We start from the raw sequence: 112,763 nt of genomic DNA, 5'->3' as shown, positions 1-112,763 counted from the left end.
ACGAGATCGAGCGGATCGCCGACGACATCGTGGTGATCGGGCGTGGCCGCATCGTGGCCTCCGGCACCAAGGAGGAGCTGCTGCGGCCGTCCGGCTGCCTGGTGCGCAGCGCGGACGATGCCGCACTCCACCGGGCGCTCGCGAGCAAGGGGCTGGACGTGCTCGTCCTGCCCAACGGCGGTCTGCAGGTCGACGCCGACACGACAGTGGTCGGGCAGGTCGCTGCGGGCGCCGGCATCCCGCTGGTGGAGCTCCGCGGCGCTGACAGCCAGGGCCTGGAGGAGATGTTCCTGACCCTCACCTCCGACGACGCACGACAGGAGACGGCAGCATGAGCACGACGACCGTGAACACCGAGTCCGGGACGCCGCACGTCGCGCCCCACGGCGCTCCCCGAGGCGGCTTCCGCCTGCCGACCGTTGACAGCCCGATCGCGCCGGTCTCCTTCGGTCGGCTGGTCCGGGTCGAGACCCGCAAGCAGGTCGACACCCTCGCCGGCCGCTGGTTCCTGATCATCCTGGGCCTGATCATCGTCGCGACGATGGTGATCATGCAGTTCTTCAGCGGGGGCGACCACAGCTACGGCAACTACCTGGCGGCCGCCGGGGTGCCGCTCGGCATCGGTCTGCCGGTGCTGGGCATCATGTCGGCCACCCAGGAGTGGAGCCAGCGCACCGCGATGACCACCTTCACCCTCGAGCCCCGTCGCATCCGGGTGGTCTGGGCCAAGGTCGTCAGCACGGTGCTGCTCGGCCTGGGGGCGGTCGTCACGACGCTCGCCCTCGGCGCGGTCGGACGGCTGGTCGCCGACCTGCGTGGCGCCGAGTCGGCGTGGGCCTTCGACGGCTGGGCCATCGCTGGCGTGACGCTGATGATGGTGCTGTACGTGCTCAACGGTCTGGCCTTTGGACTGGCCTTCCTGAACACGCCCGCAGCGATCGTGGCCTACTTCGCCCTGCCGACCTTGCTGCCGCTGATGATGCTGGTCAGCTGGCTGCAGACTCCCTACGAGTGGATCGACCTGTCCATGACGACTTCGCCCCTTCCCATGGGGGCGGCAATGACTGGCGAGCAGTGGGCACAGCTCGCCGTATCGGTGGTGCTGTGGGTTGGAGTCCCGCTGGCCATCGGGGTGTGGCGCGTGACGCGCCGCGAGGTCAAGTGACCTTCGCGTAACCGCCGAGGGGTCACGGTGACCCGACGGCCGGCACACCCATCCGGGGAAGAGACGCCGGTGGAACCTGGGGGCAGGTTCCACCGGCGTCTCTGTCATGTCCGGCACGCGGGCGCAGGATAACGACTCCGTATCGGTTGCCCCCCCCGGGTGGGCACGCGCGGGGCGGATACGGCAGAGTTGGCGAGAACCACTGCTTGACCTGTGTCCGACCCCCGAGGCGCAGGCACTCCAGGAAGGCATTCAACGATGACGTCACGCTCCCGGGTGCTGGCCGCCGCCCTGTCGGCCACCTTCCTGCTGACCGCCTGCAACGCGGGCTCCACCAGCGACGACCCCACCGATGGCGACACGCAGACCGGCGGCGAGACCGGTGACAACGGCGGTGGCACCGCCGCGCCGGCCGGTGATGACATGGTCCGCATCGGCCTGGTCGCCGAGCCCGCCAGCATGGACTTCACCACGACCGACGGTGCCGCGATCCCGCAGGTGCTGCTCTACAACGTCTATGAGTCCCTGGTCAAGGTCGACCAGAGCGGTGAGATCGTGCCCGCTCTGGCCTCGGAGTGGGAGGTCAGCGAGGACGGCACGACCTACACCTTCACCCTCGAGAGCGGCGTCACCTTCAGCAACGGCGAGGAGTTCACCGCCGAGGACGTGGTCAGCTCGTTCGAGGCCGTGCAGAACGACTGGACGGTCAGCCTGAAGAGCCAGTTCGACATCATCGACTCGGTCGAGGCCACCGCCGACGGCGAGGTCGTCGTCACACTGAGCAGCCCGAGCAACAGCTTCCTCTACAGCCTCACCACCCGCGTCGGGGCGATCTTCGACTCCAACAGTGTCGACGAGCTGGCCACCCGCCCGATCGGGACCGGCCCCTACACCTTCGGCGAGTGGAACCGCGGCACCTCGATCACGCTGCAGCGCAACGCTGACTACTGGGGCGAGGAGCCCTACTACGACCAGGTGGTGATGTCCTACTTCGACGACGCCAACGCCCTGAACAACGCGATGCTGACCGACAGCATCGACGTGGTCGGCACCGTCCAGGCACCCGAGGCGCTGAGCGAGTTCGAGGACGGCGACTACCAGATCATCGAGGGCACCACCAACGGCGAGGTCGTGCTCGGCCTCAACAACGAGACCGCACCGTTCAACGACGCGCGGGTCCGCCAGGCGGTGCGCCACGCGATCGATCACCAGACCCTGCTGGACACCTGCTGGGACGGCCGCGGCACCCTCATCGGCAGCATGGTCCCCCCGACCGACCCCTGGTATGAGGACCGCACCGGTGACTTCCCCTACGACACCGAGGCCGCCCGGGCGCTGCTGTCTGAGGCCGGAGCCGAGGGTGCCGAGGTCCGGCTGCGGATCCCGACGCTGCCCTACGCCACCGCCTGCGCGCCGATCGTGGAGAGCATGCTTGAGGAGGTCGGTTTCGAGGTCACCATCGACGACCTGGAGTTCCCGGCCGCCTGGCTGGAGGACGTCTTCACCAATGCCGACTATGAGATGTCGATCGTCTCGCACGTTGAGCCGCGTGACCTGGGCGCGGTCTTCGGCAACCCGGACTACTACGTGCGCTACGGGACCCCCGAGCTGCGCGCGCTGCTGGACGAGGCCGACGCCGGCACCGAGGAGGTGCAGATCGAGAAGATGAAGGAGGCCGCCACGCTGGTCTCCGAGGACGCTGCGTCCGACTTCCTCTTCCTGCTGCCCAACCTGATCGTGGCAGACCCGGGCATCACCGGGCTGCCGGAGAACGCGATTACCGAGTCCTTCGACCTCAGCCAGCTCGCCGGCGAGTGATCCGAGCCTGACCCCGGTGCTGCTCCGTCTGGCACAACGCTTCCTGGTGCTGCTGGCCAGCCTCTTGGCGGCCTCGGCGCTGGTCTTCGCGTTCATGCAGGTGCTGCCGGGTGACCCGGCGCGCGTCGCGCTGGGCATGAACTCCTCGGAGGAGTCGGTGGACCAGTTGCGGGAGCAGTTCGGCCTGGACCGGTCCCTGATCGTGCAGTATGCGGACTGGCTCCGTGGGATGGTCACGCTCGACCTGGGCGTGGAGTGGGTGAGCAAGGCGGAGATCGCCCCGCAGCTCATCGACCGGCTGGCGGTGACCGGATGGCTGGTGATCACCGCGATGGCGCTGGCCCTGGTGGTCGCAGTGCCGGTGGGCACGTGGATGGCGGTGCGGCACCGCCACCTCGACGGGGTGGTGCTGTCCGCGATCTCGCAGATCGGTGTCGCGGTCCCGGCGTTCCTGGCCGGCATCATCCTGATCACCTACTTCGCCAAGCGCTGGCAGTGGTTCCCCTCCGGTGGCTGGGTGCCACCGGCCGAGGACCCCCTGGGGTTCCTGAGCCGGCTGGCGCTGCCGGCGGTCGCGCTCGCCCTGGTCCAGGCCTCGATCCTGGCGCGCTACGTGCGCAGCGCGGTGCTCGAGGTGCTCCGGGAGGACTATCTGCGCACCGCCCGCGCCAAGGGCCTGCGGCCGATGCAGGCCCTGACCCGGCACGGCCTGCGCAACGCCGCCATCCCGATCGTGACGGTCCTGGGGCTGCAGTTGGCGACCCTGCTCATCGGCGCCGTTGTCGTGGAGCGGGTCTTCGTGATCCCCGGCCTGGGCAGCTTCCTGCTCGACTCGGTGGCCTCCCGCGAGCTGATCACTGTGCAGACCATCGTGATGGTGCTGGTCGCGGCGGTCCTGATCATCAACTTCCTGGTCGACGCGCTGTATCTGGCGATCGACCCGCGACTGCGGACCGGTGGCCGATGAGCAGGGCACACACCGTGAGGAGGGCGGATCGGTGAGCGGTCGACGGATCAACGCGCCACTCGTCGTCGGCGGGCTGCTGGTGCTGCTCGTGGTGATCATGGCGTTGGTCTCCTATGTCTGGACGCCCTATGAGTTCAAGTTCCTCCCTGTCCCCAAGGAGCAGCCCCCCAACGCCGAGCACTGGCTGGGGACCGACCGGTCTGCCCGTGACGTCCTCACCCAGATCCTGCTCGGTGCCCGCACGACCTTGTTCGTCGGCGTCGTCGCCGTCGGGGTCGCGGCGCTGATCGGCGTGCCCGTCGGCATCCTGGCCGCCATGTCGCCGGGCCGGTTCGGGCAGCTGATCATGCGCGGCAACGACATCCTGCTGGCCTTCCCCGCCCTGCTGTTGGCGATCATGTTCTCGACGCTCTATGGCGGCGGCACGACGATCGCGATGATCGCGATCGGGATCGCGACCATCCCCGCGTTCGCCCGAATCACCCGATCGGGAGCCCTGCAGGTGATCAACACCGAATATGTCGCGGCCTCCCGCGTCGCGGGCCACGGTCCGCTCGCGATCGCCTGGAAGCACGTGCTGCCCAACGTGACCGGGCTGGTGATCGTGCAGGCCTCGGTCTCCTTCGCGATCGCCATCCTCGCCGAGGCAGCGCTGTCCTACCTGGGCCTGGGCACGCCCACCGGTGAGCCATCGTGGGGCAGGATGCTGCTGGAGAGCCAGAACGTCCTGCACCGCTCCCCGCACCTGGCGATCATCCCCGGCGCTGCGATCGCCGTGGCCGTCCTCGGGTTCAACCTGTTCGGCGACGGGCTGCGCGACTACCTCGACCCCAAACTGGAGGGCCGATGACCACCACCACCCCCTCCGACCGGGCGCGCGGTCAGGCGGGAAACAACCCCACGGAGCGCGCCGGCTCGCGAGAATCGGCCCCACCGGACGCGCCGCGTGGCGAGGACCCCGAGACCGTGCTGACGGTCGAGGGCCTCGATGTCGGCGCGGGCACCACCCAGCTCCTGCACGACGTGACCTTCTCGATCCAGCGCGGCGAGCGGGTCGGGCTGATCGGGGAGTCCGGCTCAGGCAAGTCGTTGACGGCCCTCGCGGTCATGGGGCTGTTGACCGAAGGTCTGGCCGCCCACGGAGAGGTGCGCCTGGCGGGTCGGGACGCCAGCCTCCTCGGTGCCTCGGAGTCCCGCATGAGCCGCATCCGCGGTCGCGATATGGCGATGATCTTCCAGGAGCCGATGACGGCACTGAACCCGACGATGAAGGTCGGGCGCCAGGTCGCCGAGGTGATGACCCAGCACAGTCAGGCCGACCGGCGGTCGGCGCAACGCAAGGCCGTCCAGCTGCTGGACCGCGTCGGGCTGCCCGACCCGGCCGCCGTCGCCCGGTCCTACCCGCACCAACTCTCCGGTGGGCAGCGGCAGCGCGTCGTCGCCGCCATCGCGCTGGCCAACGACCCGCTGCTGCTCGTCTGCGATGAGCCGACAACCGCCCTCGACGTCACGGTGCAGGCGCTGGTGCTCGACCTGATCGTGAGCGGCGTCCAGGAACGGGACGCCGCCATGCTGTTCATCACCCACGACCTGGCCGTGGTGGCGACCGTGTGCGAACGGGTGCTGGTGATGTATGGCGGCCGGATCGTCGAGGCCGGCCCCGTGGCTGACGTGCTGGGCAACCCGCAGCACCGCTACACCCAGGGGTTGGTCGCGGCCTCCGACCTGGAGCGCTCGCGCACCGACCCGGGACGCAGCCCCCTGGACACCATCCCGGGCAACGTGCCCCCGGCCGGGAAGTTCCCCGATGGATGCGTGTTCCGCAACCGCTGCGCGTTCGCGACGAAGGCCTGCGAGCAGCTCCCGCCGTGGACGCCTCGCGGAGAGCACCCGGCTGGTGAGCATGCCTCGGGTTACGCCTGCTTCCACCCGGTGGGAAGTGACCGTGATGAGTGATATCCAGGCACAGGCCGGTGCGCTCGGTGGGGTGGAATGTCGCCCTCACGGTGCGCTCGGTGGGGTGGATTGTCGCCCTCACGGTGCGCTCGGTCGGGTGGATTGTCGCGCCACGACGCGCTCGGTCGGGTGGATTGTCGCGCCACGACGCGCTCGGTCGAGGGGGGAAGGGTGGTGGCGCGGATGAGTGAGACGCAGACCCCGGCGATCAGCCTGCGGGGTGTCAACCGGGAGTTCCGGCGGCCCCGCACCTCCCTCACCGGCACCCCTGCGGTGGTGCACGCGGTGCGGGACGTGAGCCTCGACATCCAGCCTGGTGAGCGGTTCGGGCTGGTCGGGGAGTCCGGCTCCGGCAAGAGCACGCTGCTGAAGATGATCAGCGGGCTGGACCGTCCGACCTCCGGTGAGATTCACATCGAGGGCCAACCCATCCATGACCGCTCGGTGCGCAAGCTCCGGTGGCTGCGGCGCCGGCTGCAGCTGGTCTTCCAGGACCCGATGGGCTCCCTGGACCCCCGCATGAGGATCCGGGAGATCATCGCCGAACCCCTTGCTGCGCAGGGCATCCCACGCGGGGACAAGATCAACGAACTGCTCGAGCGGGTCGGGATGTCCACCGACGCGGCGCGACGCTTCCCCCACCAGTTCAGCGGCGGGCAGCGGCAACGGATCTCGGTGGCCCGTGCCCTGGCTCCCGACCCGCACATCCTGGTCGCGGACGAGCCGGTCAGCGCGCTGGACGTCTCGGTGCGGGCGCAGGTGCTCAACCTGATCGATGAGGTGGTCGACGGATTCGACCTCACCCTGGTGTTCGTCTCGCACGACCTGTCGGTGGTGCGGCACGTGTGTGACCGGGTCGCGGTGATGCGCGCCGGCGAGATCGTCGAGGTGGGCACGACCGAGCAGCTCTATGAGGACCCGCAGCACGCCTACACCCAGCAGCTCCTGGCCTCCGTGCCGCGCCTGTCCGAGGCGCTGGCCGGGGCCTCCGCAGCGCAGCTGGCGGCGCGCACGCGGGCCGCGCTGGCCGGGTCGGGCGCCCAGGATGAGGCCGACGTGGCCGCTCTCGCCGAGGAGGGTGCGCGGGCCGATGCCGGAGCGGCAGGGGGTGGCGGTGTGCCCGCCGAGGACATACGGCACGATCGGCACGAGGACGAGGGCGGCACCATTGGCTGAGATGTCGGTTCAGTGCCGTGACGTGGTGGCCACTGTGGACGAGGGAGCGGGTTGTGACTGACATGCGGATCGATGAGGACGCCGTCGTGGCGTTCACCCAGGAGCTGGTGCGGATCAGGTCGGTCAACGACCCGTCCGCCGGCACCGCCGAGCTGCCGGCCGCCCGGCTGGTCGAGGAGCGGATGCGGGAATTCGGGTGGGACCCGCAGGTGAGCGAGGTGGAGCCCGGCCGGCCCAACGTCGTGGCCGTCATCGAAGGCGGCGGCGGACCGGGGCCGACGCTCATGTTCGAGGGGCACACCGACGTGGTCACCGAGGGTGACCGTGCCGCCTGGAGCTTCGACCCGTATGCCGGGGACATCGTGGACGGTCAGCTGCGCGGCCGCGGAAGCGCAGACATGAAGGCCGGCGTCGCGGCGATGATCTATGCCGCCAAGGCGCTGGTCGAGGCGGGTCCCTTCCCCGGCCGGCTGGTGCTCGGTGCGCTGGTCGACGAGGAGGGCCTCATGCTCGGGGCCAAGGCCTTTGCCCGCACGCCCCTGGCCGCCGAGATCGACGGGGCGATCTGCTGCGAGCCGGAGGCCGGTGAGATCTGCGCCGTCTCCAAGGGCGCGGTCCGGTTGATGGTGCACTTCGAAGGGGCGATGGCCCACGGTGCGATGCCGCAGCACGCCCGCAACCCGCTGCCCGTTGCGGCCGAGTTCGTCCGGCGCGTCAGTGAGGTGCAGGCCGAGCTGCTGCACGTGCACGGGGTGCACGAGCACCTGGGTCCCAACTACGTGACGCCGACGGTCATCACCGGTGGCGACACCGACCAGATCAACGTCATCCCGGCGCGCGCGATCGTCTGCCTGGACATCCGGACCACGCCCGGCGTCGACCACGTGGAGCTCAACGGCCGGATCACCGAGCTGGCCGGTGCCTGCGGTGAGCCGGCAGGTGTCAGCGCGACCGTGGAGGTCGTCGACGACCGACCGGCCGTCGACACCCCGGTCACGCACCCGATGATCGTGGCGCTTGCCCAGGCCCACGAGGCCGTGACCGGTGCTCCGGCCGTCTACGGCGGGGTCCCAGGTGCCACCGACGGCACGATCCTGACCCGCGATGCCGGCATCCCGACCGTGGTCTACGGGCCAGGTGGCAAGTGGATCGCCCACCAGGCCGACGAGTTCGTCGCCGTGTCCGAGATCATCGAGGCGACCACGGTGTATGCCGAGACTGCCCGCCGCTTCCTGACCGCGGGTTCGCCTGACTGATCAGCTAGAGCGGCGCCATCTCCCCCAGGGGACTGCGCAGGCGGGGTGAGCACTCGGCCTACCGCCGTTGAGGGCCCGTCAGGTCACGGGCGCTGACGCCCGGATCCGGACCTGGAGCCGGGCGCTGACGCAAGGATCCGGACCTGGACCAATCCGGCGCGGCCGCCGCGCCGAAGACCAGGTGTGAGCACCTCAACCGCCAGCCTCCGCGCCCTCGGCGCGGTCTCCGGGCTGGTCGCCGCGACCGCCGGGGTTCTGGCGGCCCACGGCGTCGCAGCCCTGCTGACCGGGGTGACTCCACCGGTGACGGCCGTCGGCAACCGGGCCATCGACTGGACGCCCCAGCCGGTCAAGGAGTGGGCCATCGAGACCTTCGGCGCCGCGGACAAGACCGTGCTGGTCGGGGGCGTGCTGGTCACGGTGGCACTGTTGACCGGTGCCGCCGGCGCGGGCGGTGTGCGGCGCCGGGGGCCGGCCCTGGCCCTGATGACCGGGCTCGTGGCGCTGGCCTCCGCCGCGATGCTCACCGACCGCACCTCCACCGCGGGACCTGCCGCCCAGGCGGGAACAGCAGCGGTGCTGGCTGTGGTGGGGATCGGTGGCCTCTGGTGGCTGCTCCGTGCCCTGGGTGCCGATGCGCCAGCTCGGCAGCCCGGGGGCCGAGCCCGCGACCATGCCCTGACACCGCGCCGCCGGACTCCGCGCACCCGGGTGCTGGTGGGCGAGGACCTGGCCGGTCGCGAGATCACCTCCGACGTCGACCGACGGCGCTTCCTGCAGGCCGCAGGAGCGCTGGCGGCCGTGGGGGCGGCCGGCGGAGCGGCTGCCCGGATGGGTGGCGGGGCGGCGGTCGCCTCCCGCGACGCGCTCCGGCTGCCCGCCCCGGCTGTCCCCGCGCGAGCCGTCCCCGGCGGCGTCTCCTTCGACATCCCCGGACTGACTCCACACCTGACCCCCAACGCCGACTTCTATCGGGTGGACACCGCCCTGACCGTCCCTGATGTTCCCCTCGACGGCTATCGGCTGCGCATCCACGGACTGGTCGACAACCCGTTGGAGCTGACCTTCCAGGACCTGCTCGACCGGCGCCTGGTGGAGCGGCGGATCACGCTGACCTGTGTGTCCAACCCCGTCGGTGGAGACCTGGTGGACAACGCCAGCTGGCTCGGTGTGCCGATGCGCGAGCTGTTGGCCGAGGCCGGGGTCCGCGAGGGTGCCGACGCCGTGCGGTCCACGAGCGCTGACGGCTTCACCGCAGGCACTCCCTTGGAGGCACTGACCGATGACCGGGAGGCGCTGGTCGCCATCGGCATGAACGGGGAGCCGCTGCCGCTGGAGCACGGGTTCCCGGTGCGCATGGTGACGCCCGGTCTCTACGGCTATGTGTCCGCGACCAAGTGGCTCGTGGACCTGGAGGTCACCCGCTTCGCGGACTTCTCCGCCTACTGGACCAGCCGCGGGTATGCCGAGCAGGCGCCCATCAAGCTGTCCTCCCGGATCGACGTGCCCGGCTCCTTCGAGCAGCTGGGCGCCGGCCAGCAGACGGTCGCCGGCGTGGCCTGGGCCCAGCCCCACGGCATCGACGCGGTGGAGGTCCGGGTCGACGGCGGGGACTGGCAGCAGGCTGAGCTCGCCGAGGAGGACTCGGAGGTCACCTGGCGCCCGTGGCGCTGGGACTGGCCGGCCGAGCCCGGCACCCATCGACTGGAGGTCCGCGCGAGCGACCGCACCGGCGAGACACAAACGTCCCAGCGGGCGCCGGTGGCGCCCGACGGGTCGACCGGATGGCACAGCGTGACGGTCACCGTCAGCTGAGCCGGACCAACCCCTAAGGAAAGGAACACACCATGCGCACTAACAAGACCCTGATCGCGCTGGCTGCGGCGGCCACGCTGACCCTGTCGGCGTGTGGCGGTGACAGCGAGGAGCCGGCCTCCGAGGACGGCATGAACCAGGACACGCCCGCCGAGGACATGCCGGACGAGGAGGAGACCGCCGAGCAGGACATGCCGGCCGAGGACGAGAGCGCCAGCGAGGACGACGCGATGATGACCTCGGAGGACATGGCTGCACCGGCCGGCGGCCTGGTCGGTCCCGGCTGCGCGGACTACGCCGAGCAGGTCCCCGACGGTGCCGGATCGGTCGAGGGCATGGCCCAGGACCCGGTCGCCGTGGCGGCGAGCAACAACCCGCTGCTGACCACGCTCACCGCCGCCGTGTCCGGAGAGCTCAACCCGGACGTCGACCTGGTGGACACCCTGAACGGTGATGAGTTCACCGTCTTCGCTCCCGTCGACGACGCCTTCGCCGCCGTGGACGAGGAGACCCTGGCCACCCTCGGCGAGGACGCCGACCTGCTCTCCACGGTGCTGACCTATCACGTCGTGCCGGGTCAGCTGTCACCGGAGGAGGTCGTCGGGTCGCTGACGACCGTCCAGGGTGGCACCGTCGAGGTGAGCGGTGAGGGCGATGAGCTGATGGTCAACGACGCCAACGTGATCTGCGGTGGCGTGCAGACCGACAATGCCACCGTCTACCTCATCGACGCGGTCCTCATGCCGCAGATGTGAGTCGCGGACGCTCGCCCCGGCCCGGGACCGTCCCGGGCCGGGGCGCCGCTGACCGGTGGCCCGGCGATGGCTAGGCTGGCTGGGTGAGCACACCGTCGGGGCAGGTGCCTCCGGGGAACGAGCAACCCAGCGCACCCATCGCCCCCATCCCGCAGCCGTCCGGCCAGACCAGGAGCAACACCGCCAGCATCATGTGGGCGGTCGCGACCATCGTCGTCGCCCTGGTCGGCGGGTTCTTGATCTACACCGCGATGACCCAGGGCGACGAGCCTGCCGACGCCGGACCCGGGACGGCACAGGAAGGCGGCGCCGCGACCGGGTCGGAGGAGACCGAGGGGGCGGATCCGGCTGAGCCCACCGATGAGGTGGCCGAGGCACCTGCGGCCGAGACTCGGACCGAACCGGCGACGGAGGGTTCAGACGGCACGGACACCACCGCCGAGCCCACCATGAGCGAGGAGCAGAAGCAGTTCCTGCTCGACCTGCCGCGGCGCGAGGCGGACGACCCGCTGGCCATGGGCGACGTCGACGCCCCGGTCGTGATCATCGAGTACGCCGACTACCGCTGCCCGTTCTGCGCCTCCTGGGGGCGTGACGTGCAGCCGCAGCTGCAGGACCTGGTCGACGACGGCACGCTGCGCATCGAGTTCCGGGACCGCGTGCTGTTCGGTGCGGACTCCGAGGCCACCGCGCTCGCGGCCCGGGCGGCCGGTGAGCAGGGGATGTACTGGGAGTTCCACGACGCCGTCTACGCCGCCGCGCCGGACAGCGGTCACCCGGACATGCCGCGGGAGAAGCTGCTCGGCCTGGCCGAGGAGATTGCCATCCCCGATCTGGAGAAGTTCGAGGCGGACCTGGACTCACCCGAGCTGCGGGAAGCCATGCAGGCCGACAACGCCGAGGGCGAGTCGCTCGGGGTCCGGTCGACGCCCACCTTCCTGGTCAACACCGTCGCCATCGTCGGCGCGCAGCCCGAGCAGGTCTTCCGCCAGGCGATCGAGCAGGAGCTCGCCGCGGTGCAGTAGGCCTGCCCGGGCACGGGGGGTGGTTTAGCTCGCAGCTGATTGCGACCGCACCGCCGCGACGTGCGTCTGGACGAGCCGGTCCAGCACGTCCAGCGGGGAGGGTGCCCGAGCCCAGCACCACGTCGTGGAAGGCCCGGATGTCGAAGGCGTCCCCGAGCTCGTCCTCGGCCCGGGCACGGATCCGCTCGATCTCCAGCCGCCCGGTCATGTAGGCCAGCGCCTGACCGGGCTGGGCGATGTAGCGGTCGGTCTCGCTCTGCACCTCCTGCTCAGGCATCGCCGTGTGAGAGCGCAGGAAGTCGACCACCTGCTGGCGGCTCCACCCCAGTGCGTGCAGCCCGGTGTCGACCACCAGCCGGGCGGCCCGGGTGGCGTCCTCGCTGAGCTGACCGAGCACCGCCACATCATCGGAGTAGAGCCCCATCTCCCCGGCGAGCTGCTCGGCATACAGCCCCCACCCCTCGGTGTAGGCGGTGAACAGGTTGAGCCGGCGCAGCAACGGCACGCCGGTCATCTCCTGGGCGAGGACATTCTGGAAGTGGTGTCCCGGGACCGCCTCGTGGAAGGTGACGGCCTCGCACGTGTAGCGGCCGTTCTTCTCGGCCTCGTGGGCGTTGCTCCAGTAGATGCCGGGTCGGGACCCGTCGACGGCCGGCGGGGTGTAGTAGGCGGCGGGCGCCCCCGGGGCCTCGCTCTCGGGGACGGGGCGCACCGTGCACTCCTGCCCCGGCAGCCGGCCGAACCACTGCGGGGCGACCTCCTCGGCCCTCCGGATTGTGGCGCGCACGTGGTCCAGCTGCTCCTGCGCGTCCCGCCAGCGCAGCCGCGGGTCGTCCCGCAGCCGGGTGAAGATCTGCTGCGGGTCGGTGGTGCCGAACTGCCGGGCGCCGATCTCGGCGAACTGCTCGCGCAGCCCCGCCAGGACGGCCAGGCCGGTGTCGTGCAGCTCCTGGGGAGCGCGGGTCGTGGTGGTGTGTGCGCGGACCAGGCCGGCGTAGTGCTCGGCGCCCCCGGGCAGCCAGCAGAGCCCGGGCTGGTCCTCCCCGCGGGCGTGCGGCAGGACCTCCTCGGCCAGCACCTGGCGGTAGGCGCGGACGGCGGGGTCCACGACCTCGGCGATCAGGGTGTCCACCGCGGCGGCGAACCCGTCGGCGTCGACGCCGGTGCCCTCGACCTGCGTCGGCGTGCGTAGCGGATGGCCCGGGCCGGCGGTCAGCAGACGCTCCCAGTGCCCGATCGCCGACTCGACCAGCGGCTGCACCGGGGTGCGACCTGCAGCGATGCCCTCGCGGTGCCGCTGGGCGATGGCCTGGAGCACCTGCGGGATGCCCGCGAGACGGGTCAGGAAGGCCTGCGCCTGATCCGGCGAGCCGATCGGGACCATCCGGAGGGAGAAGAAGAGCATCGAGGCCGGGGCGAAGAAGGAGTCGGTGATGGTGAACTCCACGGCATGGGTCCCGACCGTGTCCACCGCGCCCGCGATGGCGGTCCGGAGCACCTCCAGGGTGATCTGCTCCTGGCCGTCGGTGACCTGCTCCATCGCACCATCGACCCGGTCCAGCAGGTCGCGCATGGCCCCCAGCCGCTCCTGCTCGGCGGTTGCGGTGTGGTCCGGGAGGGCGGTGTCGTAGCCGGGCAGCCCCAGCAGCGTGGCATCGACCGGGTTGCTCTGCAGAGCCAGGGCCAGGCCCTCGTCGGCAAGAGCCCGGACGTCGGGAACGTCGGGGGTCGTGGTGGTGGGTGCGGCGGTCTCTGGGTGAGTCATACCCGGGACCCTACTTGTGCAGAGGTTTCTATGCACGGGTTTCTCTGCACGTTTTCACAGGAATGCGTCCGGCGGGGAGCAGGTGCTGCTGAGGCGGAGCGGCGCCCACGGCATACCCTCGTGCCATGAGTGAGCAGATGCCGGACTCGTCCTGGGCCCTGGACCCGCAGGTGCAGCCGGGCCCGACCAACTCGATCGTCGACGTGCCTGGCATCCGGGTGGGCCAGCACGAGCGGCGCGGGGACGGCTGGCTGACCGGCACCACCGTGGTCCTGGCTCCGCCGGAGGGGGCCGTCGGCGGCGTGGACGTGCGCGGCGGGGGACCGGGCACCCGCGAGACCGACCTGCTCGACCCACGCAACCAGGTCGACCGCGTGCACGCCGTTACCCTCAGTGGCGGCAGCGCCTTCGGCCTGGCCGCCGCGGACGGCGTCATGCGCCAGCTGTATGCGGAGGGGCGCGGCTTCCCGTGCGGACCGGAACCTGAGCAGGTGGTCCCGATCGTGCCGGCGGCGGTGATCTTCGACCTCAACCGTGGTGGGGAGTTCACGGCGACGCCGGATGCCTCCTTCGGAGTCGCCGCCTGCGACGCTGCCTCGCACGAGGCGCCGGCGCTGGGGTGCGTGGGCGCCGGGACGGGCGCTGAGTGCGGCGGCCTCAAGGGCGGTGTCGGCTCGGCGAGCGCGGTGCTGCCGGACGGCACTACCGTGGCCGCGCTGGTCGTCGCCAACCCCGGCGGCCACGTGCTGGACCTACGGACCGGCGAGCTGGTCGGCACCCGGGCCCTGCTCGAGGGTGACCTGGATGTCCTGGGTGAGCACGCGGCATACGGCCTGCGTCGTCCCACCCCCGAGGACCTGGCGAGCGCCCGGGAGCGGGCAACCACCGAGCGGGGCGGGCTGACCCCGAAGGTGCTGGCGACCACGATCGGGGTGATCGCCACCGACGCGACCCTGACCAAGGCGCAGGCTGCGAAGGTCGCCGGGATCGGGCACGACGGCATGGCGCGCGCGATCGACCCGGTGCACACGATGTTCGACGGGGACACCCTGTTCACCCTCGCCACCGGTGACCGGCCCGCCCCGGATCCGATGGCCTTCCACGGGCTGCTCACCGTCGCGGCCCGGACCGTCACCCGCGCGATCGTGCGGGCCGTGCTCGCGGCCGAGTCGGTGACCACACGGAGCGGGACGACCCGCTGTTATCTGGAGGCCTTCCCCAGCGCCCTGAGGCGCAGCTGACCGCCGTGCGCGACGTAGACTCCGGCCCCGTGACAGAAGCATCCCGCCCGGCCCACGAGGCTGGCCGCGAGTTCGTTCTCACCGTCTCCTGCGAGGACCGACGGGGCATCGTGCACGCCGTCGCCGGCGTGATGCTGGAGGAGCAGCTCACCATCCTGGACAGTCAGCAGTTCGGCGATGCCAGCACCGGTGAGTTCCACCTGCGGATGCACCTGCGCCGCGAGGGCGAGCCGATCCCCGTGGTGGCACTGGAGGAGGCCTTCGGGCCCGTCGCGCTCGAGTTCGGCATGCAGTGGCGCTTCCTGGACCGGTCACGGCGGCACCGGATCCTGGTCATGGTCAGCCGGCAGGGGCACGTTCTCAACGACCTGCTGCACCGCACCAGGACCGGGCTGATGGACGTGGAGATCCCGGTGATCGTGTCCAACCACGAGGACTTCCGGGCGCTTGCCGAGTGGCACGGCATCCCGTTCCACCACGTGCCGGTCACGCCCCAGAGCAAGCCGGAGGCGGAGGCGCGGCTGCAGGAGCTCGTCGAGGAGCATCAGGTCGACACGATCGTGCTCGCCCGCTACATGCAGGTGCTCTCGTCCGAGCTGTGCGCCGAGTTGCCGGGACGGATCATCAACATCCACCACTCCCTGCTGCCGAGCTTCAAGGGCGCCAAGCCCTACACCCAGGCCCATGACCGCGGCGTGAAGGTGATCGGTGCGACCGCGCACTACGTCACCGCGGACCTGGACGAGGGCCCGATCATCGAGCAGGACTTCCGTCGCGTCGACCACCGGATGAGCCCCGGCGAGCTGGCGGCGGTCGGGCAGGAGCTTGAGGCGATGGCGCTGTCCCGAGCGGTGCGCTGGCACGCCGAGCAGCGGGTGGTCCTCCGGGGGCGGCGGACGGTCGTCTTCGACTGAGGGTCGGCGCCGTCAGGGCGCGATGATCGTGACTCCCGGCTCGGTCCGGACGCCCATGGCGGCCAGGGCCGCGGGCGCCTCCTCCAGGCTGATCGTGCGGCCGAGCAGCCGCTCCGGTGCGAGCCTGCCGTCCGCGATGTCGGCGAGCATGCGCGGGTAGTCCCGAGCAGGCATCCCGTGGCTGCCCAGGACCTGGAGCTCGCGCGCGATGACCGTGTGCATGGGCACCGTGGCTCGGCCGTCGACGACGGCTGGGGGCAGCAGACCGACCTGCACGTGACGACCACCCACCGTCAGCGACCCGGTCGCCTCCCGTGAGGTCTCGATGCTGCCGAGGGCGTCGATCGCCACGTCCGCGCCACCGCCCGTGGCCTCCTCGATGCGCGCGCCGAGGTCCGGCCGGGCCGCATCCACGGTGAGGTCGGCGCCGAGGGTGGTGGCCAGGTCGAGGGACGCCGAGTTGATGTCGGTGGCGATCACCTGTGCGCCGAGTGACGCGGCGACCATCACCACGGCCAGGCCCACGCCGCCGCACCCGAAGACCGCGACGGTCTCTCCGGCACGCACCCGCCCGACATCCACCACCGCGCGGTATGCCGTGGCGAACCGGCAGCCCAGCCCTGCCGCGACCGCGAAGCTCACCTGGTCCGGGAGCCGGATCACATTGGCGTCCGCCCGGGGTAGGGCGACGAACTCGGCGAACGACCCGGGACCGTTGACCCCGGGCTGCCACTGCCGCGGGCAGACATGAGAGGCGCCCGCACGGCACACGGGGCACGCACCGCACCCCAGGGCGAACGGGACGGTGACCCGCTGCCCGACCCGCACCTGCTCGACCCGGGACCCCACGGCGTGGACCACACCCGCGAACTCGTGCCCGGGGGTGTGCGGCATTGTCGTGATGTCAGTGTCGTGGCCCGCCCACCCGTGCCAGTCCGAACGGCACAGCCCGGTCGCCTCGACCCGGACCACGACGCCGTCCTCGGGCGCCTCGGGCTCGGGAACGTCTGTGACATAGGGCATCTCGCCGAAGCTGTCGAACCTGACCGCTCGCATCGTGTCTCCGTCCATCGGGTCGTGCCCCTGCAGTATGGCCGCGGCCTCCTGGCACTAGGCTCGCAGGGTGGACTACAGCACGATGTTCCGGCTCGACGGCAAGCACGCGGTGGTGATCGGCTGCGGAGGCATCGGCGCCGAGCTCGTGGAGGGCCTGGCCGCCCAGGGAGCGCGACTGACCTGCCTGGACGCCCAGGAGGAGGTCGCCGCCGCGGCAGCGACCCGCGCGGCCGAGCACTCGGAAGCGGCGGCGCGGCAGGCTGACGTCCTCGACGCCGCACAGCTGGCCTCCGTCACGGGTGGACTGGGGGACGTCGACATCCTGGTGCTCACGGCAGCGACCAATGTGCGCAAGCCCGTGTTGGACTACTCGGCCGAGGAGTTCGACCGGGTGGTGTCCCTGAACCTGCGCGGTACCTTCAACGCCGTGCGGGCCTTCGCACCCGGCATGGCGGCGCGGGGGAGCGGCTCGATCATCGCGATGAGCTCGATCCGTGCGCTGGCGGTCGAGCCGGGGCAGGGGGTGTATGCCGCGACGAAGGCTGGCATGGTGCAGCTGCTCCGCACCCTCGCTGCCGAGCTGGGACCGCAGGGGGTGCGGGTGAATGCGGTCGCTCCGGGAGTGGTGGAGACGCCGCTCACCGAGCAGATCCGTGCGGATGAGGCGTGGGGACGTGCGTATGCCGAGAAGTCGGCTCTGGGTCGGTGGGCGCGGCCTGAGGAGCTGGTGGGCGCGGTGGCCTACCTGGCCAGCGACGCCGCGAGCTTTGTCACCGGCAGCCAGCTGCTGGTCGACGGTGGGTGGACCGCGATCGACGGTCGGTTCACCCCGCCGTTCAGCTGACGACGGAGCTCAGCGCAGCCAGCGGAATGGCGTGGTCACCATGTCGAGGAACTGCCACCCGAGCGACCCCGGCGTGGTCGTGGCGCGCCTGTTGCGCAGTGGCCGAGCGGAGCCAGCCACCTCGGTTGCCCGAGCATGCACCGCTGCGTGATCCGCGTGGGGCAGCACCCGCGGTGTCAGGTCCAGCTGCACGAGCAGGCTCACCAGGACGGCCTCGCGCTCGGTCGGCTCCGCGCCGCGGACCAGGACCTCCTCCAGCCGCGCTCGGGCCGGGCCGTCGGCACGGGGTCCGGTGGGCCAGTGGGGTCCCGGTGCCCACACGTCGGGGCTGGCGAGCGCCCCGGTGGCCACCAGCCGGTCGACGAGCACGTCGAGGGTCCCGGCCCCGACCAGGGCACGGTTGGCCTCTGCCACCTCGAGGCCGTCGGACCGCTCGGCCGTCGCGGCGAGCAGCTCGTCGCGGCTGGTCACCATCGAGTCGCGTCTGAGCTTCGTGCCGGACTGCTTGAGCGTGCTCCGCAGCGTCAGCTCGAAGATCAGGGCCGAGGCCACGGCGTCGGCGACGGCGTCCCGTGGCAGCACACATCGCCCGGTCTCCTCGTCCAGGGACAGGAGCAGCAGCTCCTCGGCCAGCAACAGTGACATGTGGTTCCCCTCCAGGGTCGGTGCCGTCCCGGACTGGGCCAGTCACGGCAGGAAGATGCGGACTCCGTTGGCCACGAGGTCGAGGACGTCCAGGCCATCCCACCAGGACGAGCGCGTCATCCGCAGGTCCGAGTTCTTCGATCTGTGCACTGGAGCGACCCGGGGCCGACCGTCCTCACCCTGGTAGTCGCGCATCGGGCCAGAGCGTGAGGATACCTCGGCGGCCCGCGCCCGGACGACCTCGGCATCCTCGTCGGGCAGCACGGCTGTCGCCATCTCCAGGTGGTGCAGCAGCGCCACCAGCGCGGCCTCCTGCTCGTCGGCTCCGCGCCCCTGGGCGAGCACCTCGCGCAGCCGCTGCCGCACCGCGGTCTCGGGGTGCGGGTCCTTGGGCAGGTGCACACCCGGTGAGAAGACGTCGGCGTCGTGGAGCGCGCCACGACTGACGAGACGCACCAGTGTCGCCTGCAGCAGGTCCTCGGCAGCGAGCGCGTCGACAGCGGCCGTCGGCGTCAGGTTGCGGGCGCTCTCGGCCGCGAGGTCCAGCAGTGGGTCGTCCGTGCCGGCCTGCTGCTGCGTGAGCCGGTCGTTCTGCAGGGTCAACGCCCCCCGGAGGGACAGTTCGAAGACCAGCGCGAGCGCCACCCCGCGCGACGCCTCGCGCGGGGCCAGCTCACACTGCCCGGTCTCGTCGTCCATGCACAGGAGCACGAGCTCCTCGGCCAGCAGCAACGCCATGGTGGTCCTCCCGTGAGTGATCAGACCTGGACACCCTGCCGTGCGGCATCGGAGAAGTCGAGCCGGCCGGGTCGGAAGCAGACCAGGACCACCACCAGCAGTCCGGCGGTGACCAGCAGCGGGGCGGCCAGGGACAGGGAGTCGGCGAGCCAGCCGTCCAGGGAGGCGGCCAGTGGGCGGGAGCCGATGAAGCCCATGAACCACAGCGCCATCACCCGCCCGCGCAACAGCGGGGGCACCCGCTGCTGGATCAGGGTGGTGGCGCCGGTCAGGGCGATCATGAACCCGCTGCCGACCACACCGAAGAGCACGAGCGCGACCACCGCGTGACCGGCGAACGCCAGACCGGCCGTCCCCAGGGTCATCAGGATCAGCCCGACCTGGGTCACCCACTCCTGAGGGCGGCGCCGGCTGGCACGGGAGTAGGCGACATAGCCCAGTGCCGCGCCCAGACCGAAGGCACCGGTCAGCTGACCGACCAGGTGCGAGTCACCGCCCAGCTCCTCGGCGAAGGTGGGGGCCAGCGTCATCGATGGCTCGGAGGCAAAGCCGGCTGCGGTCACCACCAGGAGCAGCAGGAGGAGCGTGCGGTCCCCTCGGACGTGCCGGAGCGCGGACCGGACTGAGAAGTCCGTGTCGTCCGCCGCATCACGCTCGACCCCCTGGGGCAGCGACGCGGCCAGGAGCATGACCGCGAAGACCAGGTGGGTGAGCGCTGCGACCGCAAAGGCGGGGGCGGCGGCGAACTGTGCCGCGATCGCGGCGCCGATGGCCGGACCGACCACACGGGCCAGGGTCATGGGCAGGGAGTTCAGGCCCATCGCGGCACCCAGCTCACCGGGCCGGATCAGCAGGGGGATGATCGACTGCTGCGCGGGGCCACCCACCACGAAACCCAGCCCCACGATGAAGGAGCCTGCCAGGACGGCGGAGGCCCCGGCATACCCCTGCGGGTCGCCCTGCACCCAGCACCAGATGGCGATGAGACCGGAGCCGATGATGCACAGCACCCGGCCCAGGAGGAGCTGGAAGGCCAGGTTGCCGCGGTCTGCCCACTTGCCGCTCAACGGGGACAGGAAGAGCTGCGGGATGAACTGCGCGACGCTGACCAACCCGACCCACAGCGCCGATCCGGTGGCGGCGAACACGACGATCGCGGCCACGATCGCGTGGATCCACACGCCGGTGCCACTGAGCAGCTTGCCCCAGAAGATCGCCCCGAACTGCGGGTCCATGATGAGCCGGAAGGAGCCGCGCGGTGGCAGCGTCGGGGCGGGTGTCTGGCTGCCGGTGGGTTGCCGGGTCATCGGTGACCGAACTCGGCGTCGAACTCGCCCCGCAACCGGTCCAGCAGTCGGGTGAGGGTGTGCACATCGTCGGGGTCCCACGCCTCGACGAGAGCAGCGAGGACCTCCTGCCGGCGTCGCGTCGTCGCACGCAGAGAGGACCGCCCCTGCTCGGTGAGCTGCAACCGGACCTGGCGTTGGTCGTCCGCGCAGCGCGACCTCGACAACAGGTACGCCCGGACCAGGGTGTCGACCGAGCGGCTCGCCGTGGAGTGCTCCACCCCGAGCTCGGTCGCCACCTGGCGGATGGAGGGGCCGGGGCCGTCCCCGGACAGCCGCTCCACGGTCCGCATCAGCCGGAGCGAGGAGATGCCGCCGGCGTAGTCCAGGTCCTGCAGGAGGCGCTGACGATAGGCGGGGCGCTGGGTGGCGGCGCGGAAGCCGACGATGGTCTCGTCCAGCTCCTCGATCGGGGATCCCATAATTTCTATGTATAGCGCATACATAGAACCCTGGAAAGTCGGACGTGGTGGCGCTGCCACCGTCACGTCGGCTTGGATGGCGGTCATGATCCGCTTTCCGCAGCCGCTGCAGCCCGGTGACCGCATCGGCGTCACGGCGCCATCATCCGGAGTGCCCGCGTCCCTGATGCCGCGGCTGGAGTGTGCTGTCGGTTGGCTGCGGGACCGTGGGTTCGAGGTCGTGCTCGGGGACTGCCTGGGCGGGGACGGCTCGCACGTGAGCGCTCCGGCGGTGGAGCGGGCCGACGAGCTGCAGCGCATGCTGACCGACCCGACGATCCGGGCGGTGGTGCCGCCGTGGGGCGGGGAGACCGGCATCGACCTGGTCGACCTGCTGGACTGGGACACGATCGGTGCGGCCGAGCCGACGTGGTTGGTGGGCTACAGCGACCTCTCCACTCTCCTGCTCCCGCTCACTGTGCGCGCCGGGTGGGCCAGCCTGCACGGGGTGAACCTGATGGACACGCCGTATGCCGCGGTGCCGGGTCTGGTGCACTGGACCGAACTGGCGACGGCCACCGGTCCGGTGCGCCAGGAGCAGAGCGGTTGCTACCGGACCGAAGGGTTTGACGACTGGGCGGCAGACCCCAGCCCCACGGCATACCGGCTGGCGGGGCGGGGCACCTGGGAGGTCGCCGACGACGACGAGGTGGAGGTCAGTGGCCGGCTGATCGGGGGGTGCCTGGAGACCATCGGCAACCTGGCGGGCACCCCCTTCGGTGATGTCCCCGGCTTCGGGCAGAGGTATGCCGAGGAGGGGCTGATCCTGTATCTGGAGGTGGCCGAGGCGTCGGCTCTGGAGGCGTGCCGCCGGTTGCACGGGCTGCGGCTGGCCGGCTGGTTCGAGCACGCGCAGGCGATCCTGATCGGTCGGACGGAGGCGCCCTCGTCGGGGGAGGTCACCCAGCGCGACGCGGTGCTCGATGCGCTCGGTGACCTGGACGTGCCGATCGTCTTCGACGTCGAGTGTGGCCATGTGCCACCGCACCTGCCGCTGGTCAACGGTGCGCTCGCGCGGCTGACCGTGACCGATAACGAGCGGTCGATCGTGCAGGAGGTGGGTGGTCGCCACCCGTAGCTCAAGGCTGCCACGATAGGGTCGCGTCGTGGCAGTTGAGAGCGCTTGTGACATTCGGCTCGACTGTTTCCCGGTGCGCATAGAGGTGCCGACCAGGTGGGCGGACAACGACATGTACGGGCACCTCAACAACTCGGTCTACTACCAGATCTTCGACACGGTGATCAACGGGTGGCTCGCCGAGCACGTGGAAGGGTCCCCGGCCGACTCGCCTGTCCAGGGAGTCGTGGCGGAGTCGTCGTGCCGCTTCCTGGCCGAGGTGACTTTCCCGGACCCGGTGCTCGTGGGGATGCGCGTGGAGCGGCTGGGGACCAGCAGCGTCACCTACGTCCTGGGGCTGTTCCGGGGCGGGGCCGAGCCGGTGCTGGCGGCGCTGGGCCGCTGGGTGCACGTCTACGTCGACAAGAGGGCCAAGCACAGCGTCTCCATCCCGGCACGGATCCGTGAGGCGCTGACGCCGCTCTCCCCGGACGCCGAGACCCCGAACCAGGAGTGGACATGAAGATCACGGGCGCAGTGCTCGAGGAGATAGGGCGCCCGCGGCCATATGCAGAGTCGCGGCCCATCACGGTGTCGGATCTGGATCTCGCCGCCCCCCGTGACTCTGAACTCCTCGTGCGGGTCCAGGCCGCGGGGGTCTGCCACTCCGACCTGTCGGTCGTCGACGGGAACCGGGTGCGACCGGTCCCGATGCTGCTCGGCCACGAGGCCTCGGGAGTCGTGGAGGACGTCGGCGCCGACGTCTCGGACATACGGCCCGGCCAACGGGTCATCATGACGTTCCTGCCCCGGTGTGGCGAGTGTGCTCCGTGTCAGAGCGGTGGACGTGTCCCGTGCGTGGCGGGGAGCGCCGCGAACAACGCCGGTGACCTCCTCGCGGGCGGCGGCCGTCTCTCGCGGGAGGGTGAGGAGGTCAAGCACCACCTGGGAGTCTCCGGCTTCGCGACGCACTGCGTTGTCGACCGCCGGTCCGTCGTCGTGGTGGACGACGACGTGCCGCCCGAGGTGGCTGCGGTGCTCGGCTGCGCGGTCCTCACCGGCGGCGGCGCACTGATCAACGCGGCCCGTCCGGAACCCGGCCAGACGGTGGCCGTGGTCGGGCTGGGCGGTGTCGGGATGGCGGCGCTGATTACGGCCGTCGGGCTAGAGGGGTGCACGGTCATCGGCGTGGACGGACTGGACGACAAGCTCGCCACGGCGACCCGGTTGGGGGCCGACCAGGTGTTAACCCCCGCCGAGTTCGCCGAGGCGGGCACGCGCGCGGACGTCGTGATCGAGGCGGCCGGCAGCGCCAGGGCGTTCGAGGCGGCCGTGGCGGCAACGGCGCCCGGCGGTGTCACGGTGACGGTGGGCCTGCCGCCGCCCGATGCGCGTTCCTCGATCTCCCCGCTGGGGCTCGTCGCCGAGGGGCGTACGATCATTGGGAGCTATCTGGGGTCGGCCGTCCCGGAGCGCGACATCCCCGCCTTCGTCCAGATGTGGCGCGAGGGCCGTCTTCCGGTGGAGGAGCTGATCTCCTCGGTTATCGAGCTCGATGACCTGAACGGCGCGATGGACGCGCTGGCCGACGGGAAGGCCATGCGTCAGGTGATGCTGTTCCCCGCGGACGAGTAGTCAGTCTGTGGGGCCACCGGCGACGTAGATGACCTGGCCGGAGATGAACCCGGCCTCGTCGCTGGCCAGGAAGGCGGCCAGTGCGGCCACGTCATCCGGCAGGCCGATCCGGCCGACCGGGATCTGGGCCTGGGAGGCGGCGATGAACTCCTCGAACTCTATGCCAAGCCGCTCGGCCGTGGCGCGCGTCATGTCGGTCTGGATGAAGCCCGGGGCGATGGCGTTCGCGGTGACACCGAACTTGCCCAGCTCTAGCGCAAGGGTCTTGGTCAGCCCCTGGAGCCCCGCCTTGGCGGTCGCGTAGTTCGACTGGCCCCGGTTGCCCAGGGCGGATGTCGACGACAGCGAGATGACGCGTCCCCACCGGGCCGCCACCATGTGTTTCTGCACCGCACGGGTCATCAGGAAGCTCCCGCGGAGGTGAACCGACATGACGGTCTCCCAGTCGTCCAGGCTCATCTTGAACAGGAGGTTGTCCCGCAGGACGCCGGCGTTGTTGACTAGGATCGTCGGGGCGCCCAGCTTGTCGACGACCCGGGAGACCGCGCTCTGCACCGAGGTCTCGTCCGCGACGTCGGCGTGGACGGCCAGGGCCGCACCGCCTGTAGACGTGATGTCCGCGGCCACGGCGGCTGCACCGTCGCCGTCACGGTCCAGCGCGGCCACCGCGACGCCGTTTCGGGCCAGGCGCCTGGCCACGGCCGCGCCGATTCCGCGTGCTCCTCCGGTCACGATCGCGACCCGTTCAGTCTGTTCCATGTGCCTCTCCTTCGGGTGTGCTTCTGCTCGGTTCTCTGCCGCTGCGTGTCGGGACTCGCTCAGGCCCCGGGTGTCGGCGGGTTGGGCGGCTACGGGGCGCCCTGGTCAGACGCCGCCGTAGCCCGTCCAGCCACCGTCGACGTAGATCGTGCTGCCGGTGACGAAGGTCGCGCGCTCGGAGCAGACGAACGAGACGGCGTCGGCGACCTCGTCGACGTGGGCCAGGCGCCCCATCGGTGTGCGGCTGACCACCGCGGCCGAGTCGAAGCCGCCGTCCTCCATGGCGACCCGGACGTGGTCGGTCTCGGTGTAGCCGGGGGCCACGGCGACAACGCGCACCCCGTCGGGGGCCCACTCCGTGGCGAGGGCCTTGGTGAGACCGATCAGGCCGTGCTTGCTGCTGACATAGGCCGCGCGTCGGCCCACGGACATGCGTGAGTAGACGGAGCCGATGTTGACTATGACGCCGCCCCCGCCTCCGCCCTGGGTCATCCGTGGATGGGCGCACTGGGCGGTCACGAACGGCGCGGTCAGGTTCAGGGTCAGCACGCGGTTCCAGTGCCGCAACGGCATCGACGTGGAGTCGGCGATGGAGGCCATCCCGGCGTTGTTGACCAGGGCGTCGAGGCGCTCGAACCGAGCGTCGAACCGCGTGAACAGGTCCTCGATCTCTTCCGGCCTGGACAGGTCGGCAGCGAAGCCGTGGGCCGTGCCGCCGTTGCCCCGGATCCACCCCACCGTCGCGTGGGTGTGCTCCTCGGCCCGGGCTATGACCGCGATTCTGAAGCCCTCTCGGGACAACCGTTTCGCGATCGCGGCTCCGATGCCGGTGCTCGATCCGGTGACCAGAGCAACCCTCGGTGTGTCGGCATCCTCGCTGATCATCTCCACCTCTTCCTTCCACGGGTCCATGAGTCGTGTGCGCCTAGCGCAAGGCGCTGCTCCTGATGAGGCCCTCCTGGGTCACCGTGCAGACCAGCCGGCCGTCCTGTCGGTAGACGTGCCCGCGGGCCAGCCCGGTCCGTGCCGTCCCGGCCGAGGAGAACTGGTCGAAGAGCAGCCACTCCGACACGTCGGGCTCGGCGTGGAACCACATGGAGTGGTCCAGCGAGGCCACGTTCTGGGCACCCGGCATGACGGTGCCCCACCGGGCAGTGAGGACCGGGTCGAGGATCGTCTGGTCACTGGCGTAGGCCAGCAAGCAGCGCTGCATCAGCGGGTCGTCAGGGACGTCCCCGCGGGCGCGCACCCAGACCTGGCTCCGGGGGCCGGGATCCTGCTCGCCATCGGCGGCCAGCCGCGGGGGGACGTCGGGGTAGTGCAGGTCAAAGGGGCGGGGGCGCACGAACCATCCCTCCCACTCGTCGGCGTACGGGGTGAGCTGCTCCTGGACGGGGGAGAGCCCCTCCGGGCCAGAGACCTGCGGCATCGGGTCATGGCTGGTGGTCTCCAGCCAGCGGGGCCCGCCGGCCATCATGAGCTCGAGGATCGCGTCACCCTGCTGGGACACCACGACGCGACGCGCGGACAGGGCGCCGCCGTCCCGGTGCCGGACGACCGAGAAGTCGAGTGGCCGGGTGAAGTCGCCGGGCCGGATGAAGTAGGCGTGCAGACTCTGCGGCAGCCGCCCGTGCGGGAGGGTCTGGCCGCCTGCTAGTAGCGCCTGAGCCAGGGCGTGACCGCCGAAGACCCGAGTGCTCACCGGGTGGGGCTGGGGCGCATGGCCACGGAAGGTATCCGGCCCGACCTGCTCGATCCGGAGGTCTTGGACCACCGTCGAGACGTCCATCGCCGCTCCTTCCGCTCGCCATCCTTAACGTGCAAGCATACGATAATGTATACATATAGCGGAGCTACAGCCTACAAGAGCGGATGACACCATGAAAACCTTCGACAGTGCACAGTCCCTGCTCGACGCCGTGGGGGAGGAGCTCGGCACGAGCTCCTGGCTCACGGTCGACCAGGACCGGGTGAACGCCTTCGCCGACGCGACCGGCGACCACCAGTGGATCCACGTCGACGTCGAGCGCGCCAAGGACGGGCCGTTCGGAGGGACCATCGTCCACGGCTACCTCACCCTGTCGCTCCTGGTCCCCCTCATGAAGGAGACCTTCCAGGTCAGTGGTCACCGCATGGCGTTGAACTACGGTCTCGACAAGGTGCGCTTCCCGGCCCCCGCCCCGGTGGGCAGCCCCCTGCGCGTCACGACCTCGGTCCACGAGGCGAGGGAGGTGGCCGGCGGAGTGCAGGTCACCTGGCGTGCGACGGTGACCGCGGAGGGCGTGGACAAGCCGGTCTGCGTCGCAGAACCGGTGTCGCGCTACTACTTCTGATGGTCGGCGGGCGAGGTCGTCGGATCGCGGATGATCCCGGCGCGTCACGGGCCGGCCGATGACCGGGGAAGGGTCGCCCCTCGGCGCCGCGGGCGTGCCGGCGCCGCGCAGCCTGCCGCGCATCGCCATGGACCGGGTCTTCGGTCCGTTCTTCGTCGGCAAACTGCTGGCGAACGTTGGCATCTGGATCTTCAACATCGCCACGGTGATCCTGGTCTTCGACAGCACCGGCTCTCCGCTGTTGGTCGGTCTGGTGAGCGTCATGCTGTTCGCCCCGCAGGTGCTCCTGGTCACGGTCAGCGGCGCCGTCGCTGACCGGGCGAACCGCAAGGTCCAGCTGCTGACCGGGCGACTGCTCTGCACCGCCGGCACTCTGACAATCTGGCTCCTACTGTGGGTCGGCGGCGAGTCCCCGCCGACCTGGGCGGTCATGACGGCGGTCGCCGCCGTCGGCGTCGGTTTCACCGTCGGTGGCCCGGCCATGCAGGCGATGCTCCCCTCCCTGGTGCGTCCTGGCGAGACGCCGAAGGCCGTCGCGCTGGACAATTTCTCGTTCGCGATCGGCCGCGCCTTCGGGCCGGCCGTTGGCGGGGTCATGGCCGTGACGGTAGGTCTCACCTGGGCGTTCGGCGTCAGCACGGTGCTGCACGTCGTCTTCGGGGTCGTGGTCGCCACCCTCCCGTCCGGCGATCATCCGCGCGGCGCTGCTGATGACGTCTCGATCCGAGCAGGCCTCGCTTACGTGGCCAGCCGGCCGGCGATTGCCGCTGTGCTCCTGGGTGTTACGGCGATCGGCATCGGCGCCGACCCGGCGATCACTCTGGCGCCGAGCCTGGCGAGCCAGGTCGGCGGGGGCGCCGACCTGGTGGGCACGTTTGCGTCTGCCTTCGGGCTTGGTGCCTTCGTGGCCTTCTTCCCGCAGTCGCTCCTCACCCGCCGACTGGGCAGTGAGCGGCTGGCGAGCCTCGGTCTCCTCTGTATGGCGGCGGGCGCGGTCGTGCTGATCGTCGCCACCGCGACGTGGGTGGCGGTGCTGGCCTTTGGGCTGGCCGGGGTCGGCATGACGCTCTCGCTCACGGCGCTGGGGACCGAGCTGTACGCGCGGGTGCCGGGCGCTTTCCGCGGCAGGGTAATGGCGCTGTGGCTCCTCGGCTTTTTGGGGTCCAGGCCGCTTGCCGCAGGCCTGAACGGCGTACTCGCGGACGTCCTGTCCGTCGGGGCCGCCCTGGCTGCCACCGCCGTGCTCGTGCTCGGGGCAGCCTGGGCGTGCCGGCCGCTGGTGCTGCGCGAGCCGCCAAGCGGGATCGAACCAGGTGCGAGCGGGTCAGCGACGGCGTGATCGGCCGAGACGCTCTATCGCGAGCCGTTCGGTGCCCTTGCGATGCTCATCGGTCACCCGAATCAGTTCCTCGATGTCCTCGTCGCGGACTGCGTCGATGATCAGGCCGTGCTCGTGCAGGACCTGCAGCGCGGTCGGCGCCTCGTGAAGGTAGAGCGACCGGTAGAAGCCCGAGCGATACCAGAGGCGGTCAACCTCCTCGCGGACCAGGCGCAGGGGGGAGGCGTCGAACAGGTGGAAGTGGAACTCGTGGTTGATGGCCTGGTAGGTCTCCGGGTCGGTCGAGGCGTCCACCTTGCGCAGACGCTCGTTGATCTCCTGCAGACGGTCGGCCTGCTGCGCCCCGAGCGGGGCGCTGCGCAGGAGCTCGGTCTCGAGGAGGCGGCGCATCAGGTAGAGCTCGGTCAGGTCCTCACTGCTGAAGCGGGAGACCTGGTAGCCGGAGTTGGGTCGGTGCGTCAGCACGCCCTCTGCCTGGAGTCGGGACAGTGCCTCACGCAGCGGGATGCGGCTGACGGAGAGCTGTGCCGCCAGGTCCGCCTGGTGCACCTTCTCCCCCGGCAGGAGCTCGCCGGTCAGGATCATGTTGCGCACCTCGACCAAGCACCGCTCCACGCTGGAGGTGCCAGTCTGCCCTGTGGCTTCGCCGACGGTCATCGCACTTCCTCGTCTCCTGTTGTCAGGCAACAGCAACGTACCCGACCTGGCGGATAGGTCCTGTTGACATCCGGAATCTTTAGTATACATTTGTGCATGACCTTCGGTATGCATAACGCCCGACAGCTGGAGCAGTGAGCATGAGCAATGACGCTACACAGGACGCCCCCCCCTCGGCGGGCGCGCCCCGCCTGCACGGCTTGGAGGCTGTGTTCGCGCCGGGGTCCGTCGCGGTCATCGGAGCGTCGTCGCACCAGCTGAAGATCGGTGGCCGGCCGATCCACCACATGAAGAGCCACGGGTTCGACGGGGCGATCTACCCGATCAACCCGAACTACACTGAGGTGCAGGGCGTGCAGGCCTACCCCTCGCTCGAGGCGCTCCCGGAGGTCCCCGACTTGGCCATCGTCGCGGTCCCCGGGCCAGCGGTGATGGAGGCGGTGCGCGGCTGCGCTGACGCCGGTGTCAAGGCAGTCGTCCTCTTCAGCGCCGGATTTGCCGAGGCAGGCGAGGACGGGGAGCGGCTGCAGGCGGAGCTGACCCGGATCGCCGCGACGAGCGGCATGCGCATCATCGGACCGAACTGCATCGGCGCCGCGAACATGGTCACCGGGGCGCTCCCGACCTTCGCCGCGGCCGTCATGATTCCTCGTGACCACGTCATCGCCGACGTGCCGCGCATCGCGCTGGTGAGCCAGAGCGGTGCCCTCGGCGGGCACTGTGTCGCACTGGCAGCGAACCGGGGGTTCGAGTTCACCCCGTGGATCACGACCGGAAACGAGTGCGACGTCGATGTCGCCGACTCGATCGCCTACTTCGCGGAGCAGGACGAGGTGTCAGCGATCGCCGTCTACATGGAGGGGTGCAAGGACGGTCGCCGGCTCCAGGCGGCCCTGGCCTCGGCACGTCGGCGCCGGAAGCCGGTCATCATGCTCAAGGCCGGGGTCTCGGACGTCGGGGCAGCTGCCGCGAGCTCGCACACGGCGTCCCTCGTCGGTTCGGACGACGCCTACGACGCCCTGTTCCGGCAATATGACGTGTGCCGGGTCACCTCGGTCTCCGAGCTGATGGACCTCAGTCACGCCCTCGCGCTGGGCGGGCTGCCGCGGGGCGGCCGGGTCGCCATCTTCACGGGCTCCGGCGGTGCGGGCATCCTGATGGCCGACGCCGCCGAGGAGGCGGGCCTGCAGGTCCCTCCGCTGCCGCTCGGGGTGCAGCAGCAGCTCAAGAGGATCTGGCCGCCCGCGGGGGTCACCAACCCAATCGACACGACGGCCCAGGTCACCAACGACCCCGCCCTCTTCCCCGCCTTCCTCAACACGGTCATCGACGGCACGGACTACGACATGGTGCTCGTCTTCCTGACCTACCTGGGCCTGATGGAGCCGTGGGCCACCACCGTCGTCGACTCGTTGCGCACGGTGCGTGAGGCCCACCCGGGGGCCCACATTATGGTCTCCTCGCTCACCAGTCCCGAGACCGCCCACGCGCTCAACACTCTGGGGATGCCCCACTACGAAGACCTGCGCAGCATGGTGGAGACGGCCGGGCGTCTGGCCAGGCTCGGCTTGGTCCTGAGCTCCCCGATGGCCAAGGAGTTTCCCCCCCTGTCCGCCTCGTCGGCCTCGTTGACCGGGGAACTGACCGAGGACCGGGCCAAGAAGATCCTTCGTGACGCCGGTGTCCCGACGGTGCCCGATCGTGTCGTGCAGTCGGCCGACCATGCGGTGCGTGCCGCGAAGGAGTTCGGTTACCCGGTGGCGCTCAAGATCGTTTCGCCTGACATCGCCCACAAGAGCGACGTGGGTGGCGTCCGGCTCGACCTGACCGACGCAGCGCAGGTCGAGGCCGCCTACGCGCAGATCCTCGCCTCGGCGCAGGCTGCGGTGCCGCAGGCACGCCTGTCCGGAGTGCTGGTAACCCCGATGGTCACCGGCGGGGTCGAGACCATCCTGGGCGTCAAGAACGACCCGTCGCTGGGGATGACCGTGGCCTTCGGCCTCGGCGGGGTCTTCGTCGAGGTGCTCAAGGACGTCACGCTGCGGCTCGCCCCTTTCGACGTCGCGACCGCCGCGGAGATGATCCGCGAGGTGCGCGGGTTCGAGCTCCTCGACGGGGCCCGCGGGACCGAGCCTGCGGACACAGAGGCACTCGCCCATGCGCTCAGCGACCTCTCGGCCTTTGCCGCCGCCCATGCCGACTCGATCGAGAGCATCGACGTGAACCCCTTCGTCGTCATGCCACGTGGACAGGGCGCCTATGCGCTTGACGCCCTGATCAGCACCCACACACCAGGTCCGGAGCCAACTCCGGAGCCGGGGCCGCCGCCTCACGCCGTGGTCACCTCCCCTCAAAGAAGCTGAGAGATTGGAATACGCATGTCCAAGAGCAAGGTTCTTGCTGCATTTGTCGCTGGTGCGTCACTCCTCGTGGTGACCGCCTGCGGCGGCTCCGACGGCGCGTCGTCATCCGACGAGTTCCCGTCCGATGACGTCAACATGATAATCAGCTATGCCGCGGGAGGCCCCACCGACGTCGGCGGCCGCGCGATCGCTTCGTTCATGGAGAAGGACCTCGGCACCACGTTCGTCGTGGAGAACAAGGAAGGTGCCTCCGGGTCCGTCGGGACGGCGGACGTCCTCCGGTCTGATCCAGACGGTTACACGATCGGGATGACCACTGCGTCAGCGGCGGGCCGGGTCCCCCTCATCGAGGACGTCGGCTACGACCTGGAGGACGTCCAGGCCATCGGCGTGGGCACGTTCGGCCCGGGCCTCATCATAGTGTCGGCCGACTCCGGCTACAGCAGCATCGACGATCTGATCGAGGAGGCCAAGGCCAACCCGGGCGGGATCAAGGTGGGCACCGCGGGAGCGAGCTCGCCGCAGCACGTGGAACTAGTGCGGATGGCCGAAGAGTACGACGTAGAGTTGACCGCGGTGCCGTTCCAGGGCGAGGCCCCGGCGGTGACGGCGCTGCTCGGCGATAACGTCGACGCCTGTTTCTGCTCCAACGCGCAGACCACTATGGCCCAGGTGGATGCCGGTGAGTTCACCATCCTGGCGACCGGTGCTCCCGACCGGCTGGGCTGGATTCCCGACGTCCCCACGCTGGCGGAGTCGGGCTTCGAGAGCCTGATCTACGGGAACTCCTACTTCATCCTGGTGGCCCCCGCCGACATCCCCGAGGACGTCCTCGCCACCTTGGAGGGATCGCTGGAGAAGGCTCTGCAGGACCCCGCGACCGTCGAGGTCATCGGTGAGGTCCGGATTCTCGACGAGTTCATGGGCGCCGACGCGCTGCAGGAGATGATGGGCGACGAGCAGGAAACCTTGGGCCCGATCCTGACGGAACTGCTGGGCTGACAGGCAACCGGACTGGCCGCTGGTCCTCAGCGGCCAGCTCCACCCCCGAGGAGGATAGATGAACTCTGAGCAGACCGCCGTGGCGACCCACAGCGTCAAGGACAAGATCTTCCAACGAGTCCCGTACGCGGTCGGCGCCCTCATCGGCCTCTACTTCCTCCTGGGGGCGATCGGCCTCGGCGTCGGCACACTGTCGGCCCCCGCGCCCGGCCTCTGGCCGAGCATCGTCGCGGTGGTCCTGATCGGTTGCTGCGTCGTCGGCATGCTGATCGGCGGCGACGGAGAGGATATCGAGGACTTCGCCGGTCGCCTGCTGCGTCCCGCAATCGGTGTGGCGACGCTGTCGCTATTCATCCTCATGTTCTCCAGGTTCGGGCTGGTGCTGAGCGGCCTGGTGGTGCTCGTGATCTGGTTCCGGTTCCTGGCACGCGAGACCTGGTTCATGTCCGTGGTCCTCGCGGTCGGGGCCACGGTGGTCACCTACCTGCTGTTCGTGCAGCTGCTGGCTGCCCGCTTCCCCGACGACGTGATCGCCCAGCTGTGGGGAGGCCGCTGACCATGGACAGCCTGACAAACCTGATCGACGGTTTCGGCGTCATCCTGACGCCGGCCAATCTGCTGTACGTCCTCCTGGGCGTCATGATTGGCACCGTCATCGGCGTGCTGCCCGGTCTCGGGCCTACCGCCACCATCGCCCTGCTCCTGCCGTTCACCTACGGCATGGAGCCGACCTCGGCGATCATCATGCTCGCCGGCGTCTACTACGGGTCGATGTACGGCGGGACCATCACTTCGGTGCTCCTCCGGATCCCGGGAGAAGCCGCCAGCGCGGTCACCGCGATCGACGGCTACGAGATGACGAAGGCGGGTCGGGCAGGGCCTGCCTTGGCGATCTCGGCCGTGGGCTCCTTCATCGGCGGCACAATCGCGATCATCGGCCTCATCCTGATCGCGCCGAGCCTCGCGGGCTTCGCCGTGCGGTTCGGTCCGCCCGAGTACGTGACGCTCACAGTGCTGGGCATCGTCATGGTGACCTACCTAGGCACCAAGTCGACCCTCAAGAGCGTGATCGCCGCGGCGATCGGACTCCTCCTGGCCGTGGTGGGCACCGACCCCATCGCCGGCACCACGCGCTTCACCCTCGGCCTGCCGGGGCTGTTCTCGGGGATCGACCTGGTCGCCGTCGCGATGGGCCTGTTCGGCGTGAGCGAGATCCTCTACGTCATGGAGCGGAGCGGCCAGTCGCATGGCAAGATCGGCGAGGTCGGCCGCTTGACCTTCTCCCGCGAGGACTGGAAGGCATCCCGCGGACCGATCACCCGAGGGTCGCTCCTCGGCTTCCCGATCGGCGTGCTGCCCGGCGGGGGCGGCGTGCTGTCCTCCATTGCGTCCTACGGCGTCGAGAAGCGCCGTTCCAAGCATCCCGAGGAGTTCGGCAAGGGAGCGATCGAGGGCGTCGCCGGGCCGGAGACCGCCAACAACGCCTCCTCCATCTCGGCCTTCATCCCGCTGCTGACCCTCGGCCTGCCGTCCAATGCCGTCCTGGCCCTCATCCTGGGCGCGCTGATGGCGCAGAACATCACGCCGGGGCCGCAGCTGATCACGGCGCATCCGGAGCTGTTCTGGGGTGTGATCGCCTCGATGCTCGTCGGCAACCTCATCCTGCTCCTGCTCAACTGGCCAATGGTCGGCTTCTTCGTCCAACTGCTCCGGGTGCGGATCGGCATCATCGGCGGGATCGCGATGCTCATCACGCTCGTGGGCGTCTACACGCTGAACAACAGCACCTTCGACATGTGGGTGATGCTGATCATGGGCGTGCTCGGCTACTTCATGCGCAAGTTCGGCTTCGAGCCGGCGCCCCTCGTGCTGGCCTTCGTGCTGGGCGCGATCCTGGAGGAGTCGTTCCGCCAGTCGATGCTGCTCTCCGACGGGTCCCTGGCGATCTTTGCCACCCGGCCGATCTCCGCCGTGCTGTCTGTGTTCGTCCTGGTGTTCATCGCCTCCTCCATCTGGGGAGCGGTCCGCAAGGACAAGAAGCCCTCGATCATCGACCAGGCCAAGGAATTGGCGGGGGAGGACTAATGGACCTCATGTTCAGCGACGACCTCGTCGCGTTCCGGGCCGAGGTGCGTGCCTGGCTCGAGAGCAACCGGCCCAAGGGGCGGTTCCAGCCCTACTACACTGAGGATGGCCTGGCGCAGCACCTTGAGTGGGAGGCCAGGCTCTTCGCCGCCGGCTACTCCGCGCCCGGTTGGCCCAAAGAGTTCGGTGGGCTCGGGCTGGACCACTGGCACCAGCTCATCTACGACGAGGAGTACGCCCGGCTGAACCTGCCGGAGCGGGTCAACAAGATGGGCCTGCTGCACGGCGGGCCGACGGTCATGGCACACGGGACGCCGGATCAGCAGGAGGCGTGGCTCCCCAGCATCCTGAACAACTCCGACATCTGGTGCCAGGGCTTCTCCGAGCCCGACGCCGGCAGCGATCTGGCCGGGCTCCGCACGACCGGCCGGATCGAGGGCGACCAACTCGTCCTCAACGGACAGAAGACCTGGACGTCCTTCGGTGTGATCGCTACCAAGATGTTCGCGCTCGTCCGGACCGACCGTGAGGCGCCCAAGCACCGCGGCATCAGCTTCGTCATCCTCGACCTGGACACCGAGGGTGTCGAGGTCAGACCGCTGCGCCAGCTTCACGGCCACGCGGGGTTCGCCGAGGTGTTCCTCACCGAGGCGGCAGTCCCGCTGGCGAACGTCGTCGGCCCGCACAACGAGGGGTGGCGGATCGCCCAGACGTCGCTGAAGCTCGAGCGGGGCATGGGGCGCGGCACCCACACCAGGATGCTCCACACCGTCGACGAGATCGCTCGGCGCCTGGGGGCCGACCCTGACACCGGATCACTCGAGCGCCTCGGGTCCCACCGTGCCTGGGCCTTCGCCTACGAGCAGGCCACGTACGAGCTGACCGACATCATGTCCCGGGGCCGCGACGAGGGTGCGCTGCCCAGCGTCCTCAAACTGCGGCTCTCGGAGATCCTGACCGGGATCCGCGAGGAGGAACGCAACATCCTGGGTGAGCGGGCCGAGCAGATCCCCGCCGGTCCCCCCGAGGTCCCGCTCCCCCCGACGCAGCGCGAGTACTGGCACGCCCGGGCCGGTGAGATCTACGCGGGCACCACCGAGATCCAGAAGAACATCATCAGCGAGACCGCGCTCGGATTGCCGAGGGAGCCCCGATCATGAGGTATGCCTTCTCCCCAGAGCAGCAGGCCTTCGGCGAGTCGGCCACGGACCTGTTCGCCAGGCACTGCTCGCCGGGTGCGCAGCGACTGTCATGGATGGACGACTCCGGCCGGGACCCGTCGTTGTGGCGCGGGGTGGTCGATCTCGGGGCACCCGCGATCCTGGTCTCCGAGGAGTATGACGGGATCGCAGGCACCGAGTGCGACCTCCTGCCCGTGCTGGAGGAAGCGGGCCGTCAGGCCGTGCCCGACGCCCTCCTCGAGTCGGTCTTCGTGGGTCCGTTCGCGATCGTTGCCTGTGGCAGCGAGGATCAACGGCGCCGCTGGCTCCCGGCCATCGCCTCCGGCGAGTCACGGGTCACCATCGCGCTGTCCGATGGCGGACTGGCGCCCGACGCGCACGTGAGCGACCTGATCGTCCTGGCCCGGGATGGTCAGCTCCGGGTCCACCAGGCTGGCGAGGTCGCCCTCGAGAGGGTCCACGTCGAGGACCCGTCACGACGGCTGTTCCAGGTCAGCCCCCGCACCGAGGGAGAGCTTCTCCCCAGCTCCGGAGACCTGCGCGACCAGGTGGTCGCCCGGGAACTGGTGGGATCCGCGGCCGTGCTCAACGGCATCGCGAGCCACTTGGTGAGCGCCACGGTCGCCTACGCCAAGGAGCGCCAGCAGTTCGGTCGACTCATCGGGTCCTTCCAGAGCGTCAAGCACCTGCTGGCCGATGCGTTCTCCAAGGTGGAGCTCGCCACCACGGCCGCGCGGGCTGCGACCTGGCGGGTCGCGGCCGCGGATCCGGAAGGTCTGGCCTCCGCACGACTGGCCAGGATCTGCGCCGTGGAGGCCGAGTTCGTCGCCAACAAGGTGGCGTTGCAGGTCCACGGAGGCATCGGCTTCACCTTCGAGCACGACCTGCAGCTGTGGCTCAAGAGGGGCAAGGCGCTGGAACAGTCTCACGGCGGGCGACACCGGGTCGCCCGCACAGCAGGGCTCGATGCCGTGGCGTGCGCCCAGCGGGCGCCGCAGAACGAGGAGGACGACTAGATGGATGCCAACTACCAGGCCTGGAACGAGGGCAGCGTGCTCGCCAGTGAAGCGGGGCGGGTCCTGACGATCACCCTGAACCGGCCGGAGCGGAAGAACGCCATGGATCCGGCGTCCTGGGACCTGCTCTTCGACATACTGCGCACCGCCGAGGTCGACCCTTCGGTGCGGGTCGTCGTCATCACCGGGGCCGGAGATGCCTTCTGCGCCGGTGCCGACATCTCGTCCGCGCCCGTGGGTCATCCGGTCACCCGCGTCAGCAGGATCGCGAGGACGGCCGCGGCGCTGTTCGGCTTCCCCAAGCCGGTGATCGCCCGTGTCGACGGTGCGGCGGTCGGCGCCGGGTGGAACCTCGCGCTGTGCTGCGACTTCGTCGTCGCCTCGGACCGGTCCCGGTTCTCGGAGATCTTCGTGCGCCGCGGGTTGTCGGTCGACTTCGGGGGGTCGTGGCTGCTGCCGCACCTGGTCGGTCTGCAGCAGGCCAAGTGTCTGGCGCTGCTGGGTGACTTCGTCTCGGCGGAGGAAGCCAGGGAACTGGGGTTGGTCTCCACGGTCTGTGCACCGCAGGAGCTCGACGTCGCGGTCGGGGATCTCGCGGGCCGGCTCGCCGACGGGCCGCCCATTGCGCAGGCGCTCAACAAGGCGCTGCTCAACGAGGGGACGCTGTCCACCTTCGAGGCCGCCCTCGCCGCCGAGGTGCGGGCGCAGGCCGTGAACTACGCGACCGCCGACGCGCGGACCGCACGCGAGGCATTCGCGCAGAAGACGACACCGTCGTTCACGGGGGAGTGGGTGCTGAGATGACCTTCGCGCAGATCGACTACACGGTTGCGGACGCCGTCGCGACGATCACGCTCAACCGCCCCGACCAGGGGAACGCGTTCACCCAGGTGATGCGCCGCGAGCTGGTGGAGGCCCTGGATCTCGCCGACGCCGACGACGACGTCCGTGCCGTCATCCTCACCGGGAGCGGGAAGCACTTCTGCGTCGGTGCCGACCTGTCGGGCAACCGCGGCGACCAGCCCTTCGCCTACCGCGGCGAGGCGCAGTCCGACACCAGATCGGTGCCGGACACGATCAACGGCGTCCCCCGCGACGGGGGCGGGGTCGTGACCCTGCGACTGGCCGCGATGCGCACCCCGACGATCGCGGCGATCAACGGCGCAGCGGTCGGGGTGGGCGCGACCATGACGCTGCCGATGGACATCCGGATCGCGGCCGACAGCAGCCGGTTCGGTCTCGTCTTCGCCCGGCGGGGAATCATGCCGGAGGCCGCGTCCAACTGGTTCCTCCCGCGGGTGGTCGGCATCGCGCAGGCGATGGAGTGGGTGGTCACCGGACGCATCTTCCCGGCCGAGGAGGCGCTCGCCGGCGGGCTGGTCTCCCGCGTCGTCCCGCGCGACGACCTGCTCGACGTGGCGCGCGCCCTCGCCGCCGAGATCCGCGACTCCACCTCGTCCGTATCGATCGCGGTGGCCCGACAGATGTTGTGGTCCTCCCTGTCCGAACCCTCGCCGTGGTGGGCCCATGAGCGGGAGTCGCTCATTATGCGGGACCTCAAGCGAGGACCCGACGCCGCGGAAGGCGTGGCCTCGTTCATGGAGAAGCGGTCGCCGTCCTTCCCCGCCCGAGTGAGCACGGACTACCCGGAGCACGCGCCGACCTGGCCCGAGCGGCCCGACCATCTGCAGATCCAGGCCGCGACCGACTGACCACCCCGTTCGAGGAGACATCATGTTCACGACACGGTTCACCCAGCTTCTGGGGATCGACCACCCGATCGTCCAGGGCGGCATGCAGTGGGTCGGACGCGCCGAGCTGGCAGGGGCAGTGTCCAACGCCGGAGCCCTGGGGATCATCACGGGCCTGACGCAGCCCACACCCGAGGCCCTGGTGGCGGAGATCGCGCGGTGCCGGTCCCTGACCGACCGGCCCTTCGGCGTGAATCTGACAATCCTCCCGGCGATCAATCCCCCGCCGTACGCTGAGTACCGCCAGGCCATCATCGAGTCCGGTGTGAAGATCGTGGAGACTGCGGGTGCCAACCCCGTTGACCACCTGCCGGACTTCAAGGCTGCCGGGATCACCGTTGTGCACAAGTGCACCAGCGTCCGGCACGCGGTCAAGGCGGAGAAGGTCGGGGTCGACGCCGTGAGTATCGACGGCTTCGAGTGCGCTGGACACCCCGGCGAGGACGACATCCCAGGTCTGGTGCTCATCCCTCGGGCGGCCGAGGAGCTGACCATCCCGTTCATAGCCTCCGGCGGGTTCGCCGATGCCCGGGGACTTGTCGCCGCCCTGGCACTGGGTGCCGACGGCGTCAACATGGGGACCCGCTTCATGTGCACCCAGGAGTCCCCGATCCACGACACGGTGAAGCAGGCCATCGTCGCCGCCAGCGAGCTCGACACCGAGCTCATGTTCCGGCCGCTGCGCAACACCGCCCGGGTGGCGAGCAACAGCGTCAGCCGCGAGGTCGTGCAGATCCTGGGTGCGGGTGGGCAGTTCGAGGACGTCCGCGACCTGGTCGCCGGGGCTCGTGGCCGCACGGTCTACGAGAGGGGAGACACCGAGGCTGGGGTCTGGAGCGTCGGGATGGTCCAGGGCCTCATCCACGACGTCCCGACGGTGGGCGACCTGGTCGAGACGATCATGCGTGAGGCCCGCGAGAGCGTGACCGGGCGGCTCAGCGGTCTGCTGACGCAGGAGCCGGCCGCGGTCCGCTGACCGGGACGGCGTGCTGGCACCGCCCCGGCGTCAGCGTCCGTGGAAGGTCGGCTGCTCCCGACGGAGGTTGGCCTCGATCGCCGCCTTGCTGTCCTCCGTCTGCCACAGCCAGTCCTGCTCGCTCAGTTCCCGCTCGAGCACCTTCTCGACTCGGTCGGCCAGCCCGCCCCGGAGGGTGGCCTTCATGGAACGCACGGCGAGGGGGGCGGCCCTGGCGATCTCCCGGGCGTAGTCGAGGGCGCCGGACCGCTCATGCCCAGGCTCGACCAGTCGGTCGGCCAGCCCGATGTGGTGTGCGGCGACGCCGTCGAGACGGCGACTGGTGTAGAGCATGTCCAGCGCGTGCTGCTGCCCCACGATCGCCGGGAGTGACTCACTGAGGGCGAACCCCTGGTGGAACCCGAGCATCGAGAAGTTGGCATGGAAGCGCGTCGCGGAGGAGGCCACCCGGAAGTCCGCCGCGCACGCGAGACCCAAACCTCCGCCGACGGCAGACCCCTGGACCGCAGCGACCACCGGGACAGGAGCACGGAAGAGCTTGACTGCCTCCCGGTAGAGCTTGGCCGAGGTCGCGGAGCGGTCCTGGGTCATTTCTCCATGGGCGAAGTCCGCACCGGCACAGAAGTGCTTGCCCTCCGATGCGAGCACGATCGCCCTGGTGCCGCCGTCGGCGAGCTCGGTGAAGGTCGTGGCCAACTCGGCGATCAGCGGGAAGTTGAAGTAGTTGGCCGGCGCCCGGTTGATGCTGACGAGCGCGACGTGCTCGTGCTGCTCGACGAGGACGTCGTCACTCATGCCTGCTCCATCGTTCCGGCGCTGGAGGTGATCAGCCGCGCGATCCCACGCTCGGTCGCCACGGTCCCGATGTCCGCTGCGAGGTCGGCACTCGTGCCGACCTCTCCGAGCCAACTGTTTAGGCGCCGGGTGAGCAGCTGAAGGCGGTACTCCTGGGTCATCCCGATAGCACCGTGGGCCTGGTGCGCCGCCCGAACGGCCAGCCGCGCGCCCTCGTTCGTGGTGAGTTTCATCATCTTCACCTCGAGCGCCGACGGGTGGACCTCGGTCGCGGCGGCTGCCCGGGCGACGGCCAGCAGCGCGAGCGGCGCCTGCTGCTCGAGGCGGACGACGTGCTCCTGGACGGCTTGGAAGCGCCCGACCGGACGACCGAACTGGACCCGCTCGCCGACATATTGCCGCGTGAGGTCGGCGACCTCCTCGAGCGCACCGGCCATCAGGGCGCCGCGCAGCAGCATCAGCCGGGCCGTCAGCTCGTCCGGGGCTCCCGGCCAGGGCGACACCGCCACGGGGACGGCTTCGATGGTGACCTTGTCCCTCGGCTGCCGCGCGAGGTCGTAGCCCGCGCCCACCGATGCGGACTCCAGGGGGATCGCGACGAGCATCGGCCCCTGGTCGGTCGTGACCACCGTCAACGCGCATGTCGCCACGCGGGCCCACGGCACGTCGTGCACGACACCTGTCGCGACGCCGTCAGTGACCGTGAGCGTGTCACGCGGGTCGCCAGGCACCACGGTGAGCAGATCACCGGAGGCGCGGGTACCCGTGCGCGCCAGCGCCCAGGACGCCGCGGCGGTCTCGGCGAGCGGTACCGGGGCGCAGGCGCGGCCCGCAGCCTCCAAGACGATGAGTAACTCGGCGAGGCTGCCACCCGAGCCGCCAAGCTTCTCGTCGACGCCGATCAGGGGCAGGCCCATATCCGTCACCTGTGCCCACAGCGACTCGTCGAGGTCCTGCTGCTCCGCGGCAGAGACCCGCTCGGGCGGAGACTGCTCCCGGAAGAACTGCGCCATCAGTGGTGCGAAGCTGGGGTCGACGTTCTGAGAAGTCATGCGCGGGCCAGTCCTTTGCTGACGATATTGCGGAGGATCTCGACCGTCCCGCCCCGGATGGACCATGATGGGGAGACGAGGATGGCGCGGGCCAGGAGCGACTCGTAGGGATCGTCACTGGTCAGGTCTGGGGTGCGGCCGTAGTGACGGGTCACGATCTCCACGCAGTCCTGCTCGAAGCGGGTCGCCATCTCCTTAGCCAGCGCGGCCTCGATCGAGGGTGACTTGCCGGCGTCGACCATGCGGGCGATCGCGAGCGAGACGCCCCGGAAGGCCCAGCAGCGGGCCGTGATCTCGCCGGTGTCCGCGGTGGCGGCGGCCCCGAGTGGGCCCCAGCCCCCGCATACCCAGTGGTCGAGCACGGCCATCAGTGACATCCACCGGTCGACGCCACCACGCTCCAGCGCTAGTTCGGCCATGTTCTGCCCCCATCCCGCGCCGACCTCGCCCAGTACCATCTCGTCTGGGATGAAGACGTCCTCGAACGCCAGCTCGCAGAACTCTCGCGTCCCATCGATGAACGGGATGGGGGAGACGGTCAGTCCTTCCAGGTCACGCTCGACGATGAACTGGGTGAGTCCGTGGTGCCGGTCGTCGGAGGTGCGGAAAAGGGCGAGGATGTGCGTGGCCCGCGCGGCCCCCGTCGTCCAGATCTTGGTCCCGTTGACGCGCCACCCACCGGCGACGCGCTCGGCACGGGTGCGCAGGCTGGCTAGGTCCGAGCCGGAGTCGGGCTCGGACATGCCGATGGAGAAGGAGAGCTCCCCGCTGGCGATCCTCGGGAGGAGGGCCCGCTTCTGCTCCTCCGTTCCGTTGGCCGCGATGTTTGGCCCCGACTGTCGGTCGCCGATCCAGTGGTAGGCCACCGGTGCCCCGACCGCGAGTAGTTCCTCGACGACGACCAAGCGCTCGACGGCGCTGCGACCACCCCCGCCGTACTCCGGCGGGAGCGACATCCCCAGCCATCCGCGTGCCCCCAGGTCCCGGGAGAACTCGGGGTCGGAGGCACCGGTCATCCCCAGCCCCACGTCATACGAACCGGGAGGGAGACGTTCGGCGAGGAAACTCCTGACCTCCTGCTGGAGCCGGAGCTCGGACTCGCTCAGGTCGGTGGCGTCGAGGTGCATGGTCACTCCTGTCGCGTCGCTGGCTGAGGGGTCCGCGGCGAGGCGGAGACCTCGTCCAGCACCTCCTCGGTGTGCTCGCCGATCAACGGTGCCGGCCGGCGGACCGTGGGCGGGGTCAGGCTGAAGTTGGCCAGGTGCGGCGTGACCCGGTAGCGGCCGACGGTCGGGTGGTGCTCGAGCGGGAGTTCGTCCACGAGGTCCTGGATAGTCGCGACCCTTGTGGCCGGGATCCCGGTGGTGCGACAGTAGTCCAGCCACTCTTCCGTGGTGCGTGAGGGGCAGACCGCCCGGATGTCACGGTAGAGCGACTCGGAGTTGACGAGCGTCGCCCGCTGGTCCGTGTAGCGCGGATCGTCCGCCGCCCCCTCCACGCCGGCCTCGGTGAACAGGTCGACATAGTGCTTGGGGAGGTAGGGGAACAGGTGGATCCACCCATCCTTCGTGCGGTGCGGCCGGCGCTCCTTGGATAGGATCCGCGGGTACCCGCTGGCCTGGTGACCCTCCGCAGGGGTCGGCGGCTCGGCGATCGCCCCGCTGCCGTGCTCGGCGAGCATGAACGCGCTCATGGCCTGCACCATCGGCACCTCGATGTGCTGGCCCTCGCCGGTCCGGGCATGGTGGAACAACGCCGCCGTTACCGCCTCGGCCATCACCAGGCCGCACACCTTGTCGGCGAAGATCGTGGGGATTAGGCCGGGCTGGCCGTAGATGCGCTCCATCACGTCCGAGACGCCGCTGGCCGCCTGGATGATGTCGTCGTAGGCGGGCTCGGAAGCGCGGTCGCTGGCCAGCGGGAACCCCTGCGCCTGGCAGTAGACAATATCCGGCCGGGTCTCGCGCACGCTCTCGTAGTCGAGGCCGAGCTTGGTCAAGGCCTGGGGACGCATGGTGCTCACGACCACGTCACAGGTCGAGATGAGGGCCCGCACCGCAGCTGCCCCGGCCGCCGACTTCAGGTCCACGTCGATGGATCGCTTGTTCCGGAGCAGGTTCAGGGCGATGCCGGAGAGCTCCGGATGCGGTCCTGGGCCCATGACGCGGTTCGTGTCCCCACCGTTGGCCTCGACCAGGATCACGTCGGCTCCCTGGTCCGCAAGGAGCTGGGTGCACAGCGGTCCCATCACCACGCGCGTCAGGTCCAGGACCCGCACCCCGGCCAGTGGTCCGACGCGGTGCGCCTGCACTGCGACTTCGGCAGAGTGGTCGGGCATCCTGGCTCCTAGTGACGGCGGTCACGGTGTTGACGACTACTGTATTTCTAAATGTATACTAAAGTGAATGCATCAGTCTAGTCCGGCTGGTCCAGCACCCGAGGAGGATGTGTGACCGACAACGTCCGCGCCGATGTGGAGTCACTCTCGCCGGAGACGGCGCCCGGCACCGTGTTCGACCGGTACGCCGCCGAGGGTGTGCTCGCCTACCAGAGCTGCGGGGACTGCCGGCAGGCGGTGTTCCCGCCCCGGGTCCTGTGCCCTTCCTGCGGCAGCGACGACCTGGGCTGGGAACCCTCGGCAGGCCGGGGAACCGTCTACTCCGCCACGGTCATTGCGCCCCGGGGGAAGGAGCCGTACACCGTGGCCCTGATCGACCTGGACGAGGGCTTCCGGATGATGAGCATTGTCACTGCCGGTGACGACGGTGCGGTCGCCATCGACGACCCGGTAACCGTCTCGTTCCGGTTGGCGGGGGACGAGCCGCCCCTGCCTGTCTTCGCCGTGGAGGCGGACCGATGAGCGCCGCGGAGCGCTCGCTGCGGGGCAGGGCCGCCATCGTCGGGGTCGCAGAGTCGAGCCTCGGAGAGGTGGGTCCGGGAATCTCCTCGCTGGATCTCATCGGGCAGGCCACCGTGCGCGCCCTCGCTGACGCCGGGCTCAGCAAGAGCGACGTCGACGGGCTGTTCACGCACTCCGCCTTCTTCGCCCAGCCGGTCCTCACCACCGCGGAGTACCTGGGCATCCGCCCGCGCTTCGCGGACGGGACGGCCACCGGTGGGTCCTCCTTCGTGGGACACCTATGGCATGCGGCCGCCGCGATCGAGGCGGGTCTGTGCGAGGTCGCCCTCATCGTCTACGGCTCCACCCAACGCTCGCACGGCGGCGGGCTCGTGGCCTCCGGGGCCGCGCTGACCAGGTCCTGGGAGACGCCCTACGCACCGCGCATACCGGCCTCCGCCTATGCACTGGCCGCCGCACGCCACATGCGCGAGTTCGGCACCACCCGCGAGCAGCTGGCCGAGGTCGCGGTCGCCGCCCGCCAGTGGGCCAAACTCAACCCGGCGGCCTTCGTGCAGGACGACATGACAGTCGATGACGTGCTGTCCTCGCGGATGGTCTCCAGCCCGCTCACCGTGCGCGATTGCTGCCTGGTGACCGACGGCGGTGGCGCGGTAATCGTGACCTCCGCCGAGCGGGCCCGCAACCTGCCGAGGCCACCCGCCTACATCCTCGGTGCGGGCGAGGCCACCTGGCACATGAACATCTCCCAGATGCCCGACCTGACGACCACGGCGGCGCAGGAGTCCGGCAGGCGAGCCTACGAGATCGCCGGGTTCGGTCCGCAAGACATCGATGTCGTGGAGCTCTACGACGCGTTCACCATCAACCCGATTCTCTTCCTGGAGGACCTCGGGTTCTGCGCCAAGGGTGAGGGCGGGGCGTTCGTCTCCGACGGTGCCATCGCCCCCGGCGGGTCGCTGCCGGTGAATACCAACGGCGGCGGCCTGTCCTACTGCCACCCGGGGATGTACGGCATCCTCCTGGTGATCGAGGCGGTCCGGCAGCTGCGTGGCGAGGCGGGGGATCGGCAGGTTGCCCGGCACAGCCTCGCCCTGGCTCACGGCAACGGGGGGACCCTGTCCAGCCAGGTCACCGCGATCCTCGGTGACGAGAGCACCCTCTAACCAACGTCCACCATCTAAGAGCACAGGAGCAGAACCACCATGAGTGAAGGCAAGCTGCGGGACCGCGTCGCCGTCGTCACTGGCGCAGGCCAGGGCATCGGTGAGGGCGTGGCCCGACTCTATGCGGCCGAGGGCGCGAAGGTCGCCGTCGTTGACATCAACCAGGAGGCGGCCAGGTCCGTCGCAGACGGCATCGTCGCCGACGGTGGCCAGGCCGTAGCCGTGGTGTGCGACGTGGGCAGCCGGGCTAGCGTCGACGAGGCGGCAGCGGCCGTCGTCCAACAGCTCGGTGCCATCGACATCCTGGTCAGCAACGCGGGCGTGACCCGGCCCGCGATGCTCTGGAAGATGTCGGACGACGAGTGGAACATGGTCCTGGACACTCACCTCGGTGGCAGCTTCTACTGGCTGCAGGCGGTGGCCGGGGGGATGCGCGAGCAGAAGTACGGACGAATCATCTTCACGACCTCGGCCGCCGGCATCATCGGTACGATCGGTCAGATCAACTACTCCGTCGCCAAGGCGGGCCTGCTGGGGATGACCCGGTCCGCCGCCCGCGAGCTGGCAGACTCGAAGATCACCGTCAACGCGATCGCGCCGGCGGCGTCGACGCCGATGACCGAAGTGATCCGCACGGACGAGCGCTTCAAGGACACCTACCTCCAGTCGATCCCGCTCAAGCGCTGGGCCGAACCCGACGAAGTGGCCGCCTCCTACCTGTTCCTGGCCACCGAGGAAGCCGGTTACCTCACCGGCCAGTGCCTGTCCGTGGACGGCGGCCGGGTCATGGTGCGATGACTGTGCCCGACCTCGACGCGCTGCTGCGCCCGCGGTCGGTCGCGGTCGTCGGCGCATCCATGACGAACTCCACCAACGTGGGGTCACGCACCCTAAGCCAACTCCGCCAGTTCTTCCCGGGACGGACCTACCTGGTCCATCCGCGGGCGACCGGGGCGGACTCGGCGCCCGACCTCGCCTCCCTCCCGGAGACGGTCGACCTGCTCGTCGTGGCCGTGCCCGCTCCGGCCGTGGTGCCGGTGGTCGCGGACGGCGCGCGGCTCGGCATCCGGGCGGCTCTCATCTTCACGTCCGGCTTCGCCGAAGGAGGGGCCGAGGGCGTGGCTGCCCAGGCCGAACTGCAGCGCATCTCCGCGGAGACGGGCATGCTGATCAACGGGCCGAACACGATCGGCTTCATGAACCTGCACGACGGGATCCTCGCCACCTTCTTCCTGCCGCCGGACATCGAGCTGCCCGCGGCGGGACCGGTGGCAATCGTCTCCCAGAGTGGCGCCCTCGCCACCTACATCGACGAGATGGCCCGGGACCGAGGCATCAGGCCCGGATGGCTGGTCACGACCGGCAACGAGGCCGGGGCCACGGTCACCGACTGCCTGGCCTACCTGGTTGAGCGGCCGGAGGTGACCGTGCTGGCTGCGACCAGCGAGGGGCTGCGCGACCCGGAGGCCTTTGTCCACGTGGCCTCACGAGCGGCGCAACTCGGCAAGCCGTTGGTCTTCGTCAAGGCTGGCCGGTCCGCGGCCGGGATGGCCGCGGCCCAGTCCCACACCGCCTCGATCTCGGGCGGGGACGACGTCTTCGACGCGGTCTGCCGGCAGTATGGCGTGCTACGTGCGGACAGCCTGGAGCAGGCCCTCGACTGGCTCAGTGTCTTCCAGACCCAGCGGCGCCTGGTCGGCAACCGGATCGGGCTGCTGACCGGGTCGGGCGGAAGCGGCGTCATGATGGCGGACGTCGCGCACGACGTCGGGCTGGACGTCGCCACCACCCCAGCTGCCGACCAGGAGCTCATCGGGCAGTGGATCCCGAGCTTCGGCTCGGCCGTCAACCCTATCGACGTGACGGCGCAGGCCATCGCCTCAGGGGTGGGCAATTATCAGCGGATACTCAAGACTCTCGTCCACTCGACCGGCTTCGACTGCGTAGCTGTCGGGTCGGGCCTGCGCGGTCCGCAGGCGGTGGAGGTCGCGGAGAAGATCGCGGCCACCTATGGGGAAACGAACAAGCCAGTCGCCCTGACCTGGTACAGCACCAACCAGGACTCCCGCCGCATTCTGGTCGACGCTGGAGTGCCTACCTACCAGGACTCGAGCCGCGCGATCGGCGCGTTGGGCGCGCTGCGCCGGTTCCAGGGGCAGACGGGCCGGGTCACCGAAGAACCGGTGAAGCCGCCGGATCAGACGCGTGTGGCCGATGCGAGAGCGCTGCTCGGGGGTGGCCCGACGCTGACCGAGGCTGCGTCGAAGAAGCTGCTCGGTCTATATGGCCTGCCCGTCGTGCAGGAGGCGGTAGCGACTACCGTGGACGGCACGGTGGAGGCTGCGGAAGCGATGGCTGCGTACCCGGTGGCCCTCAAGGTGCTCTCTGTGGACCTGCCACATAAGTCTGATGTCGGCGGTGTGCGCCTAGGCGTGGCCGACGCGGCTGGTGTGCGTCACGCGAGTGAGGACATCCTCGCCGACGTGGCCGAGCAGCGGCCCGACGCGCGGATTGAGGGCCTTGTCGTCCAGCAAATGGCCCCCAGCGGCGTGGAACTGGTCTGCGGTGTGCATCGGGATCCGGTCTTCGGGCCTGTGGTCACTGTTGGCCTAGGCGGAGTGCTGGTTGAGGTCGTCGCGGACGTCGCACTATGCAAGGCGCCCCTGACACTGGAACACGCGCGCTCCGCGCTCGCGGAGGTCGCGGGCGGGCGCCTGGTGAGCCACTCCCGCGGGATCTCGGCCGACCAGGTGGACGCTGTCGCCGACATCATGGTGCGGCTGGGAGACCTCGCGGTCGAGCTCCCCGAGATCGCGGAGATCGACGTCAACCCATTGATCGTCTCCCGCTCGGCCATCCTCGTCGCCGACGCACTGGTGGGGGTGTCCTGACCTCCGCGCGTCGCCTGAAACTGGATCGCCGGTCCCGAGGCCTCACGGGACGGTTGCTCAGGGGGAACGATGATCTCTCGGAACGGCCGCTGGGAGGCGATCGGTAACTCGACGAACTCGGTGGCCAGGCCGGTCAGGTTGAGGACCGTCCGGATGGTTGGGGCACGCGTGCGATGCCGCCCTCGGTGGCTAGTCGTTGGGGCGGTCCGAGGTGAAGCAACTTGTGGCGCCAGTGCATCCGGCCGCCGCCGGTGGCCCCGGAGGTTCATGAGCCACTGCACGTCCGGGACGTAGGTGAGCGCGATGGTGATGGTGTCGTCCTGGCGAAAGGCCATCGGGGGAATGCGGTGCGCCGTGCGGGGTGCTGCGCCCGATGTGCTCCCGCTCCACGAACCAGCGGTGCCCGGCCAGGTTGACCAGGATCGGATGGGCGAACGCTTGACATAGGGCGTGATGCTCAGGGGTGCGGGCATCACCCCAGCATGAGTCACCCGGGGCCCGCGCGCTCGGTCAGGTGGGTCCGTCGGGTTCGTCCGGCACTGCGCGTCGGTGCGGTCTGACACCGCATGCCTGCCCGGTCGTCAGTCGAGGGGACTGATCCGCAACTGCCGCCGTCGATCTACAGGCGTGCCTCCGGGTGCAGTTCGTCGCGAAGGCGTGCGCGTGCGACGAGTCCCGCGGCGGGATGCCGTCCGTCGAGCGCTCCGACGCGGATGCCGAAGGCCAGGTCGAATCGTTCCTCGTCAGCCAGGAGCGTGAACTCTTCGATCGCGACACACCTGGTGCTGAGCAGCCCAGCTGAGATCTCTCTGCCGCGGTGCGTTCGGTCTGTGCGACGCCTGTCGCGGACCGGTCGATGACGAGGATGTGTGCCCGCCGGGCGCGATGCGTTCACAGACAGCTCGTGCACTAGCACCAGGCGCTCCACCGATCTCGAGCACCCGCATGGCAGGCGTCAACGGCAACGCATCGACGATCGCCCTCAGTCGCGGCGACAGCGTGCCCACGACGCGCTCCTCTCACCCCTGGCTGGTCATCATCCGTCAGGCCAGTGCCCGCAGCCGAGGAGCCAGGTCCTCCTCGAACTGGGTCAGGAAGCGCTCCTGGTCGTGGCCGGGGCCGTGGAAGACCAGGTGGTTGAAGCCGGCCTCGACATAGGGGCGGACCTGGTCGGCGACCTGCTCGGGGTCAGAGGCGACGATCCACCGCTTGGCGACCTGCTCGATCGGCAGCTCGTCGGCGAAGCGCTCCATCTCGATCGGGTCGTCGATGCTGTGCTTCTGCTCCGGCGTCAGCGACAGCGGCGCCCAGAACCGGGTGTTCTCCAGGGCGGCGTCGGCGTCGCGGTCGTAGGAGAGCTTGATCTCGATCATCCGGTCGATCGAATCGCTGGGGCGCTCGGCCTTGCCCAGACCCTCCTCCACGGCGGGGAGCAGCTTGTCGGTGTAGAGGTCCATGCCCTTGCCCGAGGTGCAGATGAAGCCGTCGCCTGCGCGTCCGGCGTAGCGGGCGACGAGCGGGCCGCCCGCGGCGACATAGACGGGCACGCCGCCCTCGGGGACGTCATAGATCGAGGCGCCGCGGGTCTGGTAGTAGTCGCCGTCGAAGTCGACGCGGTCCCCCGTCCAGAGCTCACGCATGAGCTGCACGGCCTCGCGCAGCCGGGCGAAGCGCTCCTTGAACTCCGGCCACTCACCCTGCAGGCCGCCGGTCGCGATCTCGTTGAGTGCCTCACCGGACCCGACGCCGAGCACGACGCGGTCGGGGAACAGGCAGCCCATCGTCGCGAACGCCTGCGCCACCACGGCGGGGTTGTAGCGGAACGTCGGCGTCATCACCGAGGTGCCCAGCACGATCCGCTCGGTGCGGGCGCCGACCGCCGACATCCAGGAGATCGCGAACGGTGCGTGGCCGCCCTGGTGTCGCCAGGGCTGGAAGTGGTCACTGACGAAGGCCGAGTCCATGCCGTGGGACTCTGCGGCGACGCCGAGGTCCACCAGTTCACGCGGGCCGAACTGCTCGGCCGATGCCTTGTATCCCAGCTTCAGAGCACTCATGGCCCCACTCTTCCAGAGTCCACAGTTCGCAGACGACATGGGCTGGACGCTCCAGGCGAGTGCCTAACGTCCCAGAAAGCTCTGAGGCCGCTCACCGCACTGCGGTCGTGGTGAACCGCACCTCCTGGCCCGGCCGGAGCTGGGCACACCGGTCGACATCGAGGTCGTCGACATAGGCGATCACCGGGTAGCCGCCGGTCACCGGGTGGTCCGCGAGGAAGAGCACCGGCAGGCCCGACGGCGGGAGTTGGATCGCGCCCCGCACCATGCCCTCGCTGACCAGCTCACCCTCGCGCAGTCGGGGGAGCGGCTCACCCGACAGTCGGACACCGATCCGGTTGGACTGGCTGTCGACCTCATAGACCTGGGAGGTGAGCTGGCCCCAGGCGGCGTCGTCGAACCAGTCGCGCCGCGGGCCGGGCGTCACGTGGACCAGGAGCCGCTCACCGGTCGGCTCGGGCACCGGCGCGACGTCGACCCCAGGTTCCGGTCGGGGCGTGGTGCCGACCGGCAGGACGTCGCCCGCCTGGAGTGGCCTGGGCCCCAGACCGGACAGTATGTCGCTCGCGCGGCTTCCCAGGACCGGCTCCACATCGACTCCTCCCCGGACCGCGAGGTAGGTGCGCAGGCCGGCCGGCGGGAGACCGAGACGCAGCGTCTCTCCTGCTGGGAGGTGGAAGGGCGCCAGGTGCGGCGTGCCCGGGCAGCGGGCGCCGGTGGTCGCCACGACCACGTCCTCGTCGGTCTGCAGCGCCAGCCCGCCGAGGGTCACCTCGATCGTCGCCAGCATCGGGTGGTTGCCGACCAGGGCGTTGGCCAACCGGTGGGCTCCCCGGTCGCAGGCTCCTGAGCGCCCGATGCCGAGCGCCGCCTGTCCCGGCCGACCGAAGTCCTGGATGGTGCTGAGCGCGCCCGCCTGCGCCACGGTCAGGGTGGTCATGAGGACTCCACGAAACGGACCGCCGTCCCCGGCGCCAGGAGTGCGGCCGGTTCGCGGTCCAGGTCGAAGACGTCCACGAGGGCATGTCCGATCAGCTGCCAACCCCCTGGGGACTCACGGGGGTACACACCGGTGAACTCACCTGCGAGAGCGAGGGACCCGGCAGGAACCCTGGTGCGTGGTGACTCGCGTCGTGGGGTGTCCCAGTCGAACGTGCTGCCCGCCAGATAGCCGAAGCCAGGCGCGAACCCGCAGAAGGCCACGGTCCACTGCTCCTCCAGGTGGCGGCGCACCAGCTCCTGGGCGGAGCAGCCCAGCAGGTCAGCGGTCTCGGCGAGATCGGCCCCGTCATAGCGCACCGGCACCTCGACCGGGGCACCCACCGGGCCGCGGTGCTCGCCAGGCTCGATCGTCCTCAGTTGTCCCGCAAGAGAGTTCAGGTCGGTGTCCCGGTCGCCGATCACCAGGATCGTGCGCCCGGCCGGCACGACGTCCAGCACCGACAGATCGCTGTCCCGGAGCGCGGCATAGTGCCTCAGCACCTCCTCGAGGGAGTCGAACTCCAGGAGCAGGGCGCGGGTCCCACTCGGCAGGATGCGCATCGGGCTAGGCAGCCCCGGCAAACGGGGCCAGCGTCACTCCGGCGCTCTCCAGGGCGGAGCGGACCTGCCGGGCGATCTCGACGGCGCCCGGGGTGTCGCCGTGCACACAGATGGAGTCCGGCCGCAGGGTCAGTGGGTCGCCATTGATGTCCTCGATCGGCTCGCCCGCGGCCATCGCGATGCACCGCCGAGCGATCGCCTCCGGGTTGTGCAGCACCGAGCCCTTCTCCTGGCGGGAGACCAGGTGTCCCTCAGGTGTGTAGGCCCGGTCGGCGAAGGCCTCGTGGGCGACCCGGAGGCCGGCCTCCTCCGCCAGTCGCAGCACCACGGAGCCCGGCAGGCCCAGCAGGACCAGACCCGAGTCGTAGGCGGAGACCGCGGCCACCACTGCTGCCGCCTGGGCCTGGTGGGTCACGATGGTGTTGTAGAGCGCGCCGTGCGGCTTGACGTAGGCGATGCCTCCGCCGGCCTGTCGGGCGAACCCGTCGAGCGCCCCGATCTGGTAGGTCACCTCGTCCCGCAGGGCCGCGGGGTCCATGTCGATGAAGCGCCGGCCGAAACCGGTCAGGTCGCGATAGGCCACATGGGCACCGATGGCGACGCCGTTGCGCACCGCCTGCTGGGTCACGTGTCGCATGATCGAGGGGTCACCGGCGTGGAAGCCGCAGGCCACGTTGGCGCTGGTGACGATCGACAACAGCGCCCCGTCGTCGCCCATCGCCCAACGGCCCAGACCTTCGCCCAGGTCGGAGTTGAGATCCACCGACACGTCGTCCTCCTCGTCGCCGTTGGTCAGCCGGGAGTCCCGAGCTCGCGGGCGGCTAGACCGTCACCACCCATGCTGCCGCACCCAGCGCCGCTCGCCACCTCTGGGCACGGCTCGCTCCCCGCGGGCAGGTGCAGACTAGAAGCCAAGGAGGCCACGATGAAGGGGACGGACACGCCGGCCGGTGCGCGTGCGGCATACCGGGCAGGGCTGGTCGCCCCGACCAGCGGGCACGCGAGCGGCTTCACCCAGGCCAACCTGGTCATCCTGCCGCGCGACTGGGCGTGGGACATGCTGCTCTTCGGGCAGCGCAACCCCCAGCCCGTGCCGCTGCTCGATGTGACCGAGCCCGGTTCACCGCGCACCGAGCTCGCACCCGACGCCGACCTGCGCACCGACCTGCCGCTCTATCGCGTGTGGCGGGACGGCGAGCTGGTCGAGGAGGTGCCGGACGTCTCCGGGCTGTGGCAGGACGACCTGGTCGCCTTCCTGATCGGGTGCTCGTTCAGCTTCGAGCGTGCCCTGTTGGACGCCGGGGTGCCGGTGCGCAACCTCGAGCAGGGGCGCAACGTGGCGATGTTTCGCACCAACCGCCAGTGCCGACCGGCCGGCCGACTGGCCGGCGAGCTCGTCGTCTCGATGCGGCCGGTGCCCGCCGCCCTGGTGCCGACAGCAGTCCAGGTCACCGGTCGGATGCCGCAGGTGCACGGCGCCCCGGTGCACGTCGGTGACCCGAGCTCGCTGGGCGTCGCCGACCTTGACGCGCCGGACTTCGGGGAGCCCATCGAGTTCGTGGACGGCGATGTGCCGGTCTTCTGGGCCTGCGGTGTCACGCCTCAGGTTGCGTTGATGGCGTCGCGGCCGCCGTTCGCGATCACCCACGCCCCGGGCCACATGCTCGTCACCGACGTGCCTGACGCGGCCTACCGCCAACCCTGACGTCGCTGGTGACTTCCAAGCGTCGTGCAGCATCGGGCAGCGGTGACCGCTCCAGCACGCCACTTCGACGGAGTGTGGGCGGCGTCGTGGAACATTGGGCAGCGGTGACCGCTCCTCCACGTTGTGGGAAATGTTAGCTTTGATTTATATAAGCAGTGACTGCATTATGGACGTATGCACGCCTTCGACATCCTCGGCGACCCGGTCCGACGCCGGATCCTTGAGGTGCTCGCCGAGGACGAGGCGAGTGCCGGCCAGGTGGCCGACGTGGTCCGTGCGGAGTTCGGCATCAGCCAGCCCGCGGTGTCCCAGCACCTGCGAGTGCTCCGGGAGGCCGGCTTCACCACGGTCCGGGCCGAGGGCACCCGCCGGATCTATGCCGTCCGCGCGGAGGCGCTGCACGAGGTCGATGAGTGGCTGACCCCGTTCCGGAGGTTCTGGGAGCCGAGGCTGGCCGCTCTGGAGACCGAGATCGCCCGCGGCAAGCGGGACCGCCGACGAACCCAGGAGGAGTCATGACCCAGATCGAGCCCAGCAGTGCAACGCGCCTGCTCGCCACCCGCCCCCGAGGTGAGGTCGAGCTGAAGGTGGCGACCATCAGCAGGACCTACGACACCACGGCCGAGGACCTGTGGGACGCGGTGACCAGCGCCGAGCGCCTGCCGCGCTGGTTCCTGCCGGTCAGCGGGGAGCTGCGTGAGGGTGGCCGCTACCAGTTCGAGGGCAACGCCGGCGGCACGGTGCAGACCTGTGCGCCGCCGCACCAGTTCTCGGCCACCTGGGAGTTCGGTGGCCAGGTGAGCTGGGTCCAGGTCCGCATCAGTCCCGACGGCGACGGTGCCCGGCTCGAGCTGGAGCACACCGCCGAGATCGACCCGGCCAACGTCGAGCAACAGCAGTTCTGGACCCAGTTCGGCCCCGGCGCCACAGGCGTGGGCTGGGACCTGGCGCTCAGGGGCCTTGCCCTCCACCTGGACTCTGGCGAGGCCCTGGACCCCGCGGCATACCAGGCGTGGACGGTCTCGACGGAAGGGGCGGCCTTCGTCGCCGAGTGCAGCCGGCTCTGGGGCGAGGCGAGCATCGCCGAGGGCACCGCGCGTGCCGACGCCGAGGCGGCCGCCGCCCGGACGACGGCCTTCTACACCGGTCAGCCCGACCCCACGGCACCCCAGGGCGAGGCCCCACACCAGGAGGGGTGATGTCCCTCGTCGGCAGTCGCTGCGTGTCACAGATCGGCGGGGTGCGGTGTCTCGTGGTGAGCCCGTGACGGGCGCCCGGCTGACACCACCGTCAGCGGGACCGACGAGATGGAGGAAGCTATGACCACGCCGATCCTGGTCACCGGAGGCACCGGCCTGCTAGGGCGGGAGGTTGTCCCACGGCTGCGCGCGGCGGGGCACACCGTGCGGATCCTCAGCCGAGGTGGAGGCACTCCGGCCGAGGGGGTCGAGCACGTCATCGCTGACCTGGCCAGCGGCGAGGGCGTCAGCGCTGCCGCCCAGGGCGTGCACACCGTGCTGCACCTCGCTGGCCTACCCAAGCGCGACGGCGAGCTCACCCGCGCCCTCGTGGACGCCCTCCGTGGGACGGACGTCGAGCACCTCATCAACATCTCGGTGATCGGCGTGGACCGGATCCCGGTGCGCAGCGCCATCGACCGGGGTGCCTTCGGCTACTTCGCGGGCAAGGCTGACGCCGAGGTCGCGGTCGAGGAGTCGGGGATTCCCTGGACCACGCTGCGGGCCGCCCAGTTCCACGAGTTCCTGCAGGCCAACTTCGCGGCCATGACCCGCCTGCCGGTCGTGCCGGCCCCCAGCGGCATGTCGGCCCAGCCGATCGCCACCGCGGAGGTGGCCGCCCGCCTCGTCGAGCTCGTCGAGGGTGAGCCTGCGGGGCTGGTCGAGGACATGGCTGGCCCCGAGGTGCTCACCTTTCGGGAGATGCTGCGCGGCTATCTCGCCGCCACCGGCCGTCGCCGGCCGGTGGTCGACCTCAGGCTCCCGGGGGCAGCGGCTCGGGCCTTCCGGGACGGAGCCAACCTGGCGCCGGATCGCGCGGTGGGCTCCCAGACGTGGCACCAGAGCCTGGAGGGTCGGTTTCGCTGAGGAGGACCAGACCGGTCGGCAAGACCGCGGGACAGTGGCCCCCTCGCGGCCGGCCCGGCATGATGGATGGTGACCGACCAGTAACCATCCAGGAGGGCCCGTGCGCCGCACCGTCTACACCGAGGACCAGGAGGCCTTCCGTGCCTCGGCGCGGGAGTTCATCGACCGCACCGTCCGCCCGCGGGCCGAGGAGATGATCCGGAGCCACGGCATACCGCGGGAGGTCTGGCGGGAGGCCGGCCGGCAGGGCCTGCTCGGTCTGTCCATTCCGGAGGAGTTCGGCGGCAGCGGTGCCGCGGACTACCGGTTCAACGCGGTGCTCGCCGAGGAGCAGGCGCGGCTGAGCGCGGCGGTCGCCTCCTGCATGGGGATCCACTCCGATGTCTGCCCGCCCTATCTGACCGCGCACGGCACGCGTGAGCAGCAGCAGCGGTGGTTGCCGGGCATCGCGACCGGCGAGCTGATCATCGCCATCGCGATGACCGAGCCCTCCGGGGGCTCCGACCTGGCCGCGCTCCGGACCACTGCCGTCCGGGACGGTGCCGACTGGGTGCTGTCCGGGTCCAAGACCTTCATCACCAACGGCCACAGCTGTGACCTGGTGATCGTCGCGGCCCGCACCGACCCCAGCAAGGGAGCCAAGGGCATCACCCTGTTCGTGCTCGAGGCCGGGATGTCCGGGTTCACCAAGGGCGAGCCACTGGACAAGGTCGGGCAGGACGAGGCCGACACCTGCGAGCTGTTCTTCGACGCGGTCCGCGTGCCGGACAGCCACCGGCTCGGCGAGGAGGGGCGCGGCTTCATCTCGATGATGGAGCACCTCACCCAGGAGCGGGTCGGCTCGGCGGTCACCAACACGGCACATGCGGCCCAGATCCTCTCCGAGACACTGGACTACACCAAGGAGCGGCAGGCCTTCGGGCAGCCGATCGGCACCTTCCAGCACAACAAGTTCCGGCTCGCCGAGCTGGTCACCACGATCGATGTGACGCAGGCCTTTGTCGACCAGTGCGTCCTGGAGCACAGCCAGGGGCAGCTGAGCGCGGTCGACGCGGCCAAGGCCAAGTGGTGGTCCGCGCAGGTGCAGGGCGAGGTGCTCGACGCCTGCGTCCAGCTCTACGGCGGCTACGGGTTCATGAACGAGTATCGCGTCGCCCGCGCCTGGCGCGACGCCCGGGTCACGCGCATCTGGGCCGGGTCCAACGAGATCATGAAGGAGATCATCGGCCGCGACCTCGGTCTCGGCTGAGTCGGCACCCGGTATGCCGAGGTGCCGGCTCCACCCACCGGTCGCCGGGCCCGCGCGCGGGTGGGCCAGGATGTCGGGTGGGTGGGTCCCGACGGGCCCGATCGGCAAGCGAGCGACAAGAGGTGGAGTCGTGGCGGGCGAGGACGAACGGCTCCATGCCTATCTGGACGGTGAGCTGCCGGTCCCCACACCGCGGGAGGCCGCCACCGTCGTGTTGCTCCGGGACGGGTCAGCGGCGATCGAGGTGCTGCTCCTGGAGCGACCCCGGTCGATGAAGTTCGTCCCGGGCGCCCACGTCTTCCCCGGCGGCTCGGTGTCCCCGCGGGACGCCGGGTTCACGTGGGCAGCGGACCACCCGGACGCGCTGCGCCTGGCGGATGACCTCGACTGCCCCGTCCCCGAGGCGAGCGCGCTCGCCTCGGCCGCGGTGCGGGAGACCTTCGAGGAGGCGGGCGTGCTGCTGGCCTCCGCGGGCGGCCGGGACCTGACGTCGGCCGACCTGCGTGCCTGGCAACCCTCCCGCGAGGAGCTGGTGACCGACGCCCTGGGCCTGCCGGACTTCCTGCGCCGGGAGGGGCTGGAGCTGCGGCTGGACTGGTTGCGGCCGCTGAGCCGGTGGATCACGCCGGCCTGGTCGCCCATCCGGTTCGACACCCGCTTCTTCGCCGCCCGGCTGCCGGCCAAGCAGGAGGTGGTGGTGCGTGCGGCCGAGGTGGCCGGACACCGGTGGGTCACTGCCGCCGCCGGGTTCGCGGCCTTCCACGCAGGCGCCCTGCACCTGCGCACCCCGACGGCGGCCATCCTGCGTGAGCTGCGCGGCTATGCGAGCGTCGAGCAGTTCCTCGAACGGCCCACCGGGCCGCTCGACTGCATCCAGATCGACGCCCGTCGCACCGCTGACGCGGGGATCGAGCTCGGCTATGAGGACGACGGCGGGTTCCACCTCCGGTCCTCGCTCATCGCCGGGCCCTGATCACCCCGCGTGCAGGCGACACGTTGAGGCGCCGGACGGTCGACCCTGTTCGTCCACGCGGTCGACGGTAGCCAGCCGCGGAGCAAGGACATCAGCATCCCGGGGCACCTGCGACGTGACTCACCACCCGGGTGCCGATCTGATGATGCTGGACGGCCGCGGCTCCGCCACGATGCTTGCCCGAGACTCCTACGACACGGACTTCGAACTGCTGAGCACGAGCGTCGCCGGCGTCGAGGTGCTGATCTGCATCGCCAACGGCAATGGGTTCTGAACCGACTGACCACTGGCCTTCGGTTCCCTGTGCGTGGCCACCGGCGCCAGGGGTCTTGCCCACAGGACCGAACCGCGGGAACCTGAGTCATGAACTCCTCTCCTGTCACCGAGCACCTGGACACGTCCGCGTGTCTGGCCCTGTTGCGCGAGGCCCCATTCGGTCGACTCGCCGTCATCGTCAACCAACGACCCGAGATATTCCCGGTGAACCACGCGGTCCATCACGGCACGGTCGTCTTCCGCACCTCAACTGGCACCAAGCTCTTCGGTGCCGTCGGCCAGCCGGTCGCGTTCGAGGCTGATGGCTATGACACGAGGGCCGGGCGCGCCTGGAGCGTTGTGGTGTCCGGCAGCGCCCATGAGATCCAGAAGCTCCACGACGTGCTGGACGCCCTGGAACTGCCCGTCTTCCCCTGGGAGGGCGGGGCCAAGCCGCACTTCGTGCGGATCGAGCCCGAGTCGGTCTCCGGCCGACGGTTCGAGATGCGGCCCGGAGCGGGCGCACCACGTGGCGGACCGGCCGCGCCGACCGGGGACGCGGGCTGACCAGGACCCCGTTGAACGCGACTGTGGGGGACGGGCATACCAAAGTCGGTGCCGTCGGTAGGTTGTCGAGCTCTGTCGTGTTGGGCAGCATGGTGGACCGTGAGCGAGGAACAAGCAGGGGCAGGGGACCAGGGGCGACCGGAGAGCCAGGAGCCGGTGCGCCTCGGGATGACCGGTGGCGACACCGCCTTCCTGGTGGTCATCGGCGCGGCACTGGGAGCCGGGGTGGCCGCGCTGCTGCCCGTCGCCGCGCGCTGGGTGGAGGAGCGTGGTGTGCCCTTCCCCGGCATTCTGCAGCTGCTCGCCTCGTTCGACTCCGACTGGCTGGTCTGGGGCCGACCGGTCATCGGCCTCGTCGTGGGTGTGGTGGCCGCACTGCTGATCACCCACTCCGAGCCGGCGCTCACCGTCTCGACCGACAGCGTCCTGGTCGAGAAAGGTGACTCCCGGCGGCGGATCAAGCGCGAGGATGTCGCCGGGGTCTACCGGGACGGCAAGAAGCTCGTCATCGAGACCGAGCAGGGACGCCGGCTCTATGAGGGGGGTGTCGAGGGCCGCCGTGACCTGGTGCGGGCAGCCTTCGTTGACCGTGGCTACCCGTGGGAGAACGAGGACTGACCCGACCGTGCTGGGGGCGGCGCACGGACGACGGCCCTTGCAGGGGGAGTGGGCCCGGGGTCGGGCGCCGGGGAGGGCGTCGCGCAGAGCCCAGTGCCCGCGCCACGTAGCCGGCTCCCGCGAACACGTGCACAACGGCCCCCAGGCCGACCGCCCAGGTCCCGGCCGCCCGGACCTCTGACACGAGGAGGACCCCCGTCAGCGCCAGACACAGACCGCCCAGCAGGACGGCCGTTCGGACCTTGCCCAAGCGGCTCACCGCGAGGTCACCGTCGGCCGCGGCGGGACCGGCGAGCAGGGTCACGACGGCATCGGTCAGGGCGATCAGCAGCACCGGCCACCAGGGCAGGTGGCCACCAGCAGCCAGGGACAGGCAGAGCGCGAGCACGCCGAGCCGGTCGGCGACCGGGTCGAGCACCTCGCCGACCCGGGTCACCTGACCGAGGCGTCGCGCCAGGGCGCCGTCCAGCCAGTCACTACCGGCCCAGACCACGGCCACCGCCACGACCCAACCCGGTGCCGCACCCGTCGCGTCGCCGGTGGCGCCTTCGTCGAGGAGCCACAGGCACAGCGGCACGGTCAGCACCAGGCGGGCGAGGGTGACCGCGTTGGGCCAGGTCACCCACGAGTGGGCACGCACCGCCATCGCCACCCGCATCAGCGTGCGGCGTGCCAGGAGCAGGAGACCACCCACGACCAGCACCCCGGCCAGCACCAGCAGGTGCATCGGGTCGAGCGACTGCAGCGCGTGCCCCACGGACGCGCCCCCACCGACCCAGAGCGCCGACCAGAGCAGCGCGCCGAGCCCAGACCCCAGCGCGAACGGCCCGTAGCCCACGCCGGAGGCGCCGGCCGCGAGCGCCACCAGGGTGCGCACGCCGGGGGCCTGTCGTCCCAGCGCCAGGGTCGGCACGGCATGGCGCCGCACCCGCCCGGTGACCCGGTCCCAGCGGCCGCGACCGATCCTGCGGACTGGGGCGCTGTCGGCTGCCGCCGGTCCGAGCCGCCGACCCACGGCATACCCCACGTGGTCCCCGAGGAAGGCGCCGGCGGCAACCGACAACCACGCGGGCCACAGCGGGTGGGACCCCTGGAGCACCGTCGCGCCGGTCGCGACGAGCGACTCGCCCGGAAGCAGGGCACCCACACCGAGCGCAGAGTCCACCACGGCACCCGCGGTCATCAGCAGCACGACGAGGAGCGGTTGGGCCGTGAGCTGGTGCAGGAGGTCGGCGATCATGCGAGGGACGCTACGGACGACACGGGGGTGCCCAGCAGCCTCGAACGACCGGTCCTGGCACTCACTTTCGGGAGTACCGGCGCAGCGCCTGCGGACTAGTCTGGGCGCGTGGATGGGACGGTGCGCTGGGACTTCCGGGACCCGTGGTGGCTGGTCTATCTCGGCCTCGCGACGCTGCTCGGTGCAGCCATCGGTGCACCGGGAACGGCCTGGCTGTCGACGGTGTCGGTGTTGCTCGCCGTCGCGCTCGGCGTGTGGCGCCCCGCGACCTCCACAGTCTGGTCGGCCGCCCTGGCGCTATTGCTGCTGACCGCCACCGTCGTCGGCGTGCTCACCGGCGAGCGCGCGGTGGAGTCGGCCGCTCTGAGTTCCGCCGCTGCCCTGGCCCATGCGGCAGTCATCGCTCTGCCGGTGGGCCTGGCCGCCCTCGTGGGCCGGAGGCGGCGGCACCGCCGTCAGGGTTGGGAGCTGGCCCGAGCGGTGGCGGCCGAGGAGTCGGCCCGGGCGGAGTCCGCTCTGGTCCGTGAGCGGTCGGCCATGGCGGGGGAGATCCACGACCACCTCGGGCACCGGCTGACGCTGCTGACCGTCCAGGTGGGCCAGCTCACCCTGGATCCTGAGCTGCCGGAGTCCGCGCAGGGGGCGCTGCGGCAGGTGCGTGAGGGGCTGGCCGAGGCGGCGGGTGAGCTCGGGGCGACGGTGCAACTGCTCACACAGGGCGGTATGCCGACGCGCGAGCCTGCGGATGCCTCGCCTGCCGAGGTGGTCGAGCGGGCACGGTCGGTCGGCGTCCGGGTCGAGGCCGACCTGCCGGTCGGGTGGGACGAGGGGCTGTCGCCTCCCGCTCGCGCCGCGGTCGTGCGGGTGCTCTCCGAAGGGCTGGCCAACGCGGCCAAGCACGCACCGGGGCAGGTGGTGCACGTGACGGTGTCGCGGGACGACGCAGCGGTGACGCTCGATCTCGCCAACCGGCCGGCCGAGGAGGCGCAGGCGGTGTTCCCCGCCTCCTCCGGGCACGGACTCCGCTCGCTCCGCCACCGGGTGGCGCTGCTGGGAGGAGACCTCACGGTCCTCGGGGGCGACCGCTTCGTGGTGCGGGCGAGCGTGCCGGTCGACGCGGTGCCGGGGCCCGAGGCCAGGACGATCGGCGGGGTCGAGGAGGTGCTGCGTAGCCAACGCGCCGCGGACGCGGACACCCGTAGGGCGGGCCGGCTGGCGTGGCTGGTCCCGACCGTTCTCGCCGGTGGCGCCGTCGTCCTCACTGCGGGGTTCTTCCTCTACCTGACCGTTGCCTCGACGCTGCCGCCGGCTGACTTTGCTCGCCTTGAGGTCGGCATGTCCCAGGAGCGGGCGGAGCAGATCCTGCCTCCGGTCGAGATGGTCGAGGCACCGCGGAAGGCTCTGCCTGAGCCGGCCGGTGCCACGTGTCGCTATTACGAGGAGGCTGTCAGCCTGTTCGTGCGCGAGGACGTCTTCCGCGTCTGCCTGGCCGACGGTGTCGTCGTCAGCGTCGACACGATCAGGGCGGGTGCGGGATCGTGACAGCCTCCGAACGTGGGACCGGCGATGGGAGCATCCGGCTGCTCGTGGTCGACGACGATGCACTGGTGCGGGCGGGGCTGATCGCGATCCTGCAGACCGACCCCGTCCTGCAGGTGGTCGCCGAGGCCGCCGACGGTCAGGAGGCACTTGAGGTCGCCCGCGCTCGCCGGCTCGACCTGGTGCTGCTCGACATCCGGATGCCGCGGCTGGACGGGTTGCGCGCGCTGGAGCACCTGCGCCGGGAGCTGCCCTCCTTGCCGGTGGCGATGCTCACCACCTTTGCCGACGAGAACTACATCGCCGAGGCCGTGGAGCTCGGCGCGATGGGTTTTCTGCTCAAGTCCGACGAACCGCGCGAGCTGATCACGATGGTCCGGGCTGTCGCGGGCGGTGGGGCGGCCTTCTCCCCGCGCGTCGCCAGCTGGTTGATCCGCTCGGAGGCGACGACGCGACTGCGGCGGACCCGCACCGCCCGGGTCGCTGTCGACAGCCTCACTCCCCGGCAGCGGGAGATCCTGGAGGTGCTGGCCACCGGGGCCTCCAACGCTGAGATCGCGCGGGCCCTGCACCTGGCCGACGGCACCGTGAAGCAGTACCTGAAGGCACTCTTCGAACGCTTGGGCGTCGCCAACCGCGTGCAGGCCGCGATCGTGGCGCACGAAGCGGGACTGCGCTGAGCTCGCGCTCAGGTGCTCCCTGCGTGGGGTGAGGTGGCCGGGAGACCCGACCTGACGGCATACTCAGAGCCATGTCACTGAGCACCGAGCAGAGTCAGGCCGACCGGATCAAGGCACTGAGCCGCAAGCACGTCTTCACGTCGTGGTCGGCCCAGGGCGCACTGGACCAGCTCCCACTGGCGGGTGGCGAGGGCGCCCACTTCTGGGACCACGAGGACAACCGCTACCTGGACCTGACCTCGCAGTTGGTGAACGTCAACATCGGCTACCAGCACCCCAAGCTCGTCGCGGCGATCCAGGAGTCCGCAGGGAAGCTGACCACCATCGGCCCGAGCTTCGACAGCGAGTCCCGCGCCGAGGCGGCGCGGCTCATCTCCGAGCGCGCCCCCGAGCGGATGTCCAAGGTGTTCTTCACCAACTCCGGCGCCGAGGCCGTCGAGAACGCGATCCGGCTGGCCCGACAGCACACCGGACGACACAAGCTCCTCGCCGCCTACCGCAGCTATCACGGCGCCACCCACGGCGCGATCTCGCTGACCGGTGAGGCCCGGCGCCTGGGCTCGGAGCCCGGCCTCCCCGGCGTGGTGCACTTCTGGGGGCCCTACCTCTACCGCTCGGCGTTCCACGCGACCACGGAGCAGGAGGAGTCCGAGCGGGCGCTGGAGCACCTGCGCCAGACGATCCAGTTCGAGGGTCCGCAGCACATCGCCGCGATCATCCTGGAGTCGGTCGTCGGGTCCAACGGCATCCTGGTGCCGCCGCCCGGCTACCTCGAGGGTGTCCGGGAGATCTGCGACGAGCACGGCATCATGCTCATCGCCGACGAGGTGATGGCCGGCTTCGCCCGCACCGGGAAGTGGTTCGCGATCCAGCACTGGGACGTGCGGCCCGATCTGATCACCTTCGCCAAGGGCGTCAACTCCGGCTACATCCCGCTCGGCGGTGTGGTGCTCTCCGACGAGATCGCCGCGACCTTCGACCAGCGGCCCTACCCCGGCGGGCTGACCTACTCCGGTCACGCGCTCGCCTGTGCCTCGGCCGTCGCCTCGATCAACATCATGGAGGAGGAGGGCATCCTCGAGCACGTCGACCAGCTCGACCGCGAGGTTCTCCGTCCGGGCCTGACCGCGCTCGCCGACCATGAGCTCGTCGGCGACGTCCGAGGCCTGGGGGTGTTCTGGGCACTGGAGCTCGTGGCCGACCAGGAGACCCGTGAGCCGCTCAGCGCAGAGGCGATGGGGCGCATCGGCGCCGCGTGCAAGGCGGAAGGTGTCTGGCCACTGATCATGGCCAACCGGGTGCACGTCGTGCCCCCGTGCGTCATCACCCTGGATGAGGCGCGTCGTGCGCTGGAGGTCCTTGGGCGGGCGCTCAACTCGGCGTAGGAGGCAGCATGACCGAACTCACTCCGGTCCAGCGGGTGCCGGGGACGAGCCGGCTGATCGAGGTCCGGATCAGCACGCCCGACGCCGACACGGCCCAGGCGCTGGCCACCGACATCGTGGGCCGCAAGCTAGCCGCGTGCGTGCAGATCCTGGGACCGATGACCTCGGTCTACACCTGGAAGGGCGAGACCCACCAGGCGCTGGAGTGGCTGATGCTGGCCAAGACCACGGCCGAGATGTTCGACAGCATCTCGGACCTGGTCACCACACTGCACCCCTATGACGTGCCGGAGGTGATCGCGGTCACCGCGCGCCACTCGCTGGACGACTATGCCGCCTGGGTGCGGGACGTGGTCCACGGGGCGGACAGCCAGGACTGACGGCGGGTATGCCGAGGGCTGGCTCTTCGGCGCCAGCCGAGGCTGCCTGAGGGGTTGCGCGGTCAGGGCGTCGGCTAGTCCTTGAAGTCGCCGTAGGGGTCGTTGAAGGGCCATCGGGGCCGGCCGTCCTCCGTGAGCGTCGGGACCTTGCCGTAGCGGGTGCCCGGCGGTGGGGTGAACCCCTCCGCCGTCCACTTCGGCTGCGGCCCGAAACCGCGGTTGCCGAGCCGCTCGTGATACTCCCACCACATCGGACCCCACCGGCTGCGCCTGACCTCACGGTGCGGTGGGAACCGTCCACCCACCCGGGTCCGCGCCACGACATCGGTGAGCTCCCACCACGGCTCCGGCCCACCGGCGGAGACCGGCAGGATCGCGAGCTCATAGCCGGTGCCCTGCAGGAAGGCGGCGACGGCCTCCAGCCGGAATCCGCTGGCGTCGACCTCGATCCTGGCCAGCCGGTCACGGCTCAACTCGCGCTCGGCGGCGTAGGCGCGCTGGCTCTGGCCGCGGCGGCGTCGGTCGGCACGGAGGGCCAGCCCCACCTGATGCTCGACCGCGGGGGTCGGGGGCGGAGGTTCCGCCCGTGCTGGCTTCCCCGTTCTGGAGGGTCTGCCGGTCCAGTGGGGACGGACCCTCGCTCGGTTTGAGTCCGGAGAATCGTCCATGTGGCCAAAGGTGGTGGACGTTCCCCCACCCCGGGTAGCCACTTGCCTGAGCCTGTGGCTGAATCCCTCGCTCAGGCCAACCCTGTGGATCACGTGGGGCTCGCCAGTGTCCCGTGCACCCCCTTCTGCTGGGGACGTGACATTGGTGTCCTGGCATGCACCAGCCGACCCATTGGTGTGGGTGGGGACACCAGGCGACCCACTGGTGTTCTGACGTGCACCAATGTCACGTCCCCGGGGAGGGGCGCGTGACCAGGGCTTTTGGAGTGGGACGGAACCATCGCGGAGGCGCAGTCACAGGGCGAGGTGAGCGACGGCATACCGGCTCGGTCGGAGTGGAGCGGGCGACGAGAATCGAACTCGCGTATTCAGCTTGGGAAGCTGATGTTCTACCATTGAACTACGCCCGCAGGCCGCCTCACAGGCGGCTCCGGAGAGTGTAACCGACGTCCGCCAGCGGCACAGAACCCGGCGGCCGGCCTACACGTGTCGGAGACGCGCAGTCACCGGTTAGCCTGTCTCCGTGCTGCTCTCCGACCGCGACATCCACGCCCAGGTCGACGCCGGACGCGTCCGGCTCGACCCGTGGGACCCCACGATGGTCCAGCCCTCCAGCGTCGACGTGCGCCTGGACCGCTACTTCCGGCTGTTCGACAACCACAAGTATCCGGTCATCGACCCCGCCCTGGACCAGCCCGAGCTCACCCGACTCATCGAGGTCGAGACCGGCGAGTCCTTCGTGCTGCATCCCGGCGAGTTCGTGCTGGGGTCGACCTATGAGGAGGTCAGCCTCCCCGACGACGTCGCGGCACGGGTGGAGGGCAAGTCCTCGCTTGGCCGGCTGGGGCTGCTCACCCACGCGACCGCGGGCTTCGTGGACCCCGGCTTCACCGGTCACGTCACCCTCGAGCTGTCCAACGTGGCGACGCTCCCGATCGTGCTGCACCCGGGGATGAAGATCGGCCAGCTGTGCTTCTTCCAGCTGTCCAGCTCGGCTGAGCACCCCTACGGGTCCTCGGCCAAGGGCTCGCACTATCAGGGCCAGCGCGGGCCGACCGCCAGCCGTTCCTTCCAGAACTTCCATCGGGATCAGGTCTGATGCGGAGCGTGGGAGGCGCACTGCGCCGTGGGGGTCTCACACCACGACCTGGTTGGCCGACGCGCACAGGCGGTGTGCTGCTCGCCGCCGTCCTGGCGCTCGGGCTGGCGGCGCCGGCCAGCGCCGACGCCCCGGTCCCTGACGACCGGCAGCAGGAGTCCTCGGACCCGGTGCGGCCGGCCGCCGATCCCGTGTTCACCGTGCCGCTCGACCGGCTGGGCGGCAAGAACCGCTACGAGACCTCGGTGGCCGTCTCCAGTGCGCAGTTCGCCAGCGCCGACACCGTCTACCTGGCGCGCAGCGATGTCTTCGCCGACGCGATCGCGGCCGGCTCCCTACGCGACGGGCCGGTGCTCCTGGTCCCGCGCTGCGATGGCCTCCCACACGTCATCGCCGACGAGATCGACCGGCTGGACCCGGCCGAGGTGGTCGCCCTGGGCGGTGAGAAGTCGATCTGTGGGGCCACCCTGCAGACCGCGGCGAAGGGGCGCGAGGCCGTGCGGCTCGGCGGAGCAGACCGGTTTGAGACAGCGACCCTGATCGCCCAGCGGTCCTTCCCGGACGGTTCGGACACGGTCTACCTGGCCGAGCAGCAGGAATCTATCGACGCGGTGGCCGGCGGCACACTGACCGACGGGCCGATCCTGCTGGTGCGCAACGGGGAGGACAGCGCACCGGCCGTCACGGTCGAGGCGGTCCAGGCTCTCGACCCGGACAAGGTCATCGCGCTCGGGGGCAAGTTGGTGGTGACCACCCCGGCCCTGGCCCACGCCGCCGGGGAGGGACGCACCACACAGCGGATCTCCGGCGAGGACCGCTATGCCACCTCGGCGGCGATCGCGCACTGGGCCTTCCCCGAGGGCAGCAGCCGAACCTACCTGGCCAACGGCCGCTCGGTCGCGGACTCGATCGTCGGTGGCGTGCTCACCCGCGGGCCGATCCTGCTCGTGCCGGACAACTGCCGGGTCCTCAGCGAGCCGGTCTGGCGCCGGCTGGGGGAGCACCCGCCGGAGAAGGTCGTCGCCCTCGGTGGCCAGCAGGCCGTGTGCACCGAGCAACTCCGGACCGGGGGCCGACTGTCGGTCTTCTCCGGGATGGAGACCGAGGACACCGGCCGTCTCTACGACTTGGTGACCAAGCAACGCCCCGTGGACCCGGAGCGCTACGTCCCCGGTGACCTGGTGAGCTGGCGCGGCACCAGCCACCAGTTCCGCCCGGAGACGGCGACGATGCTCCAGGAACTGTTCGACGACGCGGCCGCGGCCGGTCACCCCGGCCTGTGGGTCAACAGTGCCTACCGTTCCTACGACGAGCAGCAGCGGACCTACGACTACTGGGTCCGGACCGTCGGGAAGAAGCGGGCCGACCTGATCTCGGCCCAACCCGGTCACAGTGAGCATCAGCTGGGCCTCGCTGCCGACGTCGCGGGCCGCTCCTGCTCGGGTTATGCCTGCTTCGGGGACACCCCCGAGGGCAAGTGGGTCGCCGCCAACGCCCACCGTTACGGCTTCATCATCCGCTACCCCGAAGGTGGCACCGGCGTCACCGGCTACGACTACGAGCCCTGGCACCTGCGCTACGTCGGTCCCCGCGCCGCCTGGATGATGCACGTCCGGGACGAGATCTACTGGGACACCTACCAGCGCCGCGCCGTCGCCGAGGCGATGCACTGAGCCCGGTGCACGCTGCCGGACTCTGGACAGCGCGTGTCAGGGCTGGCGGTTAGTCTCGGGGAATGATCAGGCTCGAGGGCGTGACCAAGGAGTATGCCCCGGGGCATGCTGCCGTCGACCACCTCACCCTGGAGGCAGCCACGGGGGAGATCACGGTCCTGGTCGGCCCCTCGGGATGTGGCAAGACAACCTCGCTGCGGATGATCAACCGGATGATCGAGCCGACGAGCGGCCACATCTTCATCGACGGGCAGGACACCGCCCAGGTCCCCGCGGCGAAGCTGCGCCGCGACATCGGATATGTCATCCAGCACGCGGGCCTGTTCCCGCACCGCACAGTGCTGCACAACGTGATGACCGTCCCCCGGCTCAACGGGTGGGGCCGCGCGCGGGCCGAGTCCCGGGCCCGCGAGGTGCTCGAGCTGGTGGGGCTGCCGGGCGACTTCGCCCGCCGATACCCGGCGCAGCTCTCTGGCGGTCAGCAGCAACGGGTCGGCGTCGCCCGAGCACTGGCTTCGGACCCGTCGGTGATGCTGATGGACGAGCCGTTCAGCGCCGTGGACCCCATCGCCCGCGAGGGCCTGCAGGACGACATCCTGCGGTTGCAGCAGGAACTGGGCACCACGATCGTCCTGGTCACTCACGACATCGATGAGGCGATCAAGCTCGGCCACCGGGTGGCCGTGCTGCGTCAGGGCGGGATTCTCGCCCAGTTCAGCAGCCCCGCCGACCTGTTGGCGCACCCGGCCGACGACTTCGTGGCTGACTTCGTCGGCCGGGACCGCGGCTATCGTGCCCTCAGCTTCCAGCAGGCCGACGTGCCCGTGCACCCCGAGGAGCCGGTCCGGATCGGGGAACAGCTGCAGCGCCGCGGCGACCAGTGGCTGCTGGCAGTCGACGCCGAAGGTCGTCCCCAGGGCTGGGTGCTGCCGGCCGAGGTGGCTGAGGCAGCCGTCGCTCTCGAGCACCTGCACCGGGGCGGCACCGTCTCTGCCGTCGACGGATCACTGCGCTCACTGCTGGACGCCGCGCTCTCCTCCCCGAGCGGCCGTGGTGTTGTCACCCGCGACGGCGTGCTGGCCGGCACGGTGCGCGCCGAGGAGGTGCTGTCAGTGATCCAGTCGGCGCCGCGCCCCGACGGCACCAGCATCCAGGGCGGTGCGGGGGACTCCGACGGCGCCGCGGCCGGGGTGGGCCCCCAGCAGAACGAGCACCGGTGACCGCGCTGGGCACGGACCTGGGCGAGGTCGCGGGCTTCGCGGCCCAGCACGCCTACCTCGCCGGGGTCCCGCTGCTGCTCGGCCTGCTCATCTCCCTGCCCCTAGGCTGGGTGGCGCTGCGGCGTCGCTGGCTCACCCCGCCGGTGATCGTCGGCACGGGGCTGCTCTACACCATCCCGTCGCTGGCGCTGTTCGTGCTGCTGCCGGGCATCCTCGGCACCCAGATCCTGGACCCGATCAACGTCGTCGTGGCGATGACGCTCTACACGATCGCGCTCCTGACCCGCACCGTTGCCGACGGCCTCGGGTCGGTGCCCGACCACGTCCGGCAGGCTGCAACCGCGATGGGCTACGGCCCGCTGCGGCGCTTCTGGGCGGTCGAGCTGCCGATGGCGGTGCCGGTCATCTCGGCCGGCCTCCGAGTGGCAGCGGTCAGCAACGTCTCGATGGTCTCGGTGGCAGCCCTGATCGGCGTCTCCCAGCTCGGGCTGCTGTTCACCGACGGCTTCTCCCGCTCAGCGATGGGCCCGATCGTCGTGGGGGTCCTCGCCTGCGTGCTGCTCGCGCTCCTGTTCGACCTGCTGATCCTGACGCTCACCCGGCTGCTCACGCCCTGGCTCCGGGCGGCGCGGACATGATCGCCACGATCTGGGCCTGGCTGTCCGACCCGACCAACTGGTCGGGCTCCGGCGGCATCCTCGCCCAGGCACTCGAGCACCTGCGCCTGTCCGGCATCGCGCTGCTCGCGGCGGCGCTCGTCGCGGTCCCGATCGGACTGTATGTCGGGCACACCGGCCGCGGGAGGGTGGTGCTGGTCAACGCGGTCAGTGCCTTCCGTGCCATTCCCTCCCTCGGTGTGCTGTTCATCGCCGCCCTGCTCCTGCTGCCCCGCCTGCGGGGCGACCTGGCCTTCGAGCTGCCGAGCCTGATCGTCCTGGCGACCCTCGGCATACCCCCCATCCTGTCTGGCGTCTATGCCGGCATCGGGCAGGTCGACCCGGCTGCCCGCGATGCCGCCCGGGGCATGGGGATGACCAGCTGGCAACAGTTGTGGCAGGTCGAGGTGCCGTGTGCGCTGCCGCTGATCTTCTCGGGGCTGCGCTCCTCGATGATGCAGATCATCGCCACCGCGACGATCGCCGCGGTCGTCGGCCTGGGCGGGTTGGGGCGCTTCCTGATCGACGGTCAGGCCAACCGCGCTTACGACGAGATGGCGGGCGGTGCCCTCCTGGTGGCCGCTCTCGCGCTGCTGATCGACCTGGTCGGTGCCCTGCTGCAGCGCTTCGTGGTCTCACCTGGCCTGACGCCCGCGACGCGGCGCTAGAACCCGGCGGGGACCACCGGCAGCATGAGCCGCGCCGGCCTGCGTCTCCTGCCCTGCGGCCACCAACTGCTCGGCACACTGCCCGTCGGGCACCCCGGCAGCTCGAGCAGGGGCGGTTCCCACGCCATGTCGGTGGTTCGTGCTTAAGGTGGTCCTGCCAGTGCCCGGACAACGGAAGGTCCCGCTGATGATTCGTCGCCACCGCACCACCGCTCTCGTCGCGCTCGCCGCGGCCCTGACCCTGTCGGCGTGCGGGGGAGGTGGCGATCCGCTGGCCGAGGACGAGGGCTCGCAGGAGGGTGACTCGACCGGGGACGGCGGCCAGAGCCTGGTCATCGGTTCCGCGAACTTCCCCGAGAACGTGCTGCTCGCCGAGATCTACGCCGCAGCCCTGGGAGATGCGGGAGTTGAGGTCAGCACCAACCTCAATATCGGCAACCGGGAGGCCTACATGGCTGGCCTGGAGGACGGCTCGATCGACCTCATCCCGGAGTACACCGGCAACCTCACGCTCTATCTGAACGAAGCGGCGGAGGCGACCGAGTCCGACGCGGTGTATGCCGAGCTGCAGGAGGCGCTGCCGGACAACCTGACCGTGCTGGAGATGGCCGAGGCAGAGGACAAGGACTCGGTGGTCGTCACGGCCGAGACCGCCGAGGAGTTCGATCTGGCCTCGATCGCGGACCTGGCACCGCACGCGCCCAACATGGTTCTCGGGGGTCCGCCGGAATGGCGCGACCGGTTCACCGGTGTGCCGGGCTTGCAGGAGGTCTACGGGCTGGAGTTCTCCGAGTTCAAGCCGCTCGATGCGGGCTCCACGCTGACCGTCCAGGCACTGCTCAACGGTCAGATCGACGCCGGCAACATCTTCAGCACCGACCCGGCGATCGTGGAGAACGACTTTGTCGCGCTGGAGGACCCGGAGAGCCTCTTCGCGGCCCAGAATGTCGTGCCGCTGATCGCGACCGATGCGGTGACACCTGAGGTCGAGGAGGCGCTCAACACCGTCTCGGCCGGGCTGACCACCGAGAACCTCACCGAGATGATGGTGCAGGTGCAGGACAGCGACCCGGCAGACGTCGCTCGGGAGTTCGTCGACGCGCTCTGACGGGAGGTTCAGCCACACGTCCTTGCTGGAGGTCGTGCGGACGCGACGGTTGCGGTGCCCGTTGCCTGCCAGCGCACCCAGAAACTAGCCGATCTCGGCGTACGCCTGCGTGCCCTCGACGAACACGATCCACCCGTCCTGCCCGGCCGCGTCGAAGCCGAAGATCGTGCGCGCAGAGGTGCCGTCCCACTGACAGGGCCGGTCTTCGGTGGAGGAGGCACACGGCATACCCATCGCGTGCTCGTGCCGCTCGAACGTGTCGCTGTCTGACGGCAGCGTGGCCCAGCCGGTCACGGTGATGCGCACCGGTGCGTCTTCGCAGTCCAGCCGGTAGGAGGGCAGGTAGTCCGGGATGTAGGGCCCTTCGAAGTTGTGGGTCCGGGTGCCCTTGAGCTCGTCCCAGTACTCCGACAGGGTCTCCTCGGCCTCGGAGTCTGCGCACTCGGGGAAGGCGGCGGTGACGCTGTCCGCTGCGGCCCGGAAGTCCGCGCCGGTCACGCGGTAGGCCTGGTGGACCTCCAGCGTGCAGCGCACGTCGTAGGGGTCGTCGACCTTGTAGTTGTGCTGACCGGTCTCACACGAGTCGCGGGTCGCGGTCGCCAGGGCCTCGCCCGTCTGCTCCAGTGGCGCCAGGGCCGCCTCGATTCCCTGCTGGGCTGCTGTTGCCTCGTCCCGGTGCTCGCGCTGGACCTCCTCTGCGGAGGGGCCGCCTCCGCAGCCGGCTAGAGCCATTGCCAGTAGCGCGGCGCCAGCCAGCGCGGCGGGGTGCTGCGGGAGCAGTCGCATCGTCTGATCCTCCTCTCTGTCGGAACGGGCACAGCCCCGGATCGGCCTGTCACGCTTTGGGCGAAGGATCGTCTCATCCAGGCCCGCCCGTTGCGACCAGTCCGCCGAAGCGATGGCCGGTGCCGCTACCGGTGGCGCCTGGCCCCGTCAGCTCAGGAGGTCGGGGCGGGCTCCGGGTCCGGTGTGGGCTCAGGTGCCACGTCGCTGTCGGCCGTGTCACCCTCCTGCCCGCGTCGGACCGCAGCCAGCAGCATCTGCGCGACGTCAACGACCTCGACCTCCTCGCGGGCACCCTCGGACTGCTTCTGGGTCAGGCCGTCGGAGAGCATCACGCGGCAGAAGGGGCAGCCGATCGCGATCCGGTCGGCGCCGGTGGCGAGAGCCTCCTCGGTCCGGTTGACGTTGATGCGCGACCCGAGCTTCTCCTCCATCCACATGCGGGCACCACCGGCGCCGCAGCAGAAGGACTTCTCACCGGAGCGTGGCATCTCGCGCATCTCGACGCCCGGCAGTGCACCGAGCAGCTCGCGCGGCGGGGAGTAGACACCGTTGTGACGGCCCAGGTAGCACGGGTCGTGGTAGGTCACGCTCTCCGCGGTCGAGGCCACACCGGACGTGTCGGCCTGATCGGGCTTGGCGACCGGGGTCAGCTTCTTCTCGCGCACCAGCCGGTTGAGCAGCTGCGTGTGGTGGACGACCTCGTACTTGCCGCCGAGCTGCGGGTACTCGTTCTTGATGGTGTTGAAGCAGTGGGCGCAGGTGACCACGATCTTGGTGGCGTTGACCTCGTTGAGCACCTCGACGTTCTGCTGCGCGAGCATCTGGAAGAGGAACTCGTTGCCGGCCCGACGGGCCGGGTCGCCGGTGCAGGTCTCGCCGTCACCCAGCACGGCGAAGCTGACGCCGGCGGTGTTGAGCAGCTCGGCCACGGCGCGGGTGGTCTTCTTGGCGCGGTCCTCGTAGGCGCCGGCGCAACCGACCCAGAACAGGTAGTCGACCTCGTCGAGGTCCTCGACATCGGCGCCGGCCATCTTGACCTCGAACGGCAGGTCCTTGGCCCAGTCCATCCGCGCGCGGGCCGACATGCCCCAGGGGTTCTGCTTGTTCTCCAGGTTCTTGAACAACCCGCCCAGCTCGCTGGGGAAGGCCGACTCGATCAGCGTCTGGTAGCGGCGCAGGTCCACGATCGTGTCGACGTGCTCGATGTCGACGGGGCACTGCTCCACGCAGGCACCACAGGTGGTGCACGACCAGATCACGTCGGGGTCGATGACCGCGCCACCAGAGGGGATGGTGGGATCTCCTTCGGTGGCGCCGACCAGCTCACGCTGGGCCTCCAGCACCGCTGACAGGGGGATGTTGTGCCGGGCGGCCGCGGAGCCGTCACCCGCTGCGGACCCCTCGCCTGCTGCCTCGCGGGCCTCCTCAGAGGCCAGCAACCACGGTGCCTTCGCGTGGTGGTGGTTCCGCAGGTTCATGATCAGCATCTTGGGCGAGAGCGGCTTCTCGGTGTTCCATGCCGGGCACTGTTCCTGGCAGCGACCGCACTCGGTGCAGGTCGAGAAGTCGAGCAGGCCCTTCCAGGTGAAGTCCTCGACCTTGCCGACGCCGAGCGCAGCGTCCTCGTCGAGCTCCTCGATGTTCTCGAAGTCCAGCACCTCGCCGTCGACCCGGATCGGCTGCAGCTCGGCCAGTGAGGTGCGGCCCTCGGCGTGGCGCTTGAACCAGATGTTCGGGAACGCCAGGAAGCGGTGCCAGGCCACCCCCATGGTGGGCGTCACCGCGATGGTGACCATCCACCCCATGGAGATCAGGATCTTGACCGTCGCCACCAGGATGATGGTCGTCTCCAAGGTGCCTGTCGACATACCGTCGAAGAAGCTCCCGATCCAGCCGGTGGTCGGGAAGTGGACGAAGTCCGCCCACTCGGCCCCGGTGGCCCGGCCGAGCGCGAACTCCAGACCGCGGAGCAGCACGATGCACAGGCCGACGCCCAGGATGACGAACTCCACGACATACGCCTGCCAGAAGGTCGACCCCCAGAACCGGCTCCTGCGCTCCAGGCTCCTCGGGTGCTTGCGCTGGCGGATGATGATCAGTGCCACGATGCCGAACAGGGTGCCCCAGCCGAACAGCTCGGCCAGCCAGATGTAGGGCGGGAAGTGCCCGATGAGGGGCAGCGCGAACTCGGGGTTGAACAGCTGCCCGTAGGCGGTGGCCAGGGTCGTGGTGAGCAGCAGGAAGCCCAGCATCACGAACCAGTGCGCTGCGGCGACCAGCGGCTTGCGGGCCATCCGGGTGTGGCCGAGGAACTCCCGCAGGAGCGTCACGGTGCGCGCCAGCGGGTCGTCGGTCCGTCCGGTCGCCGGCTGACCGACCCGGAACTTGGCGACGAAGCCGGCGATGGTGCGCACGAACAGGGCGACCGCAACGAGCGTGACGCCCAGTCCGACGACGATGGCGAGGATCTGCACCGGTGACATGGGTGGATTCTAGAGGCCCGCTCGATCCAACGGGTGGTGAGGTGTGCCTCACACTGCTGGGGCGCTGGTTCAGATGTGGAACTGAGGGAATAACGTGGCCTATGCACACTTATAACCTGTGAAGGCCCTGTCCCGGGGCGGAACCCCGGCATACCCAAGCGAAAGGCGACCCCGTGTCCGTCAAGAACGACATCACCGAGGCCATTGGCAACACCCCGCTGGTGCGCCTGAACCGGCTCACCGAGGGGCTGGGTGCCACCGTGCTCGTCAAGCTCGAGTCGGGCAACCCGGCCAACTCTGTCAAGGACCGCATCGGTGCCGCGATCATCGACGCCGCGGTCGAGGCGGGCGAGCTGCAGCCCGGCGGCACGATCGTTGAGGGCACCTCGGGGAACACCGGCATCGCCCTGGCCATGGTGGGGGCCGCGCGCGGCTACCAGGTCGTCCTCGCGATGCCCGACACGATGAGCAAGGAGCGTCGTGCCCTGCTGCGTGCCTACGGTGCCGAGCTGGTGCTGACGCCGGGCGCCGACGGCATGAAGGGCGCCGTCGCCCGGGCCGAGGAGATCGCCGAGGAGCGCGGTGGGGTCCGTGCCCGCCAGTTCGCCAACCAGGCCAACGTGGCCATCCACCAGGCGACCACGGGCCCGGAGATCTGGGCCGACACCGAGGGCGACATCGACATCTTCGTCTCCGGTATCGGCACTGGCGGCACCATCACCGGTGCGGGCCGCTACCTGCGCGAGCAGAAGCCCGACGTGCGCATCGTCGCGGTCGAGCCGGTGGACAGCCCGATCCTCAACGGCGGCCAGCCCGGCCCGCACAAGATCCAGGGTCTGGGCGCCAACTTCGTCCCAGAGATCCTGGACACCGAGCTGTATGACGAGGTCATTGACGCCTCGCTCGATGACTCCGTGCGGGTCTCCCGAGAGCTGGCGACCCAGGAGGGCATCCTCGCCGGCATCTCGGCCGGTGCCGCCGTGTGGGCCGCCCTCGAACTGGCCCAGCGCGCCGAGAACGCGGGCAAGACCATCGTGGCGATCGTCCCGGACTTCGGTGAGCGCTACCTGTCCACGGTGCTCTTCGAGGGGCTGACCGACTGATGACGCCCGGTGTTCTGCGGGGCCGCGCCAGCACCGTGTGGACCCGGGTGAGTCAGGACGTCGGCGCCTTCGCCCGTGGGGTCCGGGAGGACCTCGACGCGGCCATCGACCGGGACCCGGCAACGGACAGCCGGGTCGAGATGGCCCTTTCCTCTCCCGGGCTGCACGCCGTCTGGGCGCACCGGGTCTCGCACGCGCTGTGGAACCGCGGCGCCCGCCTGCCCGCCCGCCTGCTGTCACAGGCCTCGCGCGCCGTGACCGGGATCGAGATCCACCCAGGCGCCCAGATCGGGCGGCGCCTGTTCATCGACCACGGCATGGGTGTGGTGATCGGCGAGACCTCCGAGGTCGGGGACGACGTGATGATGTATCACGCCGTCACGCTGGGTGGCCGGGCCAACGCCAGGATCAAGCGTCACCCGACGGTCGAGTCCGGCGCCGTGCTCGGTGCCGGTGCCAGGCTGCTCGGGCCGGTCGTGATCGGCTCTGGGGCCCAGGTCGGTGCCAACGCGGTCGTCGTCAAGGACGTGCCGTCCGGCGCAACGGCAGTCGGGGTCCCGGCGACCAACCGCGTGCCGAGGGCCGAGCGCGACCAGGACGTGATGTTCGCCGACCCGGCGCTGTGGATCTAGCTCATTTTTGGGGAGGTTCGGACCGGGGATAGCAGATTTTTGGGGAGGTTCGGACCGGTCCGAACCTCCCCAAAAATGGGCTGGGAGCGTGCCAAACCTCCCCAAAATTAGGGGAGCTTGTCGCTCCCTGGGCCGAACGAGGAGTCGTCGATCGAGGCCGTGCCGGTCTGGGCGTCCCAGCTCCCCGTCTCGTTCTCATAGTTGCCCGACAGGTCGGTCGTCTCGTGGCCGGTGACCTTGGCCTTGGCCTGCCCGGCGATCTCCTTGGCGGACCCGGCCATCGCGGTGGCGGCCTTCGGCGCCTGGGCCTTCACGTCCTCGACCGTCGACTGGACCTTCGGGTTGCCCCAGACCTTGCTGGCCTGCTGGCTGATCTGGTCATAGCGCTCGCGGCCCGCCTTCGCGCCCAGGATGTAGCCGACGCAGGCGCCGATGATGAACAGCAACTTCCGCATGAGGTGCTCCCTTCCAGATACGTCATGTCGTCGTCCTCGACACTAGCGAGATCGGCTGCGGCGCACCATCTGAAGTCAGCGGGGCCGCCCGAGGAGGCAGAGGTGCACGGACCTCGATCACGGAGCGGGCGGCGGTGCCGTTACGAGAACGCGGGGGAGGCGGCACGACCCATCCGCTCCAGGGCCTCGGTGAGGATCGCCTGCGACGTCGCCATGTTGAGCCGCACGTGTCCCTTGCCGCCGGTGCCGAAGGCGGTGCCCGCGCTCAGACCGACCTTGGCCTCGCGGGCGAAGAAGTCGGCCGGTCCGACGCTCATCGTCACCAGCCCGGGCTCAGCCGGCGGGTCCGCGATCCCCAGCGCGCGACAGTCCAGCCACGCCAGAAAGGTCGCCTCCGGCATCCGGTAGCCCACGCCCGGCAGGTGGTGCGCCACCAGCTCGGCCACCAGGTGCCGGTTGGCGTCGAGCCCCTCCAGCAGGGCATCCAGCCACATCCCGCCATCGCGGTAGGCCGCGACGTGGGCCTGCACCGCGACGTGGCTCGCTCCGTGCCCCACCTCCTCGGGCAACCGGGCCAGGTCGTCAGCCGCCTCCGGCCCGGCGAGCGCGAGGGCGCTCTTGAGGCCGGCCAGGTTCCAGCCCTTGGACGCCGACATCAGGGACAGTCCGCGCTCGCCTCCGGCGACGCTCAGATAGGGGACGAAGGTGTGTCCGCGATAGACCAGCGGCGCGTGGATCTCGTCGGCGACCACCCGCACGTTGTGCCGGGCCGCGAGCTCGGCCACCGCCTCGAGCTCGGCGGCGGTGTGCAGGGTCCCGGTCGGGTTGTGGGGACTGCACAGCAGGTATGCCGCTCGCTTGCCGTCCGCGGTCGCCGCACCGAAGGCGCGGTCCAGGTTGTCCAGGTCGATCCGGTGCTCCGCGGTCAGCGGCGACTCCACGATGCGGCGGTCCATGCTGCGCACAAACGCATAGAACGGTGGGTAGACCGGGCAGTTGACGACCACGTTGTCGCCCGGTTCGGTGACGAGGCGCAGCATCTCGGTGACCCCGATCATGACATCGGGCACGATCGCGGAGTGCTCGATCTGGGGTGACCACCCCCATCGGTCCACGGCGAAGGAGGCCAGCGCCTCGGCATACACCTGGCCGGTGGCCACATAACCGGTGTCCCCGCGCTGCATGGCCTCGACCACGGCGCGGACGACCGGCTCGGCGAGGACTGAGTCCTGCTCGGCCACCCACAGCGGCAGCACGTCCTGCGGGAAGACGTGCCATTTCACACTGGTGCGCTGCTCGCGCAGGTCGGTCTCGGTGAGCTGCTCCAGGGGGTTCGCCACGGTCATGGTGCCAGGCTAGCCAGGTGCGGCCCATCGGGTAACCTCCCGGGTGAATAACAGGCCGTCCTGAGGTCACATCTCTGTGAGTGCGGACCGGAAGGAGTTGGGCATGGCGGTGGGGGAGGCCACGCAGCACGGCACGGTGCTCTTCGAGGTGCGCGTCGGGTTGGGCCGCACCGACACGTGGTCGATGGCGGCCGCGGTGCTGGGGTGTCTGCTCCTCATCCCGTATGCGTTTGCCCGCAACTCCGAGGGTGGCCTGCGGGAGAACCTGCTGAGCGTCGGGCTCACCTACCTGGTGGTGCTGGCCGTGGTGGTCCTCATCCTGGTGCGTCTGCGGGGGATGGTCCGGGTCACGGAGACCCACGTGATCCGGACCCGGATGCTGCGCGGCGACGTGGTGATTCCGCGACACCAGATCGCCGAGGCCGTGGTCACCCGGCGCTATGCGGTGCCCGGCGCCGGCGGACCGCGCGCGTTCCTCCTTGACCACGAGGGGGAGACGCTGTTGACGTTCCAGCCACTGCGGGAGCTCGCTGATGTGGAGGTGCTGGAGCAGGTGGCACCGCAGGTGACCGAGGTGCCGGTGCTCGTGCCGGCGGAGGCGACGGCACGGTGGCCGCGGATGCTGCCTGGTCGCATGCCAACCCCACCGCGGGGGCGCTCTTGGGGGCGGGCCTCGTCGTGGCCTTCATCCTCGTCTGCGTCCTGATCGCCCTGGTGGTGGCATAACTGCCGCGGCACTGCCGGCAGCGCTGCCTGAGGCCTTGAGGCGCTCGGATGACCTGTCCTGAGGTCTTCCCGCATCGAGCGGAGGGTGTGGGATTTGAACCCACGGACGTTTCCGTCGGGCGCTTTCAAGGCGCCTGCACTCGGCCGCTATGCGAACCCTCCATGAGCCCGGCCGAGACCCGGCTCACTTCCCATTGTCCCACTGCCCTACGTGCAGTCGCGAACCGCAGTCAGATGAGTGCCCGGTGACCGTCGGGTTGCCGGGTGGTCAGGAGCACGTCAGGCGGCGGTCAGCACCGCCCCCACCTGCGCCGATGCCGCTGAGAGGCTGTGGACAGGAAGGGGACTTTTGTCGCGGATCCTGCTACCGTTTGTGTGGTTGCAGTTGCAGTTCCTCGCAGGTCGAGCATGAGTCACGCCCCAGGGCACGACAGATGGTCAGCAGGTCGGGCATGGTCCCGGTAGTGGGGGGTTTCATCTGAGCCGGCCCCCGCGAGGTGCGGGGGTTGATCGCACAGCAGAGAGAGATTGTCCCATGGCACAGGGAACCGTGAAGTGGTTCAACGCGGAAAAGGGCTTCGGCTTCATCGCGCAGGATGGCGGTGGCCCGGACGTGTTCGTCCACTACTCGGCCATCGAGAGCACCGGCTACAAGTCCCTCGAGGAGGCCCAGCGGGTCGAGTTCGAGGTCACGCAGAGCCCCAAGGGGCCGCAGGCGGAGTCCGTCCGCGCGGTCTGAGGCTGACCGGCTGCTGACCAGCAGCACCCAAGCCTGAGCGAGGCCCCCGAGTCCAGTTGGACTCGGGGGCCTCGTCGTGTCTGCGGCGGGGGTCACCGGCAGTGCTCTGCAGGTGGTGCCGTATCTGGCGTCGAGTGCAGAGCGATGCGGCGGGGGGTCACCGGCAGTGCTCTGCAGGTGGTGTCATATCTGGCGTCGAGTGCAGAGCGTTGCGGCGGGGGTCGCGGGCAGTGCTCTGCAGGTGGTGTCGTATTTGGCGTTGATTGCAGAGCGGTGCGGCGGGGGTCGCGGGCAGTGCTCTGCAGGTGGTGTCGTATTTGGCGTCGAGTGCAGAGCGTTGCGGCGGGGGTCGACCGCCAGCTCAGCAGACGGTGCCGAGATCCGCCAGCTCGTCGGTGGTCGGGGTCGCGGGAGCCTCGGTGGTGCCTTCGTCGTCGGTGGGTGCCTCAGTCGTCGGCTCCTCGGTGGCGTCAGCGGCCGGCGACTCAGTGCTGTCGGCACCGGCCTCCACGGTGGGCTCGGGCTGCGGGTGCAGCGCCAGGTAGACCTCGCGCCGCATCGCGGTGTAGTCGGGGTCGGCGGTGTTGGTGTTCTTGGCGGTGAACGGCAGGCTCTGCATCGTGCCGCCCTGTACGCGTTGGACCAGCTCTGCCCAGGCGGGCAGCTCGGACTGGTCGATGTCGACGGTGATGTTGTCGCCGGCCGCCGCCGCGATTGCGGGGTAGCGCTGCAGCAGCGTCATCGGGTTGACCTGGTCGACCAGCGCACCGACCATGCAGCGCTGCCGCCGCATACGGGAGAAGTCGTCGGTGGTGACCCGGGAGCGGGAGTACCACAGGGCCTCGTGGCCGTCCAGGTGCTGCTGGCCAACCTCGATCCAGCTGCTCTCGGTGCCCTCGATGAGCTGGGCGTTGCCCGCCGCGTCCGTCCAGGTCTTGCCGCCGATCGGGACCGACTCCTGGACGTTGATCTCGACGCCGCCCATCGCATCGACCAGGGCCTCGAAGCCCTTGAGGTCAATGATCACGGTGTAGTGAATCGGCTGGCCGATGATCGTGGAGATGACCTGGCGGGTGGCGGTCTGACCGGGGTTCGGGTCGCCGGAGAACCAGCCGGGGTTCTCCTCGTGCAGGTCGACGGCCGCGGTCCAGATGCCGTTCATCAGGCACTCGGTGCCGCAGTCGTAGGAGTCGCCGTAGCGCTTGTAGAGCGGTGAGCTGCTGGGAATCGGGACGTTCTGCAGGTTGCGGGGGATCCCGAAGAGCACCATGTCGCCGGTCGTGGTGTCGATCGAGGCGACGATCATCGAGTCGGTGCGCACACCGTCCCGGTTGTCGCCGGCGTCCGAACCGAGCAGCAGGACGTTGACGCGGGGGACGTCGGCCCAGGGGTCCTGGTCCTGCAGGTCCGGGCCGACCGACGGGGTGTCCTCGTCGTCAGCGCGGTCGCCGGCACCGGTGAAGATGTGCTCGACGGCATCATTGTGGGCGTCGATATAGCGCAGCCCCATGGCAGCGGGTGCGATGACGAGCAGGCACATGACGCCGGTGAAGACCGTGAGCCCGGTCCGTTGCCCGCCGGACATGCGGCGTGGTCGGGCGGTGAGGGCGGTCAGGACGATGGAGCCGATCCAGATCAGCCCACCGATGACGAGCACGGCGGCAAGGGTCCGCAGCACATCAGGGCGGGCAGCCAGGTCCAGGGCGGAGCGGAAGGCGCCGTTCTTGAACAGATAGATGAGCACCCCGAGCGCCGAGCCGACGGCCAAGGCCAGCAGCGGTATGCCGATCAGGCGCCGCCTAGTGAGGATGAGCCCCGCTCCCGGCAGGAGGGTTCCCAGGGCGGTCAGGCCGTAGGCGCGGCCAACCCCCTCGTCGGTCTGCGTGGCGAAGCGGTCCGCACGCGTCCGGTGGACCACGCCGCTGCCGTCACCGGGCAGGCTCCGACGGCGCCCCTCCGGGGCCTGGGAGTCACCAGGCCCGGGCCGGCGCTGGGCAGCCCCGTCCTCGGGGCTGTGGTCATCGGTCATGAATACCTTCCACGGGATAGAGCCATTCTGTCGCAGACGCACCAGCACTGTCGGGATGTTGCGCGCGTGCCGGTGGTTTGGTGAAGCCGTCCCCCCACAGGTAGCCTGATCGGCGTTCCGCGACAGGGTAACCGGTGGAACTGGAGGCGTCGCCTAGTCTGGTCTATGGCGCCCGCCTGCTAAGCGGGTTTGGGGCTACAACCCCATCGAGGGTTCAAATCCCTCCGCCTCCGCCGCAGCGTGTCCGTACACGCGACAGCAGCAGGGTCAGGCCCCCGGGACACGTCCTGGGGGCCTTCTCGTGCTCAGGCCGGGGCGCCGCCACTGGGGTCGACGTCCTCAGGTTCGGGAGCCTCCTCCTCGGCGTCGGTCTGCTCCTTCTCCTCCTGGGCTTTCTCAGGTGTGCCGTGCAACACCCGGTCCTCCATAGCGTCGACCTTGGCGGCCAGGTCATAACCGGGCGGGGCAGGCTCGACAGCCGACAGCAGGGTGCGGTCGCTGTCGGCGTCGCCGTCGTCGGGCTCGCGGGCATCGGTGCTCATCTTGTCCTCCTCAACAGGGGTCACTCCCATGGTGACATCGAGGACTGAGACTTTCCTGCGAGCCAGGTGGGCGTCCGGAGGCGTGCCGCCCACCCGACCCGAGCTCAGGTGCAGAGACAGACCGACCCGGCGGACGGCATACATCCACCGGGTCGGGACGACGGGGTCAGCCCAGTCGCTGGGTGAGCGTCTGCAACTCATCCTCCAACTGGTGTGGGAGCGACTCGCCGAACTTGTCGAACCACTCGCGGATCAGTGGCAGCTCCGCGCGCCATTCCTCGGTGTCCACGGCCAGAGCGGCGGCCAACTGCTCGGCGGTGAGGTCCAGTCCGTTGACATCGATGTCCTCGGCGCGGGGCGTGAACCCGATGGGGGTCTCCTCTGCGCCGGCGGTGCCCTCCAGACGTTCGACGACCCACTTCAGGACGCGGGTGTTCTCGCCGAAGCCCGGCCAGGCGAAGCCGCCGTCGGCGTCGCGGCGGAACCAGTTGACCAGGTAGATCCTGGGCATCTTGGACTCGTCGTGCTGTTTGCCGACGTCCAGCCAGTGCCCGAGGTAGTCCCCGGCGTTGTAGCCGATGAACGGCAGCATCGCCATCGGGTCGCGGCGCACGACGCCGACCTGGCCAGTGGCCGCCGCCGTGGTCTCCGAGGAGAGCGTGGCGCCGAAGAAGGTGCCGTGCTGCCAGTCGCGGGCCTCGGTGACCAGCGGGACGGTGGTCTTGCGCCGTCCGCCGAAGAGGATCGCCGAGATCGGGACGCCGTTGGGCTCGTAGTACTCCGGGGCCAGCGTCGGCAGCTGCTCGATGGGCGTGCAGAACCGGCTGTTCGGGTGGGCGGCCGTTGTGCCGGCCTCGCCGTCCGCGGGAGTCCAGTCGTTGCCGTGCCAGTCGATCAGGTGGGCAGGCTCGTCCTCGGTCATGCCCTCCCACCACACATCACCGTCGTCGGTGCGGGCGACGTTGGTGAAGACCGAGTTGCCGCGCTCGATGGTGTGCATGGCGTTGGGGTTGGTGCCGTAGCCGGTGCCGGGCGCCACGCCGAACAGACCAAACTCCGGGTTCACGGCATACAGCCGGCCGTCCTCCCCGAAACGCATCCAGGCGATGTCGTCGCCGACCGTCTCGGCCTTCCAGCCCGGCAGGGTGGTCTCCAGCATCGCCAGGTTGGTCTTGCCGCAGGCAGAGGGGAACGCGGCGGCGATGTAGTGGACCTTCCCCTCCGGGTTGGTGAGCTTGAGAATGAGCATGTGCTCGGCCATCCAGCCCTCGTCGCGGGCCATCGCCGAGGCGATCCGCAGGGCGTAGCACTTCTTGCCGAGCAGGGCGTTGCCGCCGTAGCCTGAGCCGTAGGACCAGATCGCCCGCTCCTCGGGAAAGTGGACGATGTATTTGGTCTCGTTGCACGGCCAGGGAACGTCCTGCTCGCCCGCGGCGAGAGGAGCGCCCACCGAGTGCAGGCCCTTGACGTAGTCGGCCTGGAGCTCCTCCATCTTCTCCAGCACCGGCGTGCCGATGCGGGCCATGATGCGCATCGAGGCGACGACGTAGGCGCTGTCAGTGATCTCCACCCCGAACATCGGCTGATCGGCCTCGAGGTGGCCCATCACGAAGGGGATGACATACATCGTCCGGCCGGCCATGGCGCCATCGAAGAGCGGCTCCAGGGTGGCCTTCATCTGGGCCGGATCCATCCAGTTGTTGGTGTGGCCCGCGTCCTTCTCATCCACCGAACAGATGTAGGTGCGGCCCTCGACGCGGGCGACGTCGTCGGGGTCGGATGCGCAGTAGAAGGAGTTGGGCTTCTTGTCCTCGGCCAGCTGCACGAAAGTGCCGGCCTCGATCAACTGGGCGTTGATCTCGCGGCTCTCTTCCTCGGTCCCCGTCACCCAGACGACACGGTCCGGGCGAGTGCGGGCAGCCACCTCCTCCACCCAGCCTGCGAGCTCGGTATGACGGGTGGTCCCCTGAGTGCTGATCGTCGACATCTCATCCGCTCCGGTCCTGGCCAGCCACGTCGCCAGCCCTTCCGGTCAACTTAACCTTGTGCCGAGCTTGTCGTCACGCGTTCCAGGTGGTGAGTTGGGTCACCTGGCTCGGATCTGATTTCGTGAGGTCGTGCTCCCTCCGGTATCGTGATCCCTCGCGGCCGACGACCAGTCGGCTCACGTGCGCCCGTAGCTCAACGGATAGAGCATCTGACTACGGATCAGAAGGTTAGGGGTTCGAATCCCTTCGGGCGCGCAGAACGGTCAGACTCATGACCTGCAGAAGTAGCAGCACCGGAGGGCCGCTCCAATTTTGGGGCGGCCCTCCTTCGGCCCAAAAACCGGCCCAAAAACTCCCACCACCCCATCTGCAGGTGGCAGGAGACTCACGCACTCGCCATCGATCGAGGCGGCCACAGGCAATCTGGGTCGGGGTGAGTCGTCAGGGGCGTGTGTCGTGCCTTAGGGGTGGTATGAACACCACTGCATTCATCGCCAACCGGGCCGCTTCGGCCACCACCAGCGACGCCGCAGAAGCCACGTTGCTCCTGACCCTGGATGAGGTTGCCCGCGAGTTGCGCTGTGCCCGCCGCAGCGTCGAGCGCCAGGTCGCAGGCGATCGCCTTCCTGTGGTCCACGTCGGGCGCTCGGTGCGCGTGACCCGGCACGACCTGGAGGTCTTCGTCGCAGGCCTTCAGGAGTCCTCCGTTGAACACGTTCCCGGGGACAGTCATGGCTAGGCCCAGGAAACGCGCCGAACAGACCACGACCTCCCTCTACCGAGGTGCCGATGGCTACTGGCACGCGCGCGTGACGATGGGTAAGCGTCCAGACGGCAGGGCTGACCGCCGACATCTGCAGCGAGGGACGAAAGGCGAACTGCGCGAGGCTGTGCGGGAACTGGAGCGTCAGCGCGACGCCGGTGAGTACCGTTGGATCGCCGAAGATCTAGTCCTGCAGACATGGTTAGAGCACTGGCTCTACGTCATCCTGCCGATGACCGCGCGCTGGAAAACGCTGTCGACCTATCGCAGTCAGATGCAGCTGCATGTCATTCCGTTCCTGGGGTCTTGGCGCATGAGCGAGATTCAGCCAGAGCACCTTGAGGAGCACTACCGAAAGCTGCGCTCCGATGGTCGTTCCGTTCACACTGTCCGAGCCGTCCACCGGGTGCTGCGCTCAGCGCTGAACGAGGCAGTCAGGCGGCGACGGCTAGGGACCAACCCGGCGATCGTGGCCCGCCCGCCCCGGGCCGATGATGTTGAGGTCGACCCTCTGACGATCGAAGAGAGCCGCCGCGTGGTCCGAGCCGCGCAGACCACCCCGCATCCTGCGCGGTGGTCTATCGCGCTTTCGCTGGGGCTCCGACAAGGCGAAGCACTCGGGCTGCTGTGGACCGACATTGACTTCGACGAGGGCGTTCTGTGTGTCCGGCGCTCAGTGCAACGCAAGACCTGGGAGCACGGCTGCGTCCGTGAGGACGGCGAGCACTCCTGTGGTGCCAAACGAGGTGCTGAGTGCCCCCAACGCAACGGCGGGGGACTGATGTTCGTCGAACCCAAAACCAAGGCGTCCAAGCGAACGATTGTCTTACCCAGCCCGCTACTGGCAGAACTACGCGCACAACGGAGCCAGAACAATCGCCGACAGCTGGCTGCAGGCACGGAATGGAACGCCGAGCACGCCTTGGTCTTTCCCGACTCCCGCGGCGGCCTAATCGACCCAGCACGCGACCACCGAGAATGGAAAGTCCTTCTAGCGAAGGCCGAGGTGCGGAGTGTGCGACTGCATGACGCTCGGCACACCGCTGCCACCCTGCTGCTCGTGCAGAACGTCGACTTGCGCACTGTCATGTCGATCATGGGCTGGACCGAGATGGCAACCGCCCAGCGTTACACCCACGCCGTCGACGAGCTACGACGGCGGGCAGCACGACAGATGGGTAGCCTCCTCTGGGACCCAGCAGTAGGTGTATGAGCGGGAAGCGTTCGTAACCCGGATCACTCACCGTTGGCGCGGCATCAGCGCCTCGTCGGAAGCCTTCCATGGATGCCAAACCAGCATGGAATGTCATCGCAAGGCTGCGCGATGCGCAGCTTCTCGTACACGTTGCCGATGGTCGCGACATCGATGACTCAGCCGGTAGCCGGACCTCCGCGGTTCGATAGATGCGCGCATCAATCCAGCCCAGTATGACGCGGCCGACCGATCGTCCGGGCATGTCCATCAGTGTGACGTTCGCCTGCTCACGTCAACGCCGAGTAGCGAACGTCCTCGACAGCCCGTGACTGATGGCTAGAGGGTTCCGTGAGCCGATGAGGATTCCCCGCCAGCGGGTGAGCTCCAAGCAGCACCTTATACAGCTCACGGAGGCGCGCACGAGGCGCTTCATCGGTTGGTGTCCGGGTGGTTCGGATCGGAGGCCCACCAACTTCTCCCTTTGCAACCACCCTATGGTGTTTGAGGCCGGAGTTCAGACTGATAATGCGTCAATGTCGCCCACTCTGAGCACGCGATACTTGGTCCGTCCATGTGGTGGTCAGGGATCATGCGAGTTCTATGCCGTCGGCAATCAACCTCTCCCACACCGCCTCGAAAGCGGCTCCCGCACCGCGCCGGCACACCACGGCTGGCGAGACTTCCACTGGGCGACGAGTTAGAAATGCTGGCTGCCGCGCCGTCGCTGACATAGGCTGAACCCATATGACTGGCAACGTGGGCGAGTTGCGCTGGCTAGAGGAGGCGCAGCGCGTGCCATACCTGCCTGCGTGTTTCGCCTCGGCCGGGGCATTGACGGGGGTCCCTGCAGCCATGTTTGAGACTGACACGCTCTCCACTCAGGTCCCGGACCTCGCAACGACCGCACCTGCCAACATCGTGGAAAGACACGGCGGGGCGGGTGCCGCCGGACTCTACGCCGACGTCCGCGGCCCTTGGCCTAGCTTGCTTCCATTGGAGCCGATAAGCCATGAGCACGCTGCCGAGGTGACATGACCGACATTGCAGACGAGGTAGCGCCCGAAGAAATTCTTCGCGCAACGCCCCCTCCGGACGATGCCGGGGCTCAGACCGCGGACCGATACGAGTGGCAGGCAATGATGGCCACTGCGGATGTCCTAGCGCTCTACTTCCAGTCTCTTGATGACGCGGGGAATCTTAGTCTTTCAGATGAGGCTACCGTCGTCTGCGAACATCACGAAGACTGGAGCATCGTGCATAACGGCTCGACCGAACTGGTTTCGGGGAAGCATCGCGAGGCGAGCATCGCACCGATCACTTCGTTCCGGCAAGTGCTCAACGAGGCTGGCGTCTTACATCTCTTCCGCCGCTGGATGGCACTCGAACGGACTCCTCGTTGCCGCGTTGTGACCACAGGAGGACTAGCGGGTGACGGAAGGAAGATCGCGAGGGGGTGCGACCAACTCCGAGAAGACCCGGCCTCGAACGCCGCCGAGCTTCTGGCGTTGATCGATCACTTCAAGGCCGCCCTCGTCGGCCAACTGCCGCCGGATGTGGCTGAACCGGACACAGATGGCATCAGATCCTTCCTGGCCGGGCTTCGGTTCCAGGATGCTCAACCCCGCCGCGACCAACTTCCGGACCTGGCCGCCGAGCGGTACGGAAGGCCCGTCGCCGAACGCCTAGGCCGGCCCTCCGGCGGTGCCGCTGCCTGGCAGGCAGCGTTCGCGCTCGTCAGGCCGCGCATGCGAAACGCTGGCCCATCGGTCGGCGGCGGATTGCCGGTCGTCCTCGGTGTGGAACACGACGATTCGCTTGCCCCGCGAACGCTTTCGGTGCGGGACGTTGATATCGCCGTTCGGTTTGCGCTCAATAACCTGGCGGGATACGCGCCACTGCCGCGCATTATTAAGGCGAATCGAATGGCTGTGAAGATGAGCCAGGGTGGTTGCTCGGACAATGCTGTAGAGAGGGCGGACGAACTCCGCTTGCAATATCGCCGGTACTGGCGCGCTCGTCTCAGTCACCCGAATACGGGCGATCACCGCAGCCGCCTGGACAATATTCTTCGACGCGCTGTCGACGAAGCCACTGATGTGGTCCGGACGGAGACTCACCCTTGGGGGGCACAGTTGTGGCGCCACCTCAGCGAGGGGCTCCAAGACCTAGAGGGCCAGACGGACGCCCACGGATTGAGTGCTGATCTGCTACTTGGCGGCGTGTCCGAACTCGCCAACACCTGTCGTGTTTGGTACACCGACCGCTTCGACGCCCAAGAGATGCTCCGCCAACTCGTCGCGGGGGAGGCCGCGTCATGACATCAGAGGAGGACCTAGACGAACTGAGCTGGGTGGTCGAGGACCTTGCTTACCATCAGGCACGCGTCCTTTTGCTGGTGAGAGCCGTAGCCGCCGAACCAGGACACCAGCGCAAACTTGATGGGCTGACAAAGCTTGCCAAGCTTGACTTCTTGGTGCGTTACCCTGCCTTGGCCCCGCTGATTCTCGATCGATTGGACACCGCCGACCTCAGAATGCACTTGACTGACGACGAGATCGCTGCGCCCACGGAGGTGGAGGATCCTATGACACGATACAAGTACGGGCCTTGGGACGACCGCTATTACCCGGTGGTCGGTGCACTTATCTCGCGAGGACTCCTCAGATACGTCAAGGGGCGGCGCGGGAGTATCGCGCTAAGTCCCACGCCGGCGGGAAGTCAACTTGCTGAGGAACTTGCAACGGACCCAGTCTGGACGGAGATTGCAGATCGCTGCGCGGCCGTCGCCGAGGCGTCAGAGGGTCTGACCGGCAATGCCCTCAAGGAATTGATCTACGACCGCTTCGCTGACCTCATGGACCGCCCTCACCGAGAGCTGATCTCGTGACTGTCAACTTCCGCATTGAGTCTGTCCACCTCGATACCTCTGCTGGTGCAGTCAAGTACTCCTTCTCGGGAGACCTCGTAGTCCTAGTGGGTCAGACTGGCGTCGGCAAGACCACTCTCCTGGAACTTATTAAGTTCGGGCTAGGTGGCGACGGCCAGCTTGCACCTGTCGCTGGTCAAAACGTCACCGACGTGCACCTGTCCATCCACATCGGAAGTTTACGTGTCCAACTCTCCCGGGGCTTGGACCCGGAGAGGCGACGGAGTATTCGAATCCTCGATCTCGTGACCGGTGAGCGACAGCGTGACCACTTCGTAGGGGGAAACGAGCCGTCGATTAGCGACTTCCTCCTCAACGCCATGACATTAGACCCCGGAATCAAAGCGGCGGCCCGAGGCTCCCGGAGCACCAGTGCTGGAAGTTTGATCACCTTCAACGACGTTTTTCGTTTCATGTACGTACCCCAAGCAAGAATGAACCGAGACATCGCCGGAAGCGACGAGGGCTACTACGACCCGAAGCGCAAGTCCGTGTTCGAGCTCCTCTTTGGCATTACGTCGTCAGAAATTCTCACGATGCGGTCAGAGATCAATACACTACGCGGCGAGATCGAGCTGGCCCAACAAGAGGCGGCTGTCGTCGAGCAGTTCCTCGCTGATACGGGCCAGACCACCCGACTCGATGCGGAAGCGGAGCTGGAGCGTGCAAAAAGCGAGCAGTCCGAGGCCCAGTCGGTTCTGCTCTCATTGCAGGACCAGCTTGCGGAAGCCGTAGACAGTCAAGCGCAGGTCCTCCGTGACCTCCTCAACGAAGCAGAGCGCGGCCTCGCCGAGGCGCGAGAACTCACTCAGGAGCTGACGCGTCAGCGTGAGGAGTACGAGACGGAGCGACGCAGAGTGTCACAGGACATTCAACGGCTTGCGCGAATGAGTTCGGCGGGACTGCGCTTAGCCAACATTGAGTTCTCGATGTGCCCACGTTGCACCCAACGGCTTGATCAGCGCATGGTTCCGGCCGGCACGTGCCCCGTGTGCCTTCAGGACGACATCGTGGAAGGACTACATGCGAGCGACCAGTACGAGTCCGCGCAACTCCGCGAGCAACTCGCCGAGATCACCGAACAAATACGGCTCCTCAGCGACCAAGCTCACCAGGCAGCCGCCGTTGCAGCAAGAAGGCACGAGCTAGTGCGGTCGCTGTCCACTGGGATCGACGAACGCACGGCTGTACGCGTGACGCCGCGCCTTCAGGCCTACGGGGATGCGGCCGCTCGAGTGGCGGCCGCTTCTGCCGAACAGAGATCGCTTGAACGTGCCCTCATCCAGTGGGATCGGGCCGAAGACCTGGCGGCACATGCTGAAACGCTAGTTACACGGCGGGCCGAGTTGCAGGGGAGCCTGCGAAGTTCGGAGGCAGAACTGCATCGTCGGAGAGCCGAACTCTTCGACGAACTCGACGACGAGTTCCAAACCACTGTAAGAGACTTCGGAATCCCGAGCGTTGAGACAGCGTCGATCAGTCGCGATACCTACCTGCCGCTTCTAAACGGCAGCCCCTTTGCCGACGCCAGTGCGGGTGGCGGAATCATCACGGCGACACAGGTCGCCTATTGGATTACTCTCGTGACTGTCTCCGCGCGTCGGCGAGACACGCGTTTTCCAACCTTCTTACTCCTTGACAGCCCGCGACTGGCATTAGGCACACAAGAAGACATCGCCGCTCAGATGTATCGACGCTTCGCAACCCAAGTTGCGGTCACCCCTGGGCGATTACAGTTCATCGTTGCCGACAACGATCTACCCGCAGGACTTGATAGGGGTCTCGACAGGCTCGATTTCTCATACGACAGCCCAACAGTTAGTTCCGTGCCACACCCCGGGCTAGCCCATGTTGAGACACTGACAGATGAGACATGATCCACGGCTCACGCCGGCGCCCGCGGGCAGGACGGCGGACCCGCAGCAATCAGCGCCGCGTATCTCGAGTGAGAGCGTCACAGCCCTGACGTGCCGCAAGACAGACGGCAGCCAATTCACGAGCAGCCTGACTGGAGCAGGCTTCGACCTTTCGCTGTTCCGGTTGAACGGCCAGTATGCGTAGCCGTCTGACCCGGCGATGCTGCGAGCCGCACGCCGGGGACCTGCAGCCCTGCGACGGGTCGCAGGACCGCTCCAGTCCGGGACCGGACGACGGCTCACACGGCTCTTCCGCAAACCCTCTCCGCTCGAGAGCGCCGATGGCACCATCCGCGACGGGTCGCACGTTCACCGTACGGCGAACGGCGATGGCACGCCCCAGAGTGATGCGCCGATGCTTGCAGCAACTGAGCGACGCGGCCCCAAGACGGCAGGTGTCGCGAAACCCTCAAGGTCGAGCTGGGGCGCCCCTGCAGCGCGCGCTACATCCCGACAGTTGTCGAGACTCTTTCATGGAGCGAGGCCTCGTGACACGCGATGCTGGTGGAGCGGCGTCGCGAACACTTCACGTTGTCCCACACAGAAGATGATTACCGAGGAATGGTGGACGAACTGATGGCGGAGGACAGGACGACCCGCATCGGGTTTCTCGTCGACGGTGACCCCGACACGGATCTAATGTCGGCGCTCTTCGAGTTCGACGGCACGGGCGTTCGGCTTCATGTGCCGTTCCTGGCGCACGAGGACCAGCGCTCTCGCTGGTGGTCACACAACATGCTCCACATGGACGACCCGGACCGCAGCAAGCACCGTTACGAGCCCCCTACAGAACTCGACTACTTTGACGACAAGGGGCCAGTCGGATTGCTCGGCTGCGTCAGCGGCAGAGCGAATACCAACATGGGCCTGGGCGTAGGTCGGGGCACAGTGCGCGCGCGCTACGCGCTAGAGAAGGCTCGTCAGGCAGCCAATTACAAGAAGCTCAACGGGCTTCGGTCTGAGATTGATGGGTTGGGGTTTTGGCTGGCCTACTCGGCACACCAGACGACCATCAAGATGTCGGAGGGCGGTGGGCCTCTCGAGATGACGACCACCATGGGAGCAGTCGATGCTCTCACCCTCGGGAGACAGTTGAACCTGAAGGCAATCGCGATTGGCTCGGGTCCGGGAGGGTGGTCTCCAGAGGCGGCCTACCGCAGTAGGGTCTTCATTGAGACCTTCGCGAAGTCGTCGAAGGAGTGGCGGGACCACCTCGAGCTCCACTTCGCTGTCCGCAACCTTGTCCGAGTGGCCGCTTGGCGACCGATCAACTTCCAGTCCCATCAAGCTGCCAGCCTCAAAGAGACGCTGGAAGTCAAGGGTAAGACGCACAATCAGTGGCGCGAGGTGCGTACCGCCACGACGGGGCTCGCCGACGGTGTTTGGAAGCCTAGCGACCGATTCCTATTCGCCTACTCGGAGATCGGAACGAGGGGGATTGCGCGTTGGCTCAAGCTCGTAGCGACCTACGAGCGGGGAATCACTCCCTTGGTTGGTCTACTTGACCTTGAAGGGGCGACGGTCGATGCCGTCATATCTCAGTTAGGCATCGCCCTTGAGGCGGTCGGATACCAAGCCCTCATTGACTCCGGCAAAACGCCAGCTGCTGCCAACGGCACCAACGTTGCTAAGCGCGTCGATCACCTGCTCGATGACGTCGTCGGGAGCTTGTCGTTTGACGACACGACGTTCGGCCAGGACTTCGCGGATTCGTACAACTCGGTGAAACATGCGAACCGTGCAGTCGTTGCGCCGGACGTGAAACTCGCTCATGTACACCAAGGCGTTGAACTGCTACGCGTCTGGATCGCCCTTCGTCTTGGCATGAAGCCAGCGACGCTCAAGTCTCGGAGTTAACCTCGCCTTCCTTCAATTTTGCACGGACCGCCCCCACTGACGGTTCTATGCAACCTTTCTCGCATCGCACGGCGCAGCCTTCACTGCATCTCGACACCTGGTGAGGGCAGCCAGGCCGCGTGATGGCTGGCGCCGCGAGTCGGGATGCCTGAAGGGCGCGTCGTTCCGCCGCACAGGAGTCCGCGGGTCACAGGCTGGCAGTTGTCACCTCAGGTCAAACCGAACTCTTGCCGAGACCCGACAAAGGCCGTTCTTATGGCATCGACCAGCGTCTGCATATCCGCCCAGTCCTGACCGGAGTGAGGCCCGCCCGCCGCCCTCGCAGTAGCCACCTTGGCGGCGAAGCGTTGCTGGAGATCGGCCTTGTCAAGTATCTCGCCTTGATACTGCTTCGCCTTCTGAGAGTACCCAGTCCATTGGATGGCGGGACGGCCGTCGTTCTCTCCTAGAACGTCGAGGCCGAAGAATAGTTCAACTGAGACCGCAGAGCCGTTAATGTCGAGGCTTGCGTGTCCAGTTGGTCCGATTGTTGGGTAGTCGGTGGCGGAGGCGAGCCGTGGCAGCCGGCGGACCCTGAAATTCGTAGGCAGCGGCGTCGCCTCCAACTGCGCGACCGCTTCGGCGCCAGCGGTGTCATTGTCGAGTAGCGCGAGGACTGGGTTCCGGACTCCAGCCGCAGCCAGAGCCCGGACGCCACGGACGACGGCTGAGGCGCCGCCCTCCGGCTTCAGATCCCAGTCAAGGAACCGGATCAGGCCGCTGAGATGGGGAGCAAGAACGTCAAGCGCCCCTCCGATCGCCACGCCGTCACTTGTTCCTTCGGTCAACACGATCATGGGGCCTTCGATGATCGTGGCGTACTTCTCATAGGCATTCCGGCACAGCCTCGGATCAGCTGGGACATGTCCGGATGCGACGACGTCCTCAAGGTCAAGAGCGATAGTGTCGTCGTCCTGTAGTTCCTCAAGAAGAAGACGGAACGGGAGCCGAGGATTGTCGGCTGTCCATAAGGGGACTTCGGAGTCTTCGACAGATTTGGCATACTCGGGCGCATCTGCTCCCGTGATCTGCCAACGGTTTCTATCGAGCCAAGAGTTCATTGACTCAGCGTCCTCGTCGTAATTGAGCGCGACCCGGTACTCGGCGTCTAGGCGGCGGCGTGCGTCGGCCAACGTCAGACCAGAGACGTCCATGCGCTCACGCATGCGTTTCGCCGTGGTTTCGTAGACTGGGGCTTCGAGACTGGTGACAAGGTCGTCGTCCTTGAACAGAGACGCCAACTCCTCCGAGTACGACTCGCGGTACGCGAAGAACAGGTGGCCAGGCGTTCGGATGTAGGAGTGCGCGGTCATGTGAACATTGTCCCCTTCGGGCTTGGCTGTCACGCCAGATCGGGTTGCTGGGAACTTTCACCGAATACCCGCGTCCTTCCGCCGCGACTGGGCGTGCCTGACCTGAGGCGAAGTAGTGGCGTGGTTCAGCATTCATCGCGTTGGCGGCAGCGTCGATCGGGGTTGATATCTGGGTCGCCGCAGGAGCCACCAAGCCAACCAACGTCGGGCACGACCTTGATGCTGCGGCCGTCCAGAATGACCACCGCGCCGTGCTCGGTAGTCAGGTCCCGCCGCGGAGAGCGAACACCAACGCGGAGATCTCGGATGAGACGAGAGAGCCCCTTCAGACTGAAACGACCTGCTCCAGTGACCGCGCGACGCCATCCTCGTACCAAGTCATCTTTACTCGCTCTGGTGCGGTGTCAGCGAGTGAGAGCCACATGTGCCACGTTTGCGTGGCACCGTCGAGTAGATCGGCATGCTGCGGACCGTGAGCCTGAAGCTCCTGACCGGAGGAGCTCACAAAGGCCACGGAGAGTTCTTCGGCTGCGGCGGTACCAGAGTTGGTGATGGATATCGTGACTTCGCCCTGCTGCCCTGATCGCCCCATTGCACGAAGCCTTGCGTTGGGCCCACTCGCTCTTGTTTCTTGTGCAGCAGGTCCTCGCGCCAGCGGTCCCACGAGATCTACTTTGTTCGAATCGGCGAGTCGATGCACGTCGTGTTCTAGTGCCTGGCGGACCTTGAAGGAGAGGTCTGCGATGTCTGCGTACTCTCCGTACAGGCCCTCTATGCTCTCCTTGAACTCTCGCACCTTCGACAGTTGCTCGAGATCCACGTCACGCGGAACTGGGGCCGTCGAGAACCAAACGTGTACCGGACGTCCAGCGTCCCGTGCCCGTTCGATCTCTTCCACCGAGCCCGAGATTGCTCTCGGGGTAGCGGTTCCCACACGGCTGTTAAAGATCGCCACGACGATGTCGCAGACGTCACCGAACTGCTCGTTGATCATGGTTTGGGCGTCCGGCCCCAACGCGGGGACGGCGTGGGATTCCCAGCGCACGGGCATCAGAATCACGCCTGCACCTAGCGCGCGAGCCGCATTCCAGTCATAGATGGCCTGCTCCACGGCAGCACGCTCTGCAACGGTGTCGCCGGGTGATGCGATAAGGACGCGCACGACCATGGCTGGGAAAGTCATTCGGGCACCATAGTTGGCCACGCGGGCCGTCCTACGTACCCTCGGGCACTAGCACGCGATCTCGTTCTGGGCACGCTCCCTCCCTCCCAAGTTGTGGCCCGAGTCAAGCCCTCGAACACTCGAGCGAGTTCGGCATTACCATCGTCTTCGCCTCGGGTCATGGTCCCAATATGGCACCGAACGCCGACAACCGAGCCTGGCAGCTTCATCCCGCCGCGTCTGCGCGCCAAGAATGTCGCAGCAGTCGTCGCCAAATGCCGTCGTCGCGCTTCGATTGAGAACTCATAGATGTAGTGGGTCCTCATGGGCGAGGAGGATCGCCGCGTCTCGCCACGCTTCCTGTGCCTTGGCCGCGGACAGTGCTTGATCAGAGCGAAAGTCTGCTTGGGTCTGCCCGTTCTCTCGTGATTGGGCAGCGGCTCGTGCTAGATCACAGCGCACAGGGTCGCTAGAAGGATTCAGATAGAACCGTCCGTCTCGCAGCAGTGTCTTGACGGTGGCCACGCTCACACCCAAAGCTGCCGCGATTTGTTCGCGAGAGTCGCCTCGTTGTTGTTGCTGCACTGCGAGCTTGGCTCGCTGCGTACGGTCGGCCCTCGAGCCCTCGTTCGTCTTCACCGTTCGGGCCGCGTTGGCGGGTTCGGTGATTATTCTGGCGGAACTCCTGGTGGGTGCTGCCGGAGGGGTGGGGGTCAGGTGGTCGAACCGGTTCGGTTCGCCCAGGCCGGTAGCGGCGCGTTTGAGCTCCCGGATTTCGGCTCCGGTGAGCGCATCGTCCTCCAGAGCCGCTTGGAGCATGAGGTCAAGGAACTGATGGTTCAGTGCCCGCACCTGGGCGCCACCCATACCGGCTGCCCCGGCGATCTTGGCTAGCTTCTTCGCCTCATCTCCGATGATGCGCCCGTCTTCCAATACTTCGGATAGCTCGTCGAGGTACATCGCGGCTTGGGGCCCTGCTGCCTCGGCAGCGGTCATCGGCAGGCGGGCCATTAGGGAGGCCATCCACCCTTCAGTGCCCTTGCGGAGCTGGACCGCCCGCGTCCGTGGGATGACTGAACCGGCAACGTAACCGGGTGCCAGCCCGGAGGCCGGGGTCGCCCCGTAGACCAGGGGCTGTCCCACGGAATCAAGCAGTCTCGGTAGGAGGGCACTAGTGGCCCGTACATCGCCGAGCGCGGCGTGCTTGTCCACGAAAGGGATTCCGTGATGGCGGCAAAGGGTGCCCAAGCGGTGGTTCGGCGTCGAGACCGTGCGCTGTGCTAGCCACAGGGTGCAGAGCGCTGGCAATGGTTGGCTGAGGGTGATCCCGGCCCTGGCGAACTCCGCGCGCAAGAAATGCTCCTCGAATGTGGCGTTGTGTGCCACGACCACAGCGCCGTCGAGCCGAGCGAGCAGTTCACCGGCAATTTCGGTAAATCGCGGGGCTTCGCGGACTGCGTCGTTGCTGATGCCATGGATGAACACCGGCCCTGTATCTTCGCCGTCGGGGTTGATCAGGGTGGCGAACTCATCTTCGATCCGACCTTTCGCATCAACCCGAGCGACCGCCACCTCGATCACTCGATCTCCCGATTTGGGAGACAGGCCTGTCGTTTCGAGGTCGACCACAGCGTAGGGACCGTTGTGCTCGTGCCGGTCCCTCCCACGTCGCCCTGCTCCGCCATAACGGAATAGAGGCCCTAGTTGGTGCGCCTCCGCAAACGGGATCTCCCGTTTGTAACCGTAATCCTCACGCGCCTCGCTCGGTGACCACTCACGGGTGACGTGGACCCGTCGCGTACGATCTGACTCGACTCGGCGAACGGATGGCTCAACTGGCGAGGGCCTCGCACTGCTTGAGGGCGGGGTGGGCTTCTTGGCCGACCGACGGCGGACCAGCCAGATGACGGCCACCACCGCACAAATGAGAAGGACGAACTCCACCGATACTCCGTTCACCAGGTGCGACACTTCACTGTGCCCGCACCATAGTCAGCCGGTCCGACAGAGACGGGCACAGTGCCTCGCCCTGCTTCACCGACAGCCCGAGACAAACGTAGGGACATGCACGTCGCTCACTCGACTCGTCGGCCCGGGAGCGTCACTCCGCCGGATTCCGCCGCCAGGAGGACGCGCCAGCCTTCGGCCGCCTCAGACATAGCCACGGACAGGGAGAGAGCACGGAGTCCCAACCCTGAACCGCAGTGGTTGTGGGAACGTCAATAGATCATGGCGCCCAACATCGGCTATGCCAGTGCCGTCGCTACCCGATTCCACGTTCGGGGTCGGATCGGCCCCGCCGGCGTGCTCCTGTGCCTGGCAATGGCGGGTCTCATCCTCACCGGATGCGAGACGAGCGCGACAACGGCAGAGCGTCCCACGACAACGGCAGAGCGTCCCACGGTGCGATCCAGCGAGGTCCCCGAAGCGGATGGTCTCCCTTGTCCCCAAGAATTGCCGATCGGGGACGACCCGTCCGGTTACGGCTTTGGCGTCGAGGAGCCTGCGAAGAAGCTTCCGACCCTTCTCCAGCCGCAGGAAGCTTGGGTTTGCGGTTACCACCTCGTGGACCATCCTGACGGCGACAGCGCCGGATGGGAACGCGCTGGATCACCCGAGCCCGTCACTGCGGATGACCCACCGGGCCTGCGTGGTGCTCTAGATGACCTGGCCCTCGTAGTCCTGACCAAGCATGCCCTGCGGACCTCGGACCGCGCTGGATGGTGGTGTACGCCCACGAAGGCGATCTCACCGGAGTAGTCGTAGACGATTACGGCTGTCGCAGCGTGCGTCTGACCGACAACCCCCACTCTACGCCGCCCGGAGCAGACAACCAGGGCGGAACCGTCGGCGGTCTCCTGGATGGAGGCGCGGCGGTTCTTGCCGCCCTCGGCCTTGGCAACTCGAACTGACGAGCATCGCGCGCTACAGCCCCGATGGTGCGCAGCAGATTCACTCATCTGCGGCGCCGGGCGCGATCCGTATCAGCGTAGGCGCGATCACCGATGACGTGCTCGGGGGTTTGGTGCTACGGACACGTCGGCGACATACCTTCTACTCTGGAGTCATGCTCGAACTGAGCCAGCTGGACTTGGACGAGATCGCCACGGCGCTGTCCGACCAGAGTGACTACGACCATCGGTGGCTAATCGACCCTCAGTCGGGGCAGGTGGCCTTTTGGACCTCTGACACGGGTATCGACGGGCAGAACCCCGTTGACCTCGAGGACGTGGACCTGACGCCGATCGATCCGCTCCCGTCGTACATCTGGTATCAAGACATGGTCGACTTCGCGGACCGGTTAAGCAACGACGGCGTGGGACGCCGACTAGAAAGAGCCATCCAAGGTCAAGGAGCCTTCCGGCGGTTCAAGAACGCGCTGTACGAGGAGTTCCCGAGATCCTGCCGTCCTGGCACGCCTTCCGGGAAGCCCGCGCCAACAGACGAGCCTCGAATGGCTCGCGGATGAAAACCTCATCGCCGAACACGCCGCCGATCAGTACCGACAGGACCACCCTGACCCCGACCTGCCCTGACCACGACGCTAGTCAGCGCCCTTTGGGACACGCACTCATCTCGCCGCGGGTAGGTCGTTGCGGAGGTACGTCATACCGCGTATGACCTTTGGTCACTGGCTTGGTCGGTATGGTCATGTGCGTGACGCAAACGTCTCCAGATCCGGCGGCTCTCCGCCGCGCTCGTCTGCGGGCGGGTTTGACTCAGCATGAGCTCGCACGCCGCGTTGGCGTAGCTGGAGGGGAGCGCATATCCAAATGGGAACTGGGGACGGCGGTCCCGCGCGCAGAGTATGTGCATCGTCTTGCCCGGGAACTTGGAACGGACGTCGGCGCGCTGTTGGGCACGACGGGTGTAGGCGAACTGCGCTGGCTCCGGACTAGTCGTGGATTGAGTGCTCGGGAGGTTGCAGAGCGGGCGCAGGTGGGAAGGGCTACCTATGTCGCGTGGGAGGCTGGCAAACTGAAGCGGGCACCTCGGGATAGCACGCTGGCACTCGTAGCATCTGCGTTGGAGTTGGATGTTGATGATGTTCGTCAGGCGGTCGAGCTAGCACGGCAACGACGTGGTGATCGGCCAATTTGAGGGCAGGTACTGCCCTCCGGTGTCCTTCCGGCTTGCACTCATCTGCCTGCTGGTGACGCCCGTTTGAACGCCGGCCCCGACTGTCTGTGGCTGCCGCAACTCGAAGCTGCGCTTGGAGCCACGCCAAAAGCGAGGATGGCCGAGTTATCCACAGGCAATGCGCGCGAGGGGTTCCGCATTCTACGCATTTGTGCTCCTATTGAGTAGCTGGATGGCTCGCAGACCGGTAGGGGCCACACGATGAACTGAGAGGGCCTGGGGTGGATTCACAGTTGCTCGAGGCAGTGGTGCAAGTCAGTACCACTAGTGCTCTTGGCTCGCTTCTCGCTGTCCTTGCATGTGAAGCATCGCGTCGACCCCTTAGGTGTGAAGACAAGGCATAGGAGACCTGCCGCAATGATGACGACCTTGACTCGCCGTATCGCCACAGCCGCCTGCGCGGCTGCCCTGGTGCTCGCCACTGCCGCCTGCAACGAGAACGAAGTTGATCCCATGCTGCCGTCCGTCTCGCAGGACGAGTCGACGGTGACCACGGCGGACGCGGTCGAGACGACCACACCGCCTGTGGACGATGTCACCGAGACCAGCGCACCGCCCACGCTTTCGGCGGAGGAACAGGACGAGGCGGACGCCACCGCCGCGCTCGAGCACTACCACCGGGTGCTCGACGCCGTGGCACAGGATGAGGCAGACATCGAGGCCATCAACGCCGTTGCGATAGGCACTGCCCGCGAGCAGTGGATCACCCAGTTCATGTTCTATCGGGAGCAGGGATGGACCCAACGGGGTGGCGTGGACCTGGAGGTGCTGGAGGTGACTCACCGCGAGGACCAGATCGAGTTGACCGTGTGCTCGGATGTTTCGGGTGTCGATGTGGTCGACGAGAGCGGCGAGTCGATCGTGACAAGCGATCGACCTTCGGAGTCCCTGGTCGACTTCCTGCTGGAGCGCGACGAGAACGCCGAGCACGGGTGGGTCTTGGTCGAAGACGTGAACCGGGATGAACCGTGCGACGGGTGATGAGCCTGCTGGTCACGCTCACCTTGGCGGTGCTCGGGGTGGGGATCCTGGGGAGTGTCCCAGCCGGTGCGGAACCTGCCGAGTGCGAAGTCCGTGACATCAGGACGGGACAGTGTTTGATCTACGTGCAACCGCCACCGCCAGAATACGCGCCACCTGGTGGTGGGGGGCCACGTGATCCGGGCGATCCGGGACCGGTCATGTGCTGGGATCCACTCTTGGACCGTGAAGTCACGTGTGTGGTTGGTGACTGGTACTGGTCCTATGAGTGGGCCTGCCACACCCAACTCGCAGCGCCGCAGCCGCCGTACTCCGACGATGTGTGGCCCGCTGGGACCACTGAGGGTGCGATCTATGACTGCGCTCGTGGAATCACGCTGACCGACCCGTTCCCCGATGACGTCGTGCGACGGTGGTCACCGATTCCGCCGTGGGGGTCACCACCAGACCCCGCCGAACTGGCTGAAGATGCGATCGCTGCGATGAACCTGCGGGCCATCCAGATCGGGTCTACCCCGTACACCTCGGAGAACTGTCCGCAGGCTGACCCGTGCATCGGGATCATCGGGTACCCGCAGTATTTCTGGGTGGCCGATGAGGGGCCGTCGACGTGGGGTCCGATCACGCGGACCGCCGCGGCGGGCCCGTACTCGGTGACCGCCACGGCGCAGGTCGACCGGATCGAATGGGACATGGGCAACGGCGAGGTCGTGACCTGCACGACGCCGGGGATCCCGTATCAGGATTCCTACGGGAAAGACCCCTCACCTGAGTGTGGCTACGTCTATCAGGAGGACGGGTACTACGTCCTCACCGCCTCCTCGTACTGGGTTGTGGAGTGGGCCGGGATGGGGCAGTCAGGAACGATCGAGCTCGACCTCGCCCAGAGCCACCAGATCGTGATGGGAGAAGCACAGGTGATCAACCAATGAGTGCCGGAGAGGTGGGGCCATGAGCGTCACAAGCACGGATCAGAAGGTGAGGCCATGGGCACGTAAGGCTGCAGCCAAGGATTCTGGGGATGGCGGAGGGGAGGACAGGGAGGCGGTCGGGCCAGTTCTGGCTCCACCGCCCAAGCGGCAGCGCCGCCCGATGGTCATTGCCGCGGCCGCGCTGCTGATCGCGTTGGGCGCAGCCTTGGGGGCCTGGGTGTACACCTCATCCTCGGACGCAGTGGCCGTGATCGGTGTCCAGTCGGACGTGGCACGCGGGCAGGTCATCGAGCGCGAGGACCTGGTGGGAGTCCAAATGAGTCTGGACCCTGCGCTGAGTGCCATCCCGGTGGCCCAGGTTGACGAGGTTGTCGGCAAGCGGGCGCAGCACGACCTGGTTGCCGGTGGACTGGTGACCGAGGGATCGTTCGCTGACACGGTCCCGCCGGCTGCCGGTCTGTCAGTGGTGGGGGTGAGTCTGCCGGCGACGCTGCTCCCTGCCGAGCCGCTTGTGCCGGGAGACTCCATCCGGGTGGTGCACACGCCCGGGCAGGCCCAGGGCGGCCAGCAGGAGACAGAGACTCCCACCGCACCGAGCGTCATCGAGGTGGAGGTGCTGGACGTGTACCCCGCACCAGATATCGGAGGGGTCACCGTCGTGGATGTGCTGGTTCCCCACGATGCGGCCGCAACGTTGGCCGCGCAGGTCGCCCGCGGCGAGGTTGTCATTGTGCTGGACTCGCGGGAGGAGTAGGCGTGGCAGTCATCACGTTGTGCTCTGCTGCCGGGTCTCCTGGGGTGACCACGACCGCGCTCGGCCTGGCTCTAGCGTGGCCGCGTCCGTGCCTGCTGGTCGAAGCCGACCCCACCGGGGGATCGGCCGTCCTTGCCGGGTACTTCCGAGGGGACGTGCCACAGGACTCCGGGGTTATCGACCTGGTCGTGGCGAACCGCGACCAGAACTTGACCCGAATGATCGGGCACGCCTCGATGCCGATCCCGGGCAGCACCGCGAGTTTCCTGCCGGGGGTCCGCTCACACGAGCAGTCCCGTTCCGTGTCCTCGTTGTGGGAGCCACTGGTTCGGGAGCTGCGCGGCTTGGAGCGGGCCGGTCAGGACGTGATTGTCGACGCGGGCCGACTTGGCCTGGAAGGCTCGCCGCTGCCACTGGTCCATGGGGCTGACCTGACGCTGCTGGCTACCCGCGGAACCCTGCCGGCCCTGTCAGCTGGCCGCTCACGGGTGCGGTCAATGAAAGAAGTCACGGCGCATTTCGGACTGCTCCTCATCGGGGAGAAACAGGGAGTTGTGCAGCAGAAACGGTCGGCGCCAGAAGGCCGCTGCTATGACGCGGGGACGGTCGCCAAGGTACTCGGGGCACCGGTGGTGAGCACGGTCCGGTGGGACCGGGTCGCAGCTGGGGTGTTGTCCCGGGGAGAGCCGGCGTCCAAGAAGTTCAACTCCAGTCCGCTGGCTCGGAGCCTGCGCGCGGCGAACACAGCGATCCTGGCAGTTTTGCAGGCAGAGACCGAGAGCGCCGCGCAGGAAGCGGCCACACGGAAGGCGGCAGTCCAGTGAGTGAACCCAGCATTGACCCCGCGGACCTGCCGTTCTTCGCCGATGACGACGAACCGCAGGAACCGGCCGGGCGGGTGCGTTCCTCGTTCTCCCTGAACGGGCACCAGAACAAGGAGAGCCCACAGGAGCGTCCGATCCATGTCGTGCCGGAGCCCACAGAACCCGACAACAAGCTTCCAGAGGGGTCGGCCTTCACCGCGGACCACGGCGCGGGCCTCGACTGGGTGGTGGTGGCCGCACTGCGCAAGCAGGCGGCCGAGCGGCTGGGCCGAGCGCTGGGCGACAGTGACGGGCGGATTGACCTGGACGATGCGGCACGGGAGGAACAGGGCCGGGCCGTCATCGAGGAGTTGCTGCAGGAACGGTCCGAGGACGACCTGACCGCGGGACGGACGGTGTTCTCGGTGCGCGAGCAGCGGGCGTTGGCCGAGGCCACGTTCAACGCACTGTTCCGGTTAGGGCGGTTGCAGCCACTGGTTGATGACTCGCGCATTGAGAACATCATGATCTGTGGGTATGACCAGGTGTGGATTGAGTATGTGGATGGCACCCTGGAGCGGGGGCCGAGGGTCGCTGAGAGTAACGAAGAGCTGGTGGAGTTCCTCGCGTTCGTGGCGACACGGTCGGCCAACCCGCGGTCGTTCTCCTTCGCGCGTCCGGTGCTGCACCAGCGACTGCCCGACGGGTCTCGTCTGGCGGCTGCCGCCTGGGTGACCTCGACCCCGGCCGTGGTGATCCGACGGCACACCCTGATGAAGGCCACTTTGGATGACCTGGTTGCCAAGGAGATGTTGTCCCCAGTGGCGGCGAGTTTCCTGAGCGCGGCGATCAACGCGGGGTTGAGCATCGTGGTCTCGGGTCCGCAGAACTCCGGTAAGACCGTGATGATGCGGTGCCTGTGCCGCGAGATCCCGCCGTGGGAGAAGCTGGGAACATTCGAGACAGAGTTCGAGCTGCACCTCAAAGAGGTCTTCGCCGGGGAGCGGATTGTCCACGAGTGGGAGGAACGCCCGGGTTCGGAGGAGAAGGGGACCGACGGTCGCCCGGCGGGGCAGTACACCGTGGCGCAGGGACTGATGGACTCGCGCCGGTTCAACCTGGACCGGCAGATCGTGGGGGAGGTCGGCGGCCCGGAGATCTGGGCCATGATCAAGGCGATGGAGAACGGGTCCGGTTCCCTATGCACGACCCACTCCAAGAACGCCGAGGCGACCCTGCACAAGTTGGCGACCTGCGCGGGAGAGGTCGGCATCGAGAAGTCGGTGGCAATCGAGAAGCTTGCCCTGGCCGTCGATGTGATCGTGCAGCTCAAGCGAAAGATCGTCCCGGTGGGCGACGGCGGGACGCGGAAGGTGACCCGTTGGGTCAGCGAGATTCAGGCAGTGCAGCCCGGGGAGGACTCAACCGGCTACGCACTGACGCCGGTCTTCGTGCCAGGCCCGGACGGGCGCTGCGTGCCCGAGACCATGCCCGAGGAGCTGCGTCAGGACCTGGTCGACCACGGGTTCGACGTTGACGCCTACGTGGCAGAGCGCGGAACGATCGGCCGGGCAGGAGTGTCCCAGTGAGCCAGGTGGCGGCCGCTGCTCTCTGCGGGGCGCTCATCGTGACCGGGGTGATAGGCATCATCGTGGGGATGCGGCCGGCCGACCCTGGGCCAGCCCGGCCGCGTAGAGCCAAGCCGAGCGGGTCCGTTCTGGCACGAACCAGTTCACGGATCAAACTCATTGGCCTCGTCGGTGGCGTGATCGGCGCGGTGATCGCCTTCACCACGGGGTGGGTGATCGCCGTGGCTGCGGTACCGGCTATCGCGGTGGTCGTGACGCACCTGTTGACCCCTCCTGCGGCGGGGAAGGTCATCGCCAAGCTGGACGGAATGGCCGAGTGGACTCGCAGCCTGGCAGGGGTGCTCACCGCTGGGGTGGGACTGGAGCAGGCCATCCACCTGACGGCAGTGAACGCACCCGCCGCGATCCGTGCCCCGGTGTCCCAACTGTCCGCACGGTTGCGGTCGGGGTGGCACACCGAACCAGCACTTCGACTTCTCGCCGATGATCTCGATGACGTCACCGGCGACCGGATCGCCGCGTCGTTGCTGCTGGCGGCGGACCGGCGCTCCGGGGGGCTGCGGGACGTGCTGGATAACCTCGCTGAAGCTGTGGCCCTGGAGGTCAGCGCACGGCAAGACATCGAGACCGAGCGACGCAAGCCACGACGGACGAGCCGGCAGGTGACGGTGATCACGGCTGGGTTCCTCACCTTCCTCGCGTTTCGTGGCGACTATGTCGAGCCCTACACCAACACTCTCCTCGGGCAGATGCTTGCGGGTGTGCTGATCGCCGCCTACCTGGGTTTGCTGCTGTGGTTGCGCCAGATCGCGGTAGAGAAGCCCCTGCCACGGTTCGTGGGGCCATCGGTGGCGGCGAAGTACCGCAGTGAGAGTGCCGGTGCCCGGGGGCTGGTCTCGTGAGCGCGCTGCAGGTGGCCATGATGGCTGGCGCCCTTGTCGGCGTGGGTCTGGCGCTGCTGGTATGGCGACTGGCGCCAGCTGACCCTGATTTGGCGGAGACGCTGGAGCGGCTGTCCCCCGAGCGGATCCGCAGGCGCAGAGCCGCCCAGGTGGTCAGGCACACAGGACGGCAGGAGCGGCTGGGGGTGTGGGCCGAGGGCAGGTTGCCCAGTCAGGTGTGGGTCGGTGCCCCACCGAATGAGGATCTGGCGATCCTGGGCGTCACCCGGGCACGGTTCCTGGGCGAGAAGATCGTCGGAGCTGTCATCGGGCTGGCCACACCACCGTTAGCTGTCCTCCTGCTGACCGTGGTGCAGGGACACGCGCCGTCCGTGGCGCTGCCGGCGCTGGGCAGCGTGGCATTGGCGGCCGCGGGGTTCTTGCTGCCGGATCAGCAGATTCGTCGACGTGCCAAGAGGGCCCGTGCGGAGTTCTCCCGTGCCCTGGTCGCCTACCTGGACCTGGTGGCACTGGAACGCAACTCCTCACTAGGCCCGCGGGCTGCGCTGGAGAAGGCCGCGCAGGTCGGCGACTCCTGGGTGTTCCGGCGACTGGCCGAGGACCTGCTGCGTTCTGACCTGGCTGGTGAGGCCGCGTGGGACGGGTTGCGGGACCTGGGCCTGGAGTTGCGGCTGCCGGAGCTGGGTGAGCTGGCCGACATCATGCAACTGGGTGGCGGCGAGAGCGGAGCACAGATCTACGAGCACCTGCTGTCCCGCAGCGTCGCCATGCGCAAAGCCATGTTGGCGCAGGAGAAGGACGAGGGGAATGCGATCAACCAGCAGATGGTCGTCCCGATGACGTTCCTCGGGCTGCTGTTCGCAGTCATGCTCATCACCCCGATGCTGTTGCGGCTGCTGGGGAGGGGGTAGAGGACTGAGAGGCCATGTCCCGACCTTAGGGAACCCAAGACAACCGACGTGCAAGAAGAACAACTGGAATAAGCAATCACATGGAGGAGAAGGAACCATGCAGGCTCTGTACAACTACTACTGGGGTGTGAAGCGGACACTCAGCGGCCAGGCCAAGGAGGCCGGGTACGGCGTCGCGGAGTGGGCGCTGATCCTGGCCGGCGTCGTCGGCCTGGCGATCCTGGTCGTGGGCGTGGTCACCAGCCTCGTCAACAACGAGCTCGACAAGCTACCCCAGTAAAGAGGGCGTCGGTGATGGTGCCCTGGTCCAAGGTGTCCAGCGCGGAGCGGGCCGCCCGCTTCCGCGGCTGGCTCCGGCTGAGCGATCGGGGTACGGCAGCGGTAGAGGCATCGATGATCCTCGCCGTGGTGATCACCTTGTTCTTCGGGACGATGCAAGCGGGCGTCTACTATTACGCCCGGTCTGTTGCTCTGAGCGCCGCCCAGGAGGGTGCCCGAGTGGCGGCAGGGGAGGATGCGTCCGTGGCGGACGGGATCGCAGCGGCAACCGTGCGGGCCTCGAGCACTGACCTGCTGAAAGGCCAGTCAGTTTCAGGTGCCCGCACGGGGGTGGAGGCGACCGTCACAGTCACCGGGGAGTGCGTGAGCCTGTTGCCGTTCCTGAACCCTTCCATCACCCAGTCCGCGTCGCGGCCAGTGGAACGAGTGACCGGATGAGCCGGCAACCCGGTGCGCAGGAGCGGGGGTCGATGACCACCGAACTGGCGATCACCGTCCCCGCCTTCCTGGCCTTGCTCGCACTCGTGATCTTCGGCGGCTGGGTCAGTTTCGCCGACGAAGGGGTGCAGTCCGCAGCCGACGAGGCGGCCCGAGCGGCATCCATCGCCAGAGACGCCGGGACGGCACGAGCAGCTGCCCAGTCAGCCGCCTACTCAACATTGGAGGAGGAGGGGCTGGGATGCATCAGCCAGGAGGTCACGGTGGACACCTCGGCATTCGCCGCTCCGGTCGGAACACCAGGAACCGTGCAGGTCACCGTGACCTGCACGGTGGATGGTTCAGGCCTGTGGTTGCCACCCGGGTCGGGAGTCAGGACGCTGAGCGCCACCACCACCAGTCCACTGGACAGTCACCGGGGGCGAGGGTGATGAGACAACTCCTGCAGGCCCGTGAGCGTGGGTCCATCAGCGCATGGCTGGCAGTCACGACTTTCGGGGTCATGCTGATGTTCGGGTTGGTGGTCGACATGGTCGGGGCCGATCAGGCTCGGCACCGAGCAGAGACGGTGGCCAATGAGGCCGCTCGAGCGGCTGGGCAGGAACTGGAGAACACGGCCGCCGCGCACGGGCTGGGAGTGAGCACCAACAGTGCACGGGCGATGTCTGCTGGGGAACAGTACCTGGCGACCGCGGGCGTCTCCGGCACGGTCAGTCTCCAGTCGGGTACGACGATCGTGGTCACCGCGACGGACAGCTACTCAACGAAAGTGCTCGGTCTTATCGGGGTCGACTCGGTGACAGTGACCGGTGAAGGCACGTCCCGGGTGGTCCGGGCCGTCGACGGGAGTGAGCAGTGAGAAACCTTGCGCAGCGTCTGATCGGCCTGGTCGCCACCGTGGTGATCATCGGACTGATCGCCGGGGTGCCGGTGCTGCTGGTCAACATCGGCGCCACCCCCTCCATGAGCCAGGCACCGTCCCTCGGGGAACTCTGGGGCCGATTGACCCGGCCAGATGACGGGTCGCTGCTCCTGAGCCTGTTCGTGCTGGCAGCCTGGGCTGCCTGGGCCTTCCTCGCCGTGGCCATCCTGATCGAGCTCGCGGCTAAAGCCCGTGGGATCAGAGCGCCCCGGCTGCCCGGTCTGCAGCTGCCCCAAGGAGCCGCCCGGAAACTGGTAGGGACCGCGGCCCTGCTGTTCGTCACAGCACCGGTCGCCGCGAACGCCACCGGAGGCGCACAAACCATTCCTGTGCACGAGATGACGGTCACTGCCCCGGTCGCGGTGAGCGCACCCGTCGAAACACCAGCACCCGAGAACAGTGAGCAGGACGGCCGGCAGGAGCAGCAGGAAGAGACGCGCAGCGGGGTGGAACACACCGTGCGACCGGGGGACACCCTCTGGTCGCTGGCCGAACAGTATCTGGGCGCGGGCGGGGAGTACCCGAAGATAGCCGCCGCTAACACCCACCTGATTGACCAGCCTGACTTCCTTCAGCCAGGGTGGGTGCTGAGCGTCCCGGTCCAGCAGCCTGCGGAGGCCCCGCCGAGCGTCCCGGAAGGTCACGACCAGTACATCGTGCAACCGGGAGACACCCTGACCCAGATCGCGGCGGACCACCTGGGCGACCCCGCCCGGTATCGGGAGATAGCGCAAGCCTCGGCAGGGATTACCCAACCCGGGGGTGCCCGGCTCACCGACCCTGACGTGATCGACGTTGGATGGACATTGGCCGTGCCCACCGGTGCGGCGCACACGGAAGACGGCGATCCGGGCCAGAGTGCCGAACCCAAACCGGCACAGATCGTCGAGGAGGAAGCGCCACCGTCACCGCCGGTGACCGATTCTGCTCCGGCCGACCAGAAGACCACCGGCCCGATCACCGCCACGGCTCGGGAGACGCTGGGCCACGGGGAGGACCTCGGAGAACCGGCCCCGGAGGGTCAGGAACAGGGTGACCCCGAGGTCGCCGCAGCGCTCACGGACATCTCCCAGCCTGAGAGCGGCGCAGACTCATCCCAGGACGCTGGGGAATCTGCCCCGTGGTTACTGACCGGCCTCGCGGGCGCCGGAGGGATCCTCGCGGCCGGACTGTGGGCAGCGCTGCGACACCGCCGAGCAGCCCAGTTCCGGGCACGTCGGCCGGGACGGGCGATCGCCGCCCCAGCGAGCGAACTCGGCCCCGTCGAGAGGACGATCGTCTCGGTCGGGCCTCGAGCGGCCGTGACCGTGGAGATGCTCGATGAGGTGTTGCGACGGCTCGCCACCGGAGCAGCTCGCGAAGGGCACCGGCTCCCGGAGATCCTTGCGGTAGAACTGGCCAGCGAGGGAGTGGTCGCGCACCTGGACGCTCCGTGCGACCTACCCGGCCCCTGGGAAGGCGACAACGAGAAGATGCGATGGTGCTACCCCAGCACCGCGCCCCTGACCGAAGCCGGCCCGCTGGACCCCAGCGCCCAAGCCCCCTACCCGTTGGTCCTGCCGATCGGGGAGGGCGAGAACGGGGAAGTGTGGTTGCTGAACTTCGAAGCGGCCCACGTCGTGACCCTCACCGGTGATGAGACGTTCACCGCAGACTTCGTCCGGTTCCTGGCCGCCCAAGCACCCAGCACCCCGTGGGGACGTGATGTGACGGTGGACTGCGTCGGTGTCGCCTCCGAGCTCGAGCCGATGAACCGCACGCAGATCCGCTACCACGAGCCTGAGGGTCAGGCCGTGGCCGACGCCTTGAGCGAGGCGGTCAACCTCGTGGACCGGGCGGCCGAGCTTCAGGTCGACTCCGATGTCGCCGCACGAGCAGGCCAGGTCGGTGATGACCTCTGGCCCGCCAGGGTCGTGCTCCTGGGTGCCACCGGGCCGAACTCGGACCTGGACGAGCTGGTGAAGATCCTGAGCGACCACCGGGGGTACACGAGCACAGCGGTGGTGATGACGGCACCGAGAGCTGCCGGCCCGGAAGCCTCCGGTCTGCAGATCGAACTGACCGGCCACGGGCGGCTGCGGATCGCAGCCGCCGGCCTGGACCTGGTGGCGGTCGGGTTGACCAGTGATGAGGCAGCAGGGTGCGCCGCGCTCCTCGCGCAGAGCGAGAACCTGCAAGACACGGTCGTGCCCCACGATGAGGACGCGACCGACGGGTGGGCGGCCTACGCAGACGCAGCAGGGGGACTACGCCCAGAGAACACCGTCCCGCGCGAGGCGGACACTGAGCCGGACACCAGCACCCTGCTGGACGACCGGGACGAGGACTACCTGCAGCACGGCGCGACAACCGAGCAGGACCTCGCCACCCTCTCGCCCCAGGTCCCGGCCGACGTAGCTCACGACGTTCTGCAGGCCGACCCCACACTGGATGAGGACCTGGCCGCCTGGCACGCACCAGAGTGCCCGCTTCCGCGGCTGACTCTGCTTGGCCCCGTGAAAGCACGCACCAACGGCGACGCGCGAGCGGCCATGAACCGGGTGCCGTACTACACCGAGATGCTGGCCTACCTGTTGCTACGACCCCACGGCTCCACGTCGGCGCAACTGGCCGAGGCATTCAACGTCAAGCGGGAACGGGCTCGTGTGGACATTCACACCCTGCGGGAGTGGCTCGGGCTGGACCCGCGCACCGGCGAGAAGCACATCCCGGACGCGATCAAGTCCCCCCAGGGCAAACAGCGCGGCATGGGCGTCTATCAAGCGCTTGGAGTCCTGGTCGACACCGAGCTTTTCAGGCGCCTGCGGGTCCGGGCAGCAGCCCGTGGGGGAGAGTCCGGGATCGCGGACCTACGCGCCGCCCTGGACCTGGTCACCGGGACACCATTCGACTCGGTCCGTGAAGGCGGGTGGAACTGGTTGTACGAAGGCGACCGACTCGACCACCACATGACGAACGCGGTCGTCGACGTCGCACACACCGTCACCACGTGGGGCCTGCACACCGGCGAACTGCGCACCGCCCGAGCCGCAGCCGAATGCGCAGCGCTGGCCGCCCCAGACGCAGAGATCCCACGGCTGGACCTGGCCGCCGTCGCCGAGGCCGAGGGCAACGAAGCCGAAGCCCAACGGATCCTGGATCAGGAGGTGACCAACCGGTCCGACGACGGACGAGCACCCGAAGAACTGTCCGAACGCACCCGGCGCGTGCTCGCCACACGCAACTGGAACAAGGCCAGCTAACCGTAGAGAAAAGTGCCGGACCCATGGGAATCCAAGAAGCCATGTACCACGCCATCGTCGGTGGCCTGGCCCCCTGGTATTGAGCGTGACCCTATGGACGTGGTGGGTCGGCGGGGTGGCTGCCTTGGCCCTCCTTGTCCTCGTCGGCGTGGCACTGATGGCAGCAAGGTGAACCGGCCCCAGGGGTTAAGTTCGTCGCCGCGCCTCATGCTTCACCGGTGCGTCTCTCGGGCCTCACCAGAGGTGACCACGCCCCCGGCAGGGAAGGTGATCGAGCGCAAGCGCAACCCATTCGGGGCGAGAAGCTGAACCTTTCTGGGGAACGCACGTTGACCTGCGGGTTTGCGACGTTCCCTCTGCCGTTCCCCCCTGATTTCGGGCAGTGAGGGGAACGGGACCGGTAACACCAGCAGGGCACCTTCAAGCCGTGTCATACACGGCGAACGAAGGGATCCTGCGATGAGCGTGGAGAGCGCATTAGGGCTTGCCCAGTCCGGTCTGCTGGACGAGGCACGGGACAAGTGGGAAAGCTGGGCTAGGAGCCACCCCGTACTGGGCGTAGTACGCGGCCCCGAAGAGTTCCGGGCGTGGGCACGGTGCCAGCGCCCAGCGGTCTCGGACGAACCGTTGGTCGCGTTGGCTGAGCTGGCCGCGACAGACGGTGGTGATGACCGGGCCGCGGCCGCGGTGCTGGCGTGGACGCTGCTGCCGGCAGCCACCCGGGTAGCGGCCGGGCTGCACCGGATGACGACGCGTAGCGATGAACTCGTGGCAGCGCAGCTGTGGGTAGAGGTGCGGACCTTCTCCTGGCGCCGGCGTCGAAAGGTCGCCGCCAACATCAAGTGCGACACCAGGGCAGGGGTGTTGCGCGAGCTGATGGTCCGCTCCCAGGTCGGCCGTGAGGATCGCACGTGGGCGCACACGGTGCCCGTCGATCCAGCCACGCAGGTGTGGGACCACCACGGCGGTGTCGAAGACGATTCTGGTGAGCGCCGGAACTACCTGAGCAGGATTCTGGACCGGGCCTGTGCCGAGCACCTGATCGCCGAGGCAGACCGGGATCTCGTGCTGCTTTTGGCGGAGGTGGCCGACGAGGTCGGGGCGCGGCCCAGCCAGTACGCCGGCCTGACAGCCAGCAAGGTCGTCGACACGGTCGGGGAGACCCTGGGGGTGCCCGGGGGCAAGGTCAAGCGGCAAGGAACCCGCACGCTGCAAGTGCTGGCAGCATCCGTCCGGAACCTGGACAGGGCGGGTTGATGGACACCCTCAGCAGGAGTGTGGCCAGCCGGTCCGGTCGTGAAGGGCCCCGGGCGTGGCTTAGGGAGGTCGTGACAGACCAGAACGCACCGCGCAGCCCGGCACAGATCGGCCGGCTGCTGGAGATCGCCAGCAGCCAGGACGAGGCCTGGGCGCAGCTTGACGGCTGTCTGCGCCGACTGCGTGAGATCCGGCAGGCGCAGCAGACACTGGCGACGTTGAGCCCGGCCGAGCGCGCGGCCGCCTTAGCCTCGATCCACCGATGGGCAGGTGGATGGGCCGCTGTAGGACGGGGTCAGGTCTGTGACGGGGCGAGGGTCGTGAGGGCGCGCGTGAACTGCCGGTCTGCCCGGCTTTTCCACTGG

Annotated in this window: 108 protein-coding genes and 4 tRNA genes (1 of these 112 running past the window's edge); 80 read left to right on the top strand and 32 right to left on the bottom strand. The window is 68.7% G+C overall.

Annotation, left to right across the window (positions count from 1 at the left end; translation table 11 throughout):
* The 11 genes from DPQ65_RS12925 to DPQ65_RS12875 all read left to right on the top strand — a co-directional run.
* Positions 1 to 335 carry the final stretch of an ABC transporter ATP-binding protein gene (locus DPQ65_RS12925; protein WP_114907760.1) on the top strand. It extends 565 nt beyond the left edge of the window, so only the last 335 of its 900 coding nucleotides appear in the window; its start codon lies beyond the left edge, outside the window; it ends in the stop codon at positions 333 to 335.
* Entirely contained in the window at positions 332 to 1,165 is an 834-nt protein-coding gene (locus DPQ65_RS12920; RefSeq protein ID WP_114907759.1) for an ABC transporter permease, read from the top strand. Before DPQ65_RS12925 ends, DPQ65_RS12920 begins: the two co-directional genes overlap by 4 nt.
* A 258-nt stretch (positions 1,166 to 1,423) precedes the next feature.
* The gene (locus DPQ65_RS12915; protein ID WP_114907758.1) at positions 1,424 to 2,983 is read left to right on the top strand and encodes an ABC transporter substrate-binding protein; all 1,560 of its coding nucleotides are present in this window, start codon (positions 1,424 to 1,426) and stop codon (positions 2,981 to 2,983) included.
* Positions 2,984 to 2,999: 16 nt separating this feature from the next.
* Positions 3,000 to 3,950 (top strand): ABC transporter permease, encoded by a 951-nt coding sequence (locus tag DPQ65_RS12910; protein WP_114907757.1) that lies wholly within the window; start codon positions 3,000 to 3,002, stop codon positions 3,948 to 3,950.
* 31 nt (positions 3,951 to 3,981) lie between these two features.
* Positions 3,982 to 4,800 (top strand): ABC transporter permease, encoded by an 819-nt coding sequence (locus tag DPQ65_RS12905; RefSeq protein WP_238146843.1) that lies wholly within the window; start codon positions 3,982 to 3,984, stop codon positions 4,798 to 4,800.
* On the top strand, positions 4,797 to 5,906 hold the full coding sequence (locus DPQ65_RS12900) for an oligopeptide/dipeptide ABC transporter ATP-binding protein (RefSeq protein ID WP_114907756.1): 1,110 nt from the start codon (positions 4,797 to 4,799) through the stop codon (positions 5,904 to 5,906). The genes DPQ65_RS12905 and DPQ65_RS12900 overlap by 4 nt, the downstream gene beginning before the upstream one ends.
* A gap of 183 nt (positions 5,907 to 6,089) precedes the next feature.
* Positions 6,090 to 7,082, top strand: coding sequence for an ATP-binding cassette domain-containing protein (locus DPQ65_RS12895; protein ID WP_114907755.1), 993 nt, complete (start codon positions 6,090 to 6,092; stop codon positions 7,080 to 7,082).
* Between the two features lie 62 nt (positions 7,083 to 7,144).
* Positions 7,145 to 8,338: a M20 family metallopeptidase gene (locus DPQ65_RS12890; protein ID WP_114907787.1), complete on the top strand. Its 1,194-nt coding sequence runs from the start codon at positions 7,145 to 7,147 to the stop codon at positions 8,336 to 8,338.
* A gap of 183 nt (positions 8,339 to 8,521) precedes the next feature.
* A complete protein-coding gene (locus tag DPQ65_RS12885; RefSeq protein ID WP_202863131.1) occupies positions 8,522 to 10,153 on the top strand; it encodes a molybdopterin-dependent oxidoreductase in 1,632 nt (543 codons plus the stop codon).
* 32 nt (positions 10,154 to 10,185) lie between these two features.
* Positions 10,186 to 10,908 (top strand): fasciclin domain-containing protein, encoded by a 723-nt coding sequence (locus DPQ65_RS12880; RefSeq protein WP_114907754.1) that lies wholly within the window; start codon positions 10,186 to 10,188, stop codon positions 10,906 to 10,908.
* A gap of 83 nt (positions 10,909 to 10,991) precedes the next feature.
* Positions 10,992 to 11,933 carry a DsbA family protein gene (locus tag DPQ65_RS12875; RefSeq protein ID WP_162802212.1) on the top strand — a complete coding sequence of 314 codons (942 nt, stop codon included), beginning with the start codon at positions 10,992 to 10,994 and terminating at the stop codon, positions 11,931 to 11,933.
* On the opposite strand, the gene DPQ65_RS12870 is transcribed toward DPQ65_RS12875, so the two are convergent.
* Positions 11,851 to 13,698, bottom strand: coding sequence for a DUF885 domain-containing protein (locus DPQ65_RS12870; protein ID WP_114907752.1), 1,848 nt, complete (start codon positions 13,696 to 13,698; stop codon positions 11,851 to 11,853). The genes DPQ65_RS12875 and DPQ65_RS12870 overlap by 83 nt on opposite strands.
* Before the next feature lie 125 nt (positions 13,699 to 13,823).
* Here DPQ65_RS12870 and DPQ65_RS12865 point away from each other — a divergent pair, with 125 nt between their 5' ends.
* Positions 13,824 to 14,939: a P1 family peptidase gene (locus DPQ65_RS12865; RefSeq protein WP_238146842.1), complete on the top strand. Its 1,116-nt coding sequence runs from the start codon at positions 13,824 to 13,826 to the stop codon at positions 14,937 to 14,939.
* 29 nt (positions 14,940 to 14,968) lie between these two features.
* The gene (gene purU, locus DPQ65_RS12860) at positions 14,969 to 15,853 is read left to right on the top strand and encodes a formyltetrahydrofolate deformylase (protein ID WP_202863130.1); all 885 of its coding nucleotides are present in this window, start codon (positions 14,969 to 14,971) and stop codon (positions 15,851 to 15,853) included.
* 12 nt (positions 15,854 to 15,865) lie between these two features.
* Here purU and DPQ65_RS12855 read toward each other — a convergent pair whose 3' ends face one another.
* Positions 15,866 to 16,909, bottom strand: a complete 1,044-nt coding sequence (locus DPQ65_RS12855; protein ID WP_114907785.1) for an alcohol dehydrogenase catalytic domain-containing protein — start codon at positions 16,907 to 16,909, stop codon at positions 15,866 to 15,868.
* Between the two features lie 67 nt (positions 16,910 to 16,976).
* Here DPQ65_RS12855 and DPQ65_RS12850 point away from each other — a divergent pair, with 67 nt between their 5' ends.
* Positions 16,977 to 17,753 (top strand): SDR family NAD(P)-dependent oxidoreductase, encoded by a 777-nt coding sequence (locus DPQ65_RS12850; RefSeq protein ID WP_114907749.1) that lies wholly within the window; start codon positions 16,977 to 16,979, stop codon positions 17,751 to 17,753.
* 9 nt (positions 17,754 to 17,762) lie between these two features.
* On the opposite strand, the gene DPQ65_RS12845 is transcribed toward DPQ65_RS12850, so the two are convergent.
* The 4 genes from DPQ65_RS12845 to DPQ65_RS12830 are packed head-to-tail and all read right to left on the bottom strand — an operon-like array spanning position 17,763 to position 20,904.
* Positions 17,763 to 18,398, bottom strand: coding sequence for a GPP34 family phosphoprotein (locus DPQ65_RS12845; RefSeq protein ID WP_114907748.1), 636 nt, complete (start codon positions 18,396 to 18,398; stop codon positions 17,763 to 17,765).
* A gap of 42 nt (positions 18,399 to 18,440) precedes the next feature.
* A complete protein-coding gene (locus DPQ65_RS12840; protein ID WP_114907747.1) occupies positions 18,441 to 19,136 on the bottom strand; it encodes a GOLPH3/VPS74 family protein in 696 nt (231 codons plus the stop codon).
* A 20-nt stretch (positions 19,137 to 19,156) separates the two neighbouring features.
* The gene (locus DPQ65_RS12835) at positions 19,157 to 20,443 is read right to left on the bottom strand and encodes an MFS transporter (RefSeq protein ID WP_114907746.1); all 1,287 of its coding nucleotides are present in this window, start codon (positions 20,441 to 20,443) and stop codon (positions 19,157 to 19,159) included.
* On the bottom strand, positions 20,440 to 20,904 hold the full coding sequence (locus tag DPQ65_RS12830; RefSeq protein WP_162802211.1) for a MarR family winged helix-turn-helix transcriptional regulator: 465 nt from the start codon (positions 20,902 to 20,904) through the stop codon (positions 20,440 to 20,442). The genes DPQ65_RS12835 and DPQ65_RS12830 overlap by 4 nt, the downstream gene beginning before the upstream one ends.
* 85 nt (positions 20,905 to 20,989) lie before the next feature.
* On the opposite strand from DPQ65_RS12830, the gene DPQ65_RS12825 reads away from it, so the two are divergent.
* Genes DPQ65_RS12825 through DPQ65_RS12815 form a run of 3 tightly spaced genes read left to right on the top strand, consistent with a single transcriptional unit; the run spans position 20,990 to position 23,635 of the window.
* Positions 20,990 to 22,021 carry a S66 family peptidase gene (locus tag DPQ65_RS12825; protein ID WP_114907744.1) on the top strand — a complete coding sequence of 344 codons (1,032 nt, stop codon included), beginning with the start codon at positions 20,990 to 20,992 and terminating at the stop codon, positions 22,019 to 22,021.
* A 28-nt stretch (positions 22,022 to 22,049) separates the two neighbouring features.
* Complete coding sequence (locus DPQ65_RS12820; RefSeq protein ID WP_238146841.1) at positions 22,050 to 22,523, top strand: acyl-CoA thioesterase; 474 nt, start codon at positions 22,050 to 22,052, stop codon at positions 22,521 to 22,523.
* Positions 22,520 to 23,635 carry an alcohol dehydrogenase catalytic domain-containing protein gene (locus DPQ65_RS12815; RefSeq protein ID WP_114907742.1) on the top strand — a complete coding sequence of 372 codons (1,116 nt, stop codon included), beginning with the start codon at positions 22,520 to 22,522 and terminating at the stop codon, positions 23,633 to 23,635. Before DPQ65_RS12820 ends, DPQ65_RS12815 begins: the two co-directional genes overlap by 4 nt.
* Here the strand turns inward: DPQ65_RS12815 and fabG are convergent, their stop codons facing one another.
* From fabG to DPQ65_RS12800, 3 genes are all read right to left on the bottom strand, one after another.
* Entirely contained in the window at positions 23,636 to 24,394 is a 759-nt protein-coding gene (gene fabG, locus DPQ65_RS12810) for a 3-oxoacyl-ACP reductase FabG (protein WP_114907741.1), read from the bottom strand.
* 105 nt (positions 24,395 to 24,499) lie between these two features.
* Positions 24,500 to 25,306 carry an SDR family NAD(P)-dependent oxidoreductase gene (locus DPQ65_RS12805; protein ID WP_114907740.1) on the bottom strand — a complete coding sequence of 269 codons (807 nt, stop codon included), beginning with the start codon at positions 25,304 to 25,306 and terminating at the stop codon, positions 24,500 to 24,502.
* 13 nt (positions 25,307 to 25,319) lie between these two features.
* Complete coding sequence (locus tag DPQ65_RS12800; RefSeq protein ID WP_114907739.1) at positions 25,320 to 26,183, bottom strand: acyl-CoA thioesterase; 864 nt, start codon at positions 26,181 to 26,183, stop codon at positions 25,320 to 25,322.
* Positions 26,184 to 26,274: 91 nt separating this feature from the next.
* Between DPQ65_RS12800 and DPQ65_RS12795 the strand changes: the two genes are divergently transcribed.
* Complete coding sequence (locus DPQ65_RS12795) at positions 26,275 to 26,727, top strand: MaoC family dehydratase (protein WP_114907738.1); 453 nt, start codon at positions 26,275 to 26,277, stop codon at positions 26,725 to 26,727.
* 58 nt (positions 26,728 to 26,785) lie between these two features.
* The gene (locus DPQ65_RS12790) at positions 26,786 to 28,066 is read left to right on the top strand and encodes an MFS transporter (RefSeq protein ID WP_114907737.1); all 1,281 of its coding nucleotides are present in this window, start codon (positions 26,786 to 26,788) and stop codon (positions 28,064 to 28,066) included.
* On the opposite strand, the gene DPQ65_RS12785 is transcribed toward DPQ65_RS12790, so the two are convergent.
* The gene (locus tag DPQ65_RS12785; protein WP_114907736.1) at positions 28,052 to 28,723 is read right to left on the bottom strand and encodes a GntR family transcriptional regulator; all 672 of its coding nucleotides are present in this window, start codon (positions 28,721 to 28,723) and stop codon (positions 28,052 to 28,054) included. The genes DPQ65_RS12790 and DPQ65_RS12785 overlap by 15 nt on opposite strands.
* A 140-nt stretch (positions 28,724 to 28,863) precedes the next feature.
* Here DPQ65_RS12785 and DPQ65_RS12780 point away from each other — a divergent pair, with 140 nt between their 5' ends.
* Genes DPQ65_RS12780 through DPQ65_RS12740 form a run of 9 tightly spaced genes read left to right on the top strand, consistent with a single transcriptional unit; the run spans position 28,864 to position 39,097 of the window.
* The gene (locus DPQ65_RS12780; protein ID WP_114907735.1) at positions 28,864 to 31,086 is read left to right on the top strand and encodes an acetate--CoA ligase family protein; all 2,223 of its coding nucleotides are present in this window, start codon (positions 28,864 to 28,866) and stop codon (positions 31,084 to 31,086) included.
* Between the two features lie 15 nt (positions 31,087 to 31,101).
* Positions 31,102 to 32,088 carry a Bug family tripartite tricarboxylate transporter substrate binding protein gene (locus DPQ65_RS12775; RefSeq protein ID WP_114907734.1) on the top strand — a complete coding sequence of 329 codons (987 nt, stop codon included), beginning with the start codon at positions 31,102 to 31,104 and terminating at the stop codon, positions 32,086 to 32,088.
* 58 nt (positions 32,089 to 32,146) lie between these two features.
* Complete coding sequence (locus DPQ65_RS12770; protein WP_114907733.1) at positions 32,147 to 32,644, top strand: tripartite tricarboxylate transporter TctB family protein; 498 nt, start codon at positions 32,147 to 32,149, stop codon at positions 32,642 to 32,644.
* A gap of 2 nt (positions 32,645 to 32,646) precedes the next feature.
* Positions 32,647 to 34,173, top strand: a complete 1,527-nt coding sequence (locus DPQ65_RS12765; protein ID WP_114907732.1) for a tripartite tricarboxylate transporter permease — start codon at positions 32,647 to 32,649, stop codon at positions 34,171 to 34,173.
* A complete protein-coding gene (locus DPQ65_RS12760) occupies positions 34,173 to 35,333 on the top strand; it encodes an acyl-CoA dehydrogenase family protein (protein ID WP_114907731.1) in 1,161 nt (386 codons plus the stop codon). The genes DPQ65_RS12765 and DPQ65_RS12760 overlap by 1 nt, the downstream gene beginning before the upstream one ends.
* Positions 35,330 to 36,370 (top strand): acyl-CoA dehydrogenase family protein, encoded by a 1,041-nt coding sequence (locus DPQ65_RS12755; RefSeq protein WP_114907730.1) that lies wholly within the window; start codon positions 35,330 to 35,332, stop codon positions 36,368 to 36,370. Before DPQ65_RS12760 ends, DPQ65_RS12755 begins: the two co-directional genes overlap by 4 nt.
* A complete protein-coding gene (locus DPQ65_RS12750) occupies positions 36,371 to 37,174 on the top strand; it encodes an enoyl-CoA hydratase/isomerase family protein (protein WP_114907729.1) in 804 nt (267 codons plus the stop codon).
* Positions 37,171 to 38,082 carry an enoyl-CoA hydratase-related protein gene (locus DPQ65_RS12745; protein WP_114907728.1) on the top strand — a complete coding sequence of 304 codons (912 nt, stop codon included), beginning with the start codon at positions 37,171 to 37,173 and terminating at the stop codon, positions 38,080 to 38,082. The genes DPQ65_RS12750 and DPQ65_RS12745 overlap by 4 nt, the downstream gene beginning before the upstream one ends.
* A 22-nt stretch (positions 38,083 to 38,104) precedes the next feature.
* Positions 38,105 to 39,097, top strand: a complete 993-nt coding sequence (locus DPQ65_RS12740) for an NAD(P)H-dependent flavin oxidoreductase (RefSeq protein WP_202863129.1) — start codon at positions 38,105 to 38,107, stop codon at positions 39,095 to 39,097.
* A gap of 30 nt (positions 39,098 to 39,127) precedes the next feature.
* Here DPQ65_RS12740 and DPQ65_RS12735 read toward each other — a convergent pair whose 3' ends face one another.
* The 4 genes from DPQ65_RS12735 to DPQ65_RS12720 are packed head-to-tail and all read right to left on the bottom strand — an operon-like array spanning position 39,128 to position 43,282.
* On the bottom strand, positions 39,128 to 39,892 hold the full coding sequence (locus DPQ65_RS12735) for an enoyl-CoA hydratase/isomerase family protein (protein ID WP_114907726.1): 765 nt from the start codon (positions 39,890 to 39,892) through the stop codon (positions 39,128 to 39,130).
* Positions 39,889 to 40,944: an acyl-CoA dehydrogenase family protein gene (locus DPQ65_RS12730; protein ID WP_162802210.1), complete on the bottom strand. Its 1,056-nt coding sequence runs from the start codon at positions 40,942 to 40,944 to the stop codon at positions 39,889 to 39,891. The genes DPQ65_RS12735 and DPQ65_RS12730 overlap by 4 nt, the downstream gene beginning before the upstream one ends.
* Positions 40,941 to 42,071: an acyl-CoA dehydrogenase family protein gene (locus DPQ65_RS12725; protein ID WP_114907724.1), complete on the bottom strand. Its 1,131-nt coding sequence runs from the start codon at positions 42,069 to 42,071 to the stop codon at positions 40,941 to 40,943. Before DPQ65_RS12725 ends, DPQ65_RS12730 begins: the two co-directional genes overlap by 4 nt.
* Before the next feature lie 2 nt (positions 42,072 to 42,073).
* Positions 42,074 to 43,282, bottom strand: a complete 1,209-nt coding sequence (locus tag DPQ65_RS12720) for a CaiB/BaiF CoA transferase family protein (protein WP_114907723.1) — start codon at positions 43,280 to 43,282, stop codon at positions 42,074 to 42,076.
* 111 nt (positions 43,283 to 43,393) lie between these two features.
* Between DPQ65_RS12720 and DPQ65_RS12715 the strand changes: the two genes are divergently transcribed.
* The 5 genes from DPQ65_RS12715 (at position 43,394) to DPQ65_RS15715 (ending at position 48,663) form a co-directional block, all read left to right on the top strand.
* Positions 43,394 to 43,804 (top strand): Zn-ribbon domain-containing OB-fold protein, encoded by a 411-nt coding sequence (locus tag DPQ65_RS12715; protein ID WP_202863128.1) that lies wholly within the window; start codon positions 43,394 to 43,396, stop codon positions 43,802 to 43,804.
* On the top strand, positions 43,801 to 44,970 hold the full coding sequence (locus tag DPQ65_RS12710; RefSeq protein WP_114907722.1) for an acetyl-CoA acetyltransferase: 1,170 nt from the start codon (positions 43,801 to 43,803) through the stop codon (positions 44,968 to 44,970). Before DPQ65_RS12715 ends, DPQ65_RS12710 begins: the two co-directional genes overlap by 4 nt.
* Before the next feature lie 39 nt (positions 44,971 to 45,009).
* Positions 45,010 to 45,768 (top strand): SDR family NAD(P)-dependent oxidoreductase, encoded by a 759-nt coding sequence (locus DPQ65_RS12705; protein WP_114907721.1) that lies wholly within the window; start codon positions 45,010 to 45,012, stop codon positions 45,766 to 45,768.
* On the top strand, positions 45,765 to 47,861 hold the full coding sequence (locus DPQ65_RS12700; RefSeq protein WP_114907720.1) for an acetate--CoA ligase family protein: 2,097 nt from the start codon (positions 45,765 to 45,767) through the stop codon (positions 47,859 to 47,861). The genes DPQ65_RS12705 and DPQ65_RS12700 overlap by 4 nt, the downstream gene beginning before the upstream one ends.
* A 637-nt stretch (positions 47,862 to 48,498) precedes the next feature.
* The gene (locus tag DPQ65_RS15715) at positions 48,499 to 48,663 is read left to right on the top strand and encodes a hypothetical protein (RefSeq protein WP_162802209.1); all 165 of its coding nucleotides are present in this window, start codon (positions 48,499 to 48,501) and stop codon (positions 48,661 to 48,663) included.
* Between the two features lie 241 nt (positions 48,664 to 48,904).
* Here DPQ65_RS15715 and fgd read toward each other — a convergent pair whose 3' ends face one another.
* The 4 genes from fgd to DPQ65_RS12675 form a co-directional block, all read right to left on the bottom strand.
* Positions 48,905 to 49,918, bottom strand: a complete 1,014-nt coding sequence (gene fgd, locus DPQ65_RS12690) for a glucose-6-phosphate dehydrogenase (coenzyme-F420) (RefSeq protein WP_114907719.1) — start codon at positions 49,916 to 49,918, stop codon at positions 48,905 to 48,907.
* A gap of 91 nt (positions 49,919 to 50,009) precedes the next feature.
* Positions 50,010 to 50,858, bottom strand: coding sequence for a 5-oxoprolinase subunit C family protein (locus tag DPQ65_RS12685; protein WP_114907718.1), 849 nt, complete (start codon positions 50,856 to 50,858; stop codon positions 50,010 to 50,012).
* A complete protein-coding gene (locus DPQ65_RS12680; RefSeq protein WP_114907717.1) occupies positions 50,855 to 51,460 on the bottom strand; it encodes a 5-oxoprolinase subunit B family protein in 606 nt (201 codons plus the stop codon). The genes DPQ65_RS12685 and DPQ65_RS12680 overlap by 4 nt, the downstream gene beginning before the upstream one ends.
* A 4-nt stretch (positions 51,461 to 51,464) precedes the next feature.
* Entirely contained in the window at positions 51,465 to 52,229 is a 765-nt protein-coding gene (locus DPQ65_RS12675) for a LamB/YcsF family protein (protein WP_114907716.1), read from the bottom strand.
* Positions 52,230 to 52,385: 156 nt separating this feature from the next.
* Here DPQ65_RS12675 and DPQ65_RS12670 point away from each other — a divergent pair, with 156 nt between their 5' ends.
* The 9 genes from DPQ65_RS12670 (at position 52,386) to DPQ65_RS12635 (ending at position 58,932) form a co-directional block, all read left to right on the top strand.
* Complete coding sequence (locus tag DPQ65_RS12670; RefSeq protein ID WP_114907715.1) at positions 52,386 to 53,165, top strand: putative hydro-lyase; 780 nt, start codon at positions 52,386 to 52,388, stop codon at positions 53,163 to 53,165.
* A gap of 174 nt (positions 53,166 to 53,339) precedes the next feature.
* Positions 53,340 to 53,684: an ArsR/SmtB family transcription factor gene (locus DPQ65_RS12665; RefSeq protein WP_114907714.1), complete on the top strand. Its 345-nt coding sequence runs from the start codon at positions 53,340 to 53,342 to the stop codon at positions 53,682 to 53,684.
* Positions 53,681 to 54,364: an SRPBCC family protein gene (locus DPQ65_RS12660; RefSeq protein WP_114907713.1), complete on the top strand. Its 684-nt coding sequence runs from the start codon at positions 53,681 to 53,683 to the stop codon at positions 54,362 to 54,364. The genes DPQ65_RS12665 and DPQ65_RS12660 overlap by 4 nt, the downstream gene beginning before the upstream one ends.
* Positions 54,365 to 54,484: 120 nt before the next feature.
* A complete protein-coding gene (locus tag DPQ65_RS12655) occupies positions 54,485 to 55,270 on the top strand; it encodes an SDR family oxidoreductase (RefSeq protein WP_114907712.1) in 786 nt (261 codons plus the stop codon).
* 100 nt (positions 55,271 to 55,370) lie between these two features.
* Complete coding sequence (locus DPQ65_RS12650) at positions 55,371 to 56,519, top strand: acyl-CoA dehydrogenase family protein (protein WP_114907711.1); 1,149 nt, start codon at positions 55,371 to 55,373, stop codon at positions 56,517 to 56,519.
* A 130-nt stretch (positions 56,520 to 56,649) separates the two neighbouring features.
* Complete coding sequence (locus DPQ65_RS12645) at positions 56,650 to 57,492, top strand: NUDIX hydrolase (protein ID WP_114907710.1); 843 nt, start codon at positions 56,650 to 56,652, stop codon at positions 57,490 to 57,492.
* A 115-nt stretch (positions 57,493 to 57,607) separates the two neighbouring features.
* On the top strand, positions 57,608 to 57,766 hold the full coding sequence (locus tag DPQ65_RS15710; protein WP_162802208.1) for a hypothetical protein: 159 nt from the start codon (positions 57,608 to 57,610) through the stop codon (positions 57,764 to 57,766).
* Positions 57,767 to 57,855: 89 nt separating this feature from the next.
* Positions 57,856 to 58,314 (top strand): pyridoxamine 5'-phosphate oxidase family protein, encoded by a 459-nt coding sequence (locus tag DPQ65_RS12640; protein ID WP_114907709.1) that lies wholly within the window; start codon positions 57,856 to 57,858, stop codon positions 58,312 to 58,314.
* Positions 58,315 to 58,413: 99 nt separating this feature from the next.
* Positions 58,414 to 58,932, top strand: coding sequence for a YqeB family protein (locus tag DPQ65_RS12635; RefSeq protein WP_162802207.1), 519 nt, complete (start codon positions 58,414 to 58,416; stop codon positions 58,930 to 58,932).
* Here the strand turns inward: DPQ65_RS12635 and DPQ65_RS12630 are convergent.
* Positions 58,820 to 60,172, bottom strand: coding sequence for a CDP-alcohol phosphatidyltransferase family protein (locus DPQ65_RS12630; protein WP_114907707.1), 1,353 nt, complete (start codon positions 60,170 to 60,172; stop codon positions 58,820 to 58,822). The genes DPQ65_RS12635 and DPQ65_RS12630 overlap by 113 nt on opposite strands.
* 108 nt (positions 60,173 to 60,280) lie before the next feature.
* Here DPQ65_RS12630 and DPQ65_RS12625 point away from each other — a divergent pair, with 108 nt between their 5' ends.
* From DPQ65_RS12625 to cutA, 4 genes are all read left to right on the top strand, one after another.
* Positions 60,281 to 61,714, top strand: coding sequence for a sensor histidine kinase (locus tag DPQ65_RS12625; RefSeq protein ID WP_162802206.1), 1,434 nt, complete (start codon positions 60,281 to 60,283; stop codon positions 61,712 to 61,714).
* Positions 61,711 to 62,391: a response regulator gene (locus tag DPQ65_RS12620; RefSeq protein WP_238146840.1), complete on the top strand. Its 681-nt coding sequence runs from the start codon at positions 61,711 to 61,713 to the stop codon at positions 62,389 to 62,391. The genes DPQ65_RS12625 and DPQ65_RS12620 overlap by 4 nt, the downstream gene beginning before the upstream one ends.
* A 71-nt stretch (positions 62,392 to 62,462) precedes the next feature.
* Positions 62,463 to 63,776, top strand: a complete 1,314-nt coding sequence (locus DPQ65_RS12615; RefSeq protein ID WP_114907705.1) for an aspartate aminotransferase family protein — start codon at positions 62,463 to 62,465, stop codon at positions 63,774 to 63,776.
* 8 nt (positions 63,777 to 63,784) lie between these two features.
* The gene (gene cutA, locus DPQ65_RS12610; protein ID WP_114907704.1) at positions 63,785 to 64,156 is read left to right on the top strand and encodes a divalent-cation tolerance protein CutA; all 372 of its coding nucleotides are present in this window, start codon (positions 63,785 to 63,787) and stop codon (positions 64,154 to 64,156) included.
* A gap of 74 nt (positions 64,157 to 64,230) precedes the next feature.
* Here the strand turns inward: cutA and DPQ65_RS12605 are convergent, their stop codons facing one another.
* Both DPQ65_RS12605 and DPQ65_RS12600 read right to left on the bottom strand, forming a co-directional pair.
* Positions 64,231 to 64,701: a hypothetical protein gene (locus tag DPQ65_RS12605; RefSeq protein WP_114907703.1), complete on the bottom strand. Its 471-nt coding sequence runs from the start codon at positions 64,699 to 64,701 to the stop codon at positions 64,231 to 64,233.
* A gap of 459 nt (positions 64,702 to 65,160) precedes the next feature.
* A tRNA-Gly gene (locus DPQ65_RS12600) sits at positions 65,161 to 65,234 on the bottom strand.
* 113 nt (positions 65,235 to 65,347) lie between these two features.
* Between DPQ65_RS12600 and dcd the strand changes: the two genes are divergently transcribed.
* From dcd to DPQ65_RS12570, 6 genes are all read left to right on the top strand, one after another.
* Positions 65,348 to 65,923: a dCTP deaminase gene (gene dcd, locus DPQ65_RS12595; protein ID WP_114907702.1), complete on the top strand. Its 576-nt coding sequence runs from the start codon at positions 65,348 to 65,350 to the stop codon at positions 65,921 to 65,923.
* 74 nt (positions 65,924 to 65,997) lie between these two features.
* On the top strand, positions 65,998 to 67,596 hold the full coding sequence (locus DPQ65_RS12590) for a cell wall-binding repeat-containing protein (RefSeq protein ID WP_162802205.1): 1,599 nt from the start codon (positions 65,998 to 66,000) through the stop codon (positions 67,594 to 67,596).
* 62 nt (positions 67,597 to 67,658) lie between these two features.
* Positions 67,659 to 68,816, top strand: coding sequence for an ABC transporter ATP-binding protein (locus DPQ65_RS12585; RefSeq protein WP_114907700.1), 1,158 nt, complete (start codon positions 67,659 to 67,661; stop codon positions 68,814 to 68,816).
* The gene (locus tag DPQ65_RS12580; RefSeq protein ID WP_114907699.1) at positions 68,813 to 69,454 is read left to right on the top strand and encodes an ABC transporter permease; all 642 of its coding nucleotides are present in this window, start codon (positions 68,813 to 68,815) and stop codon (positions 69,452 to 69,454) included. The genes DPQ65_RS12585 and DPQ65_RS12580 overlap by 4 nt, the downstream gene beginning before the upstream one ends.
* On the top strand, positions 69,451 to 70,140 hold the full coding sequence (locus DPQ65_RS12575; RefSeq protein ID WP_114907698.1) for an ABC transporter permease: 690 nt from the start codon (positions 69,451 to 69,453) through the stop codon (positions 70,138 to 70,140). Before DPQ65_RS12580 ends, DPQ65_RS12575 begins: the two co-directional genes overlap by 4 nt.
* Positions 70,141 to 70,327: 187 nt before the next feature.
* Positions 70,328 to 71,248 carry an ABC transporter substrate-binding protein gene (locus tag DPQ65_RS12570; RefSeq protein ID WP_114907697.1) on the top strand — a complete coding sequence of 307 codons (921 nt, stop codon included), beginning with the start codon at positions 70,328 to 70,330 and terminating at the stop codon, positions 71,246 to 71,248.
* 84 nt (positions 71,249 to 71,332) lie between these two features.
* On the opposite strand, the gene DPQ65_RS12565 is transcribed toward DPQ65_RS12570, so the two are convergent.
* Positions 71,333 to 72,034 carry a hypothetical protein gene (locus DPQ65_RS12565; RefSeq protein ID WP_114907696.1) on the bottom strand — a complete coding sequence of 234 codons (702 nt, stop codon included), beginning with the start codon at positions 72,032 to 72,034 and terminating at the stop codon, positions 71,333 to 71,335.
* 152 nt (positions 72,035 to 72,186) lie between these two features.
* Positions 72,187 to 74,517 (bottom strand): (Fe-S)-binding protein, encoded by a 2,331-nt coding sequence (locus DPQ65_RS12560; RefSeq protein WP_114907695.1) that lies wholly within the window; start codon positions 74,515 to 74,517, stop codon positions 72,187 to 72,189.
* A gap of 173 nt (positions 74,518 to 74,690) precedes the next feature.
* On the opposite strand from DPQ65_RS12560, the gene cysK reads away from it, so the two are divergent.
* Positions 74,691 to 75,620, top strand: coding sequence for a cysteine synthase A (gene cysK, locus DPQ65_RS12555; protein ID WP_114907694.1), 930 nt, complete (start codon positions 74,691 to 74,693; stop codon positions 75,618 to 75,620).
* Positions 75,620 to 76,252: a serine O-acetyltransferase EpsC gene (gene epsC / locus DPQ65_RS12550; protein WP_114907693.1), complete on the top strand. Its 633-nt coding sequence runs from the start codon at positions 75,620 to 75,622 to the stop codon at positions 76,250 to 76,252. The genes cysK and epsC overlap by 1 nt, the downstream gene beginning before the upstream one ends.
* 107 nt (positions 76,253 to 76,359) lie before the next feature.
* Here the strand turns inward: epsC and DPQ65_RS12545 are convergent, their stop codons facing one another.
* A complete protein-coding gene (locus DPQ65_RS12545; protein ID WP_114907692.1) occupies positions 76,360 to 76,707 on the bottom strand; it encodes a YtxH domain-containing protein in 348 nt (115 codons plus the stop codon).
* 140 nt (positions 76,708 to 76,847) lie between these two features.
* Positions 76,848 to 78,053 carry a MalY/PatB family protein gene (locus tag DPQ65_RS12540; protein ID WP_114907691.1) on the bottom strand — a complete coding sequence of 402 codons (1,206 nt, stop codon included), beginning with the start codon at positions 78,051 to 78,053 and terminating at the stop codon, positions 76,848 to 76,850.
* Between the two features lie 103 nt (positions 78,054 to 78,156).
* Here DPQ65_RS12540 and DPQ65_RS12535 point away from each other — a divergent pair, with 103 nt between their 5' ends.
* Positions 78,157 to 78,759 (top strand): hypothetical protein, encoded by a 603-nt coding sequence (locus DPQ65_RS12535; protein WP_114907690.1) that lies wholly within the window; start codon positions 78,157 to 78,159, stop codon positions 78,757 to 78,759.
* 99 nt (positions 78,760 to 78,858) lie between these two features.
* On the opposite strand, the gene DPQ65_RS12530 is transcribed toward DPQ65_RS12535, so the two are convergent.
* A tRNA-Ser gene (locus DPQ65_RS12530) sits at positions 78,859 to 78,941 on the bottom strand.
* A 373-nt stretch (positions 78,942 to 79,314) separates the two neighbouring features.
* Between DPQ65_RS12530 and DPQ65_RS12525 the strand changes: the two genes are divergently transcribed.
* The gene (locus tag DPQ65_RS12525; RefSeq protein WP_114907689.1) at positions 79,315 to 79,518 is read left to right on the top strand and encodes a cold-shock protein; all 204 of its coding nucleotides are present in this window, start codon (positions 79,315 to 79,317) and stop codon (positions 79,516 to 79,518) included.
* Positions 79,519 to 79,879: 361 nt separating this feature from the next.
* On the opposite strand, the gene DPQ65_RS12520 is transcribed toward DPQ65_RS12525, so the two are convergent.
* Positions 79,880 to 81,547 carry an LCP family glycopolymer transferase gene (locus DPQ65_RS12520; protein WP_114907688.1) on the bottom strand — a complete coding sequence of 556 codons (1,668 nt, stop codon included), beginning with the start codon at positions 81,545 to 81,547 and terminating at the stop codon, positions 79,880 to 79,882.
* A 142-nt stretch (positions 81,548 to 81,689) separates the two neighbouring features.
* Between DPQ65_RS12520 and DPQ65_RS12515 the strand changes: the two genes are divergently transcribed.
* Positions 81,690 to 81,780: transfer RNA gene (locus DPQ65_RS12515), tRNA-Ser, on the top strand.
* A 72-nt stretch (positions 81,781 to 81,852) separates the two neighbouring features.
* Here DPQ65_RS12515 and DPQ65_RS12510 read toward each other — a convergent pair.
* Together DPQ65_RS12510 and DPQ65_RS12505 are read right to left on the bottom strand one after the other, a co-directional pair.
* Positions 81,853 to 82,290, bottom strand: a complete 438-nt coding sequence (locus DPQ65_RS12510; RefSeq protein ID WP_162802204.1) for a hypothetical protein — start codon at positions 82,288 to 82,290, stop codon at positions 81,853 to 81,855.
* Positions 82,256 to 84,076: a phosphoenolpyruvate carboxykinase (GTP) gene (locus tag DPQ65_RS12505; RefSeq protein ID WP_114907686.1), complete on the bottom strand. Its 1,821-nt coding sequence runs from the start codon at positions 84,074 to 84,076 to the stop codon at positions 82,256 to 82,258. Before DPQ65_RS12505 ends, DPQ65_RS12510 begins: the two co-directional genes overlap by 35 nt.
* Positions 84,077 to 84,259: 183 nt before the next feature.
* Between DPQ65_RS12505 and DPQ65_RS12500 the strand changes: the two genes are divergently transcribed.
* The 7 genes from DPQ65_RS12500 (at position 84,260) to DPQ65_RS12470 (ending at position 92,734) form a co-directional block, all read left to right on the top strand.
* Positions 84,260 to 84,332 (top strand) — tRNA-Arg (locus DPQ65_RS12500).
* Positions 84,333 to 84,549: 217 nt separating this feature from the next.
* Entirely contained in the window at positions 84,550 to 84,816 is a 267-nt protein-coding gene (locus DPQ65_RS15705) for a helix-turn-helix domain-containing protein (protein ID WP_162802203.1), read from the top strand.
* The gene (locus DPQ65_RS12490; RefSeq protein ID WP_162802202.1) at positions 84,785 to 86,053 is read left to right on the top strand and encodes a tyrosine-type recombinase/integrase; all 1,269 of its coding nucleotides are present in this window, start codon (positions 84,785 to 84,787) and stop codon (positions 86,051 to 86,053) included. Before DPQ65_RS15705 ends, DPQ65_RS12490 begins: the two co-directional genes overlap by 32 nt.
* Positions 86,054 to 87,066: 1,013 nt before the next feature.
* Positions 87,067 to 88,353, top strand: a complete 1,287-nt coding sequence (locus DPQ65_RS12485) for a hypothetical protein (RefSeq protein WP_114907683.1) — start codon at positions 87,067 to 87,069, stop codon at positions 88,351 to 88,353.
* On the top strand, positions 88,350 to 88,922 hold the full coding sequence (locus DPQ65_RS15885; protein WP_202863126.1) for a hypothetical protein: 573 nt from the start codon (positions 88,350 to 88,352) through the stop codon (positions 88,920 to 88,922). The genes DPQ65_RS12485 and DPQ65_RS15885 overlap by 4 nt, the downstream gene beginning before the upstream one ends.
* Positions 88,919 to 90,838, top strand: coding sequence for an AAA family ATPase (locus DPQ65_RS12475; protein WP_114907682.1), 1,920 nt, complete (start codon positions 88,919 to 88,921; stop codon positions 90,836 to 90,838). The genes DPQ65_RS15885 and DPQ65_RS12475 overlap by 4 nt, the downstream gene beginning before the upstream one ends.
* A gap of 603 nt (positions 90,839 to 91,441) precedes the next feature.
* Positions 91,442 to 92,734, top strand: coding sequence for an ApeA N-terminal domain 1-containing protein (locus tag DPQ65_RS12470; RefSeq protein WP_162802201.1), 1,293 nt, complete (start codon positions 91,442 to 91,444; stop codon positions 92,732 to 92,734).
* Between the two features lie 209 nt (positions 92,735 to 92,943).
* Here DPQ65_RS12470 and DPQ65_RS12465 read toward each other — a convergent pair whose 3' ends face one another.
* From DPQ65_RS12465 to DPQ65_RS12455, 3 genes are all read right to left on the bottom strand, one after another.
* A complete protein-coding gene (locus DPQ65_RS12465; protein WP_114907680.1) occupies positions 92,944 to 94,086 on the bottom strand; it encodes a hypothetical protein in 1,143 nt (380 codons plus the stop codon).
* A gap of 325 nt (positions 94,087 to 94,411) precedes the next feature.
* The gene (locus DPQ65_RS12460) at positions 94,412 to 95,269 is read right to left on the bottom strand and encodes a DUF4062 domain-containing protein (protein ID WP_162802200.1); all 858 of its coding nucleotides are present in this window, start codon (positions 95,267 to 95,269) and stop codon (positions 94,412 to 94,414) included.
* 282 nt (positions 95,270 to 95,551) lie between these two features.
* Positions 95,552 to 96,877: a 3'-5' exonuclease gene (locus DPQ65_RS12455; protein WP_162802199.1), complete on the bottom strand. Its 1,326-nt coding sequence runs from the start codon at positions 96,875 to 96,877 to the stop codon at positions 95,552 to 95,554.
* A 1,438-nt stretch (positions 96,878 to 98,315) separates the two neighbouring features.
* On the opposite strand from DPQ65_RS12455, the gene DPQ65_RS12450 reads away from it, so the two are divergent.
* The 16 genes from DPQ65_RS12450 to DPQ65_RS16170 form a co-directional block, all read left to right on the top strand.
* Positions 98,316 to 98,717 (top strand): hypothetical protein, encoded by a 402-nt coding sequence (locus DPQ65_RS12450; protein WP_202863124.1) that lies wholly within the window; start codon positions 98,316 to 98,318, stop codon positions 98,715 to 98,717.
* A 176-nt stretch (positions 98,718 to 98,893) separates the two neighbouring features.
* Complete coding sequence (locus DPQ65_RS12445; protein ID WP_114907677.1) at positions 98,894 to 99,349, top strand: helix-turn-helix domain-containing protein; 456 nt, start codon at positions 98,894 to 98,896, stop codon at positions 99,347 to 99,349.
* A 396-nt stretch (positions 99,350 to 99,745) separates the two neighbouring features.
* On the top strand, positions 99,746 to 100,369 hold the full coding sequence (locus DPQ65_RS12440) for a hypothetical protein (protein ID WP_114907676.1): 624 nt from the start codon (positions 99,746 to 99,748) through the stop codon (positions 100,367 to 100,369).
* A gap of 239 nt (positions 100,370 to 100,608) precedes the next feature.
* Positions 100,609 to 101,301, top strand: a complete 693-nt coding sequence (locus DPQ65_RS12435; RefSeq protein ID WP_114907675.1) for a hypothetical protein — start codon at positions 100,609 to 100,611, stop codon at positions 101,299 to 101,301.
* 19 nt (positions 101,302 to 101,320) lie between these two features.
* Positions 101,321 to 102,055 (top strand): SAF domain-containing protein, encoded by a 735-nt coding sequence (locus tag DPQ65_RS12430; protein ID WP_238146838.1) that lies wholly within the window; start codon positions 101,321 to 101,323, stop codon positions 102,053 to 102,055.
* 2 nt (positions 102,056 to 102,057) lie between these two features.
* On the top strand, positions 102,058 to 102,879 hold the full coding sequence (locus DPQ65_RS12425) for a CpaE/TadZ family protein (RefSeq protein ID WP_114907674.1): 822 nt from the start codon (positions 102,058 to 102,060) through the stop codon (positions 102,877 to 102,879).
* On the top strand, positions 102,876 to 104,447 hold the full coding sequence (locus DPQ65_RS12420) for a TadA family conjugal transfer-associated ATPase (RefSeq protein WP_114907673.1): 1,572 nt from the start codon (positions 102,876 to 102,878) through the stop codon (positions 104,445 to 104,447). The genes DPQ65_RS12425 and DPQ65_RS12420 overlap by 4 nt, the downstream gene beginning before the upstream one ends.
* Positions 104,444 to 105,349, top strand: a complete 906-nt coding sequence (locus DPQ65_RS12415; RefSeq protein ID WP_238146837.1) for a type II secretion system F family protein — start codon at positions 104,444 to 104,446, stop codon at positions 105,347 to 105,349. The genes DPQ65_RS12420 and DPQ65_RS12415 overlap by 4 nt, the downstream gene beginning before the upstream one ends.
* Positions 105,346 to 106,260 (top strand): hypothetical protein, encoded by a 915-nt coding sequence (locus DPQ65_RS12410; RefSeq protein WP_238146836.1) that lies wholly within the window; start codon positions 105,346 to 105,348, stop codon positions 106,258 to 106,260. Before DPQ65_RS12415 ends, DPQ65_RS12410 begins: the two co-directional genes overlap by 4 nt.
* Before the next feature lie 97 nt (positions 106,261 to 106,357).
* Entirely contained in the window at positions 106,358 to 106,540 is a 183-nt protein-coding gene (locus DPQ65_RS12405; protein ID WP_114907672.1) for a hypothetical protein, read from the top strand.
* 14 nt (positions 106,541 to 106,554) lie between these two features.
* The gene (locus tag DPQ65_RS12400; protein ID WP_114907778.1) at positions 106,555 to 106,977 is read left to right on the top strand and encodes a TadE family protein; all 423 of its coding nucleotides are present in this window, start codon (positions 106,555 to 106,557) and stop codon (positions 106,975 to 106,977) included.
* Entirely contained in the window at positions 106,974 to 107,408 is a 435-nt protein-coding gene (locus DPQ65_RS12395; RefSeq protein WP_114907671.1) for a TadE/TadG family type IV pilus assembly protein, read from the top strand. The genes DPQ65_RS12400 and DPQ65_RS12395 overlap by 4 nt, the downstream gene beginning before the upstream one ends.
* Positions 107,408 to 107,836: a pilus assembly protein TadG-related protein gene (locus tag DPQ65_RS12390; protein WP_114907670.1), complete on the top strand. Its 429-nt coding sequence runs from the start codon at positions 107,408 to 107,410 to the stop codon at positions 107,834 to 107,836. Before DPQ65_RS12395 ends, DPQ65_RS12390 begins: the two co-directional genes overlap by 1 nt.
* Positions 107,833 to 111,141, top strand: a complete 3,309-nt coding sequence (locus tag DPQ65_RS12385) for a LysM peptidoglycan-binding domain-containing protein (protein ID WP_114907669.1) — start codon at positions 107,833 to 107,835, stop codon at positions 111,139 to 111,141. The genes DPQ65_RS12390 and DPQ65_RS12385 overlap by 4 nt, the downstream gene beginning before the upstream one ends.
* Before the next feature lie 459 nt (positions 111,142 to 111,600).
* Positions 111,601 to 112,398, top strand: coding sequence for a hypothetical protein (locus tag DPQ65_RS12380; RefSeq protein ID WP_162802197.1), 798 nt, complete (start codon positions 111,601 to 111,603; stop codon positions 112,396 to 112,398).
* 71 nt (positions 112,399 to 112,469) lie between these two features.
* Positions 112,470 to 112,763: hypothetical protein (locus DPQ65_RS16170; protein WP_238146835.1), on the top strand; the 294-nt coding region annotated here is incomplete at its 3' end.

Origin of the sequence: Ornithinimicrobium murale (genome assembly GCF_003352835.1) — a bacterium.
In the GTDB taxonomy this organism is placed as follows: domain Bacteria; phylum Actinomycetota; class Actinomycetes; order Actinomycetales; family Dermatophilaceae; genus Ornithinicoccus; species Ornithinicoccus muralis.
This window is presented reverse-complemented; position numbering and strand designations above follow the sequence as displayed.

Excerpts from the sequence above, each read along its gene's own strand:
- DPQ65_RS12815 (WP_114907742.1), top strand. The coding sequence starts at position 22,520 with ATGAAGATCACGGGCGCAGTGCTCGAGGAGATAGGGCGCCCGCGGCCA.
- DPQ65_RS12395 (WP_114907671.1), top strand. The coding sequence starts at position 106,974 with ATGAGCCGGCAACCCGGTGCGCAGGAGCGGGGGTCGATGACCACCGAA.
- fgd (WP_114907719.1), bottom strand. The coding sequence starts at position 49,918 with ATGAGTGCTCTGAAGCTGGGATACAAGGCATCGGCCGAGCAGTTCGGC.
- DPQ65_RS12655 (WP_114907712.1), top strand. The coding sequence starts at position 54,485 with ATGACCACGCCGATCCTGGTCACCGGAGGCACCGGCCTGCTAGGGCGG.
- DPQ65_RS12615 (WP_114907705.1), top strand. The coding sequence starts at position 62,463 with ATGTCACTGAGCACCGAGCAGAGTCAGGCCGACCGGATCAAGGCACTG.
- DPQ65_RS12725 (WP_114907724.1), bottom strand. The coding sequence starts at position 42,071 with ATGCACCTCGACGCCACCGACCTGAGCGAGTCCGAGCTCCGGCTCCAG.
- DPQ65_RS15885 (WP_202863126.1), top strand. The coding sequence starts at position 88,350 with ATGACATCAGAGGAGGACCTAGACGAACTGAGCTGGGTGGTCGAGGAC.
- DPQ65_RS12855 (WP_114907785.1), bottom strand. The coding sequence starts at position 16,909 with ATGCGAGCGGTCAGGTTCGACAGCTTCGGCGAGATGCCCTATGTCACA.
- DPQ65_RS12710 (WP_114907722.1), top strand. The coding sequence starts at position 43,801 with ATGAGCGCCGCGGAGCGCTCGCTGCGGGGCAGGGCCGCCATCGTCGGG.
- DPQ65_RS12525 (WP_114907689.1), top strand. The coding sequence starts at position 79,315 with ATGGCACAGGGAACCGTGAAGTGGTTCAACGCGGAAAAGGGCTTCGGC.
- DPQ65_RS12540 (WP_114907691.1), bottom strand. The coding sequence starts at position 78,053 with ATGACCGTGGCGAACCCCCTGGAGCAGCTCACCGAGACCGACCTGCGC.
- DPQ65_RS12570 (WP_114907697.1), top strand. The coding sequence starts at position 70,328 with ATGATTCGTCGCCACCGCACCACCGCTCTCGTCGCGCTCGCCGCGGCC.
- DPQ65_RS12920 (WP_114907759.1), top strand. The coding sequence starts at position 332 with ATGAGCACGACGACCGTGAACACCGAGTCCGGGACGCCGCACGTCGCG.
- DPQ65_RS12510 (WP_162802204.1), bottom strand. The coding sequence starts at position 82,290 with ATGAGTTGCAGACGCTCACCCAGCGACTGGGCTGACCCCGTCGTCCCG.
- DPQ65_RS12450 (WP_202863124.1), top strand. The coding sequence starts at position 98,316 with ATGCTCGAACTGAGCCAGCTGGACTTGGACGAGATCGCCACGGCGCTG.
- DPQ65_RS12400 (WP_114907778.1), top strand. The coding sequence starts at position 106,555 with ATGGTGCCCTGGTCCAAGGTGTCCAGCGCGGAGCGGGCCGCCCGCTTC.
- DPQ65_RS12845 (WP_114907748.1), bottom strand. The coding sequence starts at position 18,398 with ATGTCACTGTTGCTGGCCGAGGAGCTGCTGCTCCTGTCCCTGGACGAG.
- DPQ65_RS12755 (WP_114907730.1), top strand. The coding sequence starts at position 35,330 with ATGAGGTATGCCTTCTCCCCAGAGCAGCAGGCCTTCGGCGAGTCGGCC.
- DPQ65_RS12770 (WP_114907733.1), top strand. The coding sequence starts at position 32,147 with ATGAACTCTGAGCAGACCGCCGTGGCGACCCACAGCGTCAAGGACAAG.
- fabG (WP_114907741.1), bottom strand. The coding sequence starts at position 24,394 with ATGGAACAGACTGAACGGGTCGCGATCGTGACCGGAGGAGCACGCGGA.
- DPQ65_RS12800 (WP_114907739.1), bottom strand. The coding sequence starts at position 26,183 with ATGGACGTCTCGACGGTGGTCCAAGACCTCCGGATCGAGCAGGTCGGG.
- DPQ65_RS12790 (WP_114907737.1), top strand. The coding sequence starts at position 26,786 with ATGACCGGGGAAGGGTCGCCCCTCGGCGCCGCGGGCGTGCCGGCGCCG.
- DPQ65_RS12380 (WP_162802197.1), top strand. The coding sequence starts at position 111,601 with ATGAGCGTGGAGAGCGCATTAGGGCTTGCCCAGTCCGGTCTGCTGGAC.
- DPQ65_RS12745 (WP_114907728.1), top strand. The coding sequence starts at position 37,171 with ATGACCTTCGCGCAGATCGACTACACGGTTGCGGACGCCGTCGCGACG.
- DPQ65_RS12390 (WP_114907670.1), top strand. The coding sequence starts at position 107,408 with ATGAGACAACTCCTGCAGGCCCGTGAGCGTGGGTCCATCAGCGCATGG.
- DPQ65_RS12505 (WP_114907686.1), bottom strand. The coding sequence starts at position 84,076 with ATGTCGACGATCAGCACTCAGGGGACCACCCGTCATACCGAGCTCGCA.
- DPQ65_RS12460 (WP_162802200.1), bottom strand. The coding sequence starts at position 95,269 with ATGACTTTCCCAGCCATGGTCGTGCGCGTCCTTATCGCATCACCCGGC.
- DPQ65_RS12865 (WP_238146842.1), top strand. The coding sequence starts at position 13,824 with ATGAGTGAGCAGATGCCGGACTCGTCCTGGGCCCTGGACCCGCAGGTG.
- DPQ65_RS12750 (WP_114907729.1), top strand. The coding sequence starts at position 36,371 with ATGGATGCCAACTACCAGGCCTGGAACGAGGGCAGCGTGCTCGCCAGT.
- DPQ65_RS12825 (WP_114907744.1), top strand. The coding sequence starts at position 20,990 with ATGATCCGCTTTCCGCAGCCGCTGCAGCCCGGTGACCGCATCGGCGTC.
- DPQ65_RS12440 (WP_114907676.1), top strand. The coding sequence starts at position 99,746 with ATGATGACGACCTTGACTCGCCGTATCGCCACAGCCGCCTGCGCGGCT.
- DPQ65_RS12680 (WP_114907717.1), bottom strand. The coding sequence starts at position 51,460 with ATGCGCATCCTGCCGAGTGGGACCCGCGCCCTGCTCCTGGAGTTCGAC.
- DPQ65_RS12780 (WP_114907735.1), top strand. The coding sequence starts at position 28,864 with ATGAGCAATGACGCTACACAGGACGCCCCCCCCTCGGCGGGCGCGCCC.
- DPQ65_RS12895 (WP_114907755.1), top strand. The coding sequence starts at position 6,090 with ATGAGTGAGACGCAGACCCCGGCGATCAGCCTGCGGGGTGTCAACCGG.
- DPQ65_RS12830 (WP_162802211.1), bottom strand. The coding sequence starts at position 20,904 with ATGGGATCCCCGATCGAGGAGCTGGACGAGACCATCGTCGGCTTCCGC.
- DPQ65_RS12670 (WP_114907715.1), top strand. The coding sequence starts at position 52,386 with ATGAAGGGGACGGACACGCCGGCCGGTGCGCGTGCGGCATACCGGGCA.
- DPQ65_RS12700 (WP_114907720.1), top strand. The coding sequence starts at position 45,765 with ATGACTGTGCCCGACCTCGACGCGCTGCTGCGCCCGCGGTCGGTCGCG.
- DPQ65_RS12730 (WP_162802210.1), bottom strand. The coding sequence starts at position 40,944 with ATGACTTCTCAGAACGTCGACCCCAGCTTCGCACCACTGATGGCGCAG.
- DPQ65_RS15705 (WP_162802203.1), top strand. The coding sequence starts at position 84,550 with ATGAACACCACTGCATTCATCGCCAACCGGGCCGCTTCGGCCACCACC.
- DPQ65_RS12445 (WP_114907677.1), top strand. The coding sequence starts at position 98,894 with ATGGTCATGTGCGTGACGCAAACGTCTCCAGATCCGGCGGCTCTCCGC.
- DPQ65_RS12520 (WP_114907688.1), bottom strand. The coding sequence starts at position 81,547 with ATGACCGATGACCACAGCCCCGAGGACGGGGCTGCCCAGCGCCGGCCC.
- DPQ65_RS12880 (WP_114907754.1), top strand. The coding sequence starts at position 10,186 with ATGCGCACTAACAAGACCCTGATCGCGCTGGCTGCGGCGGCCACGCTG.
- DPQ65_RS12430 (WP_238146838.1), top strand. The coding sequence starts at position 101,321 with ATGAGCGTCACAAGCACGGATCAGAAGGTGAGGCCATGGGCACGTAAG.
- DPQ65_RS12720 (WP_114907723.1), bottom strand. The coding sequence starts at position 43,282 with ATGCCCGACCACTCTGCCGAAGTCGCAGTGCAGGCGCACCGCGTCGGA.
- DPQ65_RS12915 (WP_114907758.1), top strand. The coding sequence starts at position 1,424 with ATGACGTCACGCTCCCGGGTGCTGGCCGCCGCCCTGTCGGCCACCTTC.
- DPQ65_RS12890 (WP_114907787.1), top strand. The coding sequence starts at position 7,145 with ATGCGGATCGATGAGGACGCCGTCGTGGCGTTCACCCAGGAGCTGGTG.
- DPQ65_RS12545 (WP_114907692.1), bottom strand. The coding sequence starts at position 76,707 with ATGCGGAAGTTGCTGTTCATCATCGGCGCCTGCGTCGGCTACATCCTG.
- DPQ65_RS12405 (WP_114907672.1), top strand. The coding sequence starts at position 106,358 with ATGCAGGCTCTGTACAACTACTACTGGGGTGTGAAGCGGACACTCAGC.
- DPQ65_RS12485 (WP_114907683.1), top strand. The coding sequence starts at position 87,067 with ATGACCGACATTGCAGACGAGGTAGCGCCCGAAGAAATTCTTCGCGCA.
- DPQ65_RS12735 (WP_114907726.1), bottom strand. The coding sequence starts at position 39,892 with ATGAGTGACGACGTCCTCGTCGAGCAGCACGAGCACGTCGCGCTCGTC.
- DPQ65_RS12785 (WP_114907736.1), bottom strand. The coding sequence starts at position 28,723 with ATGACCGTCGGCGAAGCCACAGGGCAGACTGGCACCTCCAGCGTGGAG.
- DPQ65_RS12630 (WP_114907707.1), bottom strand. The coding sequence starts at position 60,172 with ATGATCGCCGACCTCCTGCACCAGCTCACGGCCCAACCGCTCCTCGTC.
- DPQ65_RS12805 (WP_114907740.1), bottom strand. The coding sequence starts at position 25,306 with ATGGACCCGTGGAAGGAAGAGGTGGAGATGATCAGCGAGGATGCCGAC.
- DPQ65_RS12465 (WP_114907680.1), bottom strand. The coding sequence starts at position 94,086 with ATGACCGCGCACTCCTACATCCGAACGCCTGGCCACCTGTTCTTCGCG.
- epsC (WP_114907693.1), top strand. The coding sequence starts at position 75,620 with ATGACGCCCGGTGTTCTGCGGGGCCGCGCCAGCACCGTGTGGACCCGG.
- DPQ65_RS12575 (WP_114907698.1), top strand. The coding sequence starts at position 69,451 with ATGATCGCCACGATCTGGGCCTGGCTGTCCGACCCGACCAACTGGTCG.
- DPQ65_RS12535 (WP_114907690.1), top strand. The coding sequence starts at position 78,157 with ATGGCGGTGGGGGAGGCCACGCAGCACGGCACGGTGCTCTTCGAGGTG.
- DPQ65_RS12835 (WP_114907746.1), bottom strand. The coding sequence starts at position 20,443 with ATGACCCGGCAACCCACCGGCAGCCAGACACCCGCCCCGACGCTGCCA.
- DPQ65_RS12660 (WP_114907713.1), top strand. The coding sequence starts at position 53,681 with ATGACCCAGATCGAGCCCAGCAGTGCAACGCGCCTGCTCGCCACCCGC.
- DPQ65_RS12685 (WP_114907718.1), bottom strand. The coding sequence starts at position 50,858 with ATGACCACCCTGACCGTGGCGCAGGCGGGCGCGCTCAGCACCATCCAG.
- DPQ65_RS12870 (WP_114907752.1), bottom strand. The coding sequence starts at position 13,698 with ATGACTCACCCAGAGACCGCCGCACCCACCACCACGACCCCCGACGTT.
- DPQ65_RS12560 (WP_114907695.1), bottom strand. The coding sequence starts at position 74,517 with ATGTCACCGGTGCAGATCCTCGCCATCGTCGTCGGACTGGGCGTCACG.
- cutA (WP_114907704.1), top strand. The coding sequence starts at position 63,785 with ATGACCGAACTCACTCCGGTCCAGCGGGTGCCGGGGACGAGCCGGCTG.
- DPQ65_RS12765 (WP_114907732.1), top strand. The coding sequence starts at position 32,647 with ATGGACAGCCTGACAAACCTGATCGACGGTTTCGGCGTCATCCTGACG.
- DPQ65_RS12565 (WP_114907696.1), bottom strand. The coding sequence starts at position 72,034 with ATGCGACTGCTCCCGCAGCACCCCGCCGCGCTGGCTGGCGCCGCGCTA.
- DPQ65_RS12705 (WP_114907721.1), top strand. The coding sequence starts at position 45,010 with ATGAGTGAAGGCAAGCTGCGGGACCGCGTCGCCGTCGTCACTGGCGCA.
- DPQ65_RS12795 (WP_114907738.1), top strand. The coding sequence starts at position 26,275 with ATGAAAACCTTCGACAGTGCACAGTCCCTGCTCGACGCCGTGGGGGAG.
- DPQ65_RS12775 (WP_114907734.1), top strand. The coding sequence starts at position 31,102 with ATGTCCAAGAGCAAGGTTCTTGCTGCATTTGTCGCTGGTGCGTCACTC.
- DPQ65_RS12585 (WP_114907700.1), top strand. The coding sequence starts at position 67,659 with ATGATCAGGCTCGAGGGCGTGACCAAGGAGTATGCCCCGGGGCATGCT.
- DPQ65_RS12640 (WP_114907709.1), top strand. The coding sequence starts at position 57,856 with ATGAACTCCTCTCCTGTCACCGAGCACCTGGACACGTCCGCGTGTCTG.
- DPQ65_RS12840 (WP_114907747.1), bottom strand. The coding sequence starts at position 19,136 with ATGGCGTTGCTGCTGGCCGAGGAGCTCGTGCTCCTGTGCATGGACGAC.
- DPQ65_RS12665 (WP_114907714.1), top strand. The coding sequence starts at position 53,340 with ATGCACGCCTTCGACATCCTCGGCGACCCGGTCCGACGCCGGATCCTT.
- DPQ65_RS12900 (WP_114907756.1), top strand. The coding sequence starts at position 4,797 with ATGACCACCACCACCCCCTCCGACCGGGCGCGCGGTCAGGCGGGAAAC.
- DPQ65_RS12760 (WP_114907731.1), top strand. The coding sequence starts at position 34,173 with ATGGACCTCATGTTCAGCGACGACCTCGTCGCGTTCCGGGCCGAGGTG.
- DPQ65_RS12740 (WP_202863129.1), top strand. The coding sequence starts at position 38,105 with ATGTTCACGACACGGTTCACCCAGCTTCTGGGGATCGACCACCCGATC.